Below are 95,409 nucleotides of genomic sequence, written 5' to 3'. Positions count from 1 at the left end.
CGCCCGGTCCCATTCCGAACCCGGAAGCTAAGCCTGACAGCGCCGATGGTACTGCAACCGAAGGGTTGTGGGAGAGTAGGACACCGCCGAACTTACCTTCCGTACGGCCCGTTAGGATAGCCAGTTGGCTGCCCTAGCGGGCCGTACGCGTATGTTCGGAGCAAGATTTTTTCATGGCAGGAGGCCAGGTGTCCGAGTTCGGTCGACGAGACTCAGCGGATGATGGGTCCGGCCGGCCGGCACGGCGGGACGAAGGCTCCCGCGACCGGTCGGACGCACCCCGGAAGAATCAGGGCGGCGCGCGGCAGGACCGCGGCGGCCGCGACGGTGGTCACCAGGGCCGGCCGCGCCGCGACGACCGCGGGGTCCGCGGCGGCGGCAAGCCCTTCCGCGGCGGCGACGGTCCCCGTGACCGCGATCAGCGCGGAGGATACGCAGGTCAGGACCGCGACGACCGGCGCGGCGGCTTCCGCGACGGTGGCCGCGACTCCGGCGGCCGGCCGGGTGGCAGCCGGTATTCGGGTGGCCCGGGCCGGTCCGGAGACCGCGACACCACCCGCTCCGGCGGCCGCTACGAGAACTCGGGCCGCGGCCAGGACGACCGTGCCGGCCGCCCCCAGGGCAAATCCTCGTACGGAGACCGCAAGCCGCGCTGGGAGGACCGCAGCGGCGGCTCCCGCACCGGCTCCGACTCCCGCGGCGGCTACCAGCGCCGCGACGACGACCGCGGCCGCGGCAGTTCGGACTCGCGCGGCGGTTACCAGGGCCGCGACGACCGCGGCGGCTCCGACTCCCGCGGCAGCTACCAGCGCCGTGACGACGACCGGGGCCGCGGCAGCTCCGATTCGCGTGGCAGCTACCAGCGCCGTGACGACGACCGGAGCCGTGGTGGCTCCGACTCGCGTGGCAGTTACCAGCGCCGGGATGACGATCGTCGCAGCGGTTCGGACTCTCGCGGTAGTTACCAGCGCCGCGACGATGACCGTCGTAGTGGTTCGGACTCCCGTGGCGGTTACCAGCGCCGCGATGACGACCGCAGCCGTAGTGGTTCGGACTCCCGTGGCGGTTACCAGCGCCGAGACGACAACCGCGGCGGGTTCAAGCGGGACGACGACCGGAGCCGTGGTGGCTCCGAGTCCCGCGGTGGTTACCAGCGCCGCGACGACCGCGGCGGCTCCGATTCGCGCGGCAGCTACCAGCGGCGCGCCGACGACCGCCGTGGCGGCTCGGACTCCCGAGGCAGCTACCAGCGGCGCGACGATGACCGCGGCCGTGGCGGCTCGGACTCCCGCGGTAGCTACCAGCGCCGCGACGATGACCGCGGCGGCTTCAAGAAAGACGACCGCGGCGGCCAGACCGGCGGCTTCAAGCGCGAAGACCGCGCCCCCCGCACCGGCGGCTACAAGCGTGACGACAAGCGCGACGACACCCGTCGTGACCGGCCCCGTCGCGACCCGCAGCCGCGCGTCGGTGCTCCGCTCGACGACGAGGCCCTCGCCCGGGAACTCCTCGAAGCGCCCGAGCTGCCCGAGGACATCGAGTTCTCCGACCTCGACGAGGACGCCCGCCGCGAGCTGCGGACCCTGCCCAAGGGCTTGGCCGAGACCGTGGGGAAGCACCTCGTCGCCGCCGGGGGCCTGATCGACTCCGATCCCGAAGCCGCGCTCGAGCACGCCAAGTACGCCAAGGCCAAGGCCTCGCGCGTGCCGATCGTGCGGGAAGCGCTCGGCCTGGTCGCCTACCACGTCGGGAACTGGTCGGAAGCCCTCTCCGAACTGCGGGCCGTCCGGCGGATGACCCGCAGCGACGACCACATCGCCATCATCGCCGACGCCGAACGTGCGCTGGGCCGCCCCGAGCGCGCTCTCGACCTCGCGAAGGAGACCGACACCGCGAAGCTGGCGAAGGCCGTCCAGGTCGAGCTCGCCATCGTCGCGGCCGGGGCGCGGCGGGACCTCGGGCAGCTCGACGCCGCCGTCGTCTCGCTGCAGGGTGACGACCTCAAGGCCGGCAAGCGCGACCCGTGGAGCGCTCGCCTCTTCTACGCCTACGCCGACAACCTCGTGGCCGCCGGGCGCACGGACGACGCCATCCAGTGGTTCCTCAACGCCGCCGAGGCCGACGCGGAAGACGAGACCGACGCCGCCGAACGCGCGGCGGACCTGGCGAACGAAAAGAACGAGAAGAACGAGAAGAAGGACACCGAAGACTCGGATGAGTGACGCCCTGCTCGCGGCCTACGACGCGGTCCTGTTCGACCTCGACGGCACCGTCTACCACGGCACCCGGGTGATCCCGGGCGCCCCGGAGACGGTGCGGGCCGCGCGCGAGCACGGCACGCCCGTCCGGTTCGTCACGAACAACGCGTCCAAGGCCCCGGCCGAGGTCGTCGACCACCTCACCGGCCTCGGCATGCCCGCCGACGCCGGTGAGGTGCACACCAGCGCCCAAGCCGGCGTGCAGCTGCTGAAGGAACGCCTGGAGGCCGGTGCCGAGGTCCTCGTCGTCGGCACCGAGTCGCTCGCCGCCGAAGTCACGGGCGCCGGCCTCAAGGCGGTCCGCGAGAACGCCCGGAGCGTTCAGGCCGTCGTCCAGGGCCACTCGCCCGACAACACCTGGGCCGCCCTCGCCGAGGCCTGCCTGGCCATCCGCGCCGGCGCGCTCTGGGTGGCCTGCAACGTCGACGCCACCCTGCCCAGCGAGCGCGGGCTGCTGCCCGGCAACGGCTCGATGGTCGCCGCGCTGCGGACCGCCACCGACGTCGAACCGCTCGTCGCCGGGAAGCCGGAGCCGCTGCTGTTCGAGACCGCCGCGCGGTCCGCGGGGGCCGAAAAGCCGCTCGTCGTCGGCGACCGGCTCGACACCGACATCGCCGGCGCGGTCGCCGCGGGCATCGACTCGCTGGTCGTCCTCTCCGGCGTCGCGACCCCGGAGCAGCTCATCAAGGCCAGCCCGGCCGAACGCGGCACCTACCTCGCGAAGGACCTGACCGCGATGACCAGCCCGGCCGACGACCTGAGGATCGGGCCGCGCCCGGGCTGGACCGTGACCGTCGAAAACGGCACCCTGACGGCGAAGGGCGACGGCGACGACCTGGACCTCCTCCGCGCGCTCTGCCACGTGGCCTGGGAGACCGGTGTCACCGAACTCGGCGAGGACGCGAAGGCCCGGCTGGCCTGACTGCTACCGTTCGTAACGTGCATCCCTACCCCGTCCCGGGCCCGCCGCCCGGTTCGTTCTCGCAAGCGACCGACCCGCGGGCCGGCATCGACGAAGCCGTCGCCGGGCTGGACGACCTCGACGCGCTGCCGCTCGCGGAGCACGTCGAGCGGTTCGACGCCGTGCACACCGAGCTGACGGTCGCCCTCTCCAGCATCGACAAGGTCTGACCACGGTGCCCAAGCGGGCGCGCCTCGACGCGGAACTGGTTCGGCGCGGCCTCGCCCGGTCGCGCGAGCAGGCCTCGGCGCTGATCACCGGCGGCAAGGTCACCGTGCGCGGCATGGTGGCGAGCAAACCCGCCACCGGCGTCGAGACCGACGCCCCCATCGTCGTCAAGGACGAGGACGACCCCGGCTGGGCCTCCCGCGGCGCGCACAAGCTGCTCGGTGCCTTGGAAGCGTTCGACGGCCTCAGCGTCGAGGGCAAGCGCTGCCTCGACGCCGGCGCGTCCACCGGCGGCTTCACCGACGTCCTGCTGAGGAACGGCGCCGCGACCGTGATCGCCGCCGACGTAGGCCGCGGCCTGCTCGACTGGCGGATCCGCACCGACGAACGTGTGGTGGTCATGGACCGCACCAATGTTCGCAACCTCTCTCCCGACGACCTCGGCGGCCAGGTCGACGTCGTCGTCGGGGACCTCTCGTTCATCTCCCTCAAGCTCGTGCTGCCCGCGCTCGCCGCCTGCGCGCGCGAAGGCGCCGACCTGGTGCCGATGGTGAAACCGCAGTTCGAGGTGGGCAAGGACCGGCTCGGCAGCGGTGGCGTCGTCCGCGACCCGGAACTGCGCGCCGAATCCGTGCTCACCGTCATCGACGAGGCCGCGAAGCTCGGGCTCGCGCTGCGCGGTGTCACGGCCAGTCCGCTGCCCGGGCCGTCCGGGAACGTCGAGTACTTCGTGTGGCTGAAGAAAGAACACGTGGCCGAGTCCACTGTGGACGCGGTAGACAGGTCTGAGGCCGAGCGGCTCGTCCGAACCGCCGTCGAGGAAGGGCCCGCATGACCACCGAACGTGAAGTGCTCCTGATGGTGCACCCCGATCGCGAAGCGACGGGCGAAGCGGCGCGCGAGGTTTCCGCGCGCTTCGCCAAGGCCGGCATCCGGATCCGGGTGATCGAGCACGACGTCTGCGCGCTGATCAACCCCGACGAGCACGGCGTCGGCGCGACCTGCACCGTCGTGGACCCGGACGACAACCCCGCCGAAGGGGTCGAGCTGGTCTTCGTCCTCGGCGGCGACGGCACCCTGCTGCGCGCGGCCGAGCTGGCGCGCCCGGCCGGGGTGCCGGTGCTCGGCGTCAACCTCGGCCGCGTCGGCTTCCTCGCCGAGGCCGACTCGGACGCGCTGGCCGACACCGTGCAGCGCGTGGTCGACGGCGACTACCAGGTCGAACCGCGGATGACCATCGACGTCACAGTCACCCACGACGGCGAAGAGCTCGCCCGCGAGTGGGCGCTAAACGAGGCCAGCGTCGAGAAGAGCACCCGCGAGCGGGTCCTGGACGCGCTGATCGAGGTCGACGGCCGCCCGGTGTCCGCGTTCGGCTGCGACGGTGTGCTGTGCGCCACACCGACCGGTTCGACGGCGTACGCGTTCTCGGCGGGCGGCCCGATCATCTGGCCGGACGTCCAGGCGCTGCTGGTCGTGCCGAGCAACGCGCACGCGATGTTCGCGCGGCCCCTCGTCGTCTCGCGGAACTCGGTGATCACCGTCGGGATCGACCCCGACGGCTCGCCAGCCGTCCTGACCTGCGACGGCGGCCGGCTCATCGAGCTGCCGCCGGGCGCCCGCGTGCGGGTGACGTGCGGCAAGACGCCGGTCCGGCTGGTCCGCCTGTGGGACGGCCCGTTCACCGATCGGCTCGTGCAGAAGTTCTCGCTGCCGGTGAAGAGCTGGCGCGAGCGCCACGCGCGTCCCTGCGAATAGGACCGCTCGGCGATCCGTTCGAACATATCGGCGACTCGCCGGGTGCCCGCGCGCGCAGAGTGTCGGTGGGGGCCGCTACCGTAGGCGGCGTGCTGGCCGAGATGCGCATCCAGGGCCTCGGAGTCATCGAGGACGCCCTGCTGGAACTGCACGCGGGCTTCACCGTTGTCACCGGTGAGACGGGTGCGGGAAAGACCATGGTCGTCACCGGGCTGCACCTGCTGTCCGGGGGCCGCGCCGAGGTGTCCAAGGTCCGGACGGGGATGCTGAAGGCGTTCGTGGAAGGGCGGTTCACCTACTCCGGGGTCGAAGGCGCCGAGCGGATCGTCACCGAGTCGGGTGCCGACGTCGACGAGGACGGCAGCGTCATCGCGCTGCGGGCCGTCGCGGTCGACGGGCGCTCGCGTGCCCACCTGGGCGGCCGGTCGGTGCCGGTCGGCGTGCTCGCGGAGCTGTCCGAACAGCTGATCGCGGTACACGGGCAGAACGACCAGCTGCGGCTGCTGCGCCCGAGCGAGCAGCGTGACGTCATCGACCGGTTCGCCGGCGACGCCGTGGCGAAGCCGCTGACCGCGTACCGCGAGGTCCGGTCCGAGTGGCTGGCGGTGATCGCGGAGCTGACCGAGCGGTCGACGCGCTCGCGGGAGATGGCCCAGCAGGCCGACCTGCTCAAGCACGGGCTGACCGAGATCGACGCCGTCGCGCCGGAGCCGGGCGAGGACGTCGAGCTCACCGCGCAGATCAAGCGGCTCGCCGCGGCCGACGAGCTGCGCGCGGCCGCGACCGAGGCGCACATCGCGCTGTCGGGCTCGCCGGACGGCGACCCGGACGCGCCGAGTGCGATGGGCCTGCTTTCCGAGGCGCTGCGGCGGCTTTCGACGTCCGAAGACGCGGTGCTGCGCGAGCTGGCGCCGCGGCTGGAGGAGGCGTCGACGCTGCTGACCGACGTCGGGTCGGAGCTGGGGAACTACGTCGAGACGCTGGACGCCGACCCGGCGCTGCTGGAGAAGGTCCTGGCCCGCCAGGCCGACCTGAAGCGGCTGACCCGCAAGTACGCGGCGGACGTCGACGGCGTGCTGGCCTGGGCGGACGACGCCCGCCGCCGCCTGGAGTCGATGGACACGTCGGAGGAGGCGCTGTCCGAGCTGGCGCTGCGGCGCGACCAGCTCGCGGTGCAGCTGGCCGCGCACGCGGTCGAGGTGTCCGCGGCGCGCGTCGAGGCCGCGGCGGCGCTGGCGGAGGAGATCACGCGCGAGCTGTCCGGGCTGGCGATGGGGCAGGCGGCGATCGAGGTGACGGTGGAGCAGCGCCCGGCCGAGCACGGCGACACGCACGCGCTGACCCTCGACGGCCGCGCGGTGCACGCGGGCGCGGACGGCGTCGACGACGTCGAGCTGCTGCTGCGCGCCCACGACGGCGCGCCGCCGCTGCCGGTGCACAAGGCCGCGTCGGGCGGTGAGCTGTCGCGGGTGATGCTGGCGATCGAGGTGGTGCTGGCGCATGCGGACACGGTCCAGACGCTGGTGTTCGACGAGGTCGACGCCGGGGTAGGCGGCCGCGCGGCGGTCGAGATCGGCAGGCGGCTGGCCCGGTTGGCGCGGACCCACCAGGTCCTGGTGGTGACGCACCTGCCGCAGGTGGCGGCGTTCGCGGACCAGCACCTGGTGGTGGACAAGGGCCACAGCGGCGGCGTGACGCGCAGTGGTGTGAAGAACCTGAGCCAGACCGAGCGGGTCAACGAGCTGGCCCGGATGCTCGCCGGGATGGACGACACGGAGACGGGCCGCGCGCACGCCGAGGAGCTGCTGGCGACCGCGGAGAAGGCCAAGGCCGAGCCGGCCCCGAAGCCCAAGCGGGGCAAGAAGAAGTAGGCGGCTCTCCGACCTGGCCCCTGGGGTGGGTCCGGAGAGAGCCATCGGGCCGGGGTCAGACTTCGTCGAGGTCGGCGTTGATCGCGCCGAACACCTCCGCGAGCACCCGTGCCTGCTCGCGGCTCACCTGGTCCGCGAAGTGCCGCTTCACGCCCCGCACGTGGGTGGGCCACGCCGCCTCCAGCGCCGCGAGGCCCGCGGGCGTCAGCACCACCAGCGTTGCCCGTCGGTTCGCTGGGTCCACCTCGCGGCGCGCGTACCCCGAGGACTCGAGGCCGTCCACCACCCGTGTCAACCCGCTCGGGCTGTGCACCAGCGCCTCCGCCAGCTCCTTCATGCGCAGCCGCCGGTCCGGTGCCTCCGAAAGCTGGACCAGCGCGTCGTACGTCCGGTGCGTCATCCCGTGCTCGGCTCGCAACTCCGCGTCCAGCACCCGCAGCAGCAGCGCCGACGAGCGCAGGAATCCTCGCCAGGCGGCGTCGTGGTCGGGGGACAGGCTCACTCCGGGAATACTACTCGTGCGGACAGTTGTTGTGCGAACTGTTCGCATGCGAAGAAAGGACCCAGGATGCGCGCGGTGGTACTCCGGGAACCCGGTCCCGTCGAAAACCTCGAACTCGAAGAGCTTCCGGTGCCCGACGTGAAACCCGGCTGGGTGCGGATCGCCGTCAAGGCGTTCGGGCTCAACCGGTCCGAGCTGCACACGCGGCTCGGGTTCGCCGAAGGCGTCACGTTCCCGCGCGTCCCCGGGATCGAGGCCGTCGGGATCGTCGACGCCGGCGAGGGTTTCGAACGCGGACAGCAAGTCGCGACCATGATGGGCGGGATGGGCCGCACCTTCGACGGCGGCTACGCCGAATACACCGTCGTGCCGAAGAGCCAGGTCATCCCCTTCGAAAGCGCGCTGCCGTGGGAGGTGCTCGGCCAGGTCCCCGAGACGCTGCAGACCGCGTACGGCTCTCTCACCACCGGTCTGGACCTGCGAAAAGGCCAGACCCTGCTGATCCGCGGCGGGACGTCCGCGCTCGGGTTCGCCACTGCGGCCCTGGCGAACGACCTCGGCGCCACCGTTTTCGCGACCACCCGCCAGGAAGAACGCCTCGAAACCCTGCGCGACCACGGCGTCGACCACCCGCTCCTCGACGACGGCGACGTCGCCGCCCAGGTCCGGAAGATCGTCCCCGAAGGCGTCGACGCGGCCCTCGAACTCGTCGGGACGCCGACCCTGCCGGACACTCTGAACGCCACCCGCGTGCACGGCACCGTCTGCTTCACCGGCATGTTGTCCAACCAGTGGACGATCTCGAACTTCTATCCGATCGGATACCTTCCCGCCGGGGTGCGGTTGACCGCTTATGGTGGTGAGGCGGACGACCTGCCCGCCTCCGTCCTCCAGCGCCACCTCGACCGGATCGCCGCCGGCGAAACGAGCCTCGGCCCGGCCAAGGTGTACGCGATGGACGAGATCCGGCAGGCGCACGACGACTTGGAGCACAACCGGACGGCGGGCAAGCTCGTCGTGCTGACCGGCCGAGCGGAGGGAGCCGCCCCGTGATCCTGCCGCCGCCCGCCGACGTCGAGGCGCAGCTGGCCGCCGCCCGCCGTGACGGCGACCTCGACCGCTACCTCGGCCTGCTCGCCGGCGAAGAGCTCTTCGTCCCGATCCGGCGGGTGGACGCCCACAGCATCCTCGACGAGCGGGCGGAGACGTTCCCCAACGTCTACTTCGAGACCGGCGGCGACGAGTTCCTGCAGGTCTTCACCCGCGGCGCGCTGCCCGACCTCGGTCCGGACGTCGTCGCCATGAGCGGGGCGCTGGACTGGGCGGTCGACGGCGTCGGGCGGCACGAGCGGGTCGTGTTCAACCGCGGCACGCGCGGCGAGTGGCGGCTGCCCGGCGCGACCCTGCAGCCGTGGCTCGACGCGCACCACGACGACGTCGTCCCGCTGGAAGAGCAGGTCGAGCGGCTGATCACCGCGCCGTACGGGCACCTCGAGGGCCCGATCGCGCACGCGCTGGCGTGCGGCGCGCACCTGGCCGTGCTCAACGCGGCGCCGTGGAACGTCCTCGACGCGCGCCGCCACGACTACGTCGCCGAAGTGCGCGGCCTGCGGGACTGGTGGGGCGTGCCGGACCCGCCGGCCTGGCGCGCGACCATGGCCGACCTGATCGGCGACGGCTACGCGCTGACGCCGGGCAACCTCGTGCTCATGCTGCGCCTGCGGTTCGCCGCCGAGTACGGGCTGACCAGCGGCGAGTTCGACCCCATGACCTGGGCCGAGCTCGTGGACCGGTGGTGCGCGGAGAACGACGCCGCCGAGCAGGCCGGCGAACTGCGGGACACGGTTCGCCGGGTGTCGCGGTGCGAGCAGCGGTTCCGGGCCGACGGCCTGGTCGACGCGGACGGTTTCGTCACGACGGCGCTTTCGTGGGACGTCGGCCGCGCGGTCAACATCGCGCGGTGGGGGCTCGCGGCCGGGTACTGCGACGCGTTGACCGCCGAGCTGATGGTGCTCGAAGCGGGATCGCTGGCGCGTCGCTACCACCAGTCATGGGCGGACCTGTCGGCCGGGTACCTCATGGGCCGCGTCCTGCACGCCGAGGACGACGAGTTCGGTGAGTGGTACCCGGCGGCCGTGCGGGTCCACCACCAGCTCCTTCAGGACCCGGGCAGCCCCTGGGTGAACCTCGATTTCGGGTCTCTTTCGGAGGAGTCGGACGCCTGACCCGTGCGGGGGAGGTCACCACAACGAGTCACCCGGGCTACGGCGTGGCGTGCATCGTCCCACGAGCAAATTTGTCACCATCGGCCACATGAAGCTCACCGGCTTGCTCACGCGGAACCAAGAACCCCTTCCGGGGATCACCGGCGTCGCCCGCGTGGACCGCCGGACCCGCGAGCTGCTGCGCCGGATCAGTCCCGGCGACATCGTCGTGCTCGACCAGCTGGACCTCGACCGCCAGACGGCCGACGCCCTGGTCGACGCCGAGGTCGCGGGCGTGGTCAACGCGTCGCCGTCGATCTCCGGCCGGTTTCCCAACCTGGGCCCGGAGATCCTGATCGGCGCCGGCATCCCGCTCGTCGACTCGGTCGGCGGGGAGCTGCTGCGCTCGATCAAGGACGGCACGAAGCTGCGGCTGCACGACGGCGTCGTGTACGTCGGCGAGCGCCAGGTCGCCTCCGGGATCGAGCAGACCGCCGACAGCGTCGCCGACCAGATGATCGAGGCCAAGGCCGGGATGTCGACGCAGCTGGAAGCGTTTTCGGCCAACACCATCGAGTTCCTGCGCCGCGAGCGCACGCTGATCCTCGACGGCGTCGGCGTGCCGGAGCTGAAGGTCGCCATCCGCGACCGGCACGTGCTGGTCGTCGCGGGGGGCAACGGGCACGCCGAGGACCTCAAGAAGCTCAAGAAGTACATCGCCGAGCACCGGCCGGTCATGGTCGGCGTCGACGCCGGCGCCGACACGCTGCGGGTGCAGGGCTACCGGCCGGACGTCATCGTCGGCGACCCCACCGGCATCGGCACCGCGACCCTGCGCGGCGGCGGCGAGGTCGTGGTGCCCGCGCAGCCCGACGGGCACGCGCCCGGGGTCGAGCGGATCCAGGACCTCGGCATCGGCGCGGTGACGTTCCCGGCGTCGGGCAACGCCGAAGACCTCGCGCTGCTGCTGGCCGACGCGCACGGCGCCAGCCTGGTCGTCACGGTCGGCTTCCAGGCCACCCTGCGCGAATTCCTCGACCACGGCCGGTCCGGCTCGAACCCGTCGACGTTCCTGACCCGGCTGAAGCTCGGCACGAAGCTCGTCGACGGCAAGGCGGTGGCGACGCTGCACCGCAGCCGGGTGTCGATCGGCGCGGTCGTGCTGCTCGTGCTCGCCGCGGTCGTGGTGGTCGCCGCGGCCCTGCTGGTGTCCGACGTGGGCTCGGTCTACCTGGACTGGCTCCGGCACACCTGGAATTCGTTCGCCGCCTGGGTCAAGGGATTGTTCACGTGATTTCGCTGCGTTACCACGTCGTTTCCATCGCCGCCTGCTTCCTCGCCTTGGCCGTCGGGGTCGTGCTCGGCTCGACGGCGCTGAACGGCACGCTGCTGTCGGGGCTCGCGGGGGAGAAGAAGGACCTCGGCAGCCAGGTCTCCGACCTCGAGGCGCAGCGCAACGCGCTCAACGCGCGGCTGGCCGACGCGGACGCGTTCGCCGGCTCGATGGGGCCGAAGGTCGTCGCGGGCGCGCTGGACAAGCGGTCGGTGGTGCTGGTGACGACCGAGGACGCGCGCCCGGCCGACCGGGACGCGCTCAAGCAGCTGATCGGCCAGGCCGGCGCGTCGCTGACCGGCGAGGTGCAGCTGACGTCCGCGTTCGCCGACCCGGAGAAGGCCGACCAGCTGCGCGACGTCGTCACGCGGCTGCAGCCCGCGGGTTCGAAGTTCCCGACCGCGGGTGACTCCGGCACGCTCGCCGGGGCCCTGCTCGGTTCGGTGCTGCTGCTGGACAAGACCACTGCGAAGCCGCAGTCCTCGGGCGAGGAGCTGGCGGCCGCGATCGGCGGGCTCACCGACGGCGGGTTCGTCAAGGCGGGCGGGGACGTCAAGCCGGGTCAGCTGGCGATCGTGCTGACCGGCGCCCAGGCGACCGGCGACGGCGCGGGTGACCGCGCGGCGACGATCGCCCGGTTCGCCACGCAGCTCGACCGCTCCGGCGCGGGCACGGTCCTCGCGGGTGACGCCGGTTCCGCGGACGGCACCGGCGCGCTGGGCGTGGTCCGCGCGGACACGTCGGCGACGTCGATCCTGTCCACTGTGGACAACGTGGACAGCTCGGCCGGCCGGGTGAGCACCGTGCTGGCGCTGAAGGAACAGCTCGACGGCGCCGCCGGGCGCTACGGCATCGCGGGCAACGCGACCGCCCCGGCCCCCGGAGTCGGCGCCCCCACCGGAAACTGACGCGCTGAAGGGCACCTTTGTCGCACCAGATGCGACAAAGGTGCCCTTCAGCTCGCTTCAGCCGGCCAGCCAGAGGGCCGGGACGTTCGGCGGTTCCCAGCCCACCAGTGAGGTGTGGCCCTGGCGGCACGTGTACGTGACGCCGTTGTAGGTCACCTTCGCGCCCGTCGCGTACGCCGTGTTCGGGGCCCACGCGGGGATCGACGGCGGCGTGGTGGTGGTCGTCGGCGGAGTGGTGGGGGTGGTCGGGGTCGTGGGTGTGGTCGGGGTGGTGGGGGTCGTCGGAGTGGTCGGCGTGGTGGTCGGCGGTGGCGTCGAGCAGTTCGGCGTCGAAGCCGCCAATCCGTTGACCACCGCGTGGAACAACGTCGAACCCGGGTCGAGGTCGTAGAGCGAGAACATCATCGCGCCGCCGAGACCCGTGCAGTGGATGTAGTCCGTGCGTGCCTTCACCGACTGCGCCGACGAACCGCCGTAGAAGTTCGTCCCGTCGTAGAACCACGCCGACTGCGTGACCGGGTCCCAGTACGTGTCCGCCGGGTTGTCGACGACACCCGACAGTTCCTTGTACATCGCCACCCCCGGCACGTTGCCGCTCAGCGCGTGCCCGGGTGACGGACCCGAAGCCGACTGGTACAGGCCGTGGTTCGACCCGGCGGGCACGCCGGTCCAGCCGCGGTAGTAGAACGGGATGCCCAGCGTCAGCTTGTTCGCCGGGAACCCGCCCGCGATGCCGTACGCGCTGTTGCCGTGCAGGTAGTCCTTGACCACCGAGTCGATCGTGTACTTCTCGGTGCCCGGCGGGATCGTGCCGGACGGGTCGTTCGGCGACGAGTACAGCGGGTCCTGGAAGTTCGTCGGCCCGGTCGCGTCCCACGCGCCGTGCATGTCGTACGTCATCGCGTTGCCGAAGTCGAGGTACTGCCCGATCCGGTCGGTCTGGATCTTCGCGATCTTGTCCTGACCGCCGGGCAACGCCGCCGAGAGCGCGTAGTGCTTGCCGCCCAACGCGTCCAGCTCACTGCGGAACTCCGCCATCAGCGCGGTGTAGTTCGCCGTATCGGCGGCGCTGTAGTGGTTGCCGACGTGCCCGGTCGGCGAACCCGGGTACTCCCAGTCGATGTCGATGCCGTCGAAGATCCCCGCCGCGGTGCCCGGACCGCCGTAGCCGCCGGACGCCGGGATGTTGCCCTTGATGAACATGTCGAGGCACGAGCTGACGAACTTCTTGCGCGAGGCGTCGGTCGCGGCGGCGTCGGAGAAGTACTTCGAGTACGTCCAGCCGCCGATCGACAGCAGCACCTTGAGGTTGGGGTGCCGGGCCTTGAGCTCCTGCAATTGGTGGAAGTTGCCGACGATCGGCTGGTTCCAGGTGTCGGCGGTGCCGTCGACGCTGATGTCGGAGCCGAACGACTTCTGGTAGTCGGCGAACTGGTCACCGCCGCCGTCGCCGGCGTTCGGGTCGCTTTCGCCGCCCGGGTCCGGCGTGGTCGCTTTCGTGTTTTCGAAGCACGTCAGGTTGTTCGGGTCGATGTTCTCGAAGTCGTAGAGCAGGTAGTCGAGGTTGCCGGCGATCGTGTCGACGTTCTTGAGGTAGTAGGCGTTCTGGTAGATGGACCACTGGTCGAAGTAGGCGATCCGGACCCCGCCGGAGGTCGCGGCGGCCGCGTTCTGGGTCGCCGGACCGGCGACGGTCAGCCCGCCGATCACGACGGCGGCGGCCGCGGCGGCGACCAGGGCGAATCTTCGCTGCATGGGCGTCTCCTCGCGCAGGCGGACGGCCCTCTCCCGGCCGCGACGGCGCGGGAGAGGGCGTACGCGATGGTCTTCACGAGCGGGCCCGATCCGAATGTGCGCGCGTGCGCACCGAGTGTCAATACTTTGGACTAGACCAATCTGTGAAGGCGTGCGCTATGGGACGTGGTGTCCGGATTTCCCCTACTTCAGTGGCGGGTCCAGCGGGAAGCACGAGACGCGCACCGGCCACGTGTCGCCACCGGCCGGCAGCGGCATCTTCTTGAGCGCTGCCGCCGCGTCGGAGTCGTGCGCTTCCTCGGCCGCCGCGTGGAAGATGTCCGCCGCGATCGACTGGTCGAACACGCCGATCTGCTGGTGCGGCCAGCCCGCCGCGCCCTGCAGCGCACCCGGGATCAGCTGGTCGACGACCTTCCGCAGCGTCACGCCGTTCGGCGCCTTGAACTTCCAGACGTCGACGCCGAGGTTCTTCCCGACCTCCGCCATCCGGCCCCACGCGGTGAGGTTGAAGTTGACGTAGTGCCACGACATCGTCCGCGACAGCTCGAGGGGCTGGCTGCCGTCGGCGGCGAACTGCACCGGGAACCGCTTCCGCTCCGCGTCGAGGACGATCTTCCGGGCGGCGTCGCGGTGCCCCAGGTACGCCGAGATCGTCGCGTTCTGCATGTCGAGGAACGTGCCGTGGTTGTTGGTGGCGGCCAGTTCCAGCTTCGCCTGCGGGCTCGCCTGCATCCAGTTCAGGTACTGCGTCAGCCACGCCTTGATGCCGGCGCGGTCCTGGCCGGTCCAGCCCGGCGCGCCGCCGTCGAGCAGCGCGAACGCGTCCATCAGCTGGCTGAACGACTGGGTCGAGTCGATGATCCCGGTACCGCTGATCGTGTTCTTGCACGGGATGATCTGCGAGTACGTCATGTTCGGGTTCATCTTGGTGGCCGGGTCGAGGAACCACGTCCGGATGTCCAGTGCCGCCCGCTTCGCGTACTTCGCGTCGCCGGTGTAGTACCAGGCCAGCGAGAGGTAGTACATCGCGTCCCACGCCCACATCCGGTAGGTGTGGTCGGTGATCGCGTCGGCCTCCGGGTTGCGCTGGCCGTCCCGGTTGACGTACGGGCAGCCCTGCGGGTTCTCCGGCGTCTTCTCGCTCGCCCACCAGTACGGCGCCTGGCTCATGTAGTCGTGCTTGTCACCGCTCGGTGGCGCGGTGGGCTTGTCCATGACCGACCACGGTCCGGTGGTCAGCGCGGTGTCCGCCTTGGCCAGCACGGCTTTCAGCGCGTCCCGCTGGGCTTTGGACGCGTGGCCGCCGCGGATCGCCTGCTTTACCTTCGCGAGCTTGGCGCCGTCGGTGACGACCGTGTGCGGTGGGGACGCGGCGATCGCCGTCCCGCTGATCGGGACCAGGAGCACGCTGACGGAAACCGCCAGCGCACCGAGAGCTCTGCGCACGTCGACCGCCTTCCGGGGACGGCAAAATCCCCACGTCGTCACCGGGCGGCGGTACGGCTGCAGGGATTCTGACGTCCTCGTGCGGCAGGTGTCAATCGGTCGGCCAGGTGCGGTGCTTGTCGATCGGCCGCGCGTACGAACCCGCGCGGCTGGTGTTCAACCCCAAGGCCACCAGCGACTCCGCGAGCCGGACCGCCGCGGCCACGCCGTCGATGACCGGGATGTCCAGCATCGTCGCGATCTTCCGGTCCAGGCCGGTCATCCCGGCGCAGCCGAGGACCAGCACCTCCGCCCCGGCGTCCCGCGCGCGGCGGCCGGCGGTGAGCAACGCCGATTCCGTGCGCCGCTCGTCCGTCAGCTCCAGCACACCGAGCCCGGCGCCGGTGACCGTGACGCAGTTCCGCGCGACGCCGGCGGCGTGCAGGCTGTCCTCGATCAGCCCGCACGTCCGGTCCAATGTGGTCACGACGCCGTAGCGGCGGCCGAGCAGGCAGGCCAGGTGCGCGGCGGCTTCGGTGATGTCGACGACCGGGACGTCCAGCAGTTCGCGCGCGCCTTCGCGGCCGTGCTCGCCGAACCCGGCGAGCACCACGGCGTCGAACGGTTCTTCCAGGCCCCGCAACAGATCCAGCACCGCCGCGGCGGAGAGGAAGCTGTCCAGCCAGCCTTCGGCGGACTCCGGGCCCCACTTCGGCGTTCTCGCCAGGATCTCGGTGCCGGGGCTCGCGGCCGCGCGGGCCCCGGCTTCGATCTCCTTCGTCATCGCCTCGGTGGTGTTGCAGTTGGTGACGACGATCCTCATCGGTGCTTCCTCGAGACCGCGAAGTAGAGCAGACCCGACGACGCCGTGCCGATGAACCACGAGTACGGCGCGGCCGGGGCGAAGAACGGCACCAGCGCGATCACCGCGGCCAGCGCGGCGGTCGGGAAGAACGTCACGAGCGCGCGCGGGTTCACCCGCGGGTAGGTCCCGCCGTCGACGAACAGCTGGGCGACGTCGACCTTGCCGCGCCGGATCAGGTAGTAGTCGACGATCATGATCCCGAACAGCGGCCCGAGGAACGCGCCGAGCCCGCCGAGGAAGTAGTTGACCACCGCCGGCGAGGAGTACAGCTTCCACGGCAGTACGCACAAGGCGGCGACGGCGCTGATCATCCCGCCGATGGTGAAGGTGATCCGCTTCGGCCAGATGTTGGCCAGGTCGTAGGCGGGGGAGACGAAGTTCGCGACGATGTTGACGCCCATGGTGGCGATCGCGAACGTCAGCGCGCCGATGATGAGCACCGGCGTGTTGTGCACCTTGGCCAGGAGCTCGGCCGGGTCGGTGATGGCCTCGCCGAACACCTGCATGCTGCCCGCGGTCACGATCACCGACAGCAGCGCGAACGCCGTCGAGTTGATCGGCAGGCCCCAGAAGTTGCCGCGCTTCACCGTTTTCTGGTCCGGGGCGTTGCGGGAGAAGTCGCAGAAGTTGAGCATCAGCGTGCCGTAGGTGGCGAGGATCAGCCCGGCCGCGCCGAACCACTGGCGGATCTGCTCACCGGTCGAGAGCTGTTTCGGGCTGCTGGTGAAGGAGATGTTCCAGTGTCCGGCGGCGAGGATCCACACCGCGAGGGCGATCATCACGACCCAGATCGCCGGTCCGCACCAGTCCTGGAACTTGCGGATCGACTCCATGCCGCGGGTGAGGATGAGCGCCTGGACCGCCCACAGCGCGATGAAGCAGATCCAGCCGAGCGCGTGCAGGCCGAGGAAACCGTGTTCGGTCAACGGTTTCAGGCCCGGATCGATGGTGAGCACGAGCAGCGTGATGGCCACGCTCGCGAGGTAGGTCTGGATGCCGTACCAGAAGATCGCGATGATCGCGCGGATGAGCGCGGGCAGGTTGGCGCCGAACGTGCCGAAGCTGATCCGCGCGACGACCGGGAACGGGACGCCGGTGCGCTGGCCGATCCGGCCCATCAGGTTCATGCCGACGTAGATGATCACGAAGCCGAACAGCAGGGCGGTGAACACCTGCCAGGCGGACAGGCCGAGCACGAAGAGCCCGGCCGCGAAGGTGTAGTTGCCGAGGTTGTGCACGTCCGACATCCACAGCGCGAAGATGTCGTAGACCTTCCAGCGGCGTTCCTTCGCCGGCGCGAGGTCTTCGTTCCAGAGCCGGGGATCCGGCGGTGGGCTCGTCTCTTGCTGGTTTTCGGTGAGCGGGGCTGCGGTCATGCTGGCCTCCGGTCGACGTGCAGCGACGGCGATTTGGGATACCAAAATTTGGCATCCCAAATATCACCCTCAGGTCCGCCGCCGTCAACCCTCCGGCCCGTAAACTCGTGTTACGAGCTTGTTGAGGAGAGGGGACCGGTGACCACGGCGAGCGAACGGCAGCCCCTCGCGGCCACCCGGCAGCGGGTGCGCGACGAGCTGCGCGAACGGATCTTGACCGGCCGTCTCCGCCCGGGCGACCGGCTGGTCGAGCGCGAGCTGGCCGAGGACCTCGGTGTCTCCCGGGTGCCGGTCCGCGAAGCGATCCGCAGTCTCGAAGCCGAGGGGTTCCTCGTCGAGCAGTCGGCGCGCCGGATCGTCGTCCGGCAGCTCGCGCGGGTCGACGTCGAGGAGCTGTTCGACGTCCGGGAAGCCCTCGAAGGACTCGCGGCCGGGCGAGCCGCCGAGCGGGCGGGCGCGGCGGAGCTGAAGGGGCTCGAGCGGCTGCTCGCCGACGCCGCCCGCGCGACCGCCCGCGGCGACGCCGCCAAGATCACCGTGCTCAACTCGCGCTTCCACGACGAGATCGTGGCCATCGCCGGCAACGCGCTGCTGACCACGATGCTGCAGCCCCTGCAGGGCCGGCTCCGCTGGCTCACCAGCCAGAACGAGCACTGGGCCGAACTGCTCGACGAGCACCGCCGGCTCCACGAGGCCATCGCGTCGGGCGACGCCGACCGCGCGCACGCCGAAGCCGTCGAGCACGTGCGAGTCAACCGCGAGGTGACGCTGAAGTCCCTCTTCGGGGCCGATCAGGCGGAGATCGCCGCCGGCTCGGGGTAGGCCGAGGCGGGACGGTCGCCGACTCGGGTGGGACACGCCGGACCGCGCGCCGGGCCCGAAGACGTCCCGCAGGAGGTCGAGCGGGGTGTTTTCCGCTGATCACGGCCGGATGACGAAGGTCACGCTCGGTACCGGAGCACTCACGTATTAACATGATCCACGGGTCCGCGCCCCATGAGCGGGAGTGGCATATCCAACAGCCCGCGAGCCCGCTGCCAACAGGCGCTTCCCAGTGCCTTCATGGGAAATTCACAGAATGGGTGGCAAGTCTGACAACGTGAACCACGCCGACGACGGTGCCGGAACGGCGGCACGATGACGACTGCCCAGGCCACTCTCGAAGCTCCCTCCCGGATCGCGAGACCGGGTGGGAAAGCGCCGTACCTGCACCAGATCGACCTGTTCCGCCTGGTCACGTTCGCCTGCGTGATCCTCATCCACGTGGTGGGCGCGACGAACTTCCCGCAGGACGTCGGCGCCAACGCCGTGGAGACACCGCTGCACTTCACGCGGGAGGCGTTCTTCGCGCTCACCGGGTTCGTGCTGGTGTTCCAGAACCGCGGCCGGGAGATCACCCCGGGCGACTTCTGGCGCAAGCGGCTGCCGCTGGTCGCGACGCCGTACCTGGCGTGGACGATGTTCTTCTGGGCGTTCTCGCTGGTGACCGGCACGCAGCAGCCGGACTCGCTCGAGGCGTCGATGCGCCTGCTGGTCAAGGACCTCGTCACCGGCGGTGCCTGGTACCACCTGTACTTCCTGCTCGTGACGATGCAGGTCTACCTGCTGTTCCCGTGGATCATGAAGCTGCTGCGGGCGACCGAGGGCAAGCACAAGTGGCTGCTGCTCGGCAGCGGCGTGCTGCAGGCCGGCGTGACGCTCTTCATGACGTACCAGCCGTTCGGCGTCGGCTACGAGACGATCACCCACCTGTACGCCACCGTGCTGCCGTACCAGTTCTACACACTGTTCGGCGCCGTCGTGGCCATGCACTTCGAGACCGTGCACGCCTGGGTCGGCCGGCACCGGCTGCTGCTCGGCGGCGCCCTCGTGGCCGTGCTGGCCGGCACCGAGTGGGCCTACCTGCACACCGTCCACAGTGGAACGCTCCCGCAGGTGGCCAGCGACCCGTTCCAGCCGTACCTGATCCCGTGGTGCGTCACCGTCATCGCCGCGATCTACGCGTTCGCCACGTGGTGGTCGGGGCGCCGCCGGGAAGGCAGCCGGGGCGCCCGGCTGGTGTCCTGGGCGGCCAACCGCTCGTTCAGCGTCTTCCTCGTCCACCCCCTCGCCCTGGCCCTGCTCGGCCCGGTGATCCCGGTCGTGGCCGACCACTTCGGCGCGCCGTGGCTCAGCGTCGTCATCTACCTGGCGACGATCGTGTCGACGGTCCTGATCGTCGAGGCCCTCCGGCGCCTGCCCGGCAGCCGCGCGCTCACCGGCCGGCCGCGGCTGCGGCGGGCGGCGGCCACCGCCTGATCCGCCCCCGAAAGGGTGGTCAGGAGCACAAAAGGCGGTTCGGGCATGTCACAGCGCGCGGATCCGCGGGCTTGGGATATGCTGGCGGCCCGTGGGACTTCAGTCACGGGCTACCAAGTACGTCTTTGTCACCGGAGGCGTCGCCTCCTCTCTGGGTAAGGGATTGACGGCCTCGAGCCTCGGTCAGCTCCTTACCGCGCGCGGGCTTCGCGTCACGATGCAGAAGCTCGATCCGTACCTCAACGTCGACCCCGGGACGATGAACCCGTTCCAGCACGGTGAGGTGTTCGTCACCGACGACGGCGCCGAGACCGACCTCGACATCGGGCACTACGAGCGCTTCCTCGACCGCGACCTCGACGGCAAGGCCAACGTCACGACCGGTCAGGTCTACTCCGAGGTGATCGCCAAGGAGCGCCGCGGCGAGTACCTCGGCGACACCGTGCAGGTCATCCCGCACATCACCGACGAGATCAAGTCCCGGATCACCGCCGCGGCCGAGCCCGACGAGGCCGGCCAGACGCCGGACGTCGTCATCACCGAGGTCGGCGGCACGGTCGGCGACATCGAGTCGCTGCCGTTCCTGGAGGCCTGCCGCCAGGTCCGCCACGACGTCGGCCGCGACCACTGCTTCTTCCTGCACGTCTCGCTGGTGCCGTACCTGGCGCCCTCGGGCGAGCTGAAGACGAAGCCGACCCAGCACTCGGTCGCCGCGCTGCGCAACATCGGCATCCAGCCCGACGCGCTGGTCTGCCGGGCCGACCGGGAGCTCCCCGAGGACCTCAAGCGCAAGATCGGCCTGATGTGCGACGTCGACAACGAGGCCGTCATCGCCTGCCCCGACGCGCGGTCGATCTACGACATCCCGAAGGTGCTGCACCGCGAGGCGCTCGACGCCTACGTCGTCCGCCGCCTCGGGCTGCCGTTCCGCGACGTCGACTGGACGGTGTGGGGCGACCTGCTCGACCGGGTGCACAACCCGAACGAGGTCGTGCGGATCGCGGTCGTCGGCAAGTACATCGACCTGCCGGACGCCTACCTGTCGGTCACCGAGGCCCTGCGCGCGGGCGGGTTCGCCCACCGCGCCAAGGTCGAGATCGTCTGGGTCGCCTCCGACGACGCGCAGACCGCGTCCGGCGCGGCGTCTGTCCTGTCCGATGTGGACGGTGTGCTGATCCCGGGCGGGTTCGGCATCCGCGGCATCGAGGGCAAGGTCGGCGCGATCGAGTACGCCCGCACCCGCGGCGTGCCGCTGCTCGGCCTGTGCCTCGGCCTGCAGTGCATGGTCATCGAGGGCGCCCGGCACCTGGCGGGCATCAAGGACGCCGGGTCGTCGGAGTTCGACGAGAACACCCAGCACCCGGTGATCTCGACGATGGCCGACCAGCGCGACGTCGTCGCGGGCGAGCGGGACATGGGCGGCACCATGCGCCTGGGCGCGTACCCGGCGAAGCTCAAGCCGGGCTCGCAGGTCGCCAAGGCGTACGGCACCACCGAGGTGTCCGAGCGCCACCGCCACCGCTACGAGGTGAACAACGCCTACCGCAAGCAGCTCTCGGACGCGGGCCTGGTGTTCTCCGGTACCTCGCCGGACGACCGCCTGGTCGAGTTCGTCGAACTGCCCGCCGACAAGCACCCGTTCTTCGTCGGCACCCAGGCGCACCCCGAGCTCAAGAGCCGCCCGACCCGGCCGCACCCGCTGTTCAGCGCGTTCGTCAAGGCCGTCGTGGACCGCAAGGTCGCCGAGCGGCTGCCGGTCGAGCTGCCCGAGGCGCCGGTGGCGGCCCGATGACCGCCCCGGGCGAGCACGAGTTCAGCGTCGCCTCCAGCCGGGACGTCCACATCGGACGCGTCGTCGGCCTGCGCATCGACGACGTCGTGATGCCGGGTGGCGAGACCGCGGTCCGCGAGGTGATCGAGCACCTCGGCGCGGTGGCGATCGTCGCCCTGGACGACGATCAGCAGGTCACGCTCATCCACCAGTACCGGCACCCGATCGGGCACCGGCTGTGGGAGCTGCCGGCGGGCCTGATCGACCACCTCGGCGAGGACCCGGTCGGCACGGCCGAGCGCGAGCTGGTCGAGGAGGTCGGGCTGGCCGCGTCGGACTGGGTGACCCTGGTCGACGTCGCGGCGTCGCCCGGCTTCACCGACGAGGTCGTGCGGGTCTTCCTGGCTCGCGGACTGTCCGATGTGGACCGTGAGGTGCTCGGCGAGGAGGAGGCCGACCTGGTCATCCGCAAGTTCCCGCTCGCCGAGGCGGTCCGGATGGCGCTGGCCGGCGAACTGCTGAACGGCGCCACGGTGTCGGGGGTGCTGGCGACGCACGCGGTGCTCACCGGCGCGGGCACAGCGCGTCCGGCGGACGCTCCGTGGGCCGACCGCCCGACGGCGTTCGCCAAGCGCAAGGAAGCCTGAGGAGTCCGCTGCGCCCCGGGTCAGGGGCGCAGCGGACGGCCCTGGGCGTCCAGGCCGCCGTCCTTCAGCAGCATGACGCCGTCGATGATCGGCCAGAGGATGCCGACCCCGGTCATCAGCACGACGAACAGCTGGAGCAGGCCGAGCCCGACCTGGCCGGTGTAGAACCGCCCCACCCCGAACGGCAGCACGATCTGCAGCACCCCGGCCACGGTCCTGGAGCGGTAGGAGTACGGGACCGGCGCGTACGGCATCGGGGCCGGCGGAGGCGCGTACGGGTCCGGCGCGTACATCGGCATCCTCACCGTCGCTTGCGCGTACACCGGCGGCGGCCCGAAGAACCCCGGGTGCGGTGGCGGCAGGTCGCGGAACAGCGGCCGCAGGTCGCCGAGCGTCGTCGCCGCGTAGGCGTCCGTCACGCGCGTCTCGTACTCGTCCGGCGTGATGCGGCCCATGCCGAAGTGGTCGGCGAGCAGCCGCGCCGCTTCTTCGCGCTCGGCCGTGCCGACGCGGAGCTGGTCCGACTCCATGAATCCAAGGTAACCGCGCGAACCTGAGAACGGGGTTTCTGCCGGGTCACGAGCCCCGGGCGGCCTAAGGTGTCCGGCGTGGCAGACGCGGGCAGCACGGTCGACGTGATCGCCGCGTACCTCGACCACCTGGTCGTCGAACGCGGGACCGCACGCAACACCCTGGACAGCTACGCCCGTGACCTCCGCCGGTACGCCGCGCACCTCGACGGCGCCGGCGTCGCCAAGGTCGCCGACGTCACTTCGGCGCACGTCACGTCCTTCGGTGCCGCTCTGCGCGAAGGCGACGACGAACACCGGCCCCTGGCGGCGTCTTCGGCCGCGCGGGCGCTCGTCGCCGTGCGGGGCCTGCACAAGTTCGCCCACGCCGAGGGCCTCACCGAGCACAACCCCGCCCGCGAGGTCCGGCCGCCGACGCCGGCCAAGCGGCTGCCCAAGGCGTTGCCGGTCGACGACGTCCTGCGGCTGCTCGAGACCCCGCCGCCGGACGGCGAACGCCCGCTGCGCGACCGGGCGCTACTGGAACTGCTCTACTCGACCGGCGCGCGGATCTCCGAGGCGGTCGGGCTGGACGTCGACGACGTCGACGACACCGAACGCACGGTCCTGCTCGACGGCAAGGGCGGCAAGCAGCGGCTCGTCCCGATCGGGCGGCCCGCGCTCGCCGCGGTGCACGCCTACACCGTCCGCGCCCGCCCGGCGCTCGCCGCGCACGGCCGCGGCACGTCGGCGCTGTTCCTCAACGCCCGCGGCAGCCGGCTTTCGCGGCAGAGCGCGTGGCAGGTCCTCAAGGACACCGCCGAACGGGCCGGGATCGCGGCCGCGGTGTCGCCGCACACGCTCCGCCACTCCTTCGCCACGCACCTGCTCGAAGGCGGCGCGGACGTCCGGGTCGTCCAGGAGCTCCTCGGCCACGCGTCGGTCACGACGACCCAGGTGTACACGCTGGTCACGGTCAACACCCTGCGCGAGGTGTACGCGACGGCGCACCCGCGAGCACTGGGCTAGATGGCCCTATAGAGGGCGAAGGGCCTTCCTACGCTGCACCGACGGTCGAGTGACATTGCCCCGTCGAGTCCGGCGCGTTGCTTTGCCGGGGCTCCGGCTCCGCGCATAGGCTGCGTCGGACGCGACGAACAAGGAGTCTTCTCGCCATGTCGACACCGAACCAGCCGGCCGTACCGGCCGAGTCCGCCGGGTCGGCGGCGGCGAACCTCAACGACGTCAAGATCGCGACGCCGGCGGTCCACGACGGCGACGAGCCGCAGGAGCGCAACGGCAAGAAGGTCAAGCTCGAGGGCATCGGGCCGACCGGCCGCCCGATCCGCGAGCACCCCGATCCGGCCCCGCTGGACAAGCACGGCCCGGCCAAGATCATGGCGATGTGCAACCAGAAGGGCGGCGTCGGCAAGACGACGTCGACCATCAACCTGGGCGCCGCGCTCGCCGAGTACGGCCGCAAGGTGCTGCTCGTCGACTTCGACCCGCAGGGCGCGCTCGCCGTCGGCCTCGGCATCCAGCCGCACGAACTGGACCACACGGTCTACAACGCCATCATGGAGCGGTCGGTCAGTGCCACCGACGTGCTGATGAAAACCCGCGTCGACGGCGTTGACCTGCTGCCGAGCAACATCGACCTGTCCGCGGCGGAGGTCCAGCTCGTCGCTGAGGTAGGGCGCGAGCACACGTTGTTACGGGTCCTGCGTCCGGTCATGAACGACTACGACTATGTTCTTGTCGACTGCCAGCCCTCACTCGGCTTGCTCACGGTGAACGCGCTGACCGCCGCGGACGGCGTGATCATCCCGCTCGAGTGCGAGTTCTTCAGTCTCCGAGGCGTCGCGCTCCTGATCGACACGATCGAGAAGGTGCAGGAACGCCTCAACCCCAAACTGGACATAGTCGGGATTCTCGCCACCATGTACGACCCGAGAACCCTGCACTCGAAGGAGGTCATGGCTCGCGTGGTGGAGGCATTCGGCGAGACCGTGTTCGACACGGTCATCAACCGCACCGTGCGGTTCCCCGAGACGACGGTCGCGGGTGAGCCGATCACGACCTGGGCGCCCAAGTCGGCCGGCGCAGCGGCGTACCGCCAGCTGGCCCGCGAGGTGATCGCTCGGTGAGCAGGCGCGCTTCCCTGCCCGGAGCGTCGGAACTCTTCAGGATCACGACCAGCACCGCCAGCCCCGCCCTCGACCTGCCGCCCCAGGCGCCGCCCGAGCCCGCCGAAAAGCCGAAGCCCGCGGGCAACGGCCGTACCGAGCAGCTCTCCCGCAGCGCGGCCCCGCACGGGTCGGGCCGGACCAAGCACGACGCGAAGATCACCGTCTACGTCTCCGGCGACGAGCTCCTGGCCATGGAGCAGGCCCGGCTGACCCTGCGCGCGAAGCACGACCTGGTCGTCGACCGCGGCCGGCTGGTCCGCGAGGCGGTCGCCGTGCTGCTGGCCGACTTCGACCAGAACGGCGACGAGTCGGTGCTGGTGCAGCGGCTGCGGGTGGTCGGCTCAGACGGCGGCGAAACCGAGGGCTGATGGACGAGCCGGCACCGGCTCCGGAGGTCCCCGAAGAGCACCAGACGGTGCACGGCGGGATGATCCCCGAAGGCGTCGACACCGAAGAACTGAGCACGTCGAAGTTCAAGGTGCGGCTGGCCAACTTCGAGGGACCGTTCGACCTGCTGCTGCAGCTGATCTCGCAGCACCAGCTCGACGTCACCGAGGTGGCCCTGCACCGGGTCACCGACGACTTCATCGCGTACACGCGCGCGCTGGGCACCGACTGGAACCTCGACGAGACGACGGAGTTCCTGGTCATCGCGGCGACGCTGCTGGACCTGAAGGCGGCGCGGCTGCTGCCCGCGGCGGAGGTCGAGAGCGAAGACGACCTGGCGTTGCTGGAGGCCCGTGACCTGCTGTTCGCGCGCGTGCTGCAGTACCGCGCGTACAAGCAGGTGGCGGCCCTGTTCGGCGAGCTGGAACAGGGCGCGCTGCGGCGCTACCCGCGGTCGGTGGCGCTGGAGGAGCGGTTCATCGGGCTGCTGCCCGAGGTGATGCTGGGCGTGACGCCGCAGAAGTTCGCGGAGATCGCGGTGGCGGTCTTCCGGCCGAAGCCGCCGCCGACGGTGTCGATCGCGCACATCCACATGGGCCGCGTGTCGGTCCGCGAGCACGCGGCGCTGCTGCGGGTGAAGCTGGCCGAGCGCGGCCAGGCCACGTTCAGCGAGCTGGTCGACGACTGCGAGCACACGGTCGAGATCGTGGCGCGCTTCCTGGCGCTGCTGGAGCTCTACCGCGAGGCGACGGTCCAGTTCGAGCAGACGGAGGCCCTGGCGGAGCTGCACGTCCGCTGGACGGGCGGCTCGATGGCGGACGCCTCCGCGGCGGCCGAGCTGGACCGGTCCGCCGGAGACGAAGAGGAGTACGGGTGAGCCCCGAAGACGAGACGCCGGAGCTTTCACGTGAAAGCTCCGCACCTACGGAGCCCGAAGCCGAGGCGGCCGAGCCCGAGCCGGCTGAGGAGACCGCCGCCGCGGAACCCGAGCCCGAAGCCGAGGCGGCACTTTCACGTGAAAGTGCCGCGCCGGCCGAAGCCGCGGCCGAGATGGTGCTGGAGGAGGCGCTGTCCGGCGAGCCGGTCACCGAGGAAGGCGCGCCGGAAGAGCCGCTGCCGGCGTCGGCCGAGCCCGAGGCGGAGCTTTCACGTGAAAGCTCCGCGCCGGCCGAGGAGAGCGCCGTTGAGGAGTCCGCGCCCGCGCTCGATGCCGATGATCCCGAGTCGGACCTCGTCGCCACCGGGGACATCAGCCTGCTCCCCGACGTCACCTCCGACGAGGCCCTCGAAGCCGCCCTCGAGGCCCTCCTCCTCGTCGTCGACTCGCCCGCCAGCGAAGAACTCCTCGCCGACACCCTCGAACAACCCAAGGCCCGGATCGTCGTCGCCCTGCGCACCATGGCGCAGAAGTTCACCGACCGGACCTCCGGGATCGACCTGCGCCGCGTCGGTGAAGGGTGGCGGTTCTACACTAGGGACGTCCATGCCCCGTTCGTGGAGAAGCTCCTGCTGGACGGCCAGCGGTCGAAGCTGACCCGGGCCGCGCTGGAGAGCCTCGCCGTGATCGCGTACCGGCAGCCGGTGACCCGGGCCAGGGTCGCCGCGGTGCGGGGTGTGAACGTGGACGGCGTGATCCGGACGCTGCTCGCGCGCGGCCTCATCGAAGAGATGGGGACCGACCCCGAGACGACCGGCACGCTGTACGTGACGACCGAGCTGTTCCTGGAGCGACTGGGGCTGTCGTCACTGAACGACCTGCCCCCGATCGCTCCGCTGCTACCCGAAGTGGACACCATCGATGACATCCAGTGAACACCCCGACGGCATCCGCCTGCAGAAGGTGCTGTCGCAGGCCGGGGTCGCCTCCCGGCGTGCGGCGGAGGACCTGATCGCGGCCGGCCGGGTCGAGGTGGACGGCGAGGTCGTCACCGAGCTGGGCCGCCGCGTCCACCCCGACGAGGCGATCATCCACGTCGACGGCACCCGCGTGAACCTGCGCGACGACCTGATCTACCTCGCCCTGAACAAGCCCAAGGGTGTGCACTCGACCATGTCGGACGACCGCGGCCGCCCGTGCGTCGGCGACTACCTCGCCGGCCGCTACGAGGAGACGCCCGGCGTCGTGCACGTCGGCCGGCTCGACGAGAACACCGAGGGCCTGCTGCTGCTCACCAACGACGGCGACCTCGGTCACCGGCTGATGCACCCGTCCTTCCGGGTGCTCAAGACCTACCTCGCCGAGGTCGACGGCCTGGTGCCGCGCGGGCTGGGCAAGGAACTGCGCAACGGCTGGGAGCTGCCGGACGGCATCGTCAAGGTCGACCAGTTCCGGGTCAAGGACATGCACTCCGGCAAGTCGCTGGTCGAGCTGGTCATCCACGAGGGCAAGAAGCACATCGTGCGCCGCCTGCTCAAGGACACCGGGCACCCGGTGCTCAAGCTGGTCCGCACGGCGGTCGGCGACGTCCAGCTGGGCAACCAGCGCGTCGGCTCGATCCGGCGGCTGACGAAGGGTGAAGTCGGGGCGCTTTACCGCAACGTGGAGCTCTGACGCACGGCGGTGACGAACCCGTCGAGTGTCTCGTCGCCGGGACGGTCGTACTTCACGGCCAGCTCGGCGTGGGACACGACGGTGGGGGCCCAGCCGTGGCCGCGCAGCCACTCCGGCGCCTCGCCGCCGAGACCGCCCTGCCAGAGCCGGGTGACGCGCTCGGCACCCGGGGTGGCCTTGGCGCGGGCGAGCAGGCCGTCCCGGGTTTCGGCCGACCGGTGTTCGAACGACACCCGGCTACCCGGCGCCGACAGGTCGGTCACGGTCGAAAGCAGCTTTCCGGCGTCTTCGCGGGACAGGTAGACCAGCAGTCCCTCGGCCAGCCACGCGGCTGGGACGGCGGGATCGAACCCGCCCGCCCGCAGGGCACCCGCCCAGTCGCCGCGAAGATCGGCTGGGACCACGACGCGCTCGCACGACGGTACGGCACGCTGGGCGGCCAGCACCTCGTCCTTGAAAGCGAGGACCTCGGGCAGGTCGAGTTCGAACAACCGCACCCCGGGAGGCCAGCCGAGCCGGAACGCGCGTGCGTCGAGCCCCGCAGCGAGCACCACGACCTGCGAGCACCCGGCGGCCAGCAGGTAGTCGTCGTAGAACCGGGTACGGATCGCCACCTGCCGGGCGAAGAGCGCGCCCAGGCCACCCTGCGGGGTCTCGCCCGGCGCGACGGGCAGCAGGGAGCTGCCCGCGGCGTGGAACGCGGCGGCGTACGGATCGTCGAACAGCCGGTCCGGGCGGCGGCTTTCGTGCGCGCGCAGCGCGGCGACACCGACGGCGGTGATGCTCACGGCGGGCAAGGACTGCGTCATGATCTCCAACGTACGCCCGACTTTCCGCCGTGGTGGGCGACCTCGCCGGCTCGCTAGCGTGACGGGCATGCGACTCGGGGTGGTGTGCGGGGTCCTGGCGGTGCTCCTGTCCGGTGCGGTGGCCCCGGCGGCCGCGGCTCCCGCGGCGAGCGAACCGGTCTACGACTACGCGAAAGCGATCCGCGAAACCGTCTGGGTCGACATCGGCCACGACGGGGACGGCGACGGCCGCTCCGACCGCGTCGCCGCCGACATCGTCCGGCCGGGCGAAACCACTTCGCGGGTGCCGGTGATCATGGACGCGAGCCCGTACTACTCGTGCTGCGGGCGCGGCAACGAGAGCGAGCTGAAGTCCTACGACAGCGCCGGGAAGCCGGTGAAGTTCCCGCTGTTCTACGACAACTACTTCGTGCCGCGCGGGTACGCCGTGGTGCTCGTCGACCTGGCCGGGACGAACCGTTCGGCCGGCTGCGCGGACGTCGGCGGCACCTCGGACGTCGACTCGGCGCGCAAGGTCGTCGACTGGCTGAACGGCCGCGCGACCGGCTACAGCGCCAAGACCGGCGGCAGCGCGGTGCCGGCGAGCTGGAGCACCGGGAACGTCGGCATGATCGGCAAGTCCTACGACGGCACGATCGCCAACGGCGTCGCGGCGACCGGCGTCGCCGGGCTGAAGACGATCGTGCCGATTTCGGCGATCAGCTCCTGGTACGACTACTACCGTTCCGACGGCGCGACGTTCGGCTTCAACCCGGACGGGCTGGCGCAGACCGTCGAGGCGCGCAACAGCGGCCAGAACTGCGCGGCGCAGAACCAGGTCCTCCGGCAGGGCGCGACGGCCAACGGCGACTACGGGCCGCTGTGGGCGGACCGCGACTACGTCACGCACGCGGGCAACGTGAAGGCGAGCGTGCTGCTTTCCCACGGCGTCAACGACCTCAACGTCAAGACCATCCACTTCGGACAGTGGTGGGCCGGGCTGAACGTCGAGAAGAAGATCTGGCTGTCGCAGACCGGGCACGTCGACCCGTTCGACTACCGGCGCGCGGACTGGGTCGACCTGCTGCACCGGTGGTTCGACCACTACCTGCTCGGCATCGACAACGGCGTCCAGAACGGGCCGCGGGCCAGCGTCGAGCGGCAGCCGGACCAGTGGGTCGACCAAAGCGCGTACCCGGCGGCGAACGCGGTGGCGACGACGTTGCGGCCTCATGTGGGTGGCACGCTCGGCACCTCTCCGGCGTCCGGCACGGCGTCCTTCACCGACAACCCGAACCTGGGCGAGGACACCTGGGTGACGAACCCGGGCAGCGCGGCGTTGACGTACTCGACCGGGACGCTGGCCTCGGACCTGCAGGTTTCCGGCACGACGTCGGTGACCGTGACGGCGGCGCCGAGCACGTCGTCGGCCCGGGTGTCGGCGCTGCTGGTGGACTTGGGCGCGGCGACGATCCGCAACTTCGCGGGCAGCGGCGAGGGCATCAAGACGAGCACGGCGGAGAACTGCTGGGGCTCGTCGACGTCGGGCGACGACGCTTGCTACCGGATCGCGTCGGCGGACGTGAAGAAGGTGAACTACACGATCCTCAGCCGTGGGTGGGCGGACCTGGCGAACTACGCGTCGCTGTCGCAGGAGCGGCCGCTGACCCCGGGAGCGGCGTACACGATGACGTTCCGGCTGGCGTCGACCGACCACGTCGTCCCGAAGGGGCACGCGCTGGCGCTGATCATCGGCGGCACGGACGGCAGCTTCATCCGCGGACCGGCCCAGCCGGGCCGGGTGACGCTGGACCTGGCGCGGACATCGGCCTCGGTCCCGCTGTCAGGGGTCATCCCGGCGGCGACCACCCACCCGACCGCCGTCGGCGGTGACCACGTGCCGTCGGCGGGCCGGGCCGACCTGCGCTAGCCCCAAGCGCCCCAATGTGGCCTTCGGTGCGTCTGACGCACCGAAGGCCACATTGGGTGCGTGAGACGCAACCAAGGCCACATTGGGGCGCTGGGGACCTGCGCTAGTTCGCCTCGGCGGGAGCCGTCTTCGTGGCCGTTTTCCGTTGCAGGGCACGGACGATCGGCTCGACGACCCGGGCCGCCGTCGGGCCGAGGATCGCCATCAGCAACACGTACGCCGTCGCCAGGGCCGCCAGTTCGCCGTCCACCGCGTCCGCCGTCACCGCCAGCCCCGCGATCACGATCGAGAACTCACCCCGGGCCACCAGCGCCGCCCCCGCGCGGGCGCGGCCCATCTTCCCGATGCCCTGCCGGCGCGCCGCCCACCAGCCCGTGCCGACCTTCGTCAGGGTCGTCACCACCGCCAGCACCACCGCCCAGCCCAGCACCGGCGGGATCGACGCCGGGTTCGTGTTGAGGCCGAAGACCACGAAGAACACCGCCGCGAACAAGTCCCGCAACGGCTCGAGCAGGTGCGTCGCGTTCTCCGCCGTCGACCCCGAGATCGCGATGCCGAGCAGGAACGCGCCGACCGCCGCCGACACCTGCATCGCCGACGCCACGCCCGCCACCAGCAGGGCCGCGCCGAGGACCTTGAGCAGGAACACCTCGCGGTCGGGGCTGTCGACCGCCGCCGAGACGTAGCGGCCGAACTTCAGCGCGATCACCAGCACCACCGTGATCACCAGCAGCGAGATCCCGACGGCTTCCATGCCGCCCAGGAATGACACCCCGCCGAGGACCGCGGTCAGGATCGGCAGGTAGAGCGCCATCACCAGGTCCTCGAACACGAGGATCGACAGCACCACCGGCGTCTCGCGGTTGCCGAGCCGGCCCAGGTCGCCGAGGACCTTCGCGACGATCCCGGACGACGAGATGTACGTGACGCCCGCCATCACCATCGCGCCGACCGGGCCCCAGCCCAGCAGCAGCGCGACCGCCGCGCCGGGGGCGGCGTTGAGGACGATGTCGAGCAGGCCCGCCGTCCAGGACCGGCGCAGGCCGGTGAACAGCTCGGCCGCGGAGTACTCCAGGCCCAGCAGCAACAGCAGCAGCACGACGCCGATTTCGCTGGCCAGGTGCGTGAAGCCGCCGATGTCGGTCAGCGGGATCAGCCCGCCGGAGCCGAAGCAGAGGCCGCCGAGCAGGTAGAGCGGGATGGGGGAGAGGCCGATCTTGCCCGCCAGGCGCCCGAGCGCGCCCAGCACGAAGAAGACCGCCCCCAGTTCGATCAGGGACAGCGCGGTGTGGTCCATCGTGGGATCAGCCGTACTTCAAGATCTTGAGAGCGGCTTCGAGCCCCTCGCTCGTGCCGACCGTGACCAGCAGATCGCCGCCGGTGAGCGCGAAGTCGGGCGTCGGCGACGGGTGCACCTGGCCGGCCCGCGCCACCGCGACCACCGAGACGCCGGTGCGCGTGCGCATCGCCGTGTCGCCGAGCGTCCGCCCGTCGAACGGGCTGGAGGGCTTGATCGGCAGCTGCTTGGTGCTGATGCCGGGCAGGTCCTGGTGCTCCTCGGTGAGCTGCGCGACCAGCTGCGGCGCGCCGAGGAGGTTGGCCAGCGTGCCCGCCTCGTCCGCGGTCAGCGGGATCGAGGCGGCGCAGGCGTCCGGGTCGTCCGACTTCGACACGATGAGCTCGGTGTGCCCGTCCCGCTGAGACACGACGCCGATGCGGCGGCCGGTACGGGTGCTGAAGTCCTTGCGGACCCCGATGCCGGGCAGGGGAGTTACTTCGACGTTCACCCAACCACCGTAACCCACGTGTCCGATTCGCGACGTTCAGCCGAGCAGGAGCAGGCCGGCCGCGATGACCATCACGAGGGAGGTCAAGCCGTGGACGCTGTACGCGACGACCTTCTTCCCGCCGTGACGCAGGATGATCAGCATGTCGAAGAGGGGCCAGACCGCCGCGACGAGGAAGGCCCAGCCCAGCGCTTTCGGGTCGCCGTAGACCATCAGGGCCAGGGGCACCAGGCCGGCGCCGATGTCCCGGCCGCCCTTGACGTTGAGGAAGCTCTCGGCGTTCTCGGGGACCTCGGTGAAGCCGAACCCTGCGGCGGTCTTGGCCGGCGCGAAGAGGTAGTTGAGGCCGACGTAGATGATGCCGAGCGAGACGAGCCCGACGAGGACGTAACCGGCGACGATCATGGTGTTCCCTCCAGTTTTCTAGCATCGCTAGGATTTCTAGCAACGCTAATCTAGCGGCGCTAGTTTGTCTAGCAGTGCTAGCATGTGACGTATGACCCAGCGACAGCGGCGTGTGCGCGACCGGACCGAGCGCGGGCAGCGGATCGTCACCGCGGCCCGGGAGCTGGCCGAGGCGGAGGGCTGGGACGCCGTCACGACCCGGCGGCTGGCGGCGCTGATCGAGTACAGCCAGCCGGTGCTCTACAGCCACTTCCCCGGCGGCAAAGAAGCGATCATGGCGGCGGCCGCGCTGGAGGGCTTCGCCGAGCTGGCGGCGACGCTGGTGGCGGCCCGCCCCGGCGGCCTCGGCGGGGTGGCGGAGGCGTACGTGGCCTTCGCCGAGGTGAAACCGGGCCTCTACGACGCGATGTTCACGCACGCGTCGGAACTGAGGTTCGCCCAGGACGACACCCCGGACGTGATGAAGGCGTGCTTCGAGGAGCTCTTCGCGGTCATCCAGCCGACGGCGGACGAGCGGAACGCGGGCGCGTTGACCGAGGTGTTCTGGAGCACGCTGCACGGGCTGGTGATGCTGGACCGGGGCCATCGGCTGTCCCCGGTCCACCGCGGCGAGCGCCTCGCCCTCGTGGTGGAGCGCTTCGGCGCGCGGGGCGACTGATCTCCCCCGCGGCCCGACCGGCAGAATGGGAGGCGGCCCAGCCATGACGAGAACGCGAGGAGAGTGCCGGTGACGGGAGCCCTACGAGGTGTGGTCGCGCTGGACGGCCCGTCGGGGACCGGGAAGACCACCGTCGCCCGCAAGCTCGCCCAGCGGCTCGGGGCCGGCTACCTCGACACCGGCGCCATGTACCGGATGGTCACCCTCGCCGTGCTGCGGGCCGGGGTCGACCCGGCCGACGCGGACGCCGTCGCCCGGCTCGCCGACAACGCCGACTTCGCGATCGGCACCAGCCCCGACCGGCCCGAGATCCGGCTGGCCGGCGAGGACGTCGCCGCCGACATCCGCGGGCCCGAGGTCACCAAGGCCGTCTCGCCCGTCTCCGCCGTGCCGCACGTGCGCGAGCTGCTGGTCGCCCGGCAGCGGCAGATCATCGACGACGTCGTCGGGCACCGCGGCGGGATCGTCGTCGAGGGCCGGGACATCGGCACGGTCGTCACGCCGGATTCGCCGCTGAAGGTCTTCCTCACCGCCTCCGCCGACGTCCGCGCGTCGCGCCGCAGCACCCAGGACACCGCCGCCGGCCGGAAGTCGTCGGTCGCCGACGCGCTCGCGAGCGTCGAACGCCGTGACCACCTCGACTCGACCCGCACCGCCTCGCCGCTGCGCGCGGCCGACGACGCCGTGCACGTCGACACCTCGGAGCTGTCGATCGACCAGGTGATCGTCGCCCTCAGCGAGCTGGCCAGCCACCGCGGGCTGCTGGCGGGTTGCAAAGAAGAAGTCGTTCGATGAGCGCTGACGGACTCCCCGCGGGATCCGTCGGCGCACTCCACGACGCCGGGCGGATTTTCGCCCGGTACCATCTGCGGTCGGCCTTCCGCATCCGGGTGCACGGTCGCGAGCGCATGCCCGCCACCGGGCCGGTGCTGGTGATCGCCAACCACAGCTCCATGATCGAACCGCAGCTGATCTTCGGAATGCTTCCCCGGCGTTCGGCGTTCCTGGTCAAGGCGGAGATGTTCACCGGGATCGTCGGGAAGTTCTTCCTGGCGATCGGGCAGATCCCGCTCAAGCGCGGCGAGATCGACCGCAAGCCGCTGCTGACCGCGGTCGGCGTGCTGAAGGACGGCGGCGTCGTGGGCATCTTCCCCGAGGGGACCCGCGGGGCCGGCGACGTCGGCGCGGCCGAACGCGGCGCTGCCTGGCTCGTCCGGGCCTCCGGCGCGACCGTGCTCCCGGTCGCGACGCGGGGCACGCGCAAGCCGGCCGACGGCAAGCGGCGGTTCCGGCCACGGGTGGACATCCTCGTGGGCGAGCCGTTCACGCCGAAGGTCGGTCCCGGGAAGACCGGGCTCGACCAGGGCACCGAAGAGCTCCGCGGTGAGCTCGCGGCGCTCGTGAAGACTTTGGACGATTGGCGTTCCGAAAACGGATTCGGCTCGCCATAAGGGAAATTGGGTTCTGATGGCAGTGTATGATTCCGCCTCCGCGGGAAAGAGTGCGTCGGCGGAGCTAGACAGCGTCGGCGAGATCGACGGCACCTGGTCCGACGAGACCGAGTTCGCCGCGCTCGACGCGCAGATCGAGGCGGCGGAAGCGGCCGAGGAGGCCGCCCTCGGGCAGCCGGTGCTCGCCGTCGTCGGCCGCCCCAACGTGGGCAAGTCGACGCTGGTCAACCGCATCCTCGGCCGCCGCGAAGCCGTCGTGCAGGACGTGCCGGGCGTGACCCGCGACCGCGTCGCCTACGACGCCTACTGGGGCGGGCGCAAGTTCACCCTGGTCGACACCGGGGGCTGGGAGCCGGACGCGACCGGGCTGCAGGCCTCGGTCGCCGCGCAGGCCGAGCTGGCCATGCAGACCGCGGACGCCGTGCTGCTGGTGATCGACGCGACCGTCGGCGCCACCGCCACCGACGAGGCCGTCTCGAAGGTCCTGCGCCGCTCGAAGAAGCCGGTGCTGCTGGCCGCGAACAAGGTCGACGACGACCGGCTGCTCGCCGACACCGCGTCGCTGTGGTCGCTCGGCCTCGGCGAGCCGCACCCGGTCAGCGCGCTGCACGGCCGCAGCTCCGGCGACCTGCTCGACGCCATCCTCAAGGCCCTGCCCGAGGCCCCGCGCGAGGGCGGCGGCGTCTCCACCGGCCCGCGCCGCGTCGCGCTGGTCGGCAAGCCGAACGTCGGCAAGTCGAGCCTGCTGAACAAGCTCTCCGGCGAGGAGCGCTCGGTCGTCGACTCGGTCGCCGGCACCACCGTCGACCCGGTCGACTCGCTGGTCGAGCTGGACGGCGAGACCTGGCGGTTCGTCGACACCGCCGGCCTGCGCAAGCGCGTGAACTTCGCCGCCGGCGCCGAGTACTACGCCTCGCTGCGCACCAAGACCGCGATCGACGCGGCCGAGGTCGCGATCGTGCTGCTCGACGCGGCCGAGCCGATCTCGGAGCAGGACCTGCGGGTGCTGACCATGGTCGTCGAGGCCGGCCGCGCCTGCGTGCTCGCGTTCAACAAGTGGGACCTCGTCGACGAGGACCGCCGGCACGCGATGGTCCGCGAGCTGGAGCGCGGCCTGGTCCGCGTGCCGTGGGCGGAGAAGGTCAATGTCTCGGCGCTGACCGGCCGCTCGGTGCGCAAGATCGCCCCGGCGCTGCGGACGGCGCTGGCGTCGTGGGACCAGCGGGTGCCGACCGGCCAGCTCAACGCGTGGCTGTCCGACCTCATCGCGGCCACCCCGCCGCCGGTGCGCGGCGGCAAGCAGCCGAAGGTGCTGTTCGCGACGCAGGCCGGCATCCGGCCGCCGACGCTGGTGCTGTTCACCACCGGTTTCCTCGAGGCGGGCTACCGCCGGTTCATCGAGCGCAAGTTCCGCGAACAGTTCGGTTTCGCGGGCAGCCCCGTTCGGGTGAATGTGCGGGTTCGCGAAAAGAAGGCGAAACCGAAGGTCGGCGGAAAAGCCGCGCGCACGCGGTGATTTCCTGACGTGGCGGCCAGCGTGATCCGTCAATTGCGACCTGGATCACGCTGGTCAGGGCGGTGATCGTGAGGTCCGACACTCCGTCGTGACCGGGAAGATATATTTCCTTCACCAGCGAGTATGGTGGAAGGTCGTTGCGGGCGCCTCATTCAGGAGAGCAAGCCCGGTGAGGCTCGCGGAAGGTGAGTGATGGGCTTGCGCGCCCATAGTCCGTCCCTGCACGTCTTCGTTCTCCTCCAGGAGAACGGCCGATGACCGTCACGATCGAACCCACGGGACCCGCCGCCGAGGTGACGCTCGCCCCGGTCGCCGACCGGGCGCTGTTCTGGTCCGGCCTCGGCGCCAGTGAGCGCACCCTGCTCGACATCGTCGCCGAGACCGCCGAGCGGTACCCGACCGCCGCCGCGATCGACGACGGCACCACCGTCCTGACCTACCGCCGGCTGCTCGAGGAGATCGACGCCTACGGCCGCCGCCTGCGCGGGTACGGCGTCGGCCTCGGCGACCGCGTCGGCATCCGGATCTCCTCCGGCACCGCCGAGCTGTACGTCGCGATCCTCGCCACCCTGTCCGTCGGCGCCGCCTACGTGCCGGTCGACGCGGACGACCCGGACGAGCGCGCCGAGCTGGTCTTCGAAGAGGCGCAGGTCGCGGCGGTCGCCACCGACGGCAAGATCGAGGTCCACTCGACCCCGGGTGGTCGTGACGGCGTTCCCGGCCCCGCCGACGACGCCTGGATCATCTTCACCTCCGGCTCGACCGGCAAGCCCAAGGGCGTCGCGGTCACCCACGCGAGTGCCGCCGCGTTCGTCGACGCCGAGGCCGAGCTCTTCCTCACCGACGAGCCGATCGGTCCCGGCGACCGCGTCCTGGCCGGCCTGAGCGTGGCCTTCGACGCATCCTGCGAAGAGATGTGGCTGGCCTGGCGCCACGGCGCCTGCCTGGTCCCGGCGCCGCGCGCGCTGGTCCGTACCGGCGTCGACCTGGGCCCGTGGCTGGTCGCGCAGCGGATCACCGTCGTCTCGACCGTGCCGACGCTGGCCGCGCTGTGGCCCGCCGACGCCCTCGAAGACGTCCGGCTGCTCATCTTCGGCGGCGAAGCGTGCCCGCCGGAGCTGGCCGAGCGCGTCGCCGTCGAAGGCCGCGAAGTCTGGAACACCTACGGTCCCACCGAGGCCACCGTCGTCGCCTGCGCCGCGCAGCTGACCGGCGAGGGCCCGGTCCGGATCGGCCTGCCGCTGGCCGGCTGGCAGCTCGCCGTCGTCAACGACGAGGGCGAGCCGGTCGCGATGGGTGACACCGGCGAGCTGGTCATCGGCGGCGTCGGCCTGGCCCGCTACCTCGACGAGCAGAAGGACGCCGAGAAGTTCGCGGCCCTGCCGTCGCTGGGCTGGCAGCGCGCCTACCGCTCGGGCGACATGGTCCGCGCCGAAGAAGAGGGCCTGCTGTTCCTCGGCCGCCTCGACGAGCAGGTCAAGCTCGGCGGCCGCCGCATCGAGCTGGGCGAGGTCGACGCCGCGCTGCAGGCTCTGCCGGGTGTGCAGGGCGCGGCCGCCGCGATCCGCCGCACGAAGGCCGGCAACCAGGTCCTCGTCGGGTACGTCGTGCCCACGGGGGAGAGCTTCGACCACGACGAAGCCGCGACCCGGCTGCGCGAGCACCTGCCCGCCGCGCTGGTGCCGCTGCTGGCCGTCGTCGACGACCTGCCGACCCGCACGTCCGGCAAGGTCGACCGCACCGCCCTGCCGTGGCCGTTGTCCACTGTGGACGCCGCCGGGCTGTCGCCGACCGAGACGTGGCTCGCCGAAGGCTGGGCCGAGATCCTCGGCGTGTCGGTCGACGACCCGAAGTCCGACTTCTTCACCCACGGCGGTGGCAGCCTGACCGCCGCGCAGGTGGTCGCGCGCATCCGCACCCGGCACCCGCAGGTGTCGGTCGCCGACATCTACGCCCACCCGAAGCTGGGCGCGCTGGCCGCGATGCTGGACGCGCTCGACGGGCAGGCCACCGAGCGCCGCGACATCGCGCCGACCCCGCGCCGCGCGGGCGTCGTCCAGACGCTGCTGACGGTTCCGCTGATGGGCCTGGTCGGGCTGCGCTGGGCGACGCTCGCCGCCGCGCTGTCGAACGTCCTGGCCCTGCTCGGGTTCGCCTGGGCGCCGACGCTGGGCTGGGCCTGGATCGGCCTGGCCTGGGTGGTGCTGTTCAGCCCGGCGGGCCGCATCGCGATCGCCGCGGGCGGCGCGCGCGTGCTGCTCTCCGGCGTCCGCCCCGGCACCTACCCGCGCGGCGGCAGTGTCCACTTGCGACTGTGGACAGCCGAGAAGCTCGCCGAGTTCTCCGGCGCGGACAGCGTCGCCGGCGCGTCCTGGATGACGACGTACGCGAAGGCACTCGGCGCGCGGATCGGCAAGGACGTCGACCTGCACTCGCCGCCGCCGGTCACCGGCTTCCTCAAGCTGGGCCGCGGCGCCGCGATCGAGCCCGAGGTCGACCTGACCGGCCACTGGGTCGACGGCGACGTCGTGCACATCGGCAAGGTCCGCGTCGGCGCGGAAGCCCGCATCGGCGCGCGCAGCACCCTGTTCCCGGGCGTCCGCGTCGGCAAGGGCGCGGAGATCGCGGCCGGCTCGACCGTCCGCGGTGCCGTCCCGGCCGGGCAGCGCTGGGCCGGATCGCCCGCCGCCCGCGTCGCCAAGGACGAGCGTGACGCGCTGAAGTGGCCGTCGAGCCGCCCGCCGCGGTCGCACTTCTGGGCCGCCGTCTACGGCGCGACCTCCCTGGCGCTCGGCTTCCTGCCCGGGGTGGCCGCGCTGGCCGGGGTCGCCGTGCTCGGCTACGCGATCGCGGGCGCCCCGACGCTGCTCGACGCGTTCACCCGCGCGCTGGTCTTCGTCCCGGCCGCGACAGCCGCGTACTTCCTGGCGTACATGCTGCTCGTGCTGGTCGGCGTCCGGTGCTTGAGCATCGGCATGGTCGAGGGCTACCACCCGGTGCACGGCCGCATCGCCTGGCAGGTCTGGGCCACCGAACGGCTGATGAACATGGCCCGCGAAGGCCTGTTCCCGTTGTACGCCAGCCTGTTCACGCCGGTGTGGCTGCGGCTGCTCGGCGCGAAGGTGGGCCGCAACGTCGAGGCGTCGACGGTCCTGGCGCTGCCGAAGATGACCAAGGTCGACAGCGGCGCGTTCCTCGCCGACGACACGATGGTCGCCACCTACGAGCTCGGCCACGGCTGGCTGCACGTCGCCCCGGCCCGGATCGGCAAGCAGGCCTTCCTCGGCAACTCGGGGATGACCGCGCCCGGCCGGTCGGTGCCGAAGCGCGGACTCGTGGGTGTGCTGTCCTCGACGCCGTTGAAGGCGAAGAAGGGCTCGTCGTACCTCGGGATGCCGCCGCTGCCCGTGCGTCGCGCGATCGGCGAGGCCGACACCAGCCGCACCTACACCCCGGCGCTGCACCTCAAGGCGGCGCGGGCGCTGGTCGAGCTGTGCCGGATCATCCCGGTCATGTGCGGGGTCGCGCTGACCGTCTCGGTCGCCTTCGGCCTGCTGTGGGTCGCTTCCGCGTTCGGCTTCGGCGTCGCCTTGGTGCTCGCCGGGCCCGCCCTGCTCGCCGCCGGGATCGTCGCGGCGCTGACCGCGACCGCGATGAAGTGGCTGCTGGTCGGCAAATTCCGCGAGATCGACCACCCGCTGTGGAGCTCGTTCGTCTGGCGCAACGAGCTGGCCGACACCTTCGTCGAGGCCCTGGCCGTGCCGTGGCTGATCGGCTCGGTCGGCGGCACCCCGCTGCTGTCGGCGTGGCTGCGCACGATGGGCGTCAAGATCGGCCGCGGCGTCTGGCTGGAGACGTACTGGCTGCCCGAGGCCGACCTCGTCGAGCTGGGCGACGGCGCGACGATCAACCGCGGCTGCGTCGTCCAGACGCACCTGTTCCACGACCGGATCATGAGCATGTCGCGGGTCGCACTCGGCGAAGGCGCGACGCTCGGCCCGCACGGCATCGTGCTGCCGGGCGCCGGCATCGGCGCGCGCACCACGGTCGGCCCGGGCTCGCTGGTGACCCGCGGCGACGAGGTGCCGGCCGACACGCGCTGGCTCGGCAACCCCATCTCCGCGTGGACGGGTAAGTAGAAGGTCACGAAGTACCTGCCTGGCTCGCCGGACTCACCCGTGGCGTGCGAGCCTGGTTTGGTACGTCGGCACGAGGAAAGGTTCGGCACGGGTGATTTCGAAGGCTCCGGCACCCGGCGCGGATACTTCCGGTGACCCCTACCTGCCCGCCCACGGCAACGGCGGCTACCGCGTCCGGCACTACGAGCTGAACCTCGACTACAAGGTCGGGCCGAACCGGCTCTCGGCGTCGGCGGTGCTCACCGCCGAGGCGACGCAGGCGCTTTCCCGCGTCAGCCTGGACTTCGGCGAGTTCCGGATCAACCGCGTGCTGGTCGACGGCAAGCCCGCGAAGTACCTCAAGCGCGGCGCGAAGCTGCACGTCCGGCCGGCCAAGTCGATCGCCTCGGGGGCCGTGTTCCTCATCGAGGTGCACTACGTCGGCAACCCGCGTCCGGTGCGCAGCCGCTGGGGCGACGTCGGCTGGGACGAGCTGACCGACGGCGCGCTGGTGGCGAGCCAGCCTGTCGGGGCGCCGTCGTGGTTCCCGTGCAACGACCACCCGGCGGACAAGGCGTCCTACCGGGTGACCCTGACGACCGCGTCGTCGTACCTGGTCGCGATCACCGGCAACCTGGTCGAGCGGGTGATCGGCGGCAGCACCACGCGGTGGGTGTTCGAGCGGCCCGAGCCGACGGCGACGTACCTGATGAGCGTCCAGCTCGGGCGCTACGACGAACTGGAGCTGACCGGCCGCGGCTGGTTCCCGCACACCGGAGTCGGCACGCGCCGGTTCACGCTCGGCTTCGGCCGCGGGCACGTCGATTCGGTCCTGCAGACGGTGCCGCAGCGGGCGGCCGTGCCGCCGCGGCTGCGCCGCGCGTTCGAGCGCGACTTCGGGCGGCAGGGCCGGATGATCGAGATGCTGCAGCGGCTGTTCGGGCCGTACCCGTTCGACGAGTACGTCATCGTCGTCACCGACGACGACCTCGACGACCCGATCGAGGCCCAGGGCATGGCGATCTTCGGCGCCAACCACGTCGACGGCCGCCGCACGTACGAGCGGCTGGTGGTGCACGAGCTGGCCCACCAGTGGTTCGGCAACAGCCTGACGGTGGCGGATTGGCGGCACATCTGGCTGAACGAGGGCTTCGCGACGTACGCGGAGTGGCTGTGGTCGGAGGAGTCGGGCGGCCAGCCGGCTTCGGCATTGGCCCGCAGCTGGCACACGCGCATCAAGGCCAAGCCGGCGGACGTCCGGATCGCGGACCCGGGCGTGGCGAGGATGTTCGACGAGCGCGTGTACAAGCGCGGCGGGTTGACGCTGCACGCGCTGCGGGCGGAGATCGGGGACCCGGCGTTCTTCGCGTTGCTGAAGGCGTGGACGGGGGATCACCGGCACGGGCTGGTGACCACGGAGCAGTTCGTGGCGATGGCCGAGGCGTACGCGGCCCGGTCGTTGGACGCGTTCTTCGAGCGCTGGCTGTGGACGCCGGCGCTCCCCCCGCTGCCCGGCGCCTGAGCCGCTTGCGGTACTCGAACCCGAGACATCGGATGTCTCTGCCGCTTTCCGGGTGAATCCTCCTGGTGTTTCGGCGCCCCCTCTGCGAGTATGGCCGCACGCCGCCGCATGATCTCGCCGAAACGTAGTATGAATTCGGAGGACGCTTCATGGATGCAGTGTCGCGGCGTACGGTGCTTCGCTCGGCATCGGTCGCGGTGGGGGCCGCCGCGTTCGGGGGGCTCTGGGCCCGGGCCGCCCCGCCCGCAATCGGACACCCCGGGAACCCGCACCGGGAGGTCGCCGCCGATGCGCGCATGGTCTGGCAGCGGCTGCCCGAGAACTGGCAGGAAGGTCCCTTCCTCGCCAACGGCTACTTCGGCGCCCAGGTCTACGCCGGCCGGACCCCCGAAACCCTCAAGGTCATGCTGAGCCACACCCAGGTGCAGGACCAGCGCATCCAGTGGGAAGCCGGCATCGGCCTGTCCCGCCTGCCGATCGGCTACCTCACGCTCGCCTTCGCCGGCGCGGTCACCGCCGTAGACTGGACGCTCGACCTCTACAACGCCGAGCTCGGCGGCACCATCACCACCACCCGCGGCTCGGTCGCGTTCTCCGCCGTCGTGCACAACGACCTCGGCGTGCTGCTCTTCTCGATGACCCCCAGCGCCGGTGAAAAGAGCGCCGCGTGGGCGTTCCAGCCGCTGGAGTCGGCGACCACCCGGACCGTCCGCAAGCCGCCCGAGTACGTCGCCAACCCCGCCCCCGAGGTCGCCGACGGGTACTGCGCGCAGCCGATGCTCGCCGGCGGCGGGTACACGACCGCGTGGCGGGAACGCTCGATCGGGTCGCGACGGTTGCTCGCCGCGACCGTCGCCTACAGCTTCCCCGGCACGACGCACACCGCGGACGCCCTCGAGAGCGTCGAGAAAGCGCTTGCCGCCAACCCGGACGCGCTGCTGGCCCGGCACCGCCGCTGGTGGAACGACTACCACCGCCGCAGCTTCGTTTCGGTGCCGGACAAGCAGGTCCAGCGGTTCTACTGGATCCAGCTGTACAAGATCGCCGCCGCCACGCGCGCGGACGGGCCGGTCGTGTCCGAGTGGGGACCGTGGTTCCCCGAGGTCGGCAACAGCTGGACCGCGGTCTGGTGGAACCTCAACGTCCAGGTCACCTACCCGATCGTGAACAGCAGCAACCACCCCGAACTCGACGCCGTCACCGAAACGTTCCGGCGCGACCACGCGAACCTCGAGACGTCCGTGCCGCCCGCCTACCGCGACGGCGACACCTACGCGCTCTCGCACCCGGGGGACTGGCGGCTGCGGCCCGGCGGCACACGCTCGGTCGGCGTCCCCGGCACGACGTCCAAGACCGACCAGACCGGAAACCTGTTGTGGGGCCTGCACAACGTCTGGCTCGCCTACCGCCACCACCTCGACCGGCGCGTGCTGCGCGACGTCCTCTACCCGACGCTGGCCAAGGCGCTCAACTTCTACCGCCACTTCCTGGTCACCGGCCCGGACGGCTTGCTCCACCTGCCGCTGACCCGCTCGCCGGAGTACGCCGACGCACCCGACTGCACGTACGACCTGTCGCTGATCCGGTGGGCCGCCCGGACGCTCGTCGACACCGCGCGGATCCTGCGCCTCGACGAACCGCGCGTGCCGATCTGGCAGGAGATCGGCACGAAACTCGTGCCCTACCACGAAGATCCGGTGAACGGCGTGCTCATCGGCGACGGCGTCCCGCTCGCCGCGTCGCACCGGCACTTCTCCCACCTGCTGTGGCTCTACCCGCTACGGGAGCGGGTCTGGGACCGGCCGGCGGACCGCGACGTCATGACCCGGACGTTCGACCACTGGGCCGCCGACCAGTCCGCTTGGCACGGCTACAGCTACGCGGCCGCGTCCTCGATGAAGTCCGTGATGGACGCGCCCGAGGAAGCGTTGCGCTACCTGAAGTTCTTCCTCGACCGCAACGTCGTCGCCGACACCGAGCTGACGGCGAACACCATGTACCGCGAGGGATCCAACTTCGCCATCGAGAGCCCGATCACCGCCGCTCAGTCCGTTGTGGACATGCTGATGCAGGGTTCCGGTGGTGTGCTCAAGATCTTCCCGTCGGTCTCGGCGACCTGGCGCGACGCCTCGATCGCCGGGCTGCGCGCGGAAGGCGCGTTCCTCGTGGACGCCTCCCGGCGCGACGGCCGCACGGAGTTCGTCCGCGTGCACAGCGAAGCCGGCGAGCCGCTGGTCCTCCAGCACGGCGTCACCGGTGACGTCGACGTCCGCGACGAGCACGGCCGCCGCCTGCCGTGGCGCCCGGCCGGACCCGGGCGGATCGCGATCGGGCTGCGCCGCGGCGGCACCGCCGTCGTCACCCCGCGCGGCGGGCGGCCGGACTGCGCACCGCGGGACGTTCCCGCCCTCGGCCTCGCTCCGGCGTGGGGTCTGCCGAGCTGAGTTCCGCTTTCGACGAGGAGGTCGGATGGACATCACCCGCAGGACCGTGCTCGGTGGCGCGCTCGCCGGGATCGCCGCCGGCGCGGCCGGTATCACGCCCGCGTTCGCCGCCGAGCCCGGTGGCGACGACTTCGGCTGGGCCGGGTTCCTCGGCACCGCCGACCTGCACTGGCGGCGAATGCCGAAGACCTGGTACGAGGGACCGTTCCTGGGCAACGGTTTCCTCGGCTCCGGAATCTACGCCGAACCGGGGCGCAACGCGATCCGCTTCAACGTCCAGCACAGCCAGGTGCAGGACCACCGGCCCGAGTTCGGCTCGCTGTTCGGCCTGGCGCGGCTGCCGATCGGGTACTTCACCCTGGAACCGGTCGGCGCGATCACCGCGATCGACTGGCGGATGGACCTGTGGAACGCCGAGCTGACCGGCACGATCACCACGGCCGCGGGCAGCCTGAGCCTCCGTGCGATCGTCCACACCGGACAGTCGCTGCTCGCTGTCGAAATCCGGCCCAGCGAGGGGGAACGCGGGTTCCAGTGGGTTTTCCACCCGGCGGTCGCGGTCAGCCCGCGCGCCGATCCCGTGTGGAACAAACCGCCGCCGGACGGCTACACCGCAAACCCGCCGGTGCGGCTGAGCGGCAGCGGCGACGCGCGGCTGGCCGTCCAGCCGCTGCTGGCCGGCGGCGAGCACGTGACGGCGTGGCGCGAGGTCACCCGCGGTGGCGCGCGCACGCTGTACACGTCGGTGGCGTGGTCGCACCCGGCGAAGACTGCGGTGGCGCGGGCGCTCTCGACGGTCCGCCGGGCACCGGCTTTCTCGGCGCTCACGCAAGATCACCGCCGTTGGTGGCACGACTACTACCGGCGCAGTTTCGTGTCCATTCCGGACACCCGGCTGCAGGGCTTCTACTGGATCCAGCTGTACAAGGTCGCGTCGGCGGCCCGGCGCGAGGCCCCGGTGATGGCGACGTCGGGGCCGTGGCTGGAGAACACGCCGTGGCCGGCGACGTGGTGGAACCTCAACGTCCAGCTCGAATACTGGCTGATCCACGGCTCGAACCACCTGGAACTGGACGCCGTCAGCTGCGCGCTCGACAAGTACCGGGGCAACCTGACCGGCCAGGTGGCGTCGCCGTACCAAAGTGATTCGGCGGGCATCCCGCGCACGACCGACATGACGCTGCTCAACGGCGTCTCGAACGCCACCAGCGGGTTCCCGGTCGGCATCCCCGGGCGGGACACGCCGACGCCGGAGGTCGGCAACCTGACGTGGGCGCTGCACAACGTGTGGCTGTCCTATCGGCACACCATGGATCGATCGCTGCTCCGGAACACCTTGGTTCCGTTGCTGCGCAAGGCGGTCAACTACTACCTGCACTTCCTCGCCCCGGGCCCGGACGGCAAGCTCCACCTGCCGCCGACGTTCTCACCCGAGTACGGCGTCAACGCGCCCGACTGCAACTACGACCTTTCGCTGATCCGCTGGGGTTGCAAGACGCTGCTGCAGAACGCACCCGGCGACCCGCTGGCACCCCGCTGGCGAAACGTCCTGGCGACCTTGGTGGACTACCCCGCCGACGTCAACGGGTACATGATCGGCGCCGGGGTGCCGTTCGCGAAGTCGCACCGCCACTACTCGCACCTGCTGCAGATCTACCCGCTCTACGACGTCACGTGGGAGCAGCCGGAGCACCGGCAGATCATCGAGACGTCGCTGAACCACTGGGTCGGCTTCGAAGGCGCGCTGCAGGGCTACACGTTCACCGGGGCGGCGTCGATCTCGGCGCAGATGCTGCGCGGCGAGCAGGCGGCGTTCTACCTGGGCGAGCTGCAGCAGCGGTTCATCCAGCCGAACACGATGTACAAGGAGTCCGGGCCTGTCATCGAGACACCGCTGTCGGCGGCGAAGTCGATGCAGGACATGCTGGTCCAGAGCTGGGGCGGGGTGGTCCGCCTGTTCCCGGCGGTACCGGCGGCCTGGGGCGACATCGCGCTGCGCGACTTCCGCACCGAGGGGGCGTTCCTGCTCAGCGCCTCCCGGGCGGCGGGGAAGACGCGCTGGCTGAAGGTGCACAGCGAGGCGGGCGCGCCGTGCGTCCTGCGGCCGGGCATCGAGGGCGAGCTGGCGGTGACGGACGCGCGGGGTCGGTCGAGGCGCTGGCGCCGGTTGGCCAACGGGGACGTCCAGGTCGAACTGGGGCGGGGCGAGGACGCCTTCGTGTTTCGGAAGGGGGATCGGCCGGACTTCGCGGTGCGGCCGGTCGCGCCCGGCGGGGCGAGCACGCCGTGGGGGCTGCCGTGAGGTGGTGAGCGCACCCTTCCGCGTGCCCCGATGACCCTCCTTTCCGGATTCCCTCACGGCGAGCGGGCCCGCGCGGCACAATGGGCGGCTGACGAGGGGAGCGCGGATGAGCGAGCCGGGGGATCGGCCGGGCGGCGACGGCCCGAACGGGGCACCGCCGCCGGGTCCGGGGTACGGCGGCGCCCCGCACTACCCGCAGCAGCCCCACCAGCAGGGATTCCAGTACCCGCGGTGGCAGCCGCCGGTGCCGCCGAAGAAGACCTCGCCCGCCGCCGTCGTGCTGATCAGCGGCTCGGTCGTGGTCGTCGTCGTCATGGCGCTCGCCTTCCTGGCGTGGGGTTATCCCGGGTTCCTGCGCGACGACGACGTCAAGAGCGCGATCGGGACCGGGCCCCCGCCTTCGCCGCCCTCGACGACCACCACCGCCCCGAGCGCCGCGTACACGCTGCCCAGCAACGGCCGGGCCCGGATGCCGCAGCGGCCGAAGCCCCTCGCCGACCCGGTGACCTGCGCCTTCACCCCGGATCCGGCCTCGCCCGCGCCGAAGAAGGTCGCGCCGCCGCCCGATGGTCCGGCGCCGTCGTCCGGCACCGTCCCCGTGCGGCTCGCGACGAGCGCCGGCGCCATCGGCCTCACGCTCGACCGCGCGCTCGCCCCGTGCACCGTCGTCAACTTCCTGAGCCTGGTGAAGCAGGGGTTCTACGACGGCACGTCCTGCCACCGGCTGTCCGTGACATCCGGGCTGCAGATGCTCCAGTGCGGCGACCCGGTCGGCGACGGCACCGGCGGCCCCGGCTACACGATCCGCGACGAGGTGTTCCCCGAGCTGACGTACGGCCGCGGGATCCTCGCGATGGCGAAGTCGGCCGAGCCCGACTCGGGTGGCTCCCAGTTCTTCCTCGTCTTCGGCGACACGCGGATCTCGCCGGAGTACACGGTGTTCGGCAGCATCGACGACGCCGGCCTCGGCGTCCTGGACGACGTCGCCCGCGGCGGCATCGACCCGGCGAAGCCCGGCATCGGCGACGGCAGCGGACCCCCGAAGGTCCCGGTCACCTGCACCCAGGTCACCACGCCCTGATTAGCGCCGGTCGAGCAGCGTCCGCAACGCCGTGAGCAGTGACTTCGCCGCTTCGGGCGATGCCGTGCGGTGGCGCCAGGCGACGTAGCCGTCCGGGCGGACCAGCAGGCAGCCGTCCTCGTCGATGCCGCTGAGGCGCGACCAGTCGCCGTACGCGTCGCGGCCTTCCGGGTCGCCGACGCGCACCGCGCGCAGGTCGAGCCCCAGTTCGGCGCCCACTTTGGCCGCCGCGTCGCGCCACGCCGTGCCGGTCAGCCCGGTCAGCACCGTCCAGCGGCCGCCGCCGAGGAGGTCCAAAGTGGACACCCGGCGGCCGTGCGGCCCGACCAGCCACGCGTGCGGCAGCTTCGCGCCCGGCTCGGTGCTCGGCCGGTGGAACAGCTCGGGGTCGCGGTCCGCTCCGGCGACGACCCCGTCGGGCAGCACCGCGGCCGAGGCGTACCGCTGGTCCATTTCGACGCCGTGGGCGTTGAACTCGTAGTGCTTGAGCTCGATCGCCCGCTCCAGCTCACGCCGTTTTCGCGCACCCTCGGCCGTCGGCGCCAGGCAGGTTTCGAGCCCGGCCGTGATGCCGTCGGCGTCGGTGTCGCCGGTGATGCCCAGCGCGGCGAAGATCGGCCCGAACTGGTCGCGGCTCAGGTTCGCGCGGTCGACGATCTGCTTGCCGACCGGCGCCCGTTCGGCGGTGTAGCTGTCGAGCAGCCCTTCGCCCGCTTCGCCGCGCAGCACCATCGCGAGCTTCCACGCGAGGTTGTAGGAGTCCTGGATCGAGGTGTTCGAGCCGAGCCCGTTGGACGGCGGGTGCCGGTGCACGGCGTCGCCGGCGCAGAACACCCGGCCGCGGCGGTACTCGGTCGCGTAGTTGTGGTTGACCGTCCACAGCGACGTCGAGGTGATCTCGACGTCAAGGTCCGGGTCGCCGACGAGGTCGCGCACCAGCCGGGTCGCCTCTTCGACGTCGACTTCCGGCGGCGCCTGCTCGATGTCGTAACCCCAGGTCAGCAGCCACTCGTTCCACGGCCGGACCATCCGGACCAGACCCATCCCGATACCGCCGAGGTGCGCGCCCGGCCGCATCACCCAGTAGAGGACGCTCGGGCGGTGGGCCACGTACGGCGCGAGGTCGGCGGTGAACGTGATGTTCATGCTGCCCGCCTTGCCGGTCTGCCCGGCGATCGGCAGGCCGGCCTGCTCGGCGACGCGGCTGCGTGCGCCGTCCGCGCCGACGAGGTACTTGGCGCGCAACGTGAACTCGTCGCCGCGGACGCGGTCGCGGAACCGGGCGGTGACGCCGTCGTCGTCCTGGGTGAAGTCGAGGAACTCGGTGTCCAGCCGCAGTTTCGCGCCGCGCGCGGCGGCTTCGCTCGCCAGGATCGGCTCGAGGTAGGTCTGCGGGAGGTCGATCATGTGGCACGGGCTCGCGGCGGCGTATTCGGCCGCCGAGGAGTCGCCGGTGCCCCAGCTCGCGATGCGGCCGATCTCGGGCCCGGTCAGCGACGTGCACAGGACGGTGTCGCCCATCAGCTCCGGCGGGGTGCCGACGGCGAGGGCCTTGTCTTCGACGCCGAGGTCGCGCAGCACCTCCATGGTGCGCTGGTTGGTGATGTGCGCGCGGGGCGTGTTGGCCGTCCAGCCGTACTTGGTGGCCAGCACGGTGGGTACGCCGTAGGTGGCGAGCAGCAGGGCCGCGGAGCCGCCGGCCGGGCCGCTGCCGACCACGATGACGTCGGTGTCGTAGGTCATTCGCTGCTCCCTGAGATGCGGAAGGTGAACTCGAGGCGCTGGTCGGAGAAGTCGGCGATCAGGCCGTCCTTGACGCCGAAGACGGTGTCGGAGTCGAGGTAGTCGCCGCCGGCGACGAACAGCTGGGTGATCAGCGTCCGGTAGCCGGGCTTGGCGATCATGAAGTGCACGTGCGGCGCGCGATAGGGGTGCCGGCCGACGGCGTCGAGCAGCTGCCCGACGGGACCGTCGGCGGGGATCGGGTAGGCGCTCGGGACGATGGTCCGGAACCGCAGCCGGCCGTTCTCGTCGGTGCGGAAGCGGGCGCGCAGCACCGGACCGTCCACATCGGGCAGCTGGACGTCGTAGAAACCGTCCTCATTGGACTGCCAGACGTCGACGATCGCCTCAGGGACAGGTTGGTCGTCGGTGTCCGTGACTGTGATGTCCGTCCACAAGGGAGTTCCCGGTAGGCCTTCGGCGAGGTTCGCCCCCTGCGGGGTCTCCGGCGGACCGTCCACGTAGAACGGTCCGAGCACGGCCGACGGGGTCGTGTCCGGTGTGCGCGAGTTGGTCAGGACGTCCACGACGCTCGACAGGCCGAGGGTGTCCGACAGCAGGATGAACTCCTGGCGCGTGTCGGTGGTGATGTGCCCGGCGCGGGTGAGGAAGCCGATGGCGTATTCCCACTCGTCCTGGGTGAGGTCGGTGCGGATGGCGTAGGCGTGCAACGTCTCGACGAGGTCGGTGAGCAGGGTGCGGACGCGGTCGGGCGCGGCGGCGAAGCTGTCGACGACCTGCTTGGTGAGTGCCTTGAGGCTGGGCGGCGTGGCGGGCCGGGCGCCGGTGAGGGCCTCGCGGAGCAGGTCGGCTTCCGGCTCGTCGGCGATGTCGGCTTCGGTGAGGCCCAGCTCGGCCAGCGAGTGCGGGATCGGGAGGCTTTCGGTGAGCGCGAAGACGTCACCGGCGTCGGCGAGGCCCTGGTGCGCCATGACGTACGGGAGGAGGACGGCGTGCGTTTCGGCGTGGGGCAGGCCGAACTTGCCGCCGAGGAGGTGGCAGAGCCGGTGGTGCAGGCCCATCTGCACGGCGTCGAGGCAGGTGCCGGCGAGGTAGGCGCCGCGGAGGGCGTCGGTGCGGGCGTCCACATCGGACGGATCGTCGGCGATGCGGGGGAGGGCGCTGGTGAGCAGCTCGACGGCTTCGTTCGCCAGCAGGTCGGTCATCGGGTTGGCGTCGGGGGCGTAGCGGGCCTCGACGGCGTGGGCGAGGGCGTTGAGCCCGCTGGCCGCCGAGAGGGGGACGGGCAGGCCGAGCGTGAGGTCGACGTCGTAGAGGACGGTTTCCGGCCGGACTTTCGGGTTCTTCCGGGTGGTTTTGCGGCCGTCGGCGGTCTGGCCGAGGACGGCGGTGAGTTCGGAGCCGGCGTAGGTCGTCGGGACGATGAGCTGCGGCAAGTCGGTGTGCAAGGCGATGACCTTGGCGAGGCCGGTGGCCGAGCCCCCGCCGACGGCGACCACGCCATCGACGTCGTGCTCGGCGACGACCTTGAGGGCGCGCTCGGTGACGTCGACGGGGGTGTGCATGGCGGGGTCTTCGAACCGGGCGGCGAGGAGGTGGCCGAGGTTTTCGGCGGCTCGGTCGGCGTGCCGAGGGGTACCGACGAGGAGAACGCGGCTCATCCCGAGGCGGCGGGCCTCGTCCCCGAGGGCGCCGAGGGTGCCGCGGCCGAAGACCACCCGGACGGGGTTGGCGGCGTAGGTGAACGAGGTCATGGGGGCGAGTATCCGGGCGCGGAGGGCAGCGGTCCTGCACGTTCCTGCTGCGGGGTGGCACGAAAAGCGCGAGCTGAAGGGCACCTTCCGTACGTCACGTGCGCCGAAGGTGCCCTTCAGCGCGTCTCATGCATCGAGGGTGCCCTTCAGCCCGTCCGGCGCAGGGCCGCCGGTGTCGTACCCAGCTGCGCCCGCAGCACCCGCGTCAAGTGCTCCTGGTGCGAGAAGCCGCACCGAGCCGCGATCTCCGCGATCGGCTCATCCCCCGTGCGCAGCAGCAACCCCGCCCGCTCCACCCGCAACCTCAGCAGGTACCGGTGCGGTGGCACCCCCGTGCGCGCCTTGAACTGGCGGGAAAACTGGCTCACGCTCAACCCCGCCAGCGTCGCCAGCTCGGCCAGCGGCACCGCCTCGGCCAGGCGTTCGGCCATGAAGTCCCGGACCCGGGTGAACTGCCGGTCGGACAACCCCCGCGCCGCCGCCGGCTCCGGGACCGGCCCCGCGTGGTGGCGGCGGACCAGTTGCGCCGCCACCAGCGCGCCCAGCTGGTCCGCGTACGTTCGCGCGCTCGGTTCCCAGTCGCGGACCACTCCGTCCAAGCTGAGCACCAGCTGCTCCAGCAGGGGGTCCGTGCTGCCGAGCTCCTCCGCGAGCCGGATCGGGGCGTGCTCGCCCGCCGCCTCCTGCACGGCGTCGTCCGCGACGTACACGTGGACCGTCTCGAGCTCGCCGCCCAGCTCCACCGACAGGTCCGCGTGCGACGGCTGCAGGAACAGCCCGCCCACCGGCATCCGGCGGCTGCGCTCGCGCGGGGTTCCGACGGCGCGCCGGACCGTCACGGGGCCGTCGAGGTGCAGGATCAGCTGGTGGCTGCCGGCGGCCGCGAACTCGGCCCGGTACGGACGTTCCCGCTGCTTGGAGACGTAGACCCGGTCCCAGCCGAGCCCGGCGCTGGTGCGTTCGGGCCGGACCCAGGGCAGCGCGAGGATGCCGTTCGTGTCGGCCAGCCCGAGTTCGCCCACGCCTGCCTCCTCGACGTCGAGGCTAGCGTCACTTTCACGTGAAAGTGACCCGGAGTGCGCGCTCCGGGTAGCTTTCACGTGAAAGCTCCGCGGCGCTCAGCCCGGGGCCGCGCGGCCGTGGCGCCAGTAGCCGAGGAACGCGATGTCCGCCTTCGGCCGGCCGCGCTCACGGACCAGGTGCCGCCGGACGCCCGTGGCCAGCGCGCTCTCCCCGGCCACCCACGTGTACGCGCGCCCCTCCGGGAGCTCCGCGGCCTCGATCGCCTTGAGCGCCAGCGTGCCCGGACGGCGGCCCGGCTCGTCCCGGGGCAGCCAGTGCACGCGCACTCCCGCCGGCGCCTCGACCGCCCGGACGTCCGCCGTCGACGGCACCTCCAGGAACACCTCCGCCACCAGGTCGGACGCCGCGCCTTCGAGGATCGCCAGGATCGCCGGCAGCGCGCTCTCGTCCCCGGCCAGCAGCTGCCACGCCACTCCGGACGGCGGCAGGTAGCTGCCCCCCAGGTCGAACACACCCGCCGGATCACCGGGACGCGCCCGCCGGGCCCAGGAGGCCGCCGGGGCGTCGCCGTCGTGCAGGGCGAACTCGATGTCGATCTCGCCCGGACGGGCTCGCCGGATCGTGTAGTTGCGCACCCACGGCCGGCGCGACTTCGGCATCATCAGCACCTCGGCCATCCAGCCCTCGTGGTTCCGGGTCGGCATCCGCAGCGCCTCCTGGCCCTCCCGGGGGAAGAAGAGCCGCACGGCCTGGTCGTCACCCACGACGTCGAGGTCCTCGAGCGCCGCGCCGCCGAGCGTGACCGTCCGGAACGCCGGGCTGGGCGCGGTGTTCGACAGGACCTGGAGCGTGATCATCCGCCGCGAAGCCGGGCGGCGCACCTTCGGGATCATCAGACGTCCAGGACGAGCCGGGGCGACAACGCACGCGACACGCACGGGTACATCCGCCCGTCCGGTGCGCCGATGTCGTCGCGGTGCTCGGGATCGCCGTCGAGGACGGACAGTTCGCAGCTCCCGCAGACGCCTTCACGGCAGCCCGAGGGCACCGGCTTGCCGGCGTGGTTCAGCACGTCGAGCAGGGATTCGCCGGCCGGGACCGGAACGGTTTCCCCGGAGCGGGCGCACACGACCTCGAACGGCGTGTCCGGCCCGAAGACGCGCTCGGTGGGCTGGAAGCGTTCGGTGTGCACCCGGGGGAACAGCGCTTCGGCCGCGTCCACCATGGACCCCGGGCCGCAGCAGTACACCTCCGCCGCCGGGAACTCCGCCGCCAGCGCCGCGAGATCCGGGCGGCCGCGGTCGAACAGCCGCACGCGATCGCCGTACTCGGCCCGCAGTTGCGCCGCGAACGGCATGGCCGAGGCCGAGCGGCCCGCGTACACCAGCGTCGCCCCGGTCCCGGCGGCCCGCAGCATCGGGAGGATCGGCGTGATCCCGATCCCGCCCGCCACGAACAGGTACTCCGACGCCGGCACCAGCGCGAAGTGGTTGCGCGGCAACGAAACTTCGAGCGTCCGGCCGGGACGCAGGTACAGGTGGACGTACTCGGAGCCGCCGCGGCTCAGCGGGTCGTGCCGGACGGCGATGCGGTAGGCGGAAAGGTCGGCGGGATCGCCGCACAGCGAGTACTGCCGGGTCAGCCAGTTCGGCAGCGCGAGGTCGATGTGCGCGCCGGGCTCCCACGGCGCCAGGTCGCCTTCGTCGCCGCGCAGCACGAGGGAGACGACGTCGTCGGCGACGTGCTCGACGCGGTCCAGGATCGTCTTCTGCATGGTCAGTACAGCTTCCGGTAGCTCTCTTCGAGGATCTGCTCGAACACCGCCGGGTCGACGGCCACGCCGAGCTGGTCGGTGACGATCTCGCCGGCCGACGGCATTTCCGCGGCCAGCGCCTGGCTGGCGGGGTCCCACAGCCGCGACCGCAGCAGCGCGCGGCCGCAGTGGAAGTACGCCTCGGCGACCTCGACGATGATGGCCAGCATCGGCGCCTTCGCTTCGGTGCGCATCCGGGCGAGCACGTCCTCGTCGTCGGTGACGTACGCGCTTCCGTTGACGCGCAGCACTTCGCGCATGCCGGGGATGAGGAACATCAGGCCGACGCCGTCGTTCTCGGCGATGTTGCGGAACGAGTCGGCGATCTTGTTGCCGGGCCGGTCGGGCAGGGCGAGCGTGTGCTCGTCGAGCACCTTGGCGAAGCCGGGGTAGTCGCCGCGGGGCGAGCAGTCCCCGCGGCCCGAGGCGTCGGAGGTGGCCAGCGCGAGGAACGGCGAGTGGGCGATGAAGCGCCGGGCGTGCTTGTCGACGTGGTCGAGCTTCTTGCCTTCGAGCATCTCCTCGGGCGCGCCCAGCCGGCTCCTGACCTCGGCCATGGAGACCCGCCGGTACCGGGTGCTCAGCGTGTTTGTGCTGGTCATGGCACAATTATGAGCAAACATTCAGATCTCGCGCTACTCGCTTTTGACCACCGGAGAAGGGAGCCCCGTGACGCCGGACCAGCGCCGCATCCAGCCACGTAAACAGCCGCGTCAGGTCCGCGCCGAGCTGACCCGGCAGCGGATCCTGACCGCGGCTGCTCACGTTTTCGGCGACCACGGCTACGCCGCCGGCACCACCAACCGCATCGCCGAGCGGGCCGGGATCTCGATCGGCTCGCTGTACCAGTACTTCCCGAACAAGGACGCGATCCTGGCCGAGCTGCTGGTCCGCCACCTCGACGACGGCGCGGCGATCGCCGAGCGGGTCCAGCGCGAAGAGCTGCCCGGCCCGATCGAGGAGATCTTCCGGCTCTTCGTCCGCGGCGCGATCGAAAGCCACCTCGACGAGCCCCGGCTGCTGCGGGTGCTGCTGGAGCAGGCCCCGAAGTCGACCGACGTCCTCGAGCGGGTCGAGCTGCTCAAGAAGAACCTGGTCGCCTACATGCGGGAGCTGCTGGACGAGCACCCCGAGGTCCGGGTCGCCGACACGGAGACGGCGGCCCGGCTGATCGTCACGACGGTCGAGCTGGTGATCCACCAGCTTGTGGCCGACCACGAGCCGGTGGAGCTCGGGAAGCTGGAGGACGAGCTGGTCGCGATGCTGACCCGGTACGTCAGGGGGTGACCGTCACGCGCCCGCGCGGCGAAGCCGTTCGGCCGCCTGCGTCCGCACCGCCTCGCCGCACACCGGGGGATCGCCGTGCAGTGCCTCCCACCGCGCGTTGTGCGCAGCCGTCCACAGGCTCGCCGCCCACGCGGCTTCCTCTTCCTCCGCGGTGAACCGGCGGCCGCGCAAGCCCTGGTACGTCGCCAAGAACGCGGCGGAACTCGCGATGGGGGCCAAGGTCGGCGGCGAAGCGTTGGCGAACGTCCCGGAAGCCGCTCCCGCCAGCGCGGCTTCCGGTTGCCAGGCCAAGCTGTCCCAGTCGTGCACGGCCCAGATCTCGCCGTCGTGCCAGCGGAGGTTCTGGGCTTCGAAGTCGGCGTGGCCCAGTACGCACGGCAGATCCGTGGCCAGCAACCTCTTCCGGGCCCGCGTCGCCGTCTCGACGACGTGCGCGGGCACGGCGCTCTGGTCCCGCTCGTCGAGGAACCCGATCGCCGGCCACAGCCCCGGATCCCGGTGGTCCCAACGCGCCCAGCGCGGGTTCGGCAACGGCGGCGGGACGATGACACCGGCCAGCTCCCGCATCAGCCACGCGAACACCGCCGCGTAGCGCCGGGCGACGTCCGGGGTGTCGCCGAGCAGCATCTCGCCCCCGGGCCGCGACTCCTCCGCGTGGACGGCCAGCGAGCCGGCGGGGACGACGTCCGTGATCGGTCGCGCACAAGGAAATCCGCGCTCCGCCAGCCACACCTGGGCGGCGACGCAGGACGCCTCCCGGCCTTCGGCTTCACGAGCCTTCACGACCACTTCGCGGCCGTCGGCCAGCCGCAGCCCGACCACCTCGGACAGCGACTCGCGTGCGAAGAGCACCTCGATCGGGGCGCTCCCGAGGTGCTCCGCGCACCACGACGGGATCACCGGTCCCTGGCCACGAGCGCCGCCTGGGTGCGGCTCGTGACGCCCAGCTTGGCCAGCACGTTCCCGACGTGCGCCTTGACCGTCCGCTCGGCCAGCCGCAGCCGCGTCGCGATGTCCCGATTGGACAGTCCTTCACCCAGCAGTTCCAGGACGTCCCGTTCACGTGGGGTCAGGGCGCCACCCGCGCTCAACGCGCTCGCCACGGCCGGGCTCATAGCCGTCACGCCGTGGTGGGCGGCCCGGACCGCGGCCGCGAGCTCGTCGCCGGAGGAGTCCTTCAGCACGAACCCGGCCGCGCCCGCGGCCAGGGCTTCACGGATCTCGCGGGGCCGGCCGACCGTCGTCAGCATCAGCACCCGCGGTGCCGTGGGCGGCAGGCGGCGCAGGACTTCGAGGCCGTCCATGCCGGGCAGGTAGAGGTCCAGCAGCACGACGTCCGCCGCGACGGACGAGCCGAGCAGCTCGGGACCGCTCGCGTACCGCCCGACGACGTCGAGGTCCGGCTGCGCGGCCAGGATCAGGGCGATGCCTTCGCGCACCAGCGCGTGGTCGTCGACGACCTGAACCCGGATCATGCCCGCACTCTACTGTCGGCGGCATGCGCCAGAGTTCCGTCACGACGGCCGCGGCCGCCGCGGTGTTCTTCGCCAGCGGCGCCTGGACCCCGCACCAGGGCTGGGTCGCGGCGCTGCTCAGCGCGGTCCAGCTGGTCCCGCTGCTGTGGTCGCGGCGCGCGCCCGCCGTCGTGCTCGTGGTCGTCACGCTCGCCACCGCCGGGCACCTCCTGCTCGACCAGCCGCGCAACACGATGTACGTGCCGGTGCTGCTCGCGCTGTACAGCACGCCGCGGCGGTGGCTCGCCGCCGCGGCCGCGCTGGCGGTCGGGATCACCGTGTACCCGGCGAAAGGCCCGTTCGACGGCACGCTCCTGGCCGTCACGATCTGCGCGGTCGCGTGGCTGCTCGGTGCCGAACGCCGGCGGGCCCTCGCCGACCGGGCCGAGCGCGCCGCCCGGCGCCTGCACGACACGCTCGCCCAGACCACGGCCGTGATGCTGGTGCAGGCCGAGACGCTGCGCGCGGTCGGCGACCTGACCGACGCCGACCGCGAGCGCCTCGACACGCTGCTGGCCGCCGGCCGCGGCGCGCTCACGCTGGTCCGCCGCACGCTCGACGACCTGCGCGACGACGCCGACCGGCCGCCGGACCTCGCGGAGGTGCTGGCCCGGCTGCGCACCGCGGGCCTGGTCCTCGACCGCGACCCGGTGCTGCCCGTCCTGCCGCGTCCGGTGCGCGAGCTGGCCGAGCGGTTCGTCGCGGAGACGGCGGTGAACGCGGTGCGGCACAACGGTCCCGGCGTCCGGCTGCGGGTGGACGTCGAAACCGGGGAGCCGTTGACGATCACCGCGCGCAACACCCTGAAGGGGACTCCGCGAACCGGTGCGGGGTACGGCTTGGCGGGCCTTGCGGAGCAGGCCGCGGCGGCCGGGGGAGTGGTGACGCACGGGCCGCACGAGGGCGAGTGGGTGGTCAGTCTCGAGGTGCCGGCCCTGCGGGTCGCGCACTGATCGCGGCTTCGATGTCGGCGAGCTGGGTGGGGAAGGGCTACGGCTGGCCTTGCGGAGCAGGCCGCGGCGGCCGGCGGAGTGGTGACGCACGGGCCGTGCGAGGGCGAGTGGGTGGTCGGCCTCGAGGTGCCCGCCGGTCAGGGGAGCGCGGCTTCGATGTCGGCGAGCTGGGCGGCGACGAGCTCTTCGAACGCCGCGCGGCGGTCGGCGCCGAGCGGGCGGACCTCGCGGGCGAAGTGGGCCAAAGCGGGGAAGCGGTCGGGGTCGGCGCCCAGCACCGCGACGCGGAACAGCTCCATGCCCTGCTCGTGTTCCTCGGGCGTGACGGTGCTGACGCCGGCCTCGGACGCGATCAGCGCGGCGAACAGGATCGCGATCCGGTGGTAGCGCGCGGGGATCTGCTCGTCGGGCAGGCCTGACGCGCGCAAGGCCTGCAGCACCTCTTCCATCACCAGCCGCGACCCGGCGCCGCTGGAGGCGTAGCGGCCCCAGACCACCGCGATCTGCGGCTGCTCGCCGAACGCCTCGCGCAGGCGCAGGGCCAGCGCGGTCAGGCGCTGCTTCCAGTCGCCCTCGGGGCGGTACCCGGCCATGGCGCCCACGAGGATCCGGTCCGCGAGCGCGCGCAGCAGCTCGGTCTTCGTGCGGAAGTGCCGGTAGAGGCTCGACGAGTCGGTCCCCAGCTCCGCGGCGAGCTTGCGCACGCTGAACGACTCGGCGTCGCCGCGGCGCAGCAGCTCCGCCGCCGTGTCCAGGATTTCCTCGGTCGTCCAACGCCTGCGGTTCGCCATGTCGTCCTTTCGCCGACCGTCAGCATAGCTTATGCACTTGCTGTTGCACGCGGTGCGTGCATAATGAGGACACTTCCGCTTCCCGAAAGGAGTCCCCATGGATCACGCGAAGCTGGACGCCGCTCTGCACGCGGTCCACCGCGCCGGCGTGCCGGGCGTGTTCGCCGAGGTACGGGCCGGTGACCAGGTCTGGTGCGGCGCCGCGGGCGTCGCCGACGTCGAGACCGGCCACCCGGTCTCCGCCGGCCTGCGCCACCGCGTCGGCAGCGTCACGAAGACGTTCACCGCCGCGGCGGTGCTGCGCCAGGTCGAGGCCGGCCGGATCGGGCTCGACACCCCGATCGGCCATTACCTGCCCTCGCTCGTCCCCGGTGATCGCGGGCGGGCGATCACCGTCCGGATGCTGATCGACCACACCAGCGGGCTCGCCGAGTACCTCCCGTACGCCTACCCGAGCCTCAAGGCGTTCCCCGACCTGGCGGCCACCCGGCCGGACAGCTTCGACGACCACCGGTTCACGCGGTTCGACCCGGTCGAGCTGATCGGGCTGGGCGTCGGCGCGCCGCCGGTCGGCACGCCGGGCGGCGGTCCCGGGGTGTACTCGAACACGAACTACCTGCTGCTGGGCCGGTTGCTGGCGCACGTGACCGGCGGCAGCGCGGAGGAGTGCATCACCCGCGACGTCATCGACCGCGCCGGGCTGCGGCACACCGGGTTCCCCACCGGAACGCACGTCGAGGGACCGCACTCGAAGCTGTACGAGTCGTGGTTCGGCATGATCGACCCGCCGCGCGACTACAGCGTCTTCGACATGTCGTGGGTGGGGCCGGCGGCTTCGCTGATCTCGACGGTCGCGGACCTCAACCGCTTCTTCGCGTTGTTGCTGGCGGGCGAGATCGTCGCCCCGGCATCGCTGGCGGAGATGCGGCGGACGGTCCGCGTGATTTCCCAGGAGGGCAAGCTGATCGACTACGGCCTGGGCCTGCACCCGGTGGAGTCGACGGAGTTCTGGGGCCACGGCGGCACGGTCTGGGGCGGCGGAACGCTCGCGGCGGCGCGCGCGGACGGCCGGCGGCAGTTCGCGATCGCGGTGAACACGCAACGCTGGAACCGGCTCGACGAGCAGGGCCGCCCCCCAGCCCCACCCGATCGACGGCGCGCTGGCCGCGTTCACCCGGCTGGCGATGGGCGGGGAGCCGGAGTGACCGCACGACGCGTTCCGGCGGTCGCCGGGGCCGGGCTCCTCCTGACCGTCGCCGCCACGGTGGTCCCGTTCGCAGACCGGTCCGTGCCGGCCGACCACGTCCGCGCCGGCTACCCGGCCTACACCCCGGCGCAGATCGGCTCGGCCGTCGGCACCTACCTCGTCCTGCTGGCGAGCGTCGGGGCGCTGGGCGTGCTCGGCTGGCTCGGCACGGCCTGGGCCGTCCGGGCGGGCAAGCGGTGGGCCCACGCCGCCGCGACCGTGCTGCTCGTGCTCGGCGTGGCGACCGGGCTGGCCGGCCTGCTCGTCGAGGACACCTCGGGCGAGCCGGCGCTGCCACCCGCGCTGGGGTGGGCGGGGTTGGTCCCGTGCCTGGCCGGTGTCCTGGTGGTCGGGCTGCTGCTCAGCCGATCAACCCGGACACGGTCACGAACCGGTAGCCCCGCTCCTCGAGCCGGTCGATGATCGGCCCGATCGCCAGCCGGGTCTGCTCGCGGGACGCGTACATCCCGTGCAGCAGCACGATCGAGCCCGGCCGGACCTGGTCCACTGTCGTCGAAACGACGGTCGCCGCGTCGGGGGTCCCGTCGGAGTCCGGCTCGACGTCCCACGTGATCGTCGTCCGGTTGTGCGACGCCAGGTAGTGCGGCAGGGCGAAGAGCTTCTTGCCGTTCGGCGGCCGGAACAGGATCTCGCCGGAGTAGCCCGCCGCACGGATGAGGGCGTCGGTCGCCTCGACCTCGTCCGCGACCCACGCCGGCGTCACGCCGATCATCCGCTCGTGGCTGAAGCTGTGGTTGCCGAGTTCGTGGCCCGCCGCGGCGATGTCGTGCGCGAGATCGGGGTGCGCGGCGATGTCCCGGCCGATGAGGAAGAACGTCGCCGGGACCTGACGGCTCCGCAGGGTGTCCAGGATGGCGTGCGCGCCGGCCGGGTCGGGGCCGTCGTCGAAGGTGAGCGCGACGACCTTCTCCGTCGTCTCGACGCGGTTCACGAGCGTGCCGAAGAACTGGAACGTCCGCGACCTCGACACTTCGAACAGCGTGACCGCGCCGCCGAGCACGACGACCAGCACGCACGCCACCACGATGGTCCACTTCCGCGCGCGGCGGGACTTCAAGATCATGCGGCCACCCTGGCGAGAACCGGGGAACGCGGGAAGCCGCGAAGGTACTAGTACCAAGGCCGTGAATGGCACATTGAGGGCCTAAGTGTCCGTCAATGTGCCATTCACGGACAACGTCAGAGCGGGTTGAACGCGCCCAGGGGAGCGGTGCAGAACGGGCCGCCGACGTACTCGGCCGCGATCCCCGTCGGCGCGGGCTTCGACGCCAGCTGCTCCGCGTACACCTCGGCGTCGTCCAGGGACTTGTACCCCAGCGCTTCCGCCTCGGCCAGCGAATAGATCCGGCGCGTGTTGTCCGAGACGCCCCAGATCAGCCGGTACCCCGGCGACGGCGCCGCGAGGCACGCCTCGAACAGCCGGGCGCCGTCGTCCGGCGACAGCCACGTCGTCAACCCGCGCGGCCCGAGCGGCAACGGCGTCTCGAAGCACGAGCCGATCCGGATCACGATCACGTCCATGCCGAACCGCGAGTGGTACAGGCTCCCGAGCGCCTCGATCGCCGCCTTGGAGACGCCGTAGTAGGTGTCCGGGCGCGGGGACGAGTCGGCCGGCAGGTCGGAGTCGTTGCGCCGGAAGCCGACCGCGTGGTTGCTCGACGCCAGGACGACCTGGGAAACACCCGCCGCGCGTGCGGCCTCCAGCACGGTGTGCGTGCCGTTGATGTTGACGTCGAGGGTCGCTTCCCACGAGTTCTCGCGGCTGTGCCCGCCCAGGTGGATCAGCGCGTCGACGCCTTCGCACGCCGCCGCCATCGCCGCCGCGTCGGTCACCGACGCCGTCACGATCTCTTCGGAGGCGTCCGACGCCGTCTGCGGGGCGACGTCGAGCAGGCGCAGCACCCGGCCGTCGCGCTTCAAGCGGGGCCGCATCAGGGTGCCGACGACACCCGCCGACCCGGTGATGAGCACGCGCTGGTCCGTCATGGATTTCCTCTCCTAACAGGAAGTGGCGGCGGACTGAGGTGTTATCGGATACCGGCCCGGCGCAGCTGCTGCCCGAGCTCGGCGGTGGTTTCGGCGAGCAGCTCGCCGACGCGCTGCGCGTCGGCGTCGGTCACCTGGGAAATCGGCATCGAGCAGCTGATCGCGTCCGTGCCCGGGATCCGGTAGGGGATCACCGCGGCGACGCAGCGGACGCCCAGCGTGCCCTCCTCGACCTCGGCGGCGTACCCGCGCTCGCGGGTCGCGGCGCACTCGGCGTGCAGGCCTTCGAGCGTGGTGATGGTGTTCGGCGTCAGCGCGGTCATCGACGCCGGCAGCACCAGCGCCTCGATCTCGTCGTGCGTCAGCTCGGCCAGCAGCGCCTTGCCCAGCGCGGTCGCGTGCGCGGGCAGCGTACGCCCGACGCGGGAGACGAGGTGCGTCGAGCGCTGCGACTCCCGCGTCTCCAGGTAGACGACCTCGGTGCCGTTGCGCCGCGCGAAGTGCGCGGTGAAGCCGGTCTTCTCCCGGATCCGCTCCAGGGCTTCGGTGGCGAACGGGACGACGGCGTCGCGGTCCAGGTACGCCGTGCCGCAGATCAGCGCGCGGACGCCGAGGCGGTAGCGGGCGGTGTTCGTGTCGGCTTCCAGCCAGCCGGCTTCCAGGAGCGTCCGGAGCAGGCCGTGCAGCGACGAGCGCGGGAAGCCCGTGCGCGCGTGCAGGTCGGACAGCGACAGCCAGACGTCGTTCGCCGCGAACGTCTCGATGAGGTCGACGGCCCGGCGCGCGGATTTCACACCGGACGACTCGGCGGGGGCGCCGTCGGCCGCTGCCGGGTTGTCCACCTTTTGCGGCATTTGTGCTCCTCCGTCCGGCCGTTGACTTGTGACTCCGGCCATATTAGCGTCCCGAACAACGTTCTTATGGATGAACATAATCACTATAACAGACTCCGTTCATAGATGTGAACAGCTCGACCACATCGAAGTGGACGCGGAAGGGAGCCTGCGGTGCACGCACTCGACTGGACGATGGTCTGCGCGTACTTCGCGCTGATGATCGTGATCGGCTGGTGGTCGCACAAACGGGTCAGCGACGTGAAGGACTTCTTCACGGCCGGCGGCAAGATGCCGTGGTGGCTGGCCGGCATCTCGCACCACATGTCCGGCTACAGCGCCGTGCTCTTCGTCGCGTACGCGGGCGTCGCGTACACCAGCGGCGTCACCGTGTACTTCTGGGGCTTCGCCAGCATCGGCATCGGCGTGGGCATCGGCAGCTGGCTGTTCGCCGCGCGCTGGAACCGGTTGCGCTCGAAGCTCGGCGTCGCCTCGCCGCTGGAGTACCTGGCCAAGCGGTACAACGTGCCGACGCAGCAGGCGCTCGCCTGGAGCGGCAGCCTGCTGAAGATCTTCGACATCGCGGCCAAGTGGTTCGCCGTCGCGACGCTGCTGCACGTGTTCGCCGGGCTCGACTACAACCTCGGCATCCTCATCACCGGCGCGGTCACCCTCGTCTACTGCACCATCGGCGGCCTGTGGGCCGACGCGCTCACCGACTTCGGCCAGTTCGTCATCCAGGGCATCGCGGCGATCGTGATGATCGTCGTCGTGCTGGGCAAGCTCGGCGGGATCTCCGCGCTCTGGACGATGTGGGACAAGCTGCCCGAAAACCACCTCGACCCGGTGACGTCCAAGTACACCACCATCTTCTTGCTCGTTTACGTGCTCGTGAAGACGCTGGAGTACAACGGAGGCATGTGGAACCTGGCGCAGCGCTACATGGCGGCGCCGAACACCCACGAAGCCCGGCGCGGTGCGCGGCTTTCCTCCGCGCTGTACCTCGTGTGGCCGCTGGTGCTGATGTTCCCGATGTTCGCGGCGCCGCTGCTCATCCCGGGCGTCAAGGACCCCACCCAGTCCTACGCGATCATGACGACGACGTTCCTGCCGCCGGGCCTGATCGGCCTGGTGCTGGCCGGGATCTTCTCGCACACCATGGCGATGGTCTCCTCCGACGCCAACGCGATCTCCGCGGTGATCACCCGCGACATGATCCCGGCGATGTTCCGCCGCACCCGGCAGTGGACCGACGTGCAGGGCCTCAAGGCGGCCCGGATCACCACGGTGATCTTCGTCGCGCTGACGATGCTCGTGGCCACGCAGGCGCAGAACCTCGGTGGCGTGCTGCAGATCGTCGTCAACTGGGTCGCCGCGCTGATGGGCCCGATCTCGATCCCGCTGCTGCTGGGCATGCTGCCGTGGTTCCGCAAGTGCGGCCCGCGCGCGGCGCTGATCTCCTGGGCGGGCGGCCTGATCGACTACGCGCTCGTCTACTACGTCTTCAACGCGAACCAGACGGTGCTCGTCGCGACGCCGATCCTGGTCTCGCTCGCCCTCTACGTCGGCCTCGGGCTGATCGCGCCCGAGCGCAGCGCGGTCACCGATGAGATCGTCGACACCGTGAACACCGACGACGACGTCGACCGCACGAAGGAAGGCACGACCGTGCCCGCCTGACGCTGGCCACACCCGGCCGAAACCGAAAAAGGACGAGAGAGCGGAAACTGATGGCACAGAACGAGATCGAGCTGGACGGCCTGCTGGCGTTCCCCCTCACCCCGTTCACCGAGGACCTCGAGGTCAACCTCGACGCGCTCGCGGAGAACGTGGAGAGCCACATCGCGGCGGGCGCCGGTGCGCTGTTCGTCGCGTGCGGCACCGGCGAGTTCAGCTCGCTCTCTCCTGCCGAGCAGGCCTCGGTGCTCACCCGTTCGCGGGAGGTGGCCGCCGGCCGCGTCCCGGTCTGGGTGGGCGCCGGGGGCGGCGCGGCGTCGGCGCGGGCCGGCGTCGCGGCGGCCCAGGCGGGGGGTGCGGACGGCGTCCTGCTGCTGCCGCCGTACCTCGTCTCGGGGCCGCAGGCGGGTCTGGTCGACTTCGTCCGCTACGCCGTCGGTGACTCTTCGGTGCCGGTGATCGTCTACCACCGCGGCACCGGCGTGTTCGGCGCGCCGGCCGCGGCGTCGCTGCTCGACATCCCCTCGGTCGTGGGCCTCAAGGACGGCTACGGCGACGTCGAGGTGATGACCCGGATCGTGACCACCATCCGGTCGCTGGACACCGAGCGCGCGCGGAAGTTCCTGTTCTTCAACGGGTTGCCGACCGCGGAGGTCTCGGCGAAGGCGTACGCCTCGATCGGCGTCGCCCGCTACTCCTCGGCCGTGCACTGCTTCGCGCCGGAGATCGCGCACCGCTTCCACCGCGCGCTCGGCGAGGGCGACACGCGTGTCATGGACGCGCTGCTGACCGGTTTCTACCTGCCGCTGGTGGCGCTGCGGGACGAGACGCCCGGCTTCGCCGTCTCGCTGGTGAAGGCGGCCGCGCGGTTGCGCGGCGACAAGGTCGGCCCGGTCCGGCCGCCGCTGGTCGAGCCGACGCCGGAGCAGATCCACCGGCTCGAGAAGATCGTGGAGGACGGCTTCGTCACGCTGAAGGCGCTGGGCTGATGAAGATCCTCGATGTGGTGCTGACGCCGGTCGCGTTCGCCGACCCGCCGCTGCTCAACGTCATGGGCGTGCACGAGCCGTTCGCGCTGCGCAGCGTCGTGCAGGTGAAGTGCGAGGACGGCATCGTCGGGCTCGGCGAGTCCTATGGGGACTCGGCGTTCCTCGGCGAGGTGCGCAAGGTGCTGCCGCAGTTGCGCGGCCACGACGTCTTCGACCTGCCGGGGCTGCAGCGGCTGGTCGCGCGGGCGTTGTCGGACACGGTCCTGACCGACGCGCACGGGCTGATCGGCGGGTTCTCCATCCGCAAGACCGTGGCCAGCGTGTACTCGCTGTTCGAGGTCGCGTGCCTGGACGCCCAGGGGCAGTACCTCGGCCGGCCGATCACCGACCTGCTCGGCGGCAAGGCGCGTGACACCGTCGAGTTCTCCGCCTACCTGTTCTACAAGTACGGCAAGCACGTCGACGGCCGCGAGGACTCGTGGGGCGAGATCACCACGCCGGAAACCCTGGTGGGCTCGGCGAAGCGGATGATCGACGAGTACGGCTTCCGCTCGATCAAGCTCAAGGGCGGGGTCTACGAGCCGGCCCAGGAGGTCGACGGGATCCGCGCGCTGGCCGAGGCGTTCCCCGGGCACCCGCTGCGGATCGACCCGAACGGCGCGTGGACTCCGCAGACCGGCATCCGGGTGGCCGGTGAGCTCGACGGCGTCCTGGAGTACCTCGAAGACCCGACGCCGGGGATCGAGGGCATGGCGCAGGTGGCCGCCGAGGCGTCGATGCCCTTGGCCACCAACATGTGCGTGGTGAACTTCGGCGACATCGACCCGGGCTTCCGGGCGCGCGCGATCGGCGTCCTGCTGTCGGACCACCACTTCTGGGGTGGTTTGCGGGCGACGCAGTCGCTGTCGACGACGTGCGAGAGCTTCGGCGTCGGGTTGTCGATGCACTCCAACAGCCACCTCGGGATCAGCCTGGCCGCGATGGTCCAGGTCGCCGCGGCGACCCCGCACCTGACCTACGCGTGCGACACGCACTGGCCGTGGAAGGTCGAGGACGTCATCGAACCGGGGGTGCTTTCCTTCCGGGAAGGGGCCGTGGCGGTGCCTTCGACGCCGGGGCTGGGTGTCAAGCTGGACGAGGACGCGCTGGCCCGGTTGCACGAGAACTACGTCCGATGTGGACTGACCAAACGGGACGACGTGACCTACATGCGCGAGTACGTGGCCGGGTTCGAGCCCAACACGGCGAGGTGGTGACCCGGTGAAGGTGACCGGATACGCCTACCCCTGGGACGTCCTGGAGCCCGGGTTCGTCTCGCGGGTCCAGGACCTCGGCGTCGACGAGGTGGCCGTGGCGCTGTCGTACCACAGCGCTCGCGCGGCGACGCCGTGGTCGGCTTCGCGGACTTCGGTCGTCGCGCGGCACGCGGCGTTCTACCGGCCGGTTTCGGACGGGTGGGGCGAGCTGCGTCCGTCCACTCCGGACTGGGTGGCTTCGGACGACTCGGGGGGTGACGCCGTGCGGCTGCTCAACAAGGCCGGCGTCCCGGCGGCCGCGTGGATCGTGCTGACCCACAACTCCCGGCTCGGCTACGAGCACCCGGACGTCGTGGTGCGCAACTGCTTCGGCGAGCCGTACCCGTGGGCGCTGTGCCCGTCGCAGCCCGCCGTGCGCGAGTACGCGGCGAAGCTGACCGCGGCGGCGGTCGCCGGGCTGGAGCTGTCGTCGGTGATCCTCGAAGCCTGCGGCCCGCTCGGCGCGGTGCACCAGCACCAGCACGAGAAGACCGACGGCGTGTGGGCGCCCGCGGTGGCCCGGCTGCTGTCGATCTGCTGCTGCGACGCCTGCGCTTCTTCGTGGGACCTCGACGCGGACACCGTCCGCGCCCAGCTCGTCGAGGAGGTCCGGCGGCTGGTCGCGACCGGCGACCTGGGCGTCACCGGGGACCGGCTGCCGCCGGAGCTGACCCAGATGCTGCTGCGCGTGCGGCAGCGGGCGACCGACGAGCTGCGGGCCGCGGTTTTGGCGGTGCTGCCTTCGGGGATGCGGATCGTGCTGCACGGTGCGCTCGACCCGTGGGTCACCGGCGCGCTGCCGGGTCTCACGCCGTCCGCTGCGGACGACGTCGACGCGGTCGTATTGTTCGGCTGGGCGCCCGCCACGGGTGCCGAAGCCGTCGCGGCGGCCCGGGAGGCCTTGCCCGAGCGGGTCGCGATCGGCAGCTACATCACCGCGGTCGCCGCCGCCCCGGTGCCGGACATCGCCGCCTACGCCGGCGAGCTGGCCAAGGCGGGTGCCGCGGAGCTGCACCTGTACCACCTCGGACTGGCCGGTCCGGGTCGCTGGAGCGACCTGGCCACGGCCACCGCCGCCGCCCGTGAAAACTGAGGAGCTGTTCCACTCATGAGCCAGGCCACCGACGCCGCCACGCTCGAGAAGATCCTGGCGGGGGCCGCCGCGGCCGCCCGCCCCGCCGCCGCGGCCACCCCGGCCGAGCGCGCCCGCTGGCTGGTCGCGGCCGCCGACGCGCTCGACGCCGCCGCGGACGACCTCGTCCCGCTGGCGCACAGCGAGACCCACCTGCCCGCGACCCCGCGGCTGGCCGGCGAGCTGAAGCGCACGACGTTCCAGCTGCGCCTGTTCGGCGAGGTGCTCACCGACGGCGAGTTCCTCGGCGCGACCGTCGACCACGCCGACGCGGACTGGCCGATGGGGCCGCGTCCGGACATCCGCCGCGTCAAGACCGCGATCGGCCCGGTGCTGGTGTTCGCGGCCAGCAACTTCCCGTTCGCGTTCAGCGTCGCCGGCGGCGACACGGCTTCGGCGCTCGCCGCGGGCTGCCCGGTGATCCTCAAGGCGCACCCGGGCCACCCGGAGCTGTCCGCGCTGACCGGCCGGATCGTGCGCGAAGCCCTGATCGGCGCGGGCGCGCCCGAAGGCATCTTCGACGTGATCTTCGGCCAGGAGGAAGGCGTCACGGCGCTGAAGGACCCGCGGATCGCGGCGGCGGCGTTCACCGGATCCATCCCCGGCGGGCGGGCGCTGTTCGACATCGCGAACGCGCGGCCGCGGCCGATCCCGTTCTACGGCGAGCTGGGCAGCGTCAACCCGGTCGTCGTCACCGAGGCCGCCATCGCCGCGCGCGGAGAGGCCGTCGCGAAGGGGTACGCGGGGTCGTTCACCCTGGGCGCCGGACAGTTCTGCACCAAGCCGGGGCTGCTTTTCCTGCCCGAGGACCACAACCTGACCGACGTGCTTCGCTCGGCGTTGGACGGTGCCGCGGCCCAGCCGATGCTCAACGACCGCATCGCCGCCGGGTATGCCTCCCAGTTGTCGGCCTTGCAGGAGGTCCCGGGCGTCGAGGTCGTGTCGTCGTCGGATTCCTCGTCGCCCGCGTTCACCCCGACGCTGCTGGCCACGACCGGCAAGCAGTTCCTCGAAGGCGGCGACACGGTGCACGAAGAGTGCTTCGGGCCGGCGTCGCTGATCGTCACGTACGCCGACCAGGCCGAGCTGCTGAGCCTGCTCGACGTCATCGAACCGGGGCTCACCGCCACGATCCACGGCGAGGAGTCCGATGTGGACTGGATCCGGCCGGTGCTGCCGGCGCTGAGCCGCATCGCCGGGCGGCTGCTGTGGAACGACTGGCCCACCGGAGTGACGGTGAGCTGGGCCCAGGAACACGGCGGCCCGTACCCGGCCACGACCGCCCCGACCACGACGTCCGTCGGCACCGCGGCGATCGAGCGCTTCCTGCGCCCGCTCGCGTGGCAGGGCTTCCCGGACGCGCTGCTGCCCGAACCCTTGCAGGAGGCCAATCCCTGGCAGCTGCCCCGCCGCACCGACGGCTCCCGCTGACCCGGCGGGGCGCCTCCCGCGGGGGCGCCCCCCGGTTCCACTTTACCGCCCGGCACCGACAGTTTCCGGCGCCGTCAGCCCGATTCCCCGCCCGCAGTCCCCGATCCGCGGGGGCGCCCCCCCAGTTTCCACTCTACCGTTTGGCACCGACAGTTTTGGGCGCCGCTGACCCGGTCCCCCGACCCGAAGCCCCTGGTCCCGCGGGGGCGCCCCCCGTTTCCAGTCTATCGCCCGGCACCGACAGTTTCCGGTGCCGAAAACCGCCGCCGCACAACTGAATCCCCTTTCCCCTGTAAGCCGAGGATGTCTTCCTGGGAGGCATTGCCATGCCCGTGAACCGGAGAAACGCTCTGCGCGGCGGCGCGCTGGCGGCCGCTTCGACCGTGTTGCTCACACGTCCCGCGTTCGCTTCCGCAGCAACCGCGTCCACCCCGGCCACGAGCGGGGTGCCCGCCGCGACCACGCCGATCGTCGCCGCCTATCGGCAGCTGCAGACCGGCATCAACCGGCCGTCGCCCGAACGCACCGAAGCCCTCGCGAACCTGGGCCGCGTCGCCAAGGCCTACAACGCGAGCCTGTCCGTCGCCGGTGGCGGCGCTCCACTGTGGACGGACCTGCCGCTCGGCCCCGGCAGCGACTACACCACGTCGATGTACGCCCGGCTGCGCGCGATCGCCGTCGACTGGGGCACCCCCGGCGGCGCGCTCGCCGGCGACCCGGTCGTGCTCGACCGGATCAAAGCGGCGCTCGAGCTGATCTACACGAGCCAGTACAACGAAAACGTCGGCGAGATCGGCAACTGGTATACCTACGAGATCGGCATCCCGTACTACCTGCTGCACACGCTGTCGGTGGTCGCCGACCAGCTCACCGCGGAGCAGCTGACCCGCTATCTCGCGCCAGTGAAGCGGTTCGTCGGCAACCCGAACCTGCGCGCCAACAACGCGTCGGTGATCGAGACCGGCGCGAACCGTGCGGACAAGGCGCTCATCTCGATCGTTTCCGGCGCGATGCTCGGCGATGCCGCCTGGATCAAGACCGGCATCGACGCGCTCACCGACGTCGCGGGCGGGGGAGCGGCGAGCGTCGTCGCCAAGCTGGATCGCGCGGCCGGCGACGGCTTCCACGTCGACGGCTCGTTCATCCAGCACGACACCATCCCGTACCCCGGGCACTACGGCATCGTCCTGCTCACCGCGCTCGCCGGCGCCATCCACGTCACGGCGGGCACCGGGTACGCGCTGCCGCAGCCGTTGAAGGACAAGATCTACGCGCTCGTCGCGGACAGCTTCGCCCCGTTCGTCTACGCGGGCGCGTTGATGGAGCCGGTGCGCGGCCGGATGCTTTCGCGTCAGGGCGAGACCGGGCACGACATCGGCCACCAGCTCACGGTCGCGACGCTCGTGCTGGCCCGCACGGCGTCCGGCAAGACCAAGACCGACCTCAACGCCCTCGCCGCGAAGTGGATCAAGGAAGGGACGTATGCGCCGTTCCTCAAGATCCCCGACCCGGAGCGGTTCGCGCCGGGCCCGGACCTCGTGGCGACGCCGGGCATCGAGTTCGCGCAGGACATGCTGGCCTCGGGCGCGCGCCCGGCGCGGATCACCGCGACGCACCGCGTGTTCGGCCAGCAGGACCGGATGGTGCACGTCACCGACGACTGGTCGGCGTCCCTCGGCGTCAGCTCGACGCGCATCTCGCGCTACGAGTCCATCAACGGCCAGAACCTCAAGGGCTTCTACGTCGGCGACGGCGTGCTCTACACCTTCCTGCCGAACGCCAAGGGCCACTACACCGACGCCTACTGGCCGACGGTCGATCCGCTGCTGCTGCCGGGCACGACCGAGAACGACGGCCCGGTCGACCCGAAGTTCGGCGGCGTGCCGGTCGGCCCGAACCCGCACACCGGCGGCGTCCGCTGGGACGCGCGCACCGGCGCCTTCGCGCTCGACTTCAAGTCCTGGGACGGCTCGCTCGTCGCGAAGAAGTCGTGGTTCTTCACGCCGTCCGGGATCGTGTGCCTGGGGGCGGGCATCACCAGCACGTCCGGCAGCGCGGTGCGTACGACGATCGAGAACCGCAACCTCGGCGAAGGCGGCTGCGGTGCACTGCTCGCGGACGGCCGGCGCGTTTCGACCGACCTCGGCAAGGCTTCGGCGCTGCGCCGGTCGCGCTGGCTGCACTTGGAGAACGTTGGCGGGTACGTGCTCTTGGACGACGCGTCGGTGACGGCGCTGCGCGAGGACCGCACGGGCGCGTGGCGCGACATCGACACCGGCGCCAACACCAAGGGCACGACGACGCCGAACACGCGCCGGTACCAGAAGCTGGTGCTGGAGCACGGCGTCAAGCCGGTCGACGCGACCTACGCGTACGCGGTGCTGCCGGGCACGTCCGTGATCGGCACGCTGACGGCGTCGTGGGCATGGCGCGTTCTCGCGAACACTTCGGTGGTGCAGGCGGTGCGCGTCGCCGACGGCACGGTGCTGGCGAACTTCTTCGCCGCCGGCTCGGCCGGTGACGTGCGGGTGTCGGGGCCGGCGTCGGTGGCGGTCGGACGGCGTCAGCTGGCGGTGTCGGACCCGACGCAGACGCAGGACAGCGTGACGGTGACCGTGCGCGGCAAGGCCGTGACGGTGCCGCTCAAGGGCACCTTCGGCGCGACGACGGTGGTGCGGCTGTAGTGGTCTTCCCCGCCGGACCGGTGCCCCGACCCGGTCCGGCGGGGTCCCCACCTCGGTTAGGCTGGAATCCATGACCGAACACGTCGACGTCCTGATCGTGGGGGCCGGGCTGTCCGGCGTCGGCGCGGCCTGCCGGCTGCAGGAGCGGCTGCCGGGCAAGACGTACGCGGTGCTCGAGGCGCGTGACACGATCGGCGGAACCTGGGACCTGTTCCGGTACCCGGGCATCCGCTCCGATTCGGACATGTTCACGCTCGGCTACCCGTTCCGGCCGTGGAAGGACCCGAAAGCGATCGCGGACGGCCCGTCGATCCTGTCGTACATCCGCTCGACGGCCGCGTCGCACGGGATCGTCGACCGGATCCGCTTCGGCCACCGCGTGGTGCGGGCGTCGTGGTCGTCTTCGTCGGCGCTGTGGACGGTTTCGACCGAGCACGGGGCGACGTTCACGTGCCGGTTCCTGTACCTGTGCAGTGGTTATTACTCGTACGAGTCCGGGCACGTCGTCGACTTCCCGGGGCGCGCGGAGTTCGCGGGCGAGATCGTGCACCCGCAGCACTGGCCCGCGGCGCTGGACTACACGGACAAGCGGGTCGTGGTGATCGGCAGCGGCGCGACGGCGGTGACGCTCGTTCCGGCGCTCGCTTCGACCGCGGCGCACGTGACGATGCTGCAGCGCTCGCCGTCGTACATCGTGGCCCGGCCGGGCCGGGACGCGCTGGCCGACCGGCTCCGGGCGCTGCTGCCGGAGAAGCTCGCGCACCGGGTGGTGCGCGGCAAGAACGTCGTGATGGGGACGCTGTTCTTCCAGCTGATGCGCCGGCTGCCGAAGCGGGCGTCGCTGGCGTTGCGCAAGCGCGTGGCGGCGCAGCTGCCGGCGTCGATCCCGGTGGACCCGCACTTCGTGCCGTCGTACGACCCGTGGGACCAGCGGCTGTGCCTGGTGCCGGACGCGGACTTGTTCCGGGCGCTGCGGTCGGGCAAAGCGGACATCGTGACGGACGGGATCTCGCGCTTCACTTCGTCCGGAGTTCTGCTGAAGTCCGGCCATTCGCTGGAGGCGGACATCATCGTGACGGCGACGGGACTGCGGCTGGTGGCGTTCGGCGGGATCGCGCTGACGGTCGACGGCCGCGCGATCGAGCCGGGCGACCAGCGGGCGTACAAGGGGATGATGTTCGGCGGGGTGCCGAACTTGGCGTGGTGCGTGGGGTACACGAACAATTCGTGGACGCTGCGGGCGGATTTGACGTCGCAGTACGTGTGCCGGCTGCTGGCGTACCTGGATCGGCGCGGGTTCGCGTTCTGCATGCCGGACGCGGAGTCGGCATCGACGGCGGGCCGGCCGCGGCCGATCGTGGACCTGGCGTCGGGGTACATCAAGAGGGCCGCCCCCGGGCTGCCGAAGCAGGGCGAGAAGCGGCCTTGGATGATGCGGCAGAACTATTTGCTGGATTTCGCGGACATGCGGCTCGGCCGGGTCGACGACGGAGTGCTGCGCTTCGGCCGCGCAGAGGACCGAGCGACCGCGGCGCGGTAACCGGCGGGGCCGGCGCTGCGGTGTTCCCGCGAGCGGCCGGCGCCGGCCGCTCGCGAGGTGCGGCAGTCGGGCGGGCCGCCCCTTCGTCGTCGGGCCAGTTGCCGGGATTGCCGCGCGGCCGAGCCGGGTCGGGCCACCCGGCTCGGCCGCGCATCCCCCTCCGGGCCTCAGCCCTGGCGGGCCTTGTTGCGCGGGTTGTCCTTGTTGATCACCAGCACCTTCGTCCCCCGGCGGATGACCTGGGCACCCGGCTGGCGGGCGAGCGAGCGGATCGAGCTGCGGACCTTCATGGCGAGCCGTCCTTCCCGTGGGCACCCCGGCCCACATCCGCTTCAACCACCCACCCATCAGTTTCATTCCGCAACTCAGCTGGTCTCCCGCGCCACCCAGGACTGCAGGTCGTCACCCCGCACCGCCGCCGCCATCAGCTCCGGGAACTGGTCCGGCGTGCACGCGAACGCCGGTACTCCCAGCTCGGCCAGCGCTGCCGCGGTTTCGTGGTCGTACGACGGCGCTCCCGAGTCCGACAGCGCCAGCAGCGTCACCACCTGGACTCCCGCGCCCACCAGCTCGCCGATGCGGTGCAGGAGCTCTTCCTCGTCGCCGCCCTCGTACAGGTCGCTGATCAGTACCAGCAGCGTCTGCTCGGGGCGGCCGACCAGGCCCTGGCAGTACGCGATCGCGCGGTTGATGTCCGTGCCGCCGCCCAGCTGGGTGCCGAACAGGACGTCGACCGGGTCGGCGAGGTGCTCGGTCAGGTCCGCGACCTCCGTGTCGAACGCCACGAACGACGTCCGCAACGACCGCATCGACGCCAGCACCGCGCCGAACAGCCCCGAGTACACCACCGACTCCGCCATCGACCCCGACTGGTCGACCGCCAGGATCACGTCCCGCTGCACCGCCTGCTGACGCCGCCCGTAGCCGATCAGCTGCTCCGGCACGATCGTGCCCAGCTCGGGGGAGTAGTGCTTGAGGTTGCGGTGGATCGTGCGCGCCCAGTCGACGTCGCCCGGGCGGGGCCGGTGCGTGCGCGACGCCTTGTCCAGCGCGCCCTTGATCGCCGCGCGCGTGCGCTCGGCCAGCCGCTCCTCCAGCTCCTCGACCACCTTGCGGACGACCTCGCGCGCGGTCTCCTTCGTCTCCTCCGGCAGCACGCTGTTGAGCGACAGCAGCGTGCCGACGAGGTGCACGTCCGGCTCGACCGCCGACAGCAGCTCCTTCTCCAGCAGCATCCGGGTCAGGCCCAGCCGGTCGACCGCGTCGCGCTGCATCACCTGCACCACGGTGCTCGGGAAGTACCGCCGGATGTCACCCAGCCAGCGCGCGACCCGCGGTGCCGACGCACCCAGGTTCGCGCTGCGCGGGCCGCCCGCGGCCTCTTCGTCCGGCTTGTCGTAGAGGGCGGCCAGCACCGCGTCGACCCCACTGTCCTCATCGGACAGCTGGGTGTCGGACAGCCCCGACCCCTCGCCCGCGCCCTCGGCGCCCAGCACCAGCCGCCAGCGCCGCGCCCGCTCGGTGTCCGCGCTCACGCTCCCACCCCCAACAGCGTCGCCAGCACGGGCAGCACGCGTTCCGCCCGGTCCTCGTCCAGTTCCTCGGCCACCGCGACGACCGCCGCGGTGCCGTCGAGCCCCGCCGCCCGGTGGCCGATGGCCCGTTTCTCGGGTCCGCTGAACGCGCCGAACGTCCGGCGCAGCAACGGGAGCACCTCGGTGAAGACGTCGGCGGGGATCGCCGCGAGCCACGCGTCGATCACCCGCAGCAGGCCTTCGTCGTGCACCAGCAGCAGCGCGCCGCCGTCGAAGAAGCCTTCGACGTACGCCGCTCCCGCCGATGGCGCGATGCCCGGCGTGAGCGCGCGGCCCAGCCGCAGTTCGATGTCGAGCGCGTCGAGCAGCCCGGCGTCGTGCAGGATCCGGGTGAGCCGCCCGGCCAGCAGCGGCGGCAGCGACGGTCGTTCGGCCAGCCGCGCCAGCGCCGCGAGCCAGCGCTCCTTGGGCTCCTCACCCAGCAGCGACGTCGCGTCGTGCACCCCGTCGACCAGCTGCGCCATCCGGGCCGCGGCGTCGTCGTCGATCCCGTGCGTCGCCGGTGGCAGGCCGGCGCAGATCCGGTCGAGCATGCGGTCGGCGACCGCGCGCAGCGCGCCCGTGTCGGTGCCGCGCACGTTCCCGTAGCGCGTCGCCCGGGCCAGCGCGGGCAACGCCGACATGAGCCGCGCGACATCCGCGTCCGCCGCCGCCCGGGCGTCGAGTGCCGCGAGTGCCTCGGGCAGCGCCTCCGGCAGGTCGGCGAGCAGGCAGTTCTCGACGGCCGTGGTCACCTCGTCGAGCGGGGGCGTGCCCTCGACGGTGCCGCGGACCGCGGCGGTGGCCGCCGACGGCACTGTCGTGCCGTACACCGCCGCCGCGACCAGGTCGACCTCGAACGACGGTTCCCAGGCCAGCGCCCAGGTTTCCCGGAACGTGCCCTTGTTCCGCCGCGCCGACGCCTCCCGGCTGCCCCACTCGATGCCCAGGATCCGCAGCCGGTGCAGCAGCTTCGAGCGGTCGAGCCCGCCGGGGGTGCGCAGGTCGAGGTCGAGCTCCTTGACGATCGGATCCTTCTTGAGCCGCAAGCGTTTCGCCGTCGCGGTGAGATCTGCGGCCAGCGGTGGCTGCGGCACCCGGTCGGGCACCTCGCCGAGCCGTTCCCCGACGACCAGCCGCCGCGTGACCAGCTCGACCTGCACCTCGTCGCCGCCGCACAGCACCGATCGGGTGGCTTCGGTGACCTCGGCCAGCCCGGCCGAGGACCGCCCGCGCAGCGTGGCCAGGGTTTCGGCCAGCCGGACCGCCTCGATGACGTGCGCGGTCGAGACGGGCAGGTCTTCCTCGCGCAGCACCGCCGCGACGCCGGCCAGCCAGCGCGTGGTGACGTCGTCCGGCGTGGTGAACAGGTGGTGGTACCAGCCGGGGGAGCGCACGCCCGCGCCGTAGCCGCTGGCCGTGGCGAGGCGGCCGTGGGTCCACGGCACCCACGTGCACGCGACCTTCCGCTTCGGCAGTCCTTTGAGGACGGACTGGTCGTGCGACGCCGGCGGCAGCGGATCGGCCAGTGCGGGCACGTGCCAGGCGCCGCAGACGACTGCGATGTTCTCGAAGCCGTCCTTGCGGGTGCGGCGCAGCACCGAGCGCATGTACGCCTCGCGCCGCGCTTCGCTGCCCTGGGGCGGGTCTTCGTCTTCGCGCACCGCCGTCATCGCGTCCGCGATCACGTCGAACGGGTTTTCGCTGTCCCGCCGGGACTCGACGACGTCGTCCCACCAGCGCTCCGGGTCGTCGTAGCCGCCGGCCGAGGCCAGCAGCGCCAGCGGGTCGACCGGCGGGCCCGCGTGCTCGTCCGGACCGGCGGCGAACGTGTGCGCGGCCGGGAGATCGCAGAACCGCACGGGAATCCCGGCTTCCCGCGCGTACGTCAGCGCTTGCCACTCGGGGCTGAAGACGGCGAACGGCCAGAACGCGGCCCGCGAGACGTCGTCGGTCGCGTATGCCAGCAGCGCGACCGGCGGCTGCATCGCCGGGTCCTCGGTCAGCTCGACCAGGGCGTCGGCTTCCGGGGGACCCTCGATCAGCACGACGTCGGGCTCCAGTTCGGCGAGCCGCGTCGCCACGGCCCGGGCGGATCCCGGGCCGTGGTGGCGGATGCCGAGCAGGTGGGTCTCGGTCACGAGATCTCCTGGCCCGCCCGGTAGAAGTCGGCCCAGCCGTCGCGCTCGCGGACGACCGTCTCGAGGTACTCGATCCAGATCGCGCGGTCGGCCACCGGGTCCTTGACGACCGCGCCGTGGATGCCGGCCGCGATGTCGTGCGGGCGCAGCACGCCGTCGCCGAAGTGGGCGGCCAGCGCGAGGCCGCCGGTCAGCACGCTGATCGCCTCGGCCGTCGACAGCGTGCCGGACGGCGACTTCACCGCCGTGCGCCCGTCTTCGGTGCGGCCCGAGCGCAGCTCGCGGAACACGGTGACCACCCGGCGGATCTCGGCCAGCTCGGCGGCCTCGGCGGGCAGCTGCAGCGACGTGCCCAGCTCGGCGACGCGGCGGCTGACGATCTCGACCTCCGCCTCGGCGCTGTCCGGCAGCGGCAGCACGACGGTGTTGAACCGCCGCCGCAGCGCGCTCGACAGCTCGTTGACGCCCTTGTCGCGGTTGTTCGCCGTCGCGATCAGGTTGAAGCCCGGGCGCGCCTGCACCTCGGTGCCCAGCTCCGGGATCGGCAGGGTCTTCTCCGACAGGATCGTGATGAGCGAGTCCTGGACGTCGGCCGGGATGCGGGTCAGCTCCTCGAGGCGGGCGAGCTTGCCGTCCCGCATCGCGCGCAGCACCGGGCTTTCGACCAGCGCGGCGGCACTCGGGCCCTCGGCGATCAGCCGGGCGTAGTTCCAGCCGTAGCGGATCGACTCCTCGGACGTGCCCGCGGTGCCCTGCACCAGCAGCGTCGAGTCGCCGCTGATCGCGGCGGAGAGGTGTTCGGACACCCACGTCTTCGCCGTGCCGGGCACGCCGAGCAGCAGCAGCGCGCGGTCGGTGGCCAGGGTGGCGACCGCGACCTCGATCAGCCGCCGCGGGCCGACGTACTTCGGGGTGATCACCGTGCCGTCCGGCAGGGTGCCGCCGAGCAGGTACTCGACGACGGCCCACGGGGACAGGTTCCAGTTCGGCGGCTTGGCCCGCTCGTCGGCGGCGGCCAGCGCGGCCAGCTCGGCGGCGTGGTCCTGTTCGGCGTGCGGCCGGAGGACGGTGGGGGCGGTCATGCGAGCTCCTCGTACATTTCGCGGCGGAAGTTCAGCGTTTCGGTGAGCGCCCGGCGCCACGGCCCGGCGTCCATGGTCAGGCGGGTGGTGGCCAGCGGGTGGCGCAGGCACCGCGGCGGGACCGCGCGGGCGATCACGACGGCGGCGTGCGAGACCAGGCGGTGGTCGTCCTGGCGGGCGATCCAGTCGAGCAGGGCGGTGCCGAGCTCCTTCGTCCACGGCCGGGGTAGTTCGTGCACCAGCCGGGCGAACGATTCGACCGGTAGCCGGCCGATCAGGTGCCCGACGGTGGCGGCCTGGCTCGCCGGGCCGAGCACGCCGAGCAGCGGCGGCGTCGTGCGCCCGCCGGGGTCGGCGCCGATCAGCGCTTGGGCCCAGGTTTCGTCGCGCTGACGCAGGGCGGCGGTGGCCCAGGAGTCGCGCAGGACACCGGCCGGGCAGCCTTCGACGGTCATCCGGACGACCTCGGCGGGCGGCCCGAATTCGGTCCAGAAGGCGAGCGGCGCGGCGGCGACGAGGGTGCGCAGCCGGACGGTGCCGTCGCCGCGTTCGCCTTGCGGCACGGTGACTTCCAGGATGCGGCCCCGGCGGCGGACGAGCGGCCGGAGGCGTTCGGCCATGCTTTCGCCGTACCGGGTGCCGGGCAGCCGGCCGAGCAGTTCGGCGGCGCGTTCGCGCACGGCCGCCGCGCGGTCGGTGAGGGCGGCTTCGAGGAAGTCTTCGTCTTGGGCTTCGAGGTGGCCGGCGAGCACGCCGAGGAAGTCCGAGCGGACGTCGGCGGGTTCGGTCTTCCAGGAGGTGTGCAGGGCTTCGCGGGCCGCGGCGGGGTCTTGGGTGAGTTTGGCGGCGAGCCAGCGGCGGCGCTGGGTGAGGCTGCCGTACTGCCAGACGTCGGCCTGTTCTTCCGCGGGCGCGCAGAGGTAGGACCAGTCGGGGTTCCGCTGCCCGAGCCACGCCCCGACGGGCCCGGCGACGGCGACGAGGGGCCCCCGCAGGGCGGCTTTGCTCCGGGCGGCTTCGGCGAGGAGGGGGAGGGTTTCGGGCGGGACGCGGTAGTCCGTGCCGGCGACGATGCCGAGCCATTCGAGGAGGAGGTCGGGGTGGCTGGCGGCGAGCAGGCGGGCCAGGCGTTCGCGCGCCAGCGGCGGGACGAAGGGGCGGTCGTCGTGGGACGCGACGGGGAGGGGACGGACGTCGTGGAGCGGCTGCCGCCCGGCGCGGCGGTAGGTGGTGAGGACGGCCGCCGCGGTGAGGAGCTGTTCGGCGGGGTCGGGGCGGTCCTCGATGAGGTTCTGGACGGCGGCCGGCTGGGTGGCGGGGTCCAGCGTGCGACGGCGGGTGCCGAGGAGCGCGGTGCCGACGAGGTCTTCCCAGGCTTTCACGGTCGCACCTCCTGTTCGTGGGTAAGGGAAAAGCTCACAGCCGCACCGCCCGGTTCTCGTGCCAGCAGGTCAGCGGCCTCAGTCCGGCCGGGCTCCACTCGCCTGCCACCGTCAATGGCCGGCCCGCCGACATCGCCAGCAACGACCACGGCCACGCGTACGGCACCAGCGGCAACGCCGTTCCGTCCTTTTCGGACAGACACCAGCCGCCACCGTGTTCCGCCGGCGTCACTCCCGACAACAACACCGGCCAGCGCTCCAGCCAGGGGTCCGCCGCCATCGCTCGCGCGTACGCTGCCAGCGCCTCGGAAATCGATCCGCCGGACGCCGCCGAGGCCGCCGAGGGCACCTCGCGCTCCACCACCAACGCCCGCAACGGGGCCGCGCCCGGGTAGAACGCCAGCTCCGCCGTCAGGAAATGCCCTGGTGGCAACGAAGAATCCAGTGGACGCCCCGGCGGCGCGAACGACAGCACCAACGCGTCCCGGCCGGTAAGACGCCCGCGCAACCACGTTCGGCGCGTCAGCAGGCGGTCGTTCTCCTCGTCCGCCGCGCCCGTGATCAGCCACTCGTCCGAGACTCGCTCGCCCTGCTCGAGCACCCGGGCCGTCTCGACCGAAAACCCCAGCCGGGTGCGGACCGTTTCCGCCAAGGGCAACGGCAAAGCGTCCAATCGGGTCGCCGAATCCGCCAGCAGGTACACCAGCGACAGCTCGCCCAGCAACGCCTCCGGCCAGTCGCGGCGGCCGACGATCCCCGCCGCCCGGCGCAAGCCGCCCGCGAGGCCGGACGCCTGTGCGTCCACCATCCGCGCGGCCACCGTGCGCAGCTCTTCACCGCCGCTGCGCTCGAAACCCGCGAAGCCCGCGCCGATCCGGTCGGTCAGCCACACCTTCAGCTCCGCGACACCACCTTCGACGCGCGCCGCCCGCTCCGATGCCCGGCGAGCGGCCGCTTCCTCGTCCTTCGGGCCGGCCGCTTCCGCGCGTTTCTCCGCGCGGCGGGCCCGGTCGGCGCGTTCGGCCAGCCACGTGTGCACCCACTCGGGCGGTTCCGCCGTGTCGATCCGACCAGCGGCCCACAACAGCAACAGCCCGAGCGCGTGCTTGCACGGGAACTTCCGGCTGGGACAGGAACACCGGAACGCGGGCTCGGCGAGCTCGACGCACGTCTGGTACGGCTTCTTGCCACTGCCCTGGCAGAAGCCCCACACGGCGTCTTCGGACGCACCCGCACCCGACCACTTCGCCGGCGCGGCCAGCGCCCGGCCCGCCTTCTCCGAAGCGGGATCCGGCGCCAGCCCGGCCACGCGTTCCGCGGTCCACGGCACCGCCGTCACCACCTGTCCCCCCACTGTTCCGACCTCGCTTTCCGGTACTCGCTGAAGCATGCCAGCACCCACCGACAATTTCCGGCAGCCTTGACGAACCGGGCTATTCCAGCACTAGAATACTGACGTGCTGACCGACGCGGAACTGACCGTCCTCGGCCTCGTCGTCGAGCGGCCGAGGCACGGCTACGAGCTGGACGAAGTCGTGTCCGAACGCGGCATGCGCGAGTGGACCGCCCTCGGGTTCAGCTCGATCTACTACGTCCTCGGCAAACTCCGCGACCGCGGCCTGGTCGCCGAAGTCGCCGAAGAACGCGCGCACGCCAAGGCCAAGAAGACGTACACGGCCACCGACGCCGGCCGGCGAGCCTGCGCGGCGGCCGCGGAAGCGGCCATCGCCGAACTGCGCCCGGTGCACCCGCCGGTGCTGGTCGGGCTGGCCAACAGCCCGGCGATCCCACCCGGCCGGCTCGCCGCCGCCCTGGCCCGGCGCGCCGAAGCCGTCGAGGAACGCCTGGACGAAGTGCGCCGGGCCGCGCGAGCCGACGCCCCGCCCTTCGTCCGCGCGATCTTCGACTACTCCCTCAAGCAGCTCGAGGCGGAAGCCGCGTGGCTGAAAGGACTGGCCTGATGCCCTACGACGTCAAGAAGGACCTGAAGCAGCTGTACGCGCCGAAGAACACCGACTGGGCCCTGCTCGACGTGCCCGAGCAGCAGTTCCTCGCCATCGACGGCCGCGGCAACCCCAACACCGCCGACAGCTATAAGAAAGCCGTCGAAGCCCTCTACTCCTTCGCCTACACGATCAAGATGACGGCCAAGCGCACCGGCGAGGACTTCGTCGTCGGACCGCTCGAAGGCCTGTGGTGGGCCGAGGACTACGCCGCGTTCACCGTGCGCGCCAAGGACTCCTGGCAGTGGACGATGCTGATCTCCCTGCCCGGACACCTCGGTGAGGACGCCGTCGAAGAAGTCCGGGAAGCCGTGCTGCGCAAGAAGAAGATCGACGCGCCGGTCCGGCTCGAGAAGCTGCACGAAGGCCGCTGCGCGCAGGTGCTGCACATCGGCTCCTACGACGACGAAGCCCCGCTGCTCGCCCGCCTGCACGACGAGTTCCTCGAGCGCGAAGGACTCAAGCCGACCGGCCTGCACCACGAGGTCTACCTCGGCGACCCGCGCCGGACCGAGCCCGCGAAGCTCAAGACCGTACTGCGTCAGCCCGTCGGCTGATCCAGCTCGGCGAGGCCGCTTTCCCAGCGCTCACGCCGTTGCTCGGACGTCTGCTCCCACCACGGCTCACCGCGCTCGCCCAGCGCCACCTTCGCCGTCTGGGTACGCGCGCGGTCCTGGACGCGCCGCGCCGCCATCAGGTGCTTCTGCAGGCGGTCGCGGACGTCGTCCGGGATTTCGGGGTCCGTCGCGCGCCACCGGCGGCCGTTCACGACGATGTACCGGCCGTCCGGCGTGTGCTCGGGCATCAGTACTCGCTGGTGACCGGCCAGGTGTCGTCGTGCAGCAGGCGCTTGAGGATCTTGCCCGTCGCGTTGCGGGGCAGGTCCGGCACGAAGTACACGTCGCGCGGCACGGCGAACCGGGCCAGCCGCTGGTGGATGTAGGCCCGGATGTCCTCCGCGTGCAGCGAGGCGCCGCGCCGCGGGACGACGTACGCCGCCAGCCGCTGGCCCCACTCCGCGTCCGCCACGCCGACCACCGCCGCGTCGTGCACACCGGGCAGCGCCACCAGCGCTTCTTCCACCGGACGGGGGAAGACGTTCTCGCCGCCGGACACGATCATCTCGTCGGCCCGGCCGGTGACGAACAGGCGGCCCGCCGCGTCCAGGTAGCCGACGTCGCCGGTGGCCATCAGGTCCGCCGCGCGCGCCGGGTCCGTCCCGTTCGTGTAGCCGTCGAACAGCATGTCGTTGCCCACGAAGATCTGGCCTTCGCCGCCGGGCGGGACCTGCTTGCGGTCCTCGTCGAGGATCGCGACGCGCGTGCCGAGCGGGCAGCGCCCGGCCGTGGTCGGCGCCGCGCGCAGGTCGGCCGGGGCGGCGATGCTCGCCCACGACACCTCGGTCGAGCCGTAGAAGTTGTAGAGGACGTCGCCGAAGGTGTCCATGAACTGCGTGACGAACGCCCCGGACATCGCCGACCCGCTGCTCGCGACGATCCGCAGCGACGACAGGTCGTAGCGCGCGCGGACCCGCTCGGGCAGATCCATGATGCGCTGCAGCATGATCGGCACGGCGAACAGCGCGTCGCACTTCTGTTCCGCGATCGCCCGCAGCGTCTCTTCGGCGTCGAACTTGCGGATCAGCGCGAGCGACGCCCGCAGCGCCATGCCGAGCTGCATCGCGGCCAGGCCCCAGCTGTGGAACAGCGGCGCCGCGACCATGATCCGGTCACCGGCGCGCAGCGGGATGCGGTCGAGGATCGCCGCGGCCGTCCCCATGCCCTTCGGCGTGGGTCGCCGCGCGCCCTTCGGCGTCCCGGAGGTCCCGGACGTCAGCACGACGACGCGGCCCGGCCGGTCGACCGGCTTGGGCGGGTCGGCGGGCGCGGCGTGGATCAGCTCGTCGACGGTCGGGTAGCCGGTCTCGGCGTCCGGCCAGGTGCTGATCCGGGCGAAGTCGCCCGGGACGTTCGCGATGGTCTGCGCGAACTCGTCGTCGGCCAGCACGGCGGCCGGCTGGTGCTCGGCGAGCACGTCCTTGACCGAGGCCGCGGACAGGCCGGTGTTGAGCAGGATCAGGTCGGCGCCGAGCTTGCTGGCGGCGACGAACGACTCGACCATCGCGGCGTGGTTGCGGCACATCAGCGCGATCCGGTCGCGTTCGCCGACGCCGAGCTCGCTCAGCCCGTTCGCGAGCCGGTCGCTGCGCTCCTGGACCTGCTTGAAGGTGCGGAGGCTGCGCTCGTCGTGCAGGGCGGGCTCGTCGGGGACGCGGGCCGCGGCGGCCTGGTAGCCGCCGGCGATGGTGGCGCCCCACTGGGCGAGGGAGCTGAGCTGGCGGGCGATCTTGTCCGGGCGGCCCGCGGACAGGACGCCGGCGCGCACCAGGACGCTCGTGGTGCGCAGCTTCGTGGCCTTGTTGCCGTCGCGGTCGGCGTCGGGGTCGGCCTGGCCGGCGAGGTGCAGATCGAGGCGCCGGGCGAGCGCGCGGACGTCCTTCTTCACCGAAGACACCAGATCGGCGTGCGACGGCGGCAGCATCATCCGGACGAACAGCTCGGTCTTGCCGCCGGCCAGCGGTCTCAGCTCGAGCGACACCCACGTGCCTTCGTCGGGGACGCCGCACCACACGACGTGTTCGCCCGGCCGGTACACGACGGCCTGGACCTGCGCCTCCATCAACGGCCCGCGCTCGGGGGCGATCCGGATGACGCCCTTGGGCCCCCGGCCGCGCGCGGCGTGTTCGACGATCTCGCACCCGGCGATCTCGGGAACGAACCGCGAATACCACTCCGGCGAACCGACGATCTGCCACACCACATCCGGCGTGTGCCCGACCACGGCGCTCGCCTCGACTACATCGTCACGCATCGTCTGCCCTCACCGCAGGGGATCACCGAACACACGTTCAGGTCACGGAGACGTCACAGTAACAGCAAACGGGTGATCCCGGATACTCCGAACGGCCAGATACCGGAGAGTAACGGACACTCGTAGTAGGTCCTCCTAGTGTCCACTGTGGAGTGATTAACGCCGTTCACCGAGGATAACGGCCACGGGGAGTATGCGCAGGCCGCCGTCGGCGTCTTGAATGAGTCATTCAGGACCGCTGGCGCCCTGAATGACTCATTCAAGACATCCGGGGGCATAGCGGGTAATCAGTTCACGGCCGAGGCGGGCCAGCTCAGCTTTGACGGACTCCGGGGACTCCACCTCGACGAGCGCGCCCCACCCCGCCAGCTCCTGCGCGATCATGATCGGCGCCGGCGCGGCGACCCGGGCGCGGACCCGGTCGCCGGGCAGCTCCGCGACCAGCTCGCAGTGCCGGCCGAACCGGTCGCGCAGCACGCCGAAGTGGCGGCGGGCGAGCACCACGTCCGAGGTGAGCAGTGACCGGCGTTTCTCGATCTCCTCGACGACCTCGTCCCACACCTTCGCCAGTTCGAGGTCGGCCGGGCGATCCGCGGCCTCCTCGGTCGGGACGGGCTCGGCGATCCGGTCGACCCGGAACGTCCGGCGCCCGGCGGGCGTCCCGGCGACGAGGTACCAGACGTCGTCCTTGTCGACCAGGCCCCACGGGTCGACGAGCCGCTCGCGCCCGCTGTAGGTGAACCGGACGCGCCGGCGCGCGATGACGGCGTCCCGCAGCAGCTCGACCACCGGCGGCCGGTCCTTGACGCGTTCGCCCCAGCCGGCCGGGTCGACGACGACCGCGTCCGCGGCCGCCTCGGCGCCGGAGCGGAACGTGCCCGGCAGCGCGCCCATCAGCTTGCGCAGGGCCGACTTGACCTCCGGTGACGCGGCCGCCGCGGGACCGGCCAGGAGGAAGAGGGCTTGGGACTCGCGCGCGGTCAGGCCGGAGAGGTCGGTGCGCGCGCCGCCGACCAGTTGCCACCCGCCGCCGCGGCCCGGCTGCGGGTAGACGGGTACGCCCGCCGTCGAGAGCGCTTCGAGGTCACGGCGGGCCGTCGCGACCGAGATTTCCAGCTCCGCGGCCAGTTCGGCGGCCGTGACGCGCCCGCGCGTCTGCATCAGCAGCAAAGTGGCGACAAGACGGTCGGCGCGCATGGAAGGAGTGTCGCAAACAAAGTGCTCAGTTGATGAGCACTTTGACTCCGCATGATGGCTCCAGACCGCTTGAGAGGAGCAGAACATGCTGCGAGGAATGGCCACCGTTTCCTACTTCGCCGACGACCACACCGCCGCGCGGGCCTGGTACACGGAGTTCCTGGGGATCGAGCCGTACTTCGAACGGCCCGGGTACGCCGAGTTCCGGATCGGCGACCACCAGCACGAACTCGGGGTGATCGACCGCAAGTACGTCCCGGCGAGCATGGGCGGGCCGAGCGGGGAGATCGTCTACTGGCACGTCGACGACCTCGACGCGACCGTCGCCCGCTTGAAGGAGCTGGGCGCGAAGGAGTACGAGCCGATCACCGAACGGGGGCCCGGGTTCGTGACGGCGTCGGTCGTCGATCCCTTCGGGAACGTCCTCGGCGTCATGACGAACGCGCACTACCTCGCTGTGCTGGCGGAACGCTCATGAGGCGGTAGGCCTCCTTCACGCACTTGTCGCACCGCTCGTGCCGGACCGTCTTCTCCGCCGGATCCGTGCCGTAGAAGGGGAAACAGCCGGCGCCGCAGCTCGCGAAGTAGATGAGGCCGAGCCGGACCTCGCCGCGGCCGACGTAGTGCGCGAGACGGCGGCGCGGATCCGGCCCGCACTCCGGGATCCAGCCGTGGGCGGGCAGGCGGGCGGCGGCGATGTCGTCGAGGACGCCCGCGCGGCCGATCAGGTCCGAGCCGAGGCAGGTGAGGCGCTCGCCGAGGTCGCGCATGCCGTCCGCGCGCAGGGGCGGGCCGGCGAGCCAGGCGACGTCGCCGGGGAGGGTCGCGGCCAGGTCGCGCAGACGGGTCAGGAGGGCGTGGTCCGGGTCCATGACCTGCAGGAAACCTGACGCGGATTTGTGACACCAGCCGACGAGCGGCCGCGGGAACTGTCGGACCGCGGTGACAGAATGCGCTCATGGCGACACCCTTCGCGACACCCCGGGCGAGAGCGCTCGGCTTCGGGCTGCGTGAGTCACGGATGGCCCGCAACCTCGGCGTGCGTGAGCTGGCGAGGTTGATCGGGGTGCTTCCGCAGGAGCTGAGCAATTGGGAGTACGGGAAGCGGATTCCCAAGGTGGAGCAGGTGGGGCTGCTCATGGGGGTGTTGGTGGTGGAGCCGGGGGAGCGGGCCCGGCTCCTCGACCTCGCCAAGAACGCGCGGGAGCCGAGCTGGCTGGAGAAGCGGGTTCCGGGCGTTGCGACGAATGTTTCGAACTACGCCGAGCACGAGCGCGCGGCGGACGCGATCTTCGACTGGGAGCCGGCGGTGATCCCCGGACTCTTCCAGACTCCGGCCTACGTGCGTGCCTTGATGAGGGCGCGAGGCCTGCAGCCGGAGCAAGTCGAGCGGGTGGCGCAGTCGAGGTTGGAGCGGCGCAAGGCGCTGACGAGGCACGACCCGCTTGACTACCACGTGTTGGTAGGGGAAGTCGCCATGCGAGCTGAAGTCGGCGATGCGCAGGTGATGGCCGAGCAGCTTCGGTACCTGCTCAAAGCGAGCCAGCGCCGGCACATCAGGCTTCAGGTGATGCCGGTGCCGGTCGGGCCAGCAGATGGCCCGTCCCACAACTTCGCTGTGCTCGACTTCCCGGCCCTGCCATCGATCGTTTTCGTCGAGCTCCATCACGCGAGCGCCTACCTCTACGATGACGATCAGGTGGCCAGTTATCGCGCGGCGGCGAAATCGATGGCGGCATCCGCGATGGGCGAGGGCGAGAGCGCTCAGTTCATCGAGGAGGTGATCGCCGAACTCGGAGGCTCAGATGGGTGAGTGGCGGACTTCCCGCTATTCGGAGCGGGAGAACTGCGTCGAAGTGGCGCTCGGACCTGCGGCAAAAATCCGCGACACCAAGGACCGCACCGGCGGCATCCTCGAAATCTCCACCCGATCGTGGGATGCCTTCGTGATCGACCTATGTAGCTCCAACCCACGGGATCTTCGCGAGGTGTAGCTCTCGCACACATAGCCCGCGACCCGGGTCACGCTTACCGTTCCCGTCCATGACCAGCGATCTGGACGGGCGCACCGCTCTCGTCACCGGCGGGGCCTCGGGCATCGGCCTGGCCTGCGTCCGCGCGCTCGCCGCGGCCGGGGCGAAGGTGCACGTCGTCGACTTGGACGCCGCCAAAGCCGAAGCCGCCGCCACCGAGGTCGGCGGCTGGGCGCACGCCGCCGATCTCACCGATCCCTCGACGATCGATGCCCTCCCCGCCGAAGCCGACATCCTCGTCAACAACGCCGGGATCCAGCACGTCGCTCCGCTCGAAGACTTCCCGCCGGACGTCTTCACGCGCATCCAGTCCCTCATGGTCACCGCTCCTTTCCTGCTGATCCGGCACGTCCTGCCGTCGATGTACGCGCGGGGATGGGGCCGGATCGTCAACATGTCGAGCGTCCACGGGTTGCGGGCTTCTCCTTACAAAGCCGCTTACGTCGCCGCCAAGCACGGGCTCGAAGGCCTCTCGAAGGTCGCCGCCCTCGAAGGGGCGGCACACGGTGTCACCAGCAACTGCGTGAACCCCGGGTACGTCCGCACGCCGCTGGTCGACAACCAGATCGACGCGCAGGCCATCGAGCACGACATCCCGCGCGAGGACGTCGTCTCCGAGGTCCTCCTCAAACGCGCCGCGATCAAGAAGCTCATCGAAACCGACGACGTCGCTTCCCTGGTGACGTGGCTGTGCTCGCCGCACGCCGGCCACGTCACCGGGGCGTCCATCCCGCTCGACGGCGGCTGGACCGCCGCGTAACAGCCGCCCGAAAACCCACAAGGAAGTGGAGCCCGCAGTGAGCCAACCCCACCGGTCGGCGATCGCCAAGATCGTCGGCGCGAGCCTGATCGGCACCACCATCGAGTGGTACGACTTCTTCCTCTACACCTCGGCCGCCGCCCTCGTCTTCAACAAGCTGTTCTTCCCGACGGCGAACCCGCTGACCGGCACGTTGCTGGCGTTCCTGACCTACGCCGTCGGGTTCCTGGCCCGTCCGATCGGCGGCCTGGTCTTCGGCCACTACGGCGACCGGCTCGGCCGCAAGAAGCTCCTGATCGTCAGCCTGGTGCTGATGGGCGGGTCGACGTGCCTGATGGGCGTCCTGCCGACGTACGCGAGCGCCGGCGTCGCGGCTCCTCTTCTCCTCACGCTGCTCCGGCTGATCCAGGGTTTCGCGCTGGGTGGCGAGTGGGGCGGGGCCGTCCTGATCGTCTCCGAGCACGGCGACGACCGCCGCCGCGGCTTCTGGGCGAGCTGGCCGCAGTGCGGCGCGCCCGGCGGCAACCTCCTCGCGACCGCCGTCCTGGCGATCCTTTCGGCCACGCAGTCGGATGCGACGTTCATGTCGTGGGGCTGGCGCGTTCCGTTCCTGCTCTCCGGCGTGCTGCTGCTGATCGGGCTGTGGATCCGGCTGGCCGTCTCGGAGTCGCCGGTGTTCCTGGCCGCGCAGAAGCAGGCCGAGAGCCACACCGAAAAGCACGTGCCCGTCGTCGAGGTCTTCCGCGACAGCTGGCGCCAGGTGCTGATCACGATCGGCGCGCGGATGGCCGAAAACGTGTCGTACTACGTGATCACCGCGTTCATCCTCGTGTACGTCACGACCGGGCTGCACCTGCCCAAGGGCGTCGGCCTGACCGCGGTGCTCATCGGCTCGGCCGTGCACTTCGTGACGATCCCGCTGTGGGGGGCGCTGTCCGACCGCGTCGGGCGGCGTCCGGTGTACCTGTTCGGCGCGATCGGGATGGCGTTGTGGGGCTTCGCGTTCTTCGCGCTGCTGGACACGAAGTCGTCGCCGGTGATCGTGCTGGCCGCGACCGTCGGGCTGGTGCTGCACGGCGCGATGTACGGCCCGCAGGCCGCGTTCTTCGCCGAGCAGTTCCCGACGCGGGTGCGCTACACCGGGCTTTCGGTCGGCGGGCAGCTGTCGTCGATCGCCGCGGGCGCCGTCGCTCCGCTGATCGCCGTCGCGCTGTTCTCCGCATGGGGCAGCACGGTGCCGGTGTCGCTGTACGTCGCCGCGATGTGCGTGCTCACGGTGATCGCACTGCTCTCGGCCCGCGAGACGCGCGGCGAATCGCTGCACGACGACGACGTCCGGGCGGAGACGGCGGCCGTTTCGCCCTAGCATGACGGCCGTGACCGGATCGACCGACGCCGTGCGCCGGCTGCTCGACCTGCTCGCCTCCGGGGCGAGCAGCGAGCAGCTGGCGCACGTCGTCGTGGCCGCCCGCGCCGAAGGCGTGCTCGGCGCAGCCGACCTGGCCGCGCTGGCCAGCGCGGGGGAGCTGGCGCTGCGGATCCGCGAGACGCTCGCCGAGCACCGGCGGCGAGAGGCCCAGCTCGGCGCGTTGTTCGACACCGCGAGCGAGCTGGCCGCACTGTCCGATCCGGACACCGTGCTGCGGTCGATCGTCCGGCGGGCGCGGGCGCTGCTGAACGTCGACGTGTCGTACCTGTCGCTGAACCGCGAGGCCGAGAACAAGACGTACGTGCGGGTCAGCGACGGGTCCGTGTCGGCGGAGTTCCAGCAGATCGTGCTCGGCATGGGCGAGGGGCTCGGCGGGCTCGTCGCGCAGACCGCGCGGCCGTACGCGACGGCGGACTACTTCAACGACGAGCGGTTCAAGCACACCCGGCACATCGACTCCGGCGTCAAGGACGAGGGCCTGACCGCGATCCTCGGCGTCCCGCTCGCGATCGGGCCGAAGGTGCTGGGCGTGCTGTTCGCGTCCGACCGCGCGACGCGGGAGTTCAGCCCCGACGAGGTGGCTTTGCTGTCGTCGCTGGCCGACCACGCGGCGATCGCCCTGGACAGCGCGAACCTGCTCGACCAGACGCGCAGGGCCGTCGCGGAGCTGAACGAAGCCAACGCGACGATCCGCGCCCACACCGAGGCGATGGAACGCGCCCAGGACGCCCACGACCGGCTGACCGACCTGGTGCTGCGCGGCGGCGACCTGCCGGACGTCGCGGCGGCGGTCGCCGGGGTGCTGCACGGCGACCTCACGGTGTACGACGCCGACGGCACGCTCCTGGCCGCCTCGGCGGCCCCGGCCCCGCTGGACCCGGAGGCGCTGTTCGCGGCCCGCGCCGCCGGCCGCGCGGTGTCCACAAAGGACAGCTGGGTGTGCGGTGTCCAGGCCGGTCCCGAACTGCTCGGCAGCCTGGTGCTGACGGGTCCCGACGGCCTGTCCGACCCCGACCGGCGGCTGTTCGAACGCGCCGGCGTCGTGACGGCGTTGCTGCTGATGCTGCGGCGATCGGTCGTCCGGGCGGAGGACGAGGTCCGCGGCGAGCTGCTGACCGACCTGCTCACCGCACCGGACCGCAACCCGCGGGCGCTGCTCGCGCGCGGCCGCCGGCTGGGGATCGACCTGTCGGCACCGCACGCGGTCCTGGTCGCGCACGCGGACGGCGGCTCGCGACGGCGGCTGGCGAGCGCGGCCGCGCGGCACGCGACGCTGGTGGGCGTGCACGCGGAGGAGGTCGTCCTGCTGGGCGCGGGCGACCCGGACGAGCTGGCCCGCCGCGTGGCGGCCGACCTCGGCGCGGCGACCGGCCGCCCGGTGACGGTCGGGGCGGCGGGCCCGGCGAGCGGCCCGGCCGCGATCGCGTCGGCGCACGGAGAGGCGGCGCGGTGCGTCCGGGCGTTGCTGGCGCTGGGCCGGACCGGTGAGGGCGCGGCGATGGCGGGGCTGGGGTTTCTCGGGCAGCTGCTGGGTGATCACGCGGATTTGGACGGGTTCGTGCGGCAGACGCTGGGACCGGTTCTGGACTACGACGCGCGGCGCGGGACCGAGCTGGTGGCGACGCTGCGGGCGTACTTCGCGAGCGGGTCGCAGCTGGCGCGGACGAAGGATGTGTTGCACGTCCACGTGAACACGGTGGTGCAGCGGCTGGAGCGGGTGGCGTCGCTGCTGGGGGAGGACTGGCAGGCCCCGGACCGGGCCCTGGAAATCCAGCTGGCCCTGCGGGTGCACCGGTTAGGTGGCTGAAGGGCACCTTCCTCGCGTCAGATGAGACGAAGGTGCCCTTCAGCGCGCCACATGCGAGGAAGGTGCCCTTCAGCTCGCGAACGCCCTCGAGCGCCACACCACGAGTGCTGACGTGAGGCCGCCCGTCGCCGCGATGAGCACCGCCGCCGGCAGCATCCCGTGGTCCAAGCCCAGCCCGCCCAGCGCGGCACCCAGCGCGATGCCGATCTGGAACGCCACGATGTACACCGCCGACGCCAGGTCCGGCCGGTCCTTCGCCACCCGCAGGACCGCCGCCTGCAGCACCACCCCGATCCCCGCCGCCGGGCCGGCCCACGCCACGATCGCCGTCCCCGAGACCACCGGGCCCGGAGACACGAGCAGGCCCAGCATGCAGACCGCCAGGCCGGCCGTCGTGACCAGCGCCGTCGCGCGCGGGTGGTGGTCGATGTGGCGGCCGATCAGCACCAGGCCGAGCAAGCCCGCCAAGCCGTGGGCGAACAGCAGCAGCGACGTCGACGGCCCGGTCAGGTGGACGTACCGCGCGATGATCGCCGTGATGTAGGTGAACGCGGCGAAGTGCCCGGTCACGACCAGCAACGTCGTCACGTTGACCGGGAACTGCGCGCGGTCGACGGCGATCCGGGAGCCGGAAGCGGGGGCGAGGGCGGGCATCGGGGCGACCGTCACGCGGATGACCAGCGCCGTCACCGCCGCGACCGCCGCCACCACCAGGACCGCGAACCGCCAGCCGAACGTCGTGCCGAGCCACGAACTCACCGACAGCCCGAACAGGAACGCCAGCGAATTGCCCGCGAACACGACCGCCGTCGCGCGGCCGCCCCGGCCGGGGCCGAGCAGCCGGGCGGCCATCGACGCCACGACCGACCAGAAGACGCCGTGGCCCGCGGCCGCCACCAGCCGGGCCGCGATCGCGACGCCGTAGTTCGGCGCGAGGGCCAGCACCACGTTGGACACCACGACCATCCCGAGCGTGACCAGCGCCGTCGTCCGGCGGTCCCAGCGGGACGTCAGCGCGACCAGCGGCACCACCGAGACCGCCACGACCAGCGCGTACCCGGTCATCAGCAGCCCGATCGACGAGTCCGCGACGCCGAGCCCGGACGCGAGCTGCGGCAGCAGCGCCACGGGCAGGTTCTCCGAGGTCACGGACACGAAGCAGGCGGCGCTGAGCGCTCCCAGGGCCAGTCGCGTCCGGGATTCGACGAGCATTGTTTAACGATACACAGCTAGGGTGGGCCCATGTCCAGACCGACGATGGCCGACGTCGCGCGCCGGTGCGGGGTCTCGGCGATGACCGTGTCGTACTGCTACAACCAGCCCGACCGCGTCGCGCCCGAGACACTGCGCCGCGTCCGCGAGGTCGCCGCCGAGCTGGGCTACCGCGGGCCGGACCCGACCGCGCGGTCGCTGCGGCGGCGGCACAACGGCGCCATCGGCGTCGTGCTCGGCGAACACCTCGCGTACGCCTTCGAAGACCCGCAGGCCCGCCGGTTCCTCGCCGGCGTCGCCGAGGTCTGCCGCGAGCGCGGCAGCGGGCTCAACCTTATCCCGACGACCGGCGCGGCGGACGACGTCGAGCGCGTCCGGTCGGCGTCGGTCGACGGCTACATCGTGTGGACGACCGTCGACGACGACCCCGTGCTCGACGTCGTGAGCGGGCTCGGCAAGCCGGTCGCGATCCACGGCGGCCCCGCGTTCGCCGGGGCGCGCGTGGTGACCATCGACAACCGGGCGTCCGCGCGAGAACTCGCCGCACGCGCCTTCGCCGGGGCGCGCCGGCCGGCCGTGCTCAGCTTCCCCTTCGACCGCGACCGCCGGCCCCGGCTGGAAACCGCGCCGGAGCCGGAATCCATCGCGTTCCCGGTCACGCGGGAGCGGCTCCTCGGCATCTACGACCACCTCGGCGACCCCGGTGGCCTGCCGGTCGCGGTCGTCGCCCGCAACGACCGCGACGAAGCCGCGAAGCAGGCCGAGGCGCTCCTAGACACCGAGCCCGACGCGGTGATCGCCATGAGCGACCAGCTGGCGTTCGCCGTCCTCGACGCCGCCGGCCGCCGCGGCCTGCGCGTGCCGGACGACCTCGCGGTCGCCGGCTGGGACGACGACCCGGACGCCGGGCGCGCCGGGCTCACGACCGTCGCGCAGTCGCTGTTCGAGCAGGGCCGGGACTGCGCCTTGATCGCGTTGGGCGCGCGCGAACCCGGCCGGCCGGCCGAGTGGACGACGAAGGTCCGGGCGTCTACCCGCTGACCCGCACGACGAGCTTTCCCCGCCGCGGCCCGCGTTCGGCGGCGGCGTGCGCGGCGGCCGCGTCGGTGAAGACCGCCTCGACCGGCACGCGGAACCGGCCCTCCTCGACCAGCTTCGCCGCGTGAGCCAGGCCGTGGCGTCCGTCCGGTTCACCGCCCAGCGCACCGGTCGACACGCGAACGCCGTGGGACGGCCCGCTGAAGTCGGCGAGCGTGACGACCGACGACGGCGTCCCGGTCAGTTCGATCAGCTCCGGCAGCGAACCCTTCCCGGCGACGTCGAGGGCCGCGTCGACCCGCCCGGGAACCCGCGCCGGCAGGCCGGGTCCGTACGGAACCGGCGTCGCACCCAGGCTTTCGACGAACTCCAGGTCGCCGCCCGTCCCGAGCACCCGCGCGCCCCGCGCGAGCGCCAGGCCCACGACGAGACTGCCGACGCCGCCGGACGCGCCGTCGACCAGCAGCGTCATGCCGTCGCGGACGTCGAGGAGGTCGAGCGCGCGGGTGGCCGTTTCGATCCCGGACGCGGCCGCTCCCGCCTGTTCCCACGGCATCGACGGCGGTTTGGGCGCCCAGAACGCGAGCACGGCGAACTCGGCGGTCGCCCCGCCGAGCCGGGCGACGTCGACCGCGCCGAAGACCTCGTCGCCGACCGCCGCGCCGGGACCTGCCTCGTCCACGACGCCCGCCGCGTCGACGCCGGGGATGTGCGGCAGGGCGATCGGCGCCCGCGACTTCCCGGCGCGGATCGCCAGGTCCACCGGCGACACCCCGGCCGCCCGCACGCGGATCCGCACCTCGCCGGGACCGGCGTGCGGCTCCGGGAGCTCGCCCGCCGACAGGACTTCCGGCGGACCGAACCGCTCGAACCGGGTTGCGAACATGGCGCCTAGGCTAGGAAAGATCAGCGGCGCCGAACGGGAAGTGAGAACCGTGGCCGACGAACCGACTCGGAAACGGCGGGTGGACGCCGAACACAACCGCCGTCACCTCGTGGCGGTCGCGCACACGGCCTTCGCGCGCCACGGCCCGGACCTGCCGGTGCGCGAGATCGCGCGGCGCGCGGGCCTGGCCACCGCGACCGTCCACCGGCACTTCCCCTCGCGGGCCGACCTCGTCGCGGCGGTAGCCGCCGGCCAGGTCGACCGGTGCGAGCGGCAGCTGCGGGCCGCGGTGGCCGACCCGGACAGCCGCCGCGCGCTGACCCGCACGTTCCACCGCTTCGGTGAGTGGCAGGCCGAAGAACCGGGGCTCACGAGTGTCCTTTCCGGACCGGAGTTCGCCGGCCGGCGCCGCGCGCACGCCGAAGCGTTCGCGCGGCTGGTCGAGCGGGCCCGCGCGGACCGCGTCCTGCGGCCCCGGGTGACGATCGACGACGTCCGGCTCGCGTTGACGGCCCTGACGTCGGCGCGGACGGGCGAGTCGGCG

At 71.7% G+C, this 95,409-nt stretch carries 84 protein-coding genes and 1 rRNA gene (1 of these 85 cut by a window edge); 51 read left to right on the top strand and 34 right to left on the bottom strand.

Annotated features, from left to right (window positions below):
- The 7 genes from rrf to recN form a co-directional block, all read left to right on the top strand.
- Positions 1–92, top strand: a 5S ribosomal RNA gene (rrf, locus tag BLV96_RS12405); the annotation flags it as partial.
- Positions 93–188: 96 nt separating this feature from the next.
- On the top strand, positions 189–2,222 hold the full coding sequence (locus BLV96_RS49810) for a hypothetical protein (RefSeq protein WP_167379585.1): 2,034 nt from the start codon (positions 189–191) through the stop codon (positions 2,220–2,222).
- On the top strand, positions 2,215–3,180 hold the full coding sequence (locus BLV96_RS12395) for an HAD-IIA family hydrolase (RefSeq protein WP_086683098.1): 966 nt from the start codon (positions 2,215–2,217) through the stop codon (positions 3,178–3,180). Before BLV96_RS49810 ends, BLV96_RS12395 begins: the two co-directional genes overlap by 8 nt.
- Positions 3,181–3,197: 17 nt before the next feature.
- Positions 3,198–3,389 carry a hypothetical protein gene (locus BLV96_RS12390; RefSeq protein WP_086683101.1) on the top strand — a complete coding sequence of 64 codons (192 nt, stop codon included), beginning with the start codon at positions 3,198–3,200 and terminating at the stop codon, positions 3,387–3,389.
- 5 nt (positions 3,390–3,394) lie between these two features.
- Complete coding sequence (locus BLV96_RS12385) at positions 3,395–4,222, top strand: TlyA family RNA methyltransferase (RefSeq protein WP_086683104.1); 828 nt, start codon at positions 3,395–3,397, stop codon at positions 4,220–4,222.
- Entirely contained in the window at positions 4,219–5,145 is a 927-nt protein-coding gene (locus BLV96_RS12380) for an NAD kinase (RefSeq protein WP_086683107.1), read from the top strand. Before BLV96_RS12385 ends, BLV96_RS12380 begins: the two co-directional genes overlap by 4 nt.
- Positions 5,146–5,234: 89 nt before the next feature.
- Positions 5,235–7,016 (top strand): DNA repair protein RecN, encoded by a 1,782-nt coding sequence (recN, locus tag BLV96_RS12375; RefSeq protein WP_167379584.1) that lies wholly within the window; start codon positions 5,235–5,237, stop codon positions 7,014–7,016.
- Between the two features lie 55 nt (positions 7,017–7,071).
- Here recN and BLV96_RS12370 read toward each other — a convergent pair whose 3' ends face one another.
- Entirely contained in the window at positions 7,072–7,518 is a 447-nt protein-coding gene (locus BLV96_RS12370; protein ID WP_086683113.1) for a MarR family winged helix-turn-helix transcriptional regulator, read from the bottom strand.
- A 66-nt stretch (positions 7,519–7,584) separates the two neighbouring features.
- Between BLV96_RS12370 and BLV96_RS12365 the strand changes: the two genes are divergently transcribed.
- The 4 genes from BLV96_RS12365 to BLV96_RS12350 all read left to right on the top strand — a co-directional run bounded on the left by BLV96_RS12365 (position 7,585) and on the right by BLV96_RS12350 (position 11,963).
- Positions 7,585–8,571, top strand: a complete 987-nt coding sequence (locus BLV96_RS12365) for a zinc-binding alcohol dehydrogenase family protein (protein ID WP_086683115.1) — start codon at positions 7,585–7,587, stop codon at positions 8,569–8,571.
- On the top strand, positions 8,568–9,743 hold the full coding sequence (locus tag BLV96_RS12360; protein ID WP_091389085.1) for a DUF1266 domain-containing protein: 1,176 nt from the start codon (positions 8,568–8,570) through the stop codon (positions 9,741–9,743). The genes BLV96_RS12365 and BLV96_RS12360 overlap by 4 nt, the downstream gene beginning before the upstream one ends.
- An 88-nt stretch (positions 9,744–9,831) precedes the next feature.
- The gene (gene steA, locus BLV96_RS12355; protein WP_086683117.1) at positions 9,832–11,016 is read left to right on the top strand and encodes a putative cytokinetic ring protein SteA; all 1,185 of its coding nucleotides are present in this window, start codon (positions 9,832–9,834) and stop codon (positions 11,014–11,016) included.
- Positions 11,013–11,963 carry a copper transporter gene (locus BLV96_RS12350; RefSeq protein WP_091389082.1) on the top strand — a complete coding sequence of 317 codons (951 nt, stop codon included), beginning with the start codon at positions 11,013–11,015 and terminating at the stop codon, positions 11,961–11,963. Before steA ends, BLV96_RS12350 begins: the two co-directional genes overlap by 4 nt.
- A 57-nt stretch (positions 11,964–12,020) precedes the next feature.
- Here BLV96_RS12350 and BLV96_RS12345 read toward each other — a convergent pair whose 3' ends face one another.
- The 4 genes from BLV96_RS12345 to BLV96_RS12330 all read right to left on the bottom strand — a co-directional run bounded on the left by BLV96_RS12345 (position 12,021) and on the right by BLV96_RS12330 (position 17,384).
- Entirely contained in the window at positions 12,021–13,718 is a 1,698-nt protein-coding gene (locus tag BLV96_RS12345) for a glycosyl hydrolase family 18 protein (RefSeq protein ID WP_091389079.1), read from the bottom strand.
- A 183-nt stretch (positions 13,719–13,901) separates the two neighbouring features.
- Positions 13,902–15,164 (bottom strand): alginate lyase family protein, encoded by a 1,263-nt coding sequence (locus BLV96_RS12340; protein WP_086677088.1) that lies wholly within the window; start codon positions 15,162–15,164, stop codon positions 13,902–13,904.
- A gap of 91 nt (positions 15,165–15,255) precedes the next feature.
- Positions 15,256–15,966 (bottom strand): aspartate/glutamate racemase family protein, encoded by a 711-nt coding sequence (locus BLV96_RS12335; protein WP_086677089.1) that lies wholly within the window; start codon positions 15,964–15,966, stop codon positions 15,256–15,258.
- The gene (locus BLV96_RS12330; RefSeq protein WP_086677090.1) at positions 15,963–17,384 is read right to left on the bottom strand and encodes an NCS1 family nucleobase:cation symporter-1; all 1,422 of its coding nucleotides are present in this window, start codon (positions 17,382–17,384) and stop codon (positions 15,963–15,965) included. Before BLV96_RS12330 ends, BLV96_RS12335 begins: the two co-directional genes overlap by 4 nt.
- Positions 17,385–17,522: 138 nt before the next feature.
- Between BLV96_RS12330 and BLV96_RS12325 the strand changes: the two genes are divergently transcribed.
- From BLV96_RS12325 to BLV96_RS12310, 4 genes are all read left to right on the top strand, one after another.
- Complete coding sequence (locus tag BLV96_RS12325; protein ID WP_086677091.1) at positions 17,523–18,206, top strand: GntR family transcriptional regulator; 684 nt, start codon at positions 17,523–17,525, stop codon at positions 18,204–18,206.
- A 315-nt stretch (positions 18,207–18,521) separates the two neighbouring features.
- Positions 18,522–19,682, top strand: a complete 1,161-nt coding sequence (locus tag BLV96_RS12320; RefSeq protein ID WP_086677092.1) for an acyltransferase — start codon at positions 18,522–18,524, stop codon at positions 19,680–19,682.
- A gap of 91 nt (positions 19,683–19,773) precedes the next feature.
- A complete protein-coding gene (locus BLV96_RS12315; protein ID WP_086677093.1) occupies positions 19,774–21,474 on the top strand; it encodes a CTP synthase in 1,701 nt (566 codons plus the stop codon).
- Positions 21,471–22,100 (top strand): NUDIX domain-containing protein, encoded by a 630-nt coding sequence (locus BLV96_RS12310; RefSeq protein WP_086677094.1) that lies wholly within the window; start codon positions 21,471–21,473, stop codon positions 22,098–22,100. The genes BLV96_RS12315 and BLV96_RS12310 overlap by 4 nt, the downstream gene beginning before the upstream one ends.
- Before the next feature lie 20 nt (positions 22,101–22,120).
- On the opposite strand, the gene BLV96_RS12305 is transcribed toward BLV96_RS12310, so the two are convergent.
- Complete coding sequence (locus BLV96_RS12305) at positions 22,121–22,630, bottom strand: DUF1707 domain-containing protein (protein ID WP_086677095.1); 510 nt, start codon at positions 22,628–22,630, stop codon at positions 22,121–22,123.
- Between the two features lie 105 nt (positions 22,631–22,735).
- Here BLV96_RS12305 and xerD point away from each other — a divergent pair, with 105 nt between their 5' ends.
- The 6 genes from xerD to BLV96_RS12275 all read left to right on the top strand — a co-directional run bounded on the left by xerD (position 22,736) and on the right by BLV96_RS12275 (position 27,736).
- Entirely contained in the window at positions 22,736–23,638 is a 903-nt protein-coding gene (xerD, locus tag BLV96_RS12300) for a site-specific tyrosine recombinase XerD (RefSeq protein ID WP_167379597.1), read from the top strand.
- A 146-nt stretch (positions 23,639–23,784) separates the two neighbouring features.
- Positions 23,785–24,756, top strand: coding sequence for a ParA family protein (locus BLV96_RS12295; protein ID WP_086677097.1), 972 nt, complete (start codon positions 23,785–23,787; stop codon positions 24,754–24,756).
- Positions 24,753–25,166, top strand: coding sequence for a cobyrinic acid a,c-diamide synthase (locus BLV96_RS12290; protein WP_086677098.1), 414 nt, complete (start codon positions 24,753–24,755; stop codon positions 25,164–25,166). The genes BLV96_RS12295 and BLV96_RS12290 overlap by 4 nt, the downstream gene beginning before the upstream one ends.
- A complete protein-coding gene (locus tag BLV96_RS12285; RefSeq protein WP_086677099.1) occupies positions 25,166–26,062 on the top strand; it encodes a segregation and condensation protein A in 897 nt (298 codons plus the stop codon). Before BLV96_RS12290 ends, BLV96_RS12285 begins: the two co-directional genes overlap by 1 nt.
- On the top strand, positions 26,059–26,997 hold the full coding sequence (scpB, locus tag BLV96_RS12280; RefSeq protein WP_086677100.1) for an SMC-Scp complex subunit ScpB: 939 nt from the start codon (positions 26,059–26,061) through the stop codon (positions 26,995–26,997). Before BLV96_RS12285 ends, scpB begins: the two co-directional genes overlap by 4 nt.
- Entirely contained in the window at positions 26,984–27,736 is a 753-nt protein-coding gene (locus tag BLV96_RS12275) for a pseudouridine synthase (RefSeq protein WP_086677101.1), read from the top strand. Before scpB ends, BLV96_RS12275 begins: the two co-directional genes overlap by 14 nt.
- Here BLV96_RS12275 and BLV96_RS12270 read toward each other — a convergent pair.
- The gene (locus BLV96_RS12270; protein ID WP_086677109.1) at positions 27,715–28,545 is read right to left on the bottom strand and encodes an SAM-dependent methyltransferase; all 831 of its coding nucleotides are present in this window, start codon (positions 28,543–28,545) and stop codon (positions 27,715–27,717) included. The two genes, BLV96_RS12275 and BLV96_RS12270, sit on opposite strands and share 22 nt — an antisense overlap.
- A gap of 67 nt (positions 28,546–28,612) precedes the next feature.
- Between BLV96_RS12270 and BLV96_RS12265 the strand changes: the two genes are divergently transcribed.
- Complete coding sequence (locus tag BLV96_RS12265) at positions 28,613–30,454, top strand: Xaa-Pro dipeptidyl-peptidase (RefSeq protein ID WP_244180180.1); 1,842 nt, start codon at positions 28,613–28,615, stop codon at positions 30,452–30,454.
- 103 nt (positions 30,455–30,557) lie between these two features.
- Here BLV96_RS12265 and BLV96_RS12260 read toward each other — a convergent pair whose 3' ends face one another.
- The 3 genes from BLV96_RS12260 to BLV96_RS12250 are packed head-to-tail and all read right to left on the bottom strand — an operon-like array spanning position 30,558 to position 32,646.
- On the bottom strand, positions 30,558–31,751 hold the full coding sequence (locus tag BLV96_RS12260; RefSeq protein WP_086677102.1) for a cation:proton antiporter: 1,194 nt from the start codon (positions 31,749–31,751) through the stop codon (positions 30,558–30,560).
- Between the two features lie 7 nt (positions 31,752–31,758).
- Positions 31,759–32,241, bottom strand: a complete 483-nt coding sequence (locus tag BLV96_RS12255) for a cation:proton antiporter regulatory subunit (RefSeq protein WP_167379582.1) — start codon at positions 32,239–32,241, stop codon at positions 31,759–31,761.
- A 36-nt stretch (positions 32,242–32,277) separates the two neighbouring features.
- Positions 32,278–32,646 (bottom strand): DUF4267 domain-containing protein, encoded by a 369-nt coding sequence (locus BLV96_RS12250; RefSeq protein WP_086677104.1) that lies wholly within the window; start codon positions 32,644–32,646, stop codon positions 32,278–32,280.
- Positions 32,647–32,758: 112 nt separating this feature from the next.
- On the opposite strand from BLV96_RS12250, the gene BLV96_RS12245 reads away from it, so the two are divergent.
- The 9 genes from BLV96_RS12245 (at position 32,759) to BLV96_RS12205 (ending at position 47,738) form a co-directional block, all read left to right on the top strand.
- A complete protein-coding gene (locus tag BLV96_RS12245) occupies positions 32,759–33,304 on the top strand; it encodes a TetR/AcrR family transcriptional regulator (RefSeq protein WP_086677105.1) in 546 nt (181 codons plus the stop codon).
- A gap of 90 nt (positions 33,305–33,394) precedes the next feature.
- Entirely contained in the window at positions 33,395–34,099 is a 705-nt protein-coding gene (gene cmk, locus BLV96_RS12240) for a (d)CMP kinase (RefSeq protein WP_086677106.1), read from the top strand.
- Positions 34,096–34,755 (top strand): lysophospholipid acyltransferase family protein, encoded by a 660-nt coding sequence (locus tag BLV96_RS12235; RefSeq protein WP_208608206.1) that lies wholly within the window; start codon positions 34,096–34,098, stop codon positions 34,753–34,755. Before cmk ends, BLV96_RS12235 begins: the two co-directional genes overlap by 4 nt.
- A gap of 16 nt (positions 34,756–34,771) precedes the next feature.
- Positions 34,772–36,271 carry a ribosome biogenesis GTPase Der gene (gene der, locus BLV96_RS12230; RefSeq protein WP_086677107.1) on the top strand — a complete coding sequence of 500 codons (1,500 nt, stop codon included), beginning with the start codon at positions 34,772–34,774 and terminating at the stop codon, positions 36,269–36,271.
- Positions 36,272–36,525: 254 nt separating this feature from the next.
- Entirely contained in the window at positions 36,526–40,410 is a 3,885-nt protein-coding gene (locus BLV96_RS12225; protein ID WP_086677108.1) for a Pls/PosA family non-ribosomal peptide synthetase, read from the top strand.
- A 91-nt stretch (positions 40,411–40,501) separates the two neighbouring features.
- Entirely contained in the window at positions 40,502–41,911 is a 1,410-nt protein-coding gene (locus BLV96_RS12220) for a M1 family metallopeptidase (RefSeq protein ID WP_091389076.1), read from the top strand.
- 149 nt (positions 41,912–42,060) lie between these two features.
- Positions 42,061–44,355, top strand: coding sequence for a glycosyl hydrolase family 95 catalytic domain-containing protein (locus tag BLV96_RS12215; protein ID WP_086675651.1), 2,295 nt, complete (start codon positions 42,061–42,063; stop codon positions 44,353–44,355).
- 25 nt (positions 44,356–44,380) lie between these two features.
- The gene (locus tag BLV96_RS12210) at positions 44,381–46,657 is read left to right on the top strand and encodes a glycosyl hydrolase family 95 catalytic domain-containing protein (RefSeq protein WP_086675650.1); all 2,277 of its coding nucleotides are present in this window, start codon (positions 44,381–44,383) and stop codon (positions 46,655–46,657) included.
- Positions 46,658–46,763: 106 nt separating this feature from the next.
- Positions 46,764–47,738, top strand: coding sequence for a peptidylprolyl isomerase (locus tag BLV96_RS12205; protein WP_086675649.1), 975 nt, complete (start codon positions 46,764–46,766; stop codon positions 47,736–47,738).
- Here BLV96_RS12205 and BLV96_RS12200 read toward each other — a convergent pair whose 3' ends face one another.
- The 6 genes from BLV96_RS12200 to BLV96_RS12175 all read right to left on the bottom strand — a co-directional run bounded on the left by BLV96_RS12200 (position 47,739) and on the right by BLV96_RS12175 (position 54,673).
- A complete protein-coding gene (locus BLV96_RS12200) occupies positions 47,739–49,481 on the bottom strand; it encodes an FAD-dependent monooxygenase (RefSeq protein ID WP_086675648.1) in 1,743 nt (580 codons plus the stop codon).
- Entirely contained in the window at positions 49,478–51,235 is a 1,758-nt protein-coding gene (locus tag BLV96_RS12195; RefSeq protein ID WP_086675647.1) for a maleylacetate reductase and hydroxyquinol 1,2-dioxygenase domain-containing protein, read from the bottom strand. The genes BLV96_RS12200 and BLV96_RS12195 overlap by 4 nt, the downstream gene beginning before the upstream one ends.
- A gap of 146 nt (positions 51,236–51,381) precedes the next feature.
- Positions 51,382–52,257, bottom strand: a complete 876-nt coding sequence (locus BLV96_RS12190) for a helix-turn-helix domain-containing protein (RefSeq protein ID WP_086675646.1) — start codon at positions 52,255–52,257, stop codon at positions 51,382–51,384.
- 96 nt (positions 52,258–52,353) lie between these two features.
- Positions 52,354–53,151 carry a siderophore-interacting protein gene (locus BLV96_RS12185; RefSeq protein ID WP_086675645.1) on the bottom strand — a complete coding sequence of 266 codons (798 nt, stop codon included), beginning with the start codon at positions 53,149–53,151 and terminating at the stop codon, positions 52,354–52,356.
- The gene (locus BLV96_RS12180) at positions 53,151–54,032 is read right to left on the bottom strand and encodes a PDR/VanB family oxidoreductase (protein ID WP_086675644.1); all 882 of its coding nucleotides are present in this window, start codon (positions 54,030–54,032) and stop codon (positions 53,151–53,153) included. Before BLV96_RS12180 ends, BLV96_RS12185 begins: the two co-directional genes overlap by 1 nt.
- A 2-nt stretch (positions 54,033–54,034) precedes the next feature.
- A complete protein-coding gene (locus tag BLV96_RS12175) occupies positions 54,035–54,673 on the bottom strand; it encodes an MSMEG_1061 family FMN-dependent PPOX-type flavoprotein (protein ID WP_086675643.1) in 639 nt (212 codons plus the stop codon).
- Between the two features lie 67 nt (positions 54,674–54,740).
- On the opposite strand from BLV96_RS12175, the gene BLV96_RS12170 reads away from it, so the two are divergent.
- Positions 54,741–55,358, top strand: coding sequence for a TetR/AcrR family transcriptional regulator (locus tag BLV96_RS12170; RefSeq protein WP_086675642.1), 618 nt, complete (start codon positions 54,741–54,743; stop codon positions 55,356–55,358).
- A 3-nt stretch (positions 55,359–55,361) separates the two neighbouring features.
- Here the strand turns inward: BLV96_RS12170 and BLV96_RS12165 are convergent, their stop codons facing one another.
- Positions 55,362–56,258, bottom strand: a complete 897-nt coding sequence (locus BLV96_RS12165) for an aminoglycoside phosphotransferase/kinase family protein (RefSeq protein WP_086675641.1) — start codon at positions 56,256–56,258, stop codon at positions 55,362–55,364.
- Positions 56,255–56,833, bottom strand: coding sequence for a LuxR C-terminal-related transcriptional regulator (locus BLV96_RS12160; protein ID WP_086675640.1), 579 nt, complete (start codon positions 56,831–56,833; stop codon positions 56,255–56,257). The genes BLV96_RS12165 and BLV96_RS12160 overlap by 4 nt, the downstream gene beginning before the upstream one ends.
- Positions 56,834–56,856: 23 nt before the next feature.
- On the opposite strand from BLV96_RS12160, the gene BLV96_RS12155 reads away from it, so the two are divergent.
- The gene (locus BLV96_RS12155) at positions 56,857–57,825 is read left to right on the top strand and encodes a histidine kinase (protein ID WP_086675639.1); all 969 of its coding nucleotides are present in this window, start codon (positions 56,857–56,859) and stop codon (positions 57,823–57,825) included.
- Positions 57,826–57,962: 137 nt separating this feature from the next.
- Here BLV96_RS12155 and BLV96_RS12150 read toward each other — a convergent pair whose 3' ends face one another.
- Entirely contained in the window at positions 57,963–58,616 is a 654-nt protein-coding gene (locus BLV96_RS12150; protein ID WP_086675638.1) for a TetR/AcrR family transcriptional regulator, read from the bottom strand.
- A 97-nt stretch (positions 58,617–58,713) separates the two neighbouring features.
- Between BLV96_RS12150 and BLV96_RS12145 the strand changes: the two genes are divergently transcribed.
- Positions 58,714–60,285 (top strand): serine hydrolase domain-containing protein, encoded by a 1,572-nt coding sequence (locus tag BLV96_RS12145; protein WP_244180179.1) that lies wholly within the window; start codon positions 58,714–58,716, stop codon positions 60,283–60,285.
- Here the strand turns inward: BLV96_RS12145 and BLV96_RS12135 are convergent.
- The 3 genes from BLV96_RS12135 to BLV96_RS12125 form a co-directional block, all read right to left on the bottom strand.
- A complete protein-coding gene (locus BLV96_RS12135; protein ID WP_167379581.1) occupies positions 60,224–60,946 on the bottom strand; it encodes a polysaccharide deacetylase family protein in 723 nt (240 codons plus the stop codon). The two genes, BLV96_RS12145 and BLV96_RS12135, sit on opposite strands and share 62 nt — an antisense overlap.
- Before the next feature lie 116 nt (positions 60,947–61,062).
- Positions 61,063–61,869, bottom strand: coding sequence for an NAD-dependent epimerase/dehydratase family protein (locus tag BLV96_RS12130; protein WP_086675636.1), 807 nt, complete (start codon positions 61,867–61,869; stop codon positions 61,063–61,065).
- A gap of 41 nt (positions 61,870–61,910) precedes the next feature.
- On the bottom strand, positions 61,911–62,723 hold the full coding sequence (locus tag BLV96_RS12125) for an IclR family transcriptional regulator (RefSeq protein ID WP_086675635.1): 813 nt from the start codon (positions 62,721–62,723) through the stop codon (positions 61,911–61,913).
- Between the two features lie 153 nt (positions 62,724–62,876).
- On the opposite strand from BLV96_RS12125, the gene BLV96_RS12120 reads away from it, so the two are divergent.
- From BLV96_RS12120 to BLV96_RS12090, 7 genes are all read left to right on the top strand, one after another.
- Positions 62,877–64,382: a sodium:solute symporter family protein gene (locus BLV96_RS12120; RefSeq protein ID WP_086675634.1), complete on the top strand. Its 1,506-nt coding sequence runs from the start codon at positions 62,877–62,879 to the stop codon at positions 64,380–64,382.
- Between the two features lie 50 nt (positions 64,383–64,432).
- A complete protein-coding gene (locus BLV96_RS12115; RefSeq protein WP_086675633.1) occupies positions 64,433–65,368 on the top strand; it encodes a 5-dehydro-4-deoxyglucarate dehydratase in 936 nt (311 codons plus the stop codon).
- Positions 65,368–66,624 carry a glucarate dehydratase family protein gene (locus BLV96_RS12110; protein WP_091389073.1) on the top strand — a complete coding sequence of 419 codons (1,257 nt, stop codon included), beginning with the start codon at positions 65,368–65,370 and terminating at the stop codon, positions 66,622–66,624. The genes BLV96_RS12115 and BLV96_RS12110 overlap by 1 nt, the downstream gene beginning before the upstream one ends.
- A gap of 4 nt (positions 66,625–66,628) precedes the next feature.
- On the top strand, positions 66,629–67,756 hold the full coding sequence (locus BLV96_RS12105) for an alpha-amylase family protein (protein ID WP_086683452.1): 1,128 nt from the start codon (positions 66,629–66,631) through the stop codon (positions 67,754–67,756).
- Between the two features lie 15 nt (positions 67,757–67,771).
- A complete protein-coding gene (locus BLV96_RS12100; protein ID WP_086683456.1) occupies positions 67,772–69,226 on the top strand; it encodes an aldehyde dehydrogenase (NADP(+)) in 1,455 nt (484 codons plus the stop codon).
- A 326-nt stretch (positions 69,227–69,552) separates the two neighbouring features.
- Complete coding sequence (locus tag BLV96_RS12095; protein WP_091389070.1) at positions 69,553–71,910, top strand: polysaccharide lyase 8 family protein; 2,358 nt, start codon at positions 69,553–69,555, stop codon at positions 71,908–71,910.
- A gap of 70 nt (positions 71,911–71,980) precedes the next feature.
- Positions 71,981–73,450, top strand: a complete 1,470-nt coding sequence (locus BLV96_RS12090) for a flavin-containing monooxygenase (RefSeq protein ID WP_086684833.1) — start codon at positions 71,981–71,983, stop codon at positions 73,448–73,450.
- Between the two features lie 167 nt (positions 73,451–73,617).
- Here BLV96_RS12090 and BLV96_RS12085 read toward each other — a convergent pair whose 3' ends face one another.
- From BLV96_RS12085 to BLV96_RS12060, 6 genes are all read right to left on the bottom strand, one after another.
- Positions 73,618–73,740, bottom strand: a complete 123-nt coding sequence (locus BLV96_RS12085) for a ribosomal protein bL36 (protein WP_086684836.1) — start codon at positions 73,738–73,740, stop codon at positions 73,618–73,620.
- Between the two features lie 75 nt (positions 73,741–73,815).
- The gene (locus BLV96_RS12080; protein ID WP_086684839.1) at positions 73,816–74,985 is read right to left on the bottom strand and encodes a VWA domain-containing protein; all 1,170 of its coding nucleotides are present in this window, start codon (positions 74,983–74,985) and stop codon (positions 73,816–73,818) included.
- Complete coding sequence (locus BLV96_RS12075) at positions 74,982–77,165, bottom strand: DUF5682 family protein (protein ID WP_086684842.1); 2,184 nt, start codon at positions 77,163–77,165, stop codon at positions 74,982–74,984. The genes BLV96_RS12080 and BLV96_RS12075 overlap by 4 nt, the downstream gene beginning before the upstream one ends.
- Complete coding sequence (locus BLV96_RS12070) at positions 77,162–78,247, bottom strand: ATP-binding protein (protein ID WP_086684845.1); 1,086 nt, start codon at positions 78,245–78,247, stop codon at positions 77,162–77,164. Before BLV96_RS12070 ends, BLV96_RS12075 begins: the two co-directional genes overlap by 4 nt.
- Positions 78,244–79,629, bottom strand: a complete 1,386-nt coding sequence (locus BLV96_RS12065; protein WP_091389069.1) for a DUF5691 domain-containing protein — start codon at positions 79,627–79,629, stop codon at positions 78,244–78,246. Before BLV96_RS12065 ends, BLV96_RS12070 begins: the two co-directional genes overlap by 4 nt.
- A 34-nt stretch (positions 79,630–79,663) precedes the next feature.
- Entirely contained in the window at positions 79,664–80,983 is a 1,320-nt protein-coding gene (locus tag BLV96_RS12060; RefSeq protein ID WP_244180178.1) for an SWIM zinc finger family protein, read from the bottom strand.
- A gap of 103 nt (positions 80,984–81,086) precedes the next feature.
- On the opposite strand from BLV96_RS12060, the gene BLV96_RS12055 reads away from it, so the two are divergent.
- Together BLV96_RS12055 and BLV96_RS12050 are read left to right on the top strand one after the other, a co-directional pair.
- The gene (locus tag BLV96_RS12055) at positions 81,087–81,590 is read left to right on the top strand and encodes a PadR family transcriptional regulator (RefSeq protein ID WP_086680582.1); all 504 of its coding nucleotides are present in this window, start codon (positions 81,087–81,089) and stop codon (positions 81,588–81,590) included.
- Complete coding sequence (locus BLV96_RS12050) at positions 81,590–82,189, top strand: GyrI-like domain-containing protein (protein ID WP_086680584.1); 600 nt, start codon at positions 81,590–81,592, stop codon at positions 82,187–82,189. Before BLV96_RS12055 ends, BLV96_RS12050 begins: the two co-directional genes overlap by 1 nt.
- Here the strand turns inward: BLV96_RS12050 and BLV96_RS12045 are convergent.
- The 3 genes from BLV96_RS12045 to BLV96_RS12035 all read right to left on the bottom strand — a co-directional run bounded on the left by BLV96_RS12045 (position 82,174) and on the right by BLV96_RS12035 (position 85,700).
- Positions 82,174–82,437, bottom strand: coding sequence for a hypothetical protein (locus BLV96_RS12045; protein WP_086680586.1), 264 nt, complete (start codon positions 82,435–82,437; stop codon positions 82,174–82,176). The two genes, BLV96_RS12050 and BLV96_RS12045, sit on opposite strands and share 16 nt — an antisense overlap.
- Positions 82,437–84,503: an AMP-binding protein gene (locus BLV96_RS12040; RefSeq protein ID WP_086680588.1), complete on the bottom strand. Its 2,067-nt coding sequence runs from the start codon at positions 84,501–84,503 to the stop codon at positions 82,437–82,439. The genes BLV96_RS12045 and BLV96_RS12040 overlap by 1 nt, the downstream gene beginning before the upstream one ends.
- A 255-nt stretch (positions 84,504–84,758) precedes the next feature.
- Positions 84,759–85,700, bottom strand: a complete 942-nt coding sequence (locus BLV96_RS12035; protein WP_086680590.1) for a helix-turn-helix transcriptional regulator — start codon at positions 85,698–85,700, stop codon at positions 84,759–84,761.
- A 97-nt stretch (positions 85,701–85,797) separates the two neighbouring features.
- Here BLV96_RS12035 and BLV96_RS12030 point away from each other — a divergent pair, with 97 nt between their 5' ends.
- Positions 85,798–86,178, top strand: a complete 381-nt coding sequence (locus tag BLV96_RS12030; RefSeq protein ID WP_244180177.1) for a VOC family protein — start codon at positions 85,798–85,800, stop codon at positions 86,176–86,178.
- On the opposite strand, the gene BLV96_RS12025 is transcribed toward BLV96_RS12030, so the two are convergent.
- Positions 86,132–86,572, bottom strand: coding sequence for a hypothetical protein (locus tag BLV96_RS12025; RefSeq protein ID WP_086680593.1), 441 nt, complete (start codon positions 86,570–86,572; stop codon positions 86,132–86,134). The genes BLV96_RS12030 and BLV96_RS12025 overlap by 47 nt on opposite strands.
- Before the next feature lie 86 nt (positions 86,573–86,658).
- On the opposite strand from BLV96_RS12025, the gene BLV96_RS12020 reads away from it, so the two are divergent.
- From BLV96_RS12020 to BLV96_RS12000, 5 genes are read left to right on the top strand one after another with little or no spacing between them, the layout of a single operon-like run.
- Positions 86,659–87,513: a helix-turn-helix domain-containing protein gene (locus tag BLV96_RS12020; RefSeq protein WP_143050957.1), complete on the top strand. Its 855-nt coding sequence runs from the start codon at positions 86,659–86,661 to the stop codon at positions 87,511–87,513.
- Entirely contained in the window at positions 87,506–87,694 is a 189-nt protein-coding gene (locus tag BLV96_RS12015) for a DUF397 domain-containing protein (RefSeq protein ID WP_086680595.1), read from the top strand. The genes BLV96_RS12020 and BLV96_RS12015 overlap by 8 nt, the downstream gene beginning before the upstream one ends.
- 49 nt (positions 87,695–87,743) lie before the next feature.
- Positions 87,744–88,493, top strand: a complete 750-nt coding sequence (locus tag BLV96_RS12010; RefSeq protein WP_086680597.1) for a 3-hydroxybutyrate dehydrogenase — start codon at positions 87,744–87,746, stop codon at positions 88,491–88,493.
- Between the two features lie 37 nt (positions 88,494–88,530).
- The gene (locus tag BLV96_RS12005; protein WP_086680599.1) at positions 88,531–89,859 is read left to right on the top strand and encodes an MFS transporter; all 1,329 of its coding nucleotides are present in this window, start codon (positions 88,531–88,533) and stop codon (positions 89,857–89,859) included.
- A gap of 1 nt (position 89,860) precedes the next feature.
- On the top strand, positions 89,861–91,729 hold the full coding sequence (locus BLV96_RS12000; protein WP_086680602.1) for a helix-turn-helix domain-containing protein: 1,869 nt from the start codon (positions 89,861–89,863) through the stop codon (positions 91,727–91,729).
- A gap of 69 nt (positions 91,730–91,798) precedes the next feature.
- Here the strand turns inward: BLV96_RS12000 and BLV96_RS51230 are convergent, their stop codons facing one another.
- Complete coding sequence (locus BLV96_RS51230) at positions 91,799–92,941, bottom strand: MFS transporter (protein WP_167379580.1); 1,143 nt, start codon at positions 92,939–92,941, stop codon at positions 91,799–91,801.
- 30 nt (positions 92,942–92,971) lie between these two features.
- On the opposite strand from BLV96_RS51230, the gene BLV96_RS11990 reads away from it, so the two are divergent.
- Complete coding sequence (locus BLV96_RS11990) at positions 92,972–93,982, top strand: LacI family DNA-binding transcriptional regulator (protein WP_244180176.1); 1,011 nt, start codon at positions 92,972–92,974, stop codon at positions 93,980–93,982.
- Here BLV96_RS11990 and BLV96_RS11985 read toward each other — a convergent pair.
- Positions 93,972–94,865: an NADP-dependent oxidoreductase gene (locus BLV96_RS11985; protein ID WP_086680606.1), complete on the bottom strand. Its 894-nt coding sequence runs from the start codon at positions 94,863–94,865 to the stop codon at positions 93,972–93,974. The two genes, BLV96_RS11990 and BLV96_RS11985, sit on opposite strands and share 11 nt — an antisense overlap.
- A 49-nt stretch (positions 94,866–94,914) precedes the next feature.
- Here BLV96_RS11985 and BLV96_RS11980 point away from each other — a divergent pair, with 49 nt between their 5' ends.
- On the top strand, positions 94,915–95,409 hold the 5' portion of the coding sequence (locus tag BLV96_RS11980) for a TetR/AcrR family transcriptional regulator (protein ID WP_158104210.1). It continues 42 nt past the right edge of the window; only the first 495 of its 537 coding nucleotides appear in the window; its start codon is at positions 94,915–94,917; its stop codon lies beyond the right edge, outside the window.

Origin of the sequence: Amycolatopsis pretoriensis (genome assembly GCF_900107925.1) — a bacterium.
In the GTDB taxonomy this organism is placed as follows: Bacteria; Actinomycetota; Actinomycetes; order Mycobacteriales; family Pseudonocardiaceae; genus Amycolatopsis; species Amycolatopsis pretoriensis.
This window is presented reverse-complemented; position numbering and strand designations above follow the sequence as displayed.

Coding starts and splice junctions, on each gene's coding strand:
- BLV96_RS12175 (WP_086675643.1), bottom strand. CDS start 54,673: ATGACCAGCACAAACACGCTGAGCACCCGGTACCGGCGGGTCTCCATG.
- BLV96_RS12365 (WP_086683115.1), top strand. CDS start 7,585: ATGCGCGCGGTGGTACTCCGGGAACCCGGTCCCGTCGAAAACCTCGAA.
- BLV96_RS12295 (WP_086677097.1), top strand. CDS start 23,785: ATGTCGACACCGAACCAGCCGGCCGTACCGGCCGAGTCCGCCGGGTCG.
- BLV96_RS12010 (WP_086680597.1), top strand. CDS start 87,744: ATGACCAGCGATCTGGACGGGCGCACCGCTCTCGTCACCGGCGGGGCC.
- BLV96_RS12070 (WP_086684845.1), bottom strand. CDS start 78,247: ATGACCGCCCCCACCGTCCTCCGGCCGCACGCCGAACAGGACCACGCC.
- BLV96_RS12250 (WP_086677104.1), bottom strand. CDS start 32,646: ATGATCGTCGCCGGTTACGTCCTCGTCGGGCTCGTCTCGCTCGGCATC.
- BLV96_RS12030 (WP_244180177.1), top strand. CDS start 85,798: ATGGCCACCGTTTCCTACTTCGCCGACGACCACACCGCCGCGCGGGCC.
- BLV96_RS12195 (WP_086675647.1), bottom strand. CDS start 51,235: ATGACCTCGTTCACCTACGCCGCCAACCCCGTCCGGGTGGTCTTCGGC.
- BLV96_RS12085 (WP_086684836.1), bottom strand. CDS start 73,740: ATGAAGGTCCGCAGCTCGATCCGCTCGCTCGCCCGCCAGCCGGGTGCC.
- der (WP_086677107.1), top strand. CDS start 34,772: ATGGCAGTGTATGATTCCGCCTCCGCGGGAAAGAGTGCGTCGGCGGAG.
- BLV96_RS12150 (WP_086675638.1), bottom strand. CDS start 58,616: ATGGCGAACCGCAGGCGTTGGACGACCGAGGAAATCCTGGACACGGCG.
- BLV96_RS12270 (WP_086677109.1), bottom strand. CDS start 28,545: ATGACGCAGTCCTTGCCCGCCGTGAGCATCACCGCCGTCGGTGTCGCC.
- BLV96_RS12135 (WP_167379581.1), bottom strand. CDS start 60,946: ATGATCTTGAAGTCCCGCCGCGCGCGGAAGTGGACCATCGTGGTGGCG.
- BLV96_RS12215 (WP_086675651.1), top strand. CDS start 42,061: ATGGATGCAGTGTCGCGGCGTACGGTGCTTCGCTCGGCATCGGTCGCG.
- BLV96_RS12045 (WP_086680586.1), bottom strand. CDS start 82,437: ATGCCCGAGCACACGCCGGACGGCCGGTACATCGTCGTGAACGGCCGC.
- BLV96_RS12395 (WP_086683098.1), top strand. CDS start 2,215: ATGAGTGACGCCCTGCTCGCGGCCTACGACGCGGTCCTGTTCGACCTC.
- BLV96_RS12275 (WP_086677101.1), top strand. CDS start 26,984: ATGACATCCAGTGAACACCCCGACGGCATCCGCCTGCAGAAGGTGCTG.
- BLV96_RS12265 (WP_244180180.1), top strand. CDS start 28,613: ATGCGACTCGGGGTGGTGTGCGGGGTCCTGGCGGTGCTCCTGTCCGGT.
- BLV96_RS12235 (WP_208608206.1), top strand. CDS start 34,096: ATGAGCGCTGACGGACTCCCCGCGGGATCCGTCGGCGCACTCCACGAC.
- BLV96_RS11985 (WP_086680606.1), bottom strand. CDS start 94,865: ATGTTCGCAACCCGGTTCGAGCGGTTCGGTCCGCCGGAAGTCCTGTCG.
- BLV96_RS12320 (WP_086677092.1), top strand. CDS start 18,522: ATGACGACTGCCCAGGCCACTCTCGAAGCTCCCTCCCGGATCGCGAGA.
- BLV96_RS12180 (WP_086675644.1), bottom strand. CDS start 54,032: ATGCAGAAGACGATCCTGGACCGCGTCGAGCACGTCGCCGACGACGTC.
- BLV96_RS12225 (WP_086677108.1), top strand. CDS start 36,526: ATGACCGTCACGATCGAACCCACGGGACCCGCCGCCGAGGTGACGCTC.
- BLV96_RS12090 (WP_086684833.1), top strand. CDS start 71,981: ATGACCGAACACGTCGACGTCCTGATCGTGGGGGCCGGGCTGTCCGGC.
- BLV96_RS12160 (WP_086675640.1), bottom strand. CDS start 56,833: ATGATCCGGGTTCAGGTCGTCGACGACCACGCGCTGGTGCGCGAAGGC.
- BLV96_RS12095 (WP_091389070.1), top strand. CDS start 69,553: ATGCCCGTGAACCGGAGAAACGCTCTGCGCGGCGGCGCGCTGGCGGCC.
- BLV96_RS12330 (WP_086677090.1), bottom strand. CDS start 17,384: ATGACCGCAGCCCCGCTCACCGAAAACCAGCAAGAGACGAGCCCACCG.
- BLV96_RS12125 (WP_086675635.1), bottom strand. CDS start 62,723: ATGCCGCAAAAGGTGGACAACCCGGCAGCGGCCGACGGCGCCCCCGCC.
- BLV96_RS11990 (WP_244180176.1), top strand. CDS start 92,972: ATGTCCAGACCGACGATGGCCGACGTCGCGCGCCGGTGCGGGGTCTCG.
- BLV96_RS12040 (WP_086680588.1), bottom strand. CDS start 84,503: ATGCGTGACGATGTAGTCGAGGCGAGCGCCGTGGTCGGGCACACGCCG.
- BLV96_RS12015 (WP_086680595.1), top strand. CDS start 87,506: ATGGGTGAGTGGCGGACTTCCCGCTATTCGGAGCGGGAGAACTGCGTC.
- steA (WP_086683117.1), top strand. CDS start 9,832: ATGAAGCTCACCGGCTTGCTCACGCGGAACCAAGAACCCCTTCCGGGG.
- BLV96_RS12260 (WP_086677102.1), bottom strand. CDS start 31,751: ATGGACCACACCGCGCTGTCCCTGATCGAACTGGGGGCGGTCTTCTTC.
- BLV96_RS12130 (WP_086675636.1), bottom strand. CDS start 61,869: ATGACGGACCAGCGCGTGCTCATCACCGGGTCGGCGGGTGTCGTCGGC.
- BLV96_RS12210 (WP_086675650.1), top strand. CDS start 44,381: ATGGACATCACCCGCAGGACCGTGCTCGGTGGCGCGCTCGCCGGGATC.
- BLV96_RS12200 (WP_086675648.1), bottom strand. CDS start 49,481: ATGACCTACGACACCGACGTCATCGTGGTCGGCAGCGGCCCGGCCGGC.
- BLV96_RS12185 (WP_086675645.1), bottom strand. CDS start 53,151: ATGATCCCGAAGGTGCGCCGCCCGGCTTCGCGGCGGATGATCACGCTC.
- BLV96_RS12285 (WP_086677099.1), top strand. CDS start 25,166: ATGGACGAGCCGGCACCGGCTCCGGAGGTCCCCGAAGAGCACCAGACG.
- BLV96_RS12035 (WP_086680590.1), bottom strand. CDS start 85,700: ATGCGCGCCGACCGTCTTGTCGCCACTTTGCTGCTGATGCAGACGCGC.
- BLV96_RS12115 (WP_086675633.1), top strand. CDS start 64,433: ATGGCACAGAACGAGATCGAGCTGGACGGCCTGCTGGCGTTCCCCCTC.
- BLV96_RS12155 (WP_086675639.1), top strand. CDS start 56,857: ATGCGCCAGAGTTCCGTCACGACGGCCGCGGCCGCCGCGGTGTTCTTC.
- BLV96_RS12145 (WP_244180179.1), top strand. CDS start 58,714: ATGGATCACGCGAAGCTGGACGCCGCTCTGCACGCGGTCCACCGCGCC.
- BLV96_RS12000 (WP_086680602.1), top strand. CDS start 89,861: ATGACGGCCGTGACCGGATCGACCGACGCCGTGCGCCGGCTGCTCGAC.
- BLV96_RS12205 (WP_086675649.1), top strand. CDS start 46,764: ATGAGCGAGCCGGGGGATCGGCCGGGCGGCGACGGCCCGAACGGGGCA.
- BLV96_RS12100 (WP_086683456.1), top strand. CDS start 67,772: ATGAGCCAGGCCACCGACGCCGCCACGCTCGAGAAGATCCTGGCGGGG.
- BLV96_RS12345 (WP_091389079.1), bottom strand. CDS start 13,718: ATGCAGCGAAGATTCGCCCTGGTCGCCGCCGCGGCCGCCGCCGTCGTG.
- BLV96_RS12305 (WP_086677095.1), bottom strand. CDS start 22,630: ATGGAGTCGGACCAGCTCCGCGTCGGCACGGCCGAGCGCGAAGAAGCG.
- BLV96_RS12050 (WP_086680584.1), top strand. CDS start 81,590: ATGCCCTACGACGTCAAGAAGGACCTGAAGCAGCTGTACGCGCCGAAG.
- BLV96_RS12310 (WP_086677094.1), top strand. CDS start 21,471: ATGACCGCCCCGGGCGAGCACGAGTTCAGCGTCGCCTCCAGCCGGGAC.
- BLV96_RS12025 (WP_086680593.1), bottom strand. CDS start 86,572: ATGGACCCGGACCACGCCCTCCTGACCCGTCTGCGCGACCTGGCCGCG.
- BLV96_RS12020 (WP_143050957.1), top strand. CDS start 86,659: ATGGCGACACCCTTCGCGACACCCCGGGCGAGAGCGCTCGGCTTCGGG.
- BLV96_RS51230 (WP_167379580.1), bottom strand. CDS start 92,941: ATGCTCGTCGAATCCCGGACGCGACTGGCCCTGGGAGCGCTCAGCGCC.
- BLV96_RS12380 (WP_086683107.1), top strand. CDS start 4,219: ATGACCACCGAACGTGAAGTGCTCCTGATGGTGCACCCCGATCGCGAA.
- BLV96_RS12335 (WP_086677089.1), bottom strand. CDS start 15,966: ATGAGGATCGTCGTCACCAACTGCAACACCACCGAGGCGATGACGAAG.
- BLV96_RS12110 (WP_091389073.1), top strand. CDS start 65,368: ATGAAGATCCTCGATGTGGTGCTGACGCCGGTCGCGTTCGCCGACCCG.